General features: G+C 63.0%; 103 protein-coding genes, 2 tRNA genes and 1 pseudogene (1 of these 106 only partly in view). 38 read left to right on the top strand and 68 right to left on the bottom strand.

The genetic code is table 11. From position 1 onward, the window contains the following. The 5 genes from ABMA59_RS17970 to ABMA59_RS17950 form a co-directional block, all read left to right on the top strand. Window positions 1–984, top strand: partial view of a hypothetical protein gene (locus ABMA59_RS17970; RefSeq protein ID WP_349006751.1) — the 3' portion only. The gene continues 183 nt to the left of window position 1, outside the view; 984 of the gene's 1167 nt are visible here — the last part of the coding sequence; its start codon lies beyond the left edge, outside the window; its stop codon occupies window positions 982–984. A 35-nt stretch (window positions 985–1019) separates the two neighbouring features. After that, entirely contained in the window at window positions 1020–1166 is a 147-nt protein-coding gene (locus tag ABMA59_RS17965; RefSeq protein ID WP_349006750.1) for a hypothetical protein, read from the top strand. A gap of 94 nt (window positions 1167–1260) precedes the next feature. Then, window positions 1261–2652 (top strand): class II fumarate hydratase, encoded by a 1392-nt coding sequence (gene fumC, locus ABMA59_RS17960; RefSeq protein WP_349006749.1) that lies wholly within the window; start codon window positions 1261–1263, stop codon window positions 2650–2652. 113 nt (window positions 2653–2765) lie between these two features. Next, window positions 2766–3191: a DoxX family protein gene (locus tag ABMA59_RS17955; RefSeq protein WP_349006748.1), complete on the top strand. Its 426-nt coding sequence runs from the start codon at window positions 2766–2768 to the stop codon at window positions 3189–3191. 141 nt (window positions 3192–3332) lie between these two features. Next, on the top strand, window positions 3333–3734 hold the full coding sequence (locus tag ABMA59_RS17950) for a DoxX family protein (RefSeq protein WP_349006747.1): 402 nt from the start codon (window positions 3333–3335) through the stop codon (window positions 3732–3734). 11 nt (window positions 3735–3745) lie between these two features. Here ABMA59_RS17950 and ppx read toward each other — a convergent pair whose 3' ends face one another. Both ppx and ABMA59_RS17940 read right to left on the bottom strand, forming a co-directional pair. Next, window positions 3746–5263, bottom strand: a complete 1518-nt coding sequence (gene ppx, locus ABMA59_RS17945; RefSeq protein WP_349006746.1) for an exopolyphosphatase — start codon at window positions 5261–5263, stop codon at window positions 3746–3748. A gap of 7 nt (window positions 5264–5270) precedes the next feature. Then, window positions 5271–7478 (bottom strand): RNA degradosome polyphosphate kinase, encoded by a 2208-nt coding sequence (locus tag ABMA59_RS17940; protein ID WP_349006745.1) that lies wholly within the window; start codon window positions 7476–7478, stop codon window positions 5271–5273. Window positions 7479–7668: 190 nt separating this feature from the next. Here ABMA59_RS17940 and ABMA59_RS17935 point away from each other — a divergent pair, with 190 nt between their 5' ends. Continuing rightward, window positions 7669–7914 carry a zinc-finger domain-containing protein gene (locus tag ABMA59_RS17935; RefSeq protein ID WP_349006744.1) on the top strand — a complete coding sequence of 82 codons (246 nt, stop codon included), beginning with the start codon at window positions 7669–7671 and terminating at the stop codon, window positions 7912–7914. A 27-nt stretch (window positions 7915–7941) separates the two neighbouring features. After that, a complete protein-coding gene (locus ABMA59_RS17930) occupies window positions 7942–9156 on the top strand; it encodes an FAD-dependent monooxygenase (RefSeq protein WP_349006743.1) in 1215 nt (404 codons plus the stop codon). Between the two features lie 12 nt (window positions 9157–9168). Here ABMA59_RS17930 and ABMA59_RS17925 read toward each other — a convergent pair whose 3' ends face one another. The 5 genes from ABMA59_RS17925 to ABMA59_RS17905 form a co-directional block, all read right to left on the bottom strand. Further along, the gene (locus tag ABMA59_RS17925) at window positions 9169–9837 is read right to left on the bottom strand and encodes a TIGR02117 family protein (RefSeq protein ID WP_349006867.1); all 669 of its coding nucleotides are present in this window, start codon (window positions 9835–9837) and stop codon (window positions 9169–9171) included. Between the two features lie 151 nt (window positions 9838–9988). After that, window positions 9989–10792, bottom strand: a complete 804-nt coding sequence (locus ABMA59_RS17920) for an amino acid ABC transporter ATP-binding protein (protein WP_425475937.1) — start codon at window positions 10790–10792, stop codon at window positions 9989–9991. 34 nt (window positions 10793–10826) lie between these two features. Further along, on the bottom strand, window positions 10827–11987 hold the full coding sequence (locus ABMA59_RS17915) for an amino acid ABC transporter permease (RefSeq protein ID WP_349006742.1): 1161 nt from the start codon (window positions 11985–11987) through the stop codon (window positions 10827–10829). Between the two features lie 3 nt (window positions 11988–11990). Next, window positions 11991–13181 (bottom strand): amino acid ABC transporter permease, encoded by a 1191-nt coding sequence (locus ABMA59_RS17910; RefSeq protein ID WP_349006741.1) that lies wholly within the window; start codon window positions 13179–13181, stop codon window positions 11991–11993. A 94-nt stretch (window positions 13182–13275) separates the two neighbouring features. Then, a complete protein-coding gene (locus ABMA59_RS17905; protein WP_349006740.1) occupies window positions 13276–14304 on the bottom strand; it encodes an amino acid ABC transporter substrate-binding protein in 1029 nt (342 codons plus the stop codon). Between the two features lie 402 nt (window positions 14305–14706). Here ABMA59_RS17905 and ABMA59_RS17900 point away from each other — a divergent pair, with 402 nt between their 5' ends. Then, a complete protein-coding gene (locus tag ABMA59_RS17900) occupies window positions 14707–15879 on the top strand; it encodes a cystathionine beta-lyase (protein WP_349006739.1) in 1173 nt (390 codons plus the stop codon). A 106-nt stretch (window positions 15880–15985) separates the two neighbouring features. Here ABMA59_RS17900 and ABMA59_RS17895 read toward each other — a convergent pair. Then, window positions 15986–16062 (bottom strand) — tRNA-Arg (locus ABMA59_RS17895). A 56-nt stretch (window positions 16063–16118) separates the two neighbouring features. After that, window positions 16119–16424, bottom strand: a complete 306-nt coding sequence (locus tag ABMA59_RS17890; RefSeq protein WP_349006738.1) for an ETC complex I subunit — start codon at window positions 16422–16424, stop codon at window positions 16119–16121. 234 nt (window positions 16425–16658) lie between these two features. Between ABMA59_RS17890 and ABMA59_RS17885 the strand changes: the two genes are divergently transcribed. The 3 genes from ABMA59_RS17885 to ABMA59_RS17875 all read left to right on the top strand — a co-directional run bounded on the left by ABMA59_RS17885 (window position 16659) and on the right by ABMA59_RS17875 (window position 20120). Next, entirely contained in the window at window positions 16659–17528 is an 870-nt protein-coding gene (locus tag ABMA59_RS17885) for an ABC transporter permease (RefSeq protein WP_349006737.1), read from the top strand. A gap of 178 nt (window positions 17529–17706) precedes the next feature. Beyond that, entirely contained in the window at window positions 17707–18789 is a 1083-nt protein-coding gene (locus tag ABMA59_RS17880) for a hypothetical protein (RefSeq protein WP_349006736.1), read from the top strand. 299 nt (window positions 18790–19088) lie between these two features. Continuing rightward, window positions 19089–20120 (top strand): GSCFA domain-containing protein, encoded by a 1032-nt coding sequence (locus ABMA59_RS17875; protein ID WP_349006735.1) that lies wholly within the window; start codon window positions 19089–19091, stop codon window positions 20118–20120. Between the two features lie 184 nt (window positions 20121–20304). On the opposite strand, the gene ABMA59_RS17870 is transcribed toward ABMA59_RS17875, so the two are convergent. Together ABMA59_RS17870 and ABMA59_RS17865 are read right to left on the bottom strand one after the other, a co-directional pair. Beyond that, window positions 20305–20381 (bottom strand) — tRNA-Pro (locus ABMA59_RS17870). A 795-nt stretch (window positions 20382–21176) separates the two neighbouring features. Next, window positions 21177–22166, bottom strand: a complete 990-nt coding sequence (locus ABMA59_RS17865) for an AraC family transcriptional regulator (protein ID WP_349006734.1) — start codon at window positions 22164–22166, stop codon at window positions 21177–21179. Window positions 22167–22398: 232 nt separating this feature from the next. Between ABMA59_RS17865 and ABMA59_RS17860 the strand changes: the two genes are divergently transcribed. Next, window positions 22399–24888, top strand: coding sequence for a calcium-binding protein (locus ABMA59_RS17860; protein ID WP_349006733.1), 2490 nt, complete (start codon window positions 22399–22401; stop codon window positions 24886–24888). Here ABMA59_RS17860 and ABMA59_RS17855 read toward each other — a convergent pair. The 3 genes from ABMA59_RS17855 to ABMA59_RS17845 all read right to left on the bottom strand — a co-directional run bounded on the left by ABMA59_RS17855 (window position 24880) and on the right by ABMA59_RS17845 (window position 27484). Further along, complete coding sequence (locus ABMA59_RS17855; RefSeq protein WP_349006732.1) at window positions 24880–25089, bottom strand: hypothetical protein; 210 nt, start codon at window positions 25087–25089, stop codon at window positions 24880–24882. The two genes, ABMA59_RS17860 and ABMA59_RS17855, sit on opposite strands and share 9 nt — an antisense overlap. 134 nt (window positions 25090–25223) lie before the next feature. Next, window positions 25224–26624 (bottom strand): phospholipase D family protein, encoded by a 1401-nt coding sequence (locus tag ABMA59_RS17850; RefSeq protein WP_349006731.1) that lies wholly within the window; start codon window positions 26622–26624, stop codon window positions 25224–25226. A 26-nt stretch (window positions 26625–26650) separates the two neighbouring features. Continuing rightward, entirely contained in the window at window positions 26651–27484 is an 834-nt protein-coding gene (locus ABMA59_RS17845) for an endonuclease/exonuclease/phosphatase family protein (RefSeq protein WP_425475941.1), read from the bottom strand. A gap of 159 nt (window positions 27485–27643) precedes the next feature. Here ABMA59_RS17845 and xth point away from each other — a divergent pair, with 159 nt between their 5' ends. Continuing rightward, a complete protein-coding gene (xth, locus tag ABMA59_RS17840; protein WP_349006864.1) occupies window positions 27644–28414 on the top strand; it encodes an exodeoxyribonuclease III in 771 nt (256 codons plus the stop codon). On the opposite strand, the gene ABMA59_RS17835 is transcribed toward xth, so the two are convergent. Further along, complete coding sequence (locus ABMA59_RS17835) at window positions 28384–28734, bottom strand: hypothetical protein (protein WP_349006730.1); 351 nt, start codon at window positions 28732–28734, stop codon at window positions 28384–28386. The two genes, xth and ABMA59_RS17835, sit on opposite strands and share 31 nt — an antisense overlap. Window positions 28735–29406: 672 nt before the next feature. On the opposite strand from ABMA59_RS17835, the gene ABMA59_RS17830 reads away from it, so the two are divergent. The 4 genes and pseudogenes from ABMA59_RS17830 (at window position 29407) to ABMA59_RS17815 (ending at window position 34930) form a co-directional block, all read left to right on the top strand. Continuing rightward, complete coding sequence (locus tag ABMA59_RS17830) at window positions 29407–29544, top strand: hypothetical protein (protein WP_349006729.1); 138 nt, start codon at window positions 29407–29409, stop codon at window positions 29542–29544. A 95-nt stretch (window positions 29545–29639) separates the two neighbouring features. Beyond that, a complete protein-coding gene (locus ABMA59_RS17825) occupies window positions 29640–33056 on the top strand; it encodes a S8 family serine peptidase (protein ID WP_349006728.1) in 3417 nt (1138 codons plus the stop codon). A gap of 114 nt (window positions 33057–33170) precedes the next feature. Then, window positions 33171–33484 (top strand): annotated as a pseudogene (locus ABMA59_RS17820) (integrase core domain-containing protein); the annotation flags it as partial. A gap of 336 nt (window positions 33485–33820) precedes the next feature. Then, on the top strand, window positions 33821–34930 hold the full coding sequence (locus tag ABMA59_RS17815) for a calcium:cation antiporter (protein WP_349006727.1): 1110 nt from the start codon (window positions 33821–33823) through the stop codon (window positions 34928–34930). A gap of 300 nt (window positions 34931–35230) precedes the next feature. On the opposite strand, the gene ABMA59_RS17810 is transcribed toward ABMA59_RS17815, so the two are convergent. The 7 genes from ABMA59_RS17810 to ABMA59_RS17780 all read right to left on the bottom strand — a co-directional run bounded on the left by ABMA59_RS17810 (window position 35231) and on the right by ABMA59_RS17780 (window position 43790). Further along, window positions 35231–38668, bottom strand: a complete 3438-nt coding sequence (locus tag ABMA59_RS17810) for a DEAD/DEAH box helicase family protein (RefSeq protein WP_349006726.1) — start codon at window positions 38666–38668, stop codon at window positions 35231–35233. A gap of 16 nt (window positions 38669–38684) precedes the next feature. Next, on the bottom strand, window positions 38685–38885 hold the full coding sequence (locus tag ABMA59_RS17805; RefSeq protein WP_349006725.1) for a hypothetical protein: 201 nt from the start codon (window positions 38883–38885) through the stop codon (window positions 38685–38687). Between the two features lie 4 nt (window positions 38886–38889). After that, entirely contained in the window at window positions 38890–39192 is a 303-nt protein-coding gene (locus ABMA59_RS17800) for a BrnT family toxin (RefSeq protein WP_349006724.1), read from the bottom strand. Between the two features lie 134 nt (window positions 39193–39326). After that, entirely contained in the window at window positions 39327–39806 is a 480-nt protein-coding gene (locus ABMA59_RS17795; RefSeq protein WP_349006723.1) for a hypothetical protein, read from the bottom strand. 713 nt (window positions 39807–40519) lie between these two features. After that, a complete protein-coding gene (locus ABMA59_RS17790) occupies window positions 40520–41698 on the bottom strand; it encodes a restriction endonuclease subunit S (RefSeq protein ID WP_349006722.1) in 1179 nt (392 codons plus the stop codon). After that, window positions 41695–42219, bottom strand: a complete 525-nt coding sequence (locus ABMA59_RS17785) for a hypothetical protein (RefSeq protein ID WP_349006721.1) — start codon at window positions 42217–42219, stop codon at window positions 41695–41697. Before ABMA59_RS17785 ends, ABMA59_RS17790 begins: the two co-directional genes overlap by 4 nt. After that, window positions 42216–43790 (bottom strand): type I restriction-modification system subunit M, encoded by a 1575-nt coding sequence (locus ABMA59_RS17780; RefSeq protein WP_349006720.1) that lies wholly within the window; start codon window positions 43788–43790, stop codon window positions 42216–42218. The genes ABMA59_RS17785 and ABMA59_RS17780 overlap by 4 nt, the downstream gene beginning before the upstream one ends. A gap of 642 nt (window positions 43791–44432) precedes the next feature. On the opposite strand from ABMA59_RS17780, the gene ABMA59_RS17775 reads away from it, so the two are divergent. Beyond that, window positions 44433–45677: a phytanoyl-CoA dioxygenase family protein gene (locus tag ABMA59_RS17775; RefSeq protein WP_349006719.1), complete on the top strand. Its 1245-nt coding sequence runs from the start codon at window positions 44433–44435 to the stop codon at window positions 45675–45677. A 118-nt stretch (window positions 45678–45795) separates the two neighbouring features. On the opposite strand, the gene iolB is transcribed toward ABMA59_RS17775, so the two are convergent. From iolB to ABMA59_RS17740, 7 genes are all read right to left on the bottom strand, one after another. Then, window positions 45796–46593, bottom strand: a complete 798-nt coding sequence (gene iolB / locus ABMA59_RS17770) for a 5-deoxy-glucuronate isomerase (protein WP_349006718.1) — start codon at window positions 46591–46593, stop codon at window positions 45796–45798. Window positions 46594–46598: 5 nt separating this feature from the next. Beyond that, entirely contained in the window at window positions 46599–46808 is a 210-nt protein-coding gene (locus tag ABMA59_RS17765; protein ID WP_349006717.1) for a DUF3329 domain-containing protein, read from the bottom strand. A 65-nt stretch (window positions 46809–46873) separates the two neighbouring features. Beyond that, complete coding sequence (gene iolE / locus ABMA59_RS17760; protein ID WP_349006716.1) at window positions 46874–47791, bottom strand: myo-inosose-2 dehydratase; 918 nt, start codon at window positions 47789–47791, stop codon at window positions 46874–46876. Between the two features lie 51 nt (window positions 47792–47842). Beyond that, entirely contained in the window at window positions 47843–48211 is a 369-nt protein-coding gene (locus tag ABMA59_RS17755) for a hypothetical protein (protein ID WP_349006715.1), read from the bottom strand. 9 nt (window positions 48212–48220) lie between these two features. After that, on the bottom strand, window positions 48221–50065 hold the full coding sequence (iolD, locus tag ABMA59_RS17750; RefSeq protein ID WP_349006714.1) for a 3D-(3,5/4)-trihydroxycyclohexane-1,2-dione acylhydrolase (decyclizing): 1845 nt from the start codon (window positions 50063–50065) through the stop codon (window positions 48221–48223). A gap of 34 nt (window positions 50066–50099) precedes the next feature. Further along, complete coding sequence (locus ABMA59_RS17745) at window positions 50100–52034, bottom strand: bifunctional 5-dehydro-2-deoxygluconokinase/5-dehydro-2-deoxyphosphogluconate aldolase (RefSeq protein WP_349006713.1); 1935 nt, start codon at window positions 52032–52034, stop codon at window positions 50100–50102. A 106-nt stretch (window positions 52035–52140) separates the two neighbouring features. Then, window positions 52141–53016, bottom strand: a complete 876-nt coding sequence (locus ABMA59_RS17740) for a MurR/RpiR family transcriptional regulator (protein ID WP_349006712.1) — start codon at window positions 53014–53016, stop codon at window positions 52141–52143. A 137-nt stretch (window positions 53017–53153) separates the two neighbouring features. Here ABMA59_RS17740 and ABMA59_RS17735 point away from each other — a divergent pair, with 137 nt between their 5' ends. Beyond that, window positions 53154–54263, top strand: a complete 1110-nt coding sequence (locus tag ABMA59_RS17735) for a Gfo/Idh/MocA family protein (RefSeq protein ID WP_349006711.1) — start codon at window positions 53154–53156, stop codon at window positions 54261–54263. A 322-nt stretch (window positions 54264–54585) separates the two neighbouring features. Here the strand turns inward: ABMA59_RS17735 and ABMA59_RS17730 are convergent, their stop codons facing one another. The 8 genes from ABMA59_RS17730 to ABMA59_RS17695 form a co-directional block, all read right to left on the bottom strand. Next, on the bottom strand, window positions 54586–55380 hold the full coding sequence (locus ABMA59_RS17730; protein WP_349006710.1) for an SDR family oxidoreductase: 795 nt from the start codon (window positions 55378–55380) through the stop codon (window positions 54586–54588). Between the two features lie 81 nt (window positions 55381–55461). After that, window positions 55462–56451, bottom strand: coding sequence for an inositol 2-dehydrogenase (gene iolG / locus ABMA59_RS17725; protein ID WP_349006709.1), 990 nt, complete (start codon window positions 56449–56451; stop codon window positions 55462–55464). A gap of 112 nt (window positions 56452–56563) precedes the next feature. Beyond that, on the bottom strand, window positions 56564–57592 hold the full coding sequence (locus ABMA59_RS17720; RefSeq protein ID WP_425475940.1) for an ABC transporter permease: 1029 nt from the start codon (window positions 57590–57592) through the stop codon (window positions 56564–56566). 48 nt (window positions 57593–57640) lie between these two features. Beyond that, on the bottom strand, window positions 57641–59170 hold the full coding sequence (locus ABMA59_RS17715) for a sugar ABC transporter ATP-binding protein (protein WP_349006707.1): 1530 nt from the start codon (window positions 59168–59170) through the stop codon (window positions 57641–57643). A 104-nt stretch (window positions 59171–59274) separates the two neighbouring features. After that, complete coding sequence (locus ABMA59_RS17710) at window positions 59275–60213, bottom strand: substrate-binding domain-containing protein (protein WP_349006706.1); 939 nt, start codon at window positions 60211–60213, stop codon at window positions 59275–59277. A gap of 374 nt (window positions 60214–60587) precedes the next feature. Then, window positions 60588–61280, bottom strand: coding sequence for a DnaA regulatory inactivator HdaA (hdaA, locus tag ABMA59_RS17705; protein WP_349006705.1), 693 nt, complete (start codon window positions 61278–61280; stop codon window positions 60588–60590). A gap of 64 nt (window positions 61281–61344) precedes the next feature. Further along, a complete protein-coding gene (locus tag ABMA59_RS17700) occupies window positions 61345–62508 on the bottom strand; it encodes an AI-2E family transporter (protein WP_349006704.1) in 1164 nt (387 codons plus the stop codon). Continuing rightward, window positions 62480–63037: a CDP-alcohol phosphatidyltransferase family protein gene (locus tag ABMA59_RS17695; protein ID WP_349006863.1), complete on the bottom strand. Its 558-nt coding sequence runs from the start codon at window positions 63035–63037 to the stop codon at window positions 62480–62482. Before ABMA59_RS17695 ends, ABMA59_RS17700 begins: the two co-directional genes overlap by 29 nt. Window positions 63038–63167: 130 nt before the next feature. Here ABMA59_RS17695 and purM point away from each other — a divergent pair, with 130 nt between their 5' ends. Genes purM through ABMA59_RS17675 form a run of 4 tightly spaced genes read left to right on the top strand, consistent with a single transcriptional unit; the run spans window position 63168 to window position 66564 of the window. Continuing rightward, a complete protein-coding gene (gene purM, locus ABMA59_RS17690; protein WP_349006703.1) occupies window positions 63168–64232 on the top strand; it encodes a phosphoribosylformylglycinamidine cyclo-ligase in 1065 nt (354 codons plus the stop codon). Beyond that, a complete protein-coding gene (purN, locus tag ABMA59_RS17685; RefSeq protein ID WP_349006702.1) occupies window positions 64229–64936 on the top strand; it encodes a phosphoribosylglycinamide formyltransferase in 708 nt (235 codons plus the stop codon). The genes purM and purN overlap by 4 nt, the downstream gene beginning before the upstream one ends. A gap of 37 nt (window positions 64937–64973) precedes the next feature. Continuing rightward, entirely contained in the window at window positions 64974–66005 is a 1032-nt protein-coding gene (locus ABMA59_RS17680) for a phytanoyl-CoA dioxygenase family protein (RefSeq protein ID WP_349006701.1), read from the top strand. 43 nt (window positions 66006–66048) lie between these two features. Continuing rightward, on the top strand, window positions 66049–66564 hold the full coding sequence (locus ABMA59_RS17675) for a SixA phosphatase family protein (RefSeq protein ID WP_349006700.1): 516 nt from the start codon (window positions 66049–66051) through the stop codon (window positions 66562–66564). A 51-nt stretch (window positions 66565–66615) separates the two neighbouring features. On the opposite strand, the gene ABMA59_RS17670 is transcribed toward ABMA59_RS17675, so the two are convergent. From ABMA59_RS17670 to ABMA59_RS17650, 5 genes are all read right to left on the bottom strand, one after another. Then, a complete protein-coding gene (locus ABMA59_RS17670) occupies window positions 66616–68739 on the bottom strand; it encodes a molybdopterin-containing oxidoreductase family protein (protein ID WP_349006699.1) in 2124 nt (707 codons plus the stop codon). Between the two features lie 63 nt (window positions 68740–68802). After that, a complete protein-coding gene (locus ABMA59_RS17665; protein WP_349006698.1) occupies window positions 68803–69231 on the bottom strand; it encodes a GNAT family N-acetyltransferase in 429 nt (142 codons plus the stop codon). Window positions 69232–69397: 166 nt separating this feature from the next. Beyond that, a complete protein-coding gene (locus ABMA59_RS17660; RefSeq protein ID WP_349006697.1) occupies window positions 69398–70204 on the bottom strand; it encodes an ABC transporter permease in 807 nt (268 codons plus the stop codon). Continuing rightward, entirely contained in the window at window positions 70201–71214 is a 1014-nt protein-coding gene (locus ABMA59_RS17655; protein ID WP_349006696.1) for an ATP-binding cassette domain-containing protein, read from the bottom strand. Before ABMA59_RS17655 ends, ABMA59_RS17660 begins: the two co-directional genes overlap by 4 nt. Window positions 71215–71432: 218 nt before the next feature. Further along, window positions 71433–73310, bottom strand: coding sequence for an ABC-F family ATP-binding cassette domain-containing protein (locus tag ABMA59_RS17650; RefSeq protein WP_349006695.1), 1878 nt, complete (start codon window positions 73308–73310; stop codon window positions 71433–71435). 110 nt (window positions 73311–73420) lie between these two features. Between ABMA59_RS17650 and ABMA59_RS17645 the strand changes: the two genes are divergently transcribed. Together ABMA59_RS17645 and vapC are read left to right on the top strand one after the other, a co-directional pair. Next, entirely contained in the window at window positions 73421–73615 is a 195-nt protein-coding gene (locus ABMA59_RS17645; RefSeq protein WP_349006694.1) for a type II toxin-antitoxin system VapB family antitoxin, read from the top strand. Next, on the top strand, window positions 73612–74013 hold the full coding sequence (vapC, locus tag ABMA59_RS17640) for a type II toxin-antitoxin system VapC family toxin (RefSeq protein WP_349006693.1): 402 nt from the start codon (window positions 73612–73614) through the stop codon (window positions 74011–74013). Before ABMA59_RS17645 ends, vapC begins: the two co-directional genes overlap by 4 nt. 26 nt (window positions 74014–74039) lie before the next feature. Here vapC and ABMA59_RS17635 read toward each other — a convergent pair whose 3' ends face one another. Then, on the bottom strand, window positions 74040–74552 hold the full coding sequence (locus tag ABMA59_RS17635; protein WP_349006692.1) for a DinB family protein: 513 nt from the start codon (window positions 74550–74552) through the stop codon (window positions 74040–74042). Between the two features lie 68 nt (window positions 74553–74620). Between ABMA59_RS17635 and ABMA59_RS17630 the strand changes: the two genes are divergently transcribed. Then, window positions 74621–75313 (top strand): glutathione S-transferase family protein, encoded by a 693-nt coding sequence (locus ABMA59_RS17630; RefSeq protein WP_349006691.1) that lies wholly within the window; start codon window positions 74621–74623, stop codon window positions 75311–75313. A gap of 106 nt (window positions 75314–75419) precedes the next feature. Next, a complete protein-coding gene (ndk, locus tag ABMA59_RS17625; protein WP_349006690.1) occupies window positions 75420–75842 on the top strand; it encodes a nucleoside-diphosphate kinase in 423 nt (140 codons plus the stop codon). A gap of 101 nt (window positions 75843–75943) precedes the next feature. On the opposite strand, the gene ABMA59_RS17620 is transcribed toward ndk, so the two are convergent. The 4 genes from ABMA59_RS17620 to pgsA form a co-directional block, all read right to left on the bottom strand. After that, on the bottom strand, window positions 75944–78142 hold the full coding sequence (locus ABMA59_RS17620; protein ID WP_349006689.1) for a sensor domain-containing protein: 2199 nt from the start codon (window positions 78140–78142) through the stop codon (window positions 75944–75946). A 157-nt stretch (window positions 78143–78299) separates the two neighbouring features. After that, complete coding sequence (locus ABMA59_RS17615; protein ID WP_349006688.1) at window positions 78300–78773, bottom strand: molybdenum cofactor biosynthesis protein MoaE; 474 nt, start codon at window positions 78771–78773, stop codon at window positions 78300–78302. Window positions 78774–78776: 3 nt separating this feature from the next. Further along, window positions 78777–79043: a molybdopterin converting factor subunit 1 gene (moaD, locus tag ABMA59_RS17610; RefSeq protein ID WP_349006687.1), complete on the bottom strand. Its 267-nt coding sequence runs from the start codon at window positions 79041–79043 to the stop codon at window positions 78777–78779. Then, complete coding sequence (gene pgsA, locus ABMA59_RS17605) at window positions 79040–79636, bottom strand: CDP-diacylglycerol--glycerol-3-phosphate 3-phosphatidyltransferase (protein ID WP_349006686.1); 597 nt, start codon at window positions 79634–79636, stop codon at window positions 79040–79042. The genes moaD and pgsA overlap by 4 nt, the downstream gene beginning before the upstream one ends. A 123-nt stretch (window positions 79637–79759) precedes the next feature. On the opposite strand from pgsA, the gene ABMA59_RS17600 reads away from it, so the two are divergent. Further along, complete coding sequence (locus tag ABMA59_RS17600; protein ID WP_349006685.1) at window positions 79760–79993, top strand: hypothetical protein; 234 nt, start codon at window positions 79760–79762, stop codon at window positions 79991–79993. Here ABMA59_RS17600 and uvrC read toward each other — a convergent pair. Next, window positions 79975–82071 carry an excinuclease ABC subunit UvrC gene (uvrC, locus tag ABMA59_RS17595; protein WP_349006684.1) on the bottom strand — a complete coding sequence of 699 codons (2097 nt, stop codon included), beginning with the start codon at window positions 82069–82071 and terminating at the stop codon, window positions 79975–79977. The genes ABMA59_RS17600 and uvrC overlap by 19 nt on opposite strands. After that, a complete protein-coding gene (locus tag ABMA59_RS17590) occupies window positions 82068–82829 on the bottom strand; it encodes an SDR family oxidoreductase (RefSeq protein WP_349006683.1) in 762 nt (253 codons plus the stop codon). The genes uvrC and ABMA59_RS17590 overlap by 4 nt, the downstream gene beginning before the upstream one ends. Before the next feature lie 407 nt (window positions 82830–83236). On the opposite strand from ABMA59_RS17590, the gene ABMA59_RS17585 reads away from it, so the two are divergent. Then, window positions 83237–83902, top strand: a complete 666-nt coding sequence (locus ABMA59_RS17585; protein WP_349006682.1) for an outer membrane protein — start codon at window positions 83237–83239, stop codon at window positions 83900–83902. 206 nt (window positions 83903–84108) lie between these two features. Here the strand turns inward: ABMA59_RS17585 and ABMA59_RS17580 are convergent, their stop codons facing one another. Then, complete coding sequence (locus tag ABMA59_RS17580; RefSeq protein WP_349006681.1) at window positions 84109–84705, bottom strand: glutathione S-transferase family protein; 597 nt, start codon at window positions 84703–84705, stop codon at window positions 84109–84111. A 97-nt stretch (window positions 84706–84802) separates the two neighbouring features. After that, window positions 84803–85495: a winged helix-turn-helix transcriptional regulator gene (locus tag ABMA59_RS17575; protein WP_349006680.1), complete on the bottom strand. Its 693-nt coding sequence runs from the start codon at window positions 85493–85495 to the stop codon at window positions 84803–84805. A gap of 181 nt (window positions 85496–85676) precedes the next feature. On the opposite strand from ABMA59_RS17575, the gene ABMA59_RS17570 reads away from it, so the two are divergent. Then, window positions 85677–86837: an acyl-CoA dehydrogenase family protein gene (locus ABMA59_RS17570; RefSeq protein WP_349006679.1), complete on the top strand. Its 1161-nt coding sequence runs from the start codon at window positions 85677–85679 to the stop codon at window positions 86835–86837. 104 nt (window positions 86838–86941) lie between these two features. Here ABMA59_RS17570 and ABMA59_RS17565 read toward each other — a convergent pair whose 3' ends face one another. The 6 genes from ABMA59_RS17565 to ABMA59_RS17540 all read right to left on the bottom strand — a co-directional run bounded on the left by ABMA59_RS17565 (window position 86942) and on the right by ABMA59_RS17540 (window position 91682). Beyond that, window positions 86942–87658: a ribonuclease T2 family protein gene (locus ABMA59_RS17565; protein WP_349006678.1), complete on the bottom strand. Its 717-nt coding sequence runs from the start codon at window positions 87656–87658 to the stop codon at window positions 86942–86944. Between the two features lie 7 nt (window positions 87659–87665). Further along, a complete protein-coding gene (locus ABMA59_RS17560) occupies window positions 87666–88103 on the bottom strand; it encodes a hypothetical protein (RefSeq protein WP_349006677.1) in 438 nt (145 codons plus the stop codon). A 67-nt stretch (window positions 88104–88170) separates the two neighbouring features. Then, the gene (locus ABMA59_RS17555) at window positions 88171–89031 is read right to left on the bottom strand and encodes a 23S rRNA (adenine(2030)-N(6))-methyltransferase RlmJ (protein WP_349006676.1); all 861 of its coding nucleotides are present in this window, start codon (window positions 89029–89031) and stop codon (window positions 88171–88173) included. A gap of 12 nt (window positions 89032–89043) precedes the next feature. After that, window positions 89044–89667 (bottom strand): hypothetical protein, encoded by a 624-nt coding sequence (locus ABMA59_RS17550; protein WP_349006675.1) that lies wholly within the window; start codon window positions 89665–89667, stop codon window positions 89044–89046. 61 nt (window positions 89668–89728) lie between these two features. After that, complete coding sequence (locus ABMA59_RS17545; RefSeq protein WP_349006674.1) at window positions 89729–90178, bottom strand: DNA polymerase III subunit chi; 450 nt, start codon at window positions 90176–90178, stop codon at window positions 89729–89731. A gap of 10 nt (window positions 90179–90188) precedes the next feature. Beyond that, window positions 90189–91682 (bottom strand): leucyl aminopeptidase, encoded by a 1494-nt coding sequence (locus ABMA59_RS17540; protein ID WP_349006673.1) that lies wholly within the window; start codon window positions 91680–91682, stop codon window positions 90189–90191. A gap of 242 nt (window positions 91683–91924) precedes the next feature. Here ABMA59_RS17540 and ABMA59_RS17535 point away from each other — a divergent pair, with 242 nt between their 5' ends. The 7 genes from ABMA59_RS17535 to rsmA all read left to right on the top strand — a co-directional run bounded on the left by ABMA59_RS17535 (window position 91925) and on the right by rsmA (window position 100731). Then, entirely contained in the window at window positions 91925–92782 is an 858-nt protein-coding gene (locus ABMA59_RS17535; RefSeq protein WP_349006672.1) for a phosphatase PAP2 family protein, read from the top strand. 235 nt (window positions 92783–93017) lie between these two features. After that, window positions 93018–94217: an LPS export ABC transporter permease LptF gene (gene lptF / locus ABMA59_RS17530; RefSeq protein WP_349006671.1), complete on the top strand. Its 1200-nt coding sequence runs from the start codon at window positions 93018–93020 to the stop codon at window positions 94215–94217. Further along, a complete protein-coding gene (lptG, locus tag ABMA59_RS17525; RefSeq protein WP_349006862.1) occupies window positions 94211–95299 on the top strand; it encodes an LPS export ABC transporter permease LptG in 1089 nt (362 codons plus the stop codon). The genes lptF and lptG overlap by 7 nt, the downstream gene beginning before the upstream one ends. 140 nt (window positions 95300–95439) lie before the next feature. Beyond that, entirely contained in the window at window positions 95440–97749 is a 2310-nt protein-coding gene (locus ABMA59_RS17520; protein WP_349006861.1) for an LPS-assembly protein LptD, read from the top strand. A gap of 102 nt (window positions 97750–97851) precedes the next feature. Then, window positions 97852–98790 (top strand): peptidylprolyl isomerase, encoded by a 939-nt coding sequence (locus tag ABMA59_RS17515; RefSeq protein WP_349006670.1) that lies wholly within the window; start codon window positions 97852–97854, stop codon window positions 98788–98790. Window positions 98791–98887: 97 nt separating this feature from the next. Beyond that, on the top strand, window positions 98888–99904 hold the full coding sequence (gene pdxA, locus ABMA59_RS17510; protein ID WP_349006669.1) for a 4-hydroxythreonine-4-phosphate dehydrogenase PdxA: 1017 nt from the start codon (window positions 98888–98890) through the stop codon (window positions 99902–99904). Beyond that, the gene (gene rsmA, locus ABMA59_RS17505; protein ID WP_349006668.1) at window positions 99901–100731 is read left to right on the top strand and encodes a 16S rRNA (adenine(1518)-N(6)/adenine(1519)-N(6))-dimethyltransferase RsmA; all 831 of its coding nucleotides are present in this window, start codon (window positions 99901–99903) and stop codon (window positions 100729–100731) included. The genes pdxA and rsmA overlap by 4 nt, the downstream gene beginning before the upstream one ends. A 52-nt stretch (window positions 100732–100783) precedes the next feature. Here the strand turns inward: rsmA and gmk are convergent, their stop codons facing one another. The 8 genes from gmk to fabD form a co-directional block, all read right to left on the bottom strand. Then, the gene (gmk, locus tag ABMA59_RS17500) at window positions 100784–101437 is read right to left on the bottom strand and encodes a guanylate kinase (RefSeq protein ID WP_349006667.1); all 654 of its coding nucleotides are present in this window, start codon (window positions 101435–101437) and stop codon (window positions 100784–100786) included. A gap of 2 nt (window positions 101438–101439) precedes the next feature. Continuing rightward, window positions 101440–102330, bottom strand: a complete 891-nt coding sequence (locus ABMA59_RS17495; RefSeq protein WP_349006666.1) for a YicC/YloC family endoribonuclease — start codon at window positions 102328–102330, stop codon at window positions 101440–101442. Window positions 102331–102509: 179 nt separating this feature from the next. Continuing rightward, window positions 102510–103682, bottom strand: a complete 1173-nt coding sequence (mltG, locus tag ABMA59_RS17490) for an endolytic transglycosylase MltG (protein WP_349006665.1) — start codon at window positions 103680–103682, stop codon at window positions 102510–102512. Between the two features lie 99 nt (window positions 103683–103781). Beyond that, a complete protein-coding gene (gene fabF / locus ABMA59_RS17485; RefSeq protein ID WP_349006664.1) occupies window positions 103782–105044 on the bottom strand; it encodes a beta-ketoacyl-ACP synthase II in 1263 nt (420 codons plus the stop codon). Between the two features lie 37 nt (window positions 105045–105081). Continuing rightward, window positions 105082–105318, bottom strand: coding sequence for an acyl carrier protein (locus ABMA59_RS17480; RefSeq protein ID WP_308057390.1), 237 nt, complete (start codon window positions 105316–105318; stop codon window positions 105082–105084). Window positions 105319–105529: 211 nt separating this feature from the next. Further along, window positions 105530–106267, bottom strand: coding sequence for a 3-oxoacyl-[acyl-carrier-protein] reductase (fabG, locus tag ABMA59_RS17475; RefSeq protein ID WP_349006663.1), 738 nt, complete (start codon window positions 106265–106267; stop codon window positions 105530–105532). Between the two features lie 76 nt (window positions 106268–106343). Beyond that, on the bottom strand, window positions 106344–108266 hold the full coding sequence (locus tag ABMA59_RS17470; RefSeq protein WP_349006662.1) for a beta-galactosidase: 1923 nt from the start codon (window positions 108264–108266) through the stop codon (window positions 106344–106346). Window positions 108267–108324: 58 nt separating this feature from the next. Further along, window positions 108325–109266 carry an ACP S-malonyltransferase gene (fabD, locus tag ABMA59_RS17465; protein WP_349006661.1) on the bottom strand — a complete coding sequence of 314 codons (942 nt, stop codon included), beginning with the start codon at window positions 109264–109266 and terminating at the stop codon, window positions 108325–108327. A gap of 208 nt (window positions 109267–109474) precedes the next feature. On the opposite strand from fabD, the gene ABMA59_RS17460 reads away from it, so the two are divergent. Then, entirely contained in the window at window positions 109475–111427 is a 1953-nt protein-coding gene (locus ABMA59_RS17460; RefSeq protein ID WP_425475936.1) for an LTA synthase family protein, read from the top strand. A 10-nt stretch (window positions 111428–111437) separates the two neighbouring features. Here ABMA59_RS17460 and ABMA59_RS17455 read toward each other — a convergent pair whose 3' ends face one another. From ABMA59_RS17455 to ABMA59_RS17445, 3 genes are all read right to left on the bottom strand, one after another. Continuing rightward, the gene (locus ABMA59_RS17455; RefSeq protein WP_349006659.1) at window positions 111438–111695 is read right to left on the bottom strand and encodes a hypothetical protein; all 258 of its coding nucleotides are present in this window, start codon (window positions 111693–111695) and stop codon (window positions 111438–111440) included. Between the two features lie 101 nt (window positions 111696–111796). Next, a protein-coding gene (locus ABMA59_RS17450; protein WP_425475935.1) for an IS3 family transposase occupies window positions 111797–112983 on the bottom strand; the annotation gives its coding sequence in 2 pieces (ribosomal slippage) (window positions 111797–112722 and window positions 112722–112983; 1188 coding nt in all). A gap of 174 nt (window positions 112984–113157) precedes the next feature. Then, on the bottom strand, window positions 113158–114783 hold the full coding sequence (locus ABMA59_RS17445; RefSeq protein WP_349006657.1) for a hypothetical protein: 1626 nt from the start codon (window positions 114781–114783) through the stop codon (window positions 113158–113160). Window positions 114784–114963 lie beyond the last annotated feature (180 nt).

Here is a 114963-nt window from a genome sequence, read left to right as displayed (position 1 = left end):
GGACCTGCCGCCGGGGAGCCTGGCGCTGGGGGACCTGCCGCCGGGGAGCCTGGCGCTGGGGGACCTGCCGCCGGGGAGCCTGGCGCTGGGGGACCTGCCGCCGGGGAGCCTGGCGCTGGGGGACCTGCCGCCGGGGAGCCTGGCGCTGGGGGACAGTTTACTTTCTTTCCGCGGAAGGGCGCGGCCGCTTCAAGGCAGGTGCTGGCGGAAAAAAGTAAACTGTCCCCGGCACTTAACCCGGCACTTAGCCTTCCTCGCCATCTCCACCGCGCCATCCTCAAACTGCTGCGTCCGGCCGAGGCGGCGGCGCGGCGGCTGATCGTCGTGGCGGCGCGCGGGCTGGTTTTGCCGCCGCCGCGTCCGCGAGAACCGAAGCCGAAGAAGCCGAGCCGGCGCAAATTCCGCCGTATCGGCAGGCAGCCGGAAGACCGTCGCGTCCCGGCGCTGCCGCTGTTCGATCCGCTGCCGCCCTGGAACCGCCGGCCCTCGCGGCCGGCACCCAGCGGCGTGCCGCGCATCTCCATTGCCGGTTTCGGCGAACCGGTTCCTGTTGCGGCGCCTCCCTCGCGAAACGACCCGATCGATGCGTCGCGGCTGGCCTTGCGGCTTGAGACGCTGGCCGCGACCCTCGACGACCTGCCGCGCCAGGCCAAACGTTTTGCCCGCTGGCAGGCGCGGCGCGACGCGGCAAGCGCGCAGGATAAGAAAATTCGCGACGCGATGACCGTCGGGGACGGAGACCCCGATGCGATGAGCGAGCATGACAAAATGCTCGCCGCGATCGGCGCGCGGCGCAGAATGCGCAAAGCGGCGACAGCGCGGAGCGGAGACCCTCCCAGGCCGGGCCGGGCTCGCCGAATCTGGCCGCTGAAACCCGGCCGCCCGCCGGGCTGGCGCAGAAAACCCACCCATGACGTCCATGAGGTTCTGGACGTCATGCACGGGCTCGCCTGCTGGGTGCTGCAGTCGCCCGACACGTCGTGACAACGCCGTCTGTGCGACTCGACACCGAGGAATCGATGGCCGGCGCGGATTTTCCGCCGCGCGGCGGCGAACAGGGCTGTCCGCAAAGAGCTTTCTCCTCCCGTGCGCGAAGCCCGGTGAACCTGTTTCCGTACCAGCGGTTCTTTGCTCAAGCTTCGGAAAATGCGGCGTTTTCCAATTGAACCGATTTGGATCGACATGCCTTTCATTCTTCACTTGAAGCCCGTTGTGCGACGCGATACGCCACCCCCGAAAAAGTGGGCATGAGGAAAGCTGATGAGCCAGACCAGAACCGAGACCGACACATTCGGCCCCATCGAGGTCGCCGGCGACCGCTATTGGGGCGCGCAGGCACAGCGCTCGCTCGGCAATTTCAAGATCGGCTGGGAGAAGCAGCCGCTGTCGGTTGTGCGCGCCTTAGGCATCGTCAAGCGCGCGGCGGCGGAAGTGAACATGGAACTCGGCCGGCTCGACCCGAAGATCGGCGCGGCCATCGTGGAGGCCGCGCAGGAAGTCATCGACGGAAAGCTCAACGAGCATTTTCCGCTGGTCGTCTGGCAGACCGGGTCCGGCACGCAGTCCAACATGAATGCCAACGAGGTCATCTCCAATCGGGCGATCGAGATGCTGGGCGGCGTGATGGGCTCCAAGAAGCCGGTCCACCCCAACGACCACGTCAATATGAGCCAGTCGTCGAACGACACCTATCCGACGGCCATGCACATCGCCTGCGCCGAGCGCATCGCCCACGACCTGCTGCCGGCGCTGAAACACCTGCACGCCGCGCTCGAAGCCAAGGCAAAAGCCTTCGACCATATCGTCAAGATCGGCCGTACCCACACGCAGGACGCCACGCCGCTGACGCTCGGCCAGGAATTCTCCGGCTATGCCGCGCAGGTCGCCTCCTCGATCCAGCGCATCGAACTGACGCTGCCCGGTCTTCAGGAACTGGCGCAGGGCGGCACGGCGGTCGGCACCGGCCTCAATGCGCCGATCGGATTTGCCGAAAAGGTCGCCGACCGCATCGCCGCCATCACCGGCATTGCTTTCGTCACCGCACCCAACAAGTTTGAGGCGCTTGCCGCCCACGATTCCATGGTGTTCTCGCACGGCGCCATCAACTCGGCCGCCGCCGCGCTGTTCAAGATCGCGAACGATATCCGTCTGCTCGGCTCCGGCCCGCGTTCCGGCCTCGGCGAGTTGTCGCTGCCGGAAAACGAGCCCGGCTCCTCGATCATGCCTGGAAAGGTCAATCCAACGCAGTGCGAGGCGCTCACCCAGGTCTGCATCCAGGTGATGGGCAACAATTCCACCATCACCTTCGCCGGCAGCCAGGGCCATTTCGAACTCAACGTCTACAACCCGCTCATGGCCTATAATTTCCTGCAATCCGTGCAGTTGCTGAGCGACGCCGCCATCTCCTTCACCGACAATTGCGTGGTGGGCATCGAGGCGCGCGAGGACAACATCAAGGCCGCGCTCGAACGCTCGCTGATGCTGGTCACCGCGCTCGCTCCCACCATCGGCTACGACAACGCGGCGAAGATCGCCAAGACCGCCCATAAGAACGGCACCACGCTGCGTGAGGAAGCCGTGGGCGGCGGTTATGTCAGCGATGCCGACTTCGACCGGCTGGTGCGTCCGGAGGATATGACGCATCCGGGCTGACGCGCAGAATATCGTTCCAAAAGTGAACGATGTGTCGAATGATCGTGATCTTTGGTGAACGATCCAATTGATGTATCTAAATCCGGACTTCAAACCCTCCCGGAGAACACATCATGTCCCTCAACACATCCACGGCCGGCGCTAACGCCAATGCCGCCGGCAGCGCCGCGGTCGTGCTCGTCGCCCGCCTTCTGCTTTCGGTCCTGTTCCTCTTCGCCGGCTTCGGTAAGCTGACCGACATTTCCGGCACCGCCGGCTGGTTCGGCAGTATCGGCCTGCCGCTGCCGGTCGTCGCCGCCGTCGTCGTCGGCCTGCTCGAATTCTTCGGCGGCCTTGCCATCCTGGTCGGCTTCAAGGCCCGCATCGCCGCGATCGCGCTGGCCGTCTTCACCATCGCCGCTTCGCTGGTCGCCCACACCAACTTCGCCGATCAGATCCAGTTGCTGATGTTCCTGAAGAACCTGTCGATCACCGGCGGCCTGCTGTTGCTCGCTTCTTTCGGCCCCAGCGCACTGTCTCTCGACGCCCGACGCGGCTGAGCATTAAGCGCTTCGTCGCGAGAAGGCCCGGCGCTCCCGGGCCTTTTTTGCGTGGTCAGGCCTTCAGCCCGCCCCGCATCTTCATTCCGCATGACATGCGGCCGGCTTTGACGCACACTGCACGGCAGCCCGGAGCCTGTCATGCCCATCGACGCCGCCGCCATCCTCGCCCGTTTCCTGCTCGCCGTGGTGTTCATCCCCAACGGCATCATGAAACTGTCCAATATTTCCGGCACGGCGGGTTATTTTGCCGGCCTCGGTTTTCCGATGCCGACGATGGTCGCCTGGGGTTCGGGCCTGTTCGAGCTGATTGCCGGACTGTGCATCGTCGCCGGCTTCCAGACCCGCATCGCCGCTGTTCTGCTCGCGCTGTTCTGCGTGGTCGCCGGCCTCACCGGCCATTTCGGCCAGGGCGGCGACGATCCGGCCATCGCTTTCCTGCACATGCAGGCGCTGCTCAAGGACATCGGGCTTGCCGGCGGATTCCTGGCGCTGGCGCTTGCGGGTCCGGGACGGTTTTCGATTGACGGCGCCCGTGGCTGAGCGCCCCTGCCCTAATCTTCGCCGATCACCATGTCCAGTTTCCGGCTGGTCACGCGTGCCAGTTGCGCCAGGCGCCCGGCCGGCCGCTCGCCGGCGAGCGCCGCGAATTCCTTCGGGACCACCAGCGCCAGCGCCTCGTTCGGCCGCCGCTCCCATTTCAGCCTGGGAATGACACCCGGCATCGACGCCGACAGCAGATAGACCACGCGCATCATGGCGCCGAGCAAGCGAGCGCGTTCCAGATAGCGTGGCGTGGCGAGCGAGGCGATCTCGGCCGCGCCCGCATCGTTGAAGACGCCCTCGTGGCGGAAGAAGTTGGTCAGCGCCAGGAAGGCACGGCCCGGATGGTCGACACCGATGAAGGACGCATGCGCGATGATGTTGAGCGACTGGGTGCCGCGATATTCCGGATGCGCGCGCCAGCCTATGTCGGCCAGCAGGCAGGCGGCGCGGCGATAGCGCATTTCCTCGTCGGTCTCGTCGATGCCGAAGACGCCAAAGGAATAACCAGTCCAGTCCGCCAGTTCACGGGCATGCGTCACCGAGCGGGCGCGCAGCAGCGCCAGTTCCTCGGAAGCGGAGATCAGCGGGTCGGTCTGCTGCTCGCGCGGCGACAGCAGCGAATAGAGAAACCCCTCGCGCACGCCGAGCGCCGACACCACCACCTTCGACGGCTTCATCGCCGCGATGATCTCCAGCAGCACCGTGGCGCCGTAAGGCAGCAGCGCACGGCGGCTCTTCGATACACCCTCTATGCCCTTCACCTTGTCGGTTTCGCCGCGCGCCACCTGGCGCAGGAAAGGAAGCGAACTTTCGATGCCGAGTTCATAATGGTGCATGACGGCGAGCGGATAGTTCGTCGCGTACATGTGCAGCCGGGCGAGGTTTCGCCAGGTGCCGCCGACCGCATAGAAGACGCGGCCGTCCCCGCCCTTCAGCAGTTTGGCACGCGCCAGTTCGTCGCGGGAGATCTTCGCGGCTGCCGTCAGAGAGTTTTTCGCCATGTCCTGCAGCCTGAGACCGCCGAGCGGCAACGTGATGCCGTCGCCGATGTCCTCGCCTTTGACGTCGACCAGTTCGAGGCTGCCGCCGCCAAGGTCGCCGGCGATGCCGTCCGCGGGATGGAAGCCGGAGATCACGCCCAGCGCCGAATAATGCGCCTCCTCTCGCCCCGAGAGCACACGGATTTCGGTGCCCAGGATTTTTTCGGCGCGGTGGATGAAGTCGGGACCGTTGACGGCCTCGCGCGCCGCCGCCGTGGCGATAACGTAGAGTTCCTTCGCGCCGGCCTGGTCCGACACGGCGCGGAACCGCCCGAATTCCTCGACGGCGCGGGTCACGCCTTCGGGATCGAGCTTGCCGGTCGAGACGATGCCGCGGCCGAGCCCCGCCAGCATCTTTTCGTTGAACAGCACGGTCGGAGACCGCGCGATTCCCTCATAGACGACAAGGCGGATCGAGTTCGACCCGATATCGATGATCGAGATCGGGCTGCGGTCCTGCAGCCGACCCTGGGAATTGGACAGCATCCGGGGTCTAGGTCGCGGACGCTACGGATTTCTTGCGGCGCTTGAACTGCGCGATCTGCTTGGGAGCGCTGCTCTTCAGCGCAACGCCGCGCCCGGACAGGCTGGGATTGGTCATGAAGTATTCCTGGGCGTTGAACGGTTCTTCACCCTCATCCGGCGAAATCCGCCGCGAGGTGCCGTCAGCCAGTACCTCAAAGCTTTGCTGGTTGTCCATGATATTGCCCAGCATGATCTGGCCGAGAACCTGTTCATGCACAGTCGCATTGGTGATCGGCACAAGCGTCTCGACGCGGCGGTCGAGATTGCGCGGCATCATGTCGGCGGAACCGAAATAGACCAACGCCTCGTCCGACGGCAGGCCATGGCCGTTGCCGAAACAGAAGATACGGCTGTGCTCGAGGAAGCGACCGACGATCGATTTGACGCGGATATTATCGGACAGGCCGGGCACCTGCGGGCGCAGGCAGCAGATGCCGCGGATGACCAGGTCGATCTCGACGCCGTTGCGGCTTGCTTCATACAGGGCATCGATGACGGTCGGGTCGACCAGCGAATTCATCTTCATCCAGATGCGCGCCGGCCGCCCCTCGCGGGCGTGCACGATCTCATCGGCGATGTGCTTCAGGATGCGCGGCCTCAGCGTCAGCGGCGACATAGCGATCGACATCTCGTCGGCCGGCTCGGCGTAGCCGGTGATGTAGTTGAAGATCTGCGAGACATCGCGGGCGATCTGCGGGTCGGTGGTGAAGAAGGACAGGTCGGTGTAGATGCGCGCGGTGATCGGGTGGTAGTTGCCGGTGCCGAGATGCACGTAGTTGCGCAGCTTGCCGTCCTCGCGACGCACCACCAGCGACATTTTTGCGTGCGTCTTCAATTCGATGAAGCCGAACACCACCTGGACGCCGGCGCGCTCCAGATCGCGCGACCAGCGGATGTTGGCCTCCTCGTCGAAACGCGCCTTCAATTCGACCAGCGCCGTCACCGACTTGCCGGACTCGGCCGCGTCGACCAGCGCGCGCACGATCGGGCTGTCGTTCGAGGTGCGGTAGAGCGTCTGCTTGATCGCCACCACGTCCGGGTCCGCCGCCGCCTGGCGCAGGAACTGCACCACCACGTCGAAGGATTCGTAGGGGTGGTGGACGACGATGTCCTTCTCGCGGATCGCCGCGAAACAGTCGCCGCGATGGTCGCGCACGCGCTCGGGGAAACGCGGATTGAACGGCACGAATTTCAGGTCGTCGCGGGCGACCGAAACGATTTCCGAAATCTGGTTCAGCGCGAGCGGGCCGTGGATGACGCTGATGCGGCTGGACGACACGCCGAGTTCACCGGCGACGAAGTCGCGCAGTTCCGCCGGCATCCGGCCGTCGAACTCGATGCGGATCACCGACCCGCGGCGGCGGCGTTTCAGCGCCGTCTCGAAGAAACGGACGAGATCCTCCGATTCTTCCTCCACCTCGATATCGCTGTCTCGGATCAGGCGGAACGTTCCGGCGCCCTTCAGTTCGTAACCCGGGAACAGCCGGCCGATATAAATGCCGACCGCCTCCTCCAGCGGAATGAAACGCACATGCTTCTGCTGGTCGGGAAGGCGGATGTAGCGCTTCAGCGCCACCGGCAGCCTCAGCAGCGCGTTCATCTCCTCGCCTTCCTTGCGGTGGCGCAGACGCAGCGCGATGGAAAAGCCGAGATTGGGGATGAACGGGAAGGGATGCGCCGGGTCGATCGACAGCGGCGTCATCACCGGAAAGATCTGCTGCTCGAAATGGTCGTCCAGCCAGGCCTGTTCCTCGGCGCTCAGCGCATCGGCGGTGACCGTCTCGATGCCTTTTTCCTGCAGCAGGGTCTTCAACGCCGCGAAACTCTCCTGCTGGTCTTCCTGCAAGCGGCCCACCTCGTGCAGCAACTGCTCCAGTTGCTGTTCCGGCGTTCTCCCGTCCGGGCTGCGCAGCGCGATCCCCTCGCGCACCTGCCCCGCCAGCCCGGCAACGCGCACCATGAAGAATTCGTCGAGATTGGCCGCCGAGATCGACAGGAAGCGCACCCGCTCAAGGAGCGGATGGCGAGGATTCTGCGATTCCTCGAGTACCCGCCGGTTGAACTGCAGCCAGGAGAATTCGCGGTTGACGAACCGGTCGGGATTCCCCGCCGCCATATCCGCGGCGACCGTCTCCGCGGCCGCGAATTCCGCCTGCAAGGGTCTCAGTTCATTCATCGTAGCAAAATCCCCGGCTGTCGCCCGCACCCGACGCGGCAGTCTACCTCCTGACAGGGGAATGTGACAGTTTGATTTCAAGGACAGACGCCGCTGCTCACTCGGCGCCGATGTCACACATGACCACGCTAGCCGATTGGCGAAACCCCTGCCCCCTGCTAAGAGGCACCGAAGCGATCAGGAGAGAAAAATGGCCGGCGGCACGATTCCCCATTTCCAGAACGATGCCGGGCATCCGGCGATCGAGATCGGCGTGAAGGAATTCATGTGCGTCGGCGCCAACCCGCCTTTCGATCATCCGCACGTGTTCCTCGACATGGGCGCCGACGACGAGAAGGTCTGCCCCTATTGCTCGACGCTTTACCGCTACAACCACGCGCTTAGGGCCTATGAGACGCGGCCCGAGGGCTGCGCCTATATCAGCCAGGCGGCCTGAACGCGGTCCGGCGAGGCCGGACATTTGATGGAAGCCGGCCAAACTTCTCCGATCATCGTCGCCGGGGCGGGCATTGCCGGGCTTACCGCCGCGCTTGCCTTCGCGGCGCGTGGATTTGATGTCCAGGTCTTCGAACGATCGCCAGAACTGCGCCAGGTCGGCGCCGGTCTGCAGCTTTCGCCCAATGCCACCCGCCTCCTCGACCGGCTTGGGGTTCTCGCCGGCCTGAAGCCTTTCGCAGTCCAGCCGCCGGCCATCGTGCTGCGCAATGCAAGCGACCTGCGGGAACTCGCCCGCGTCCCGCTGGGGCAAATGGCCGAGGATCGCTGGGGAGCGCCCTATCTGGTCGTTCACCGCGCCGATCTGCAAGGCACGCTGCTGGCGGCCGCGAACCGAACCCCAACAATCTCGCTCGCCACCGATTCCGACGTCGAGGCCTTTCAATCGGTGGGACCGGGCAATCTCGCGGCTACGGTCCGAACCGAAGGTCAGCGACGGCGGTACGAAGGCGCCCTGCTGGTCGGCGCCGATGGTGTCTGGTCGACGCTGAGAAAGGGCATCGTGTCGGGCTTGCCGGCCCGTTCGACCGGGCTGATGGCGTGGCGGCGGACGATTTCGGCCGACAGCCCTTTGATCCGAAACCTTTTTCCGGATCTGACCGTCAATGCATTCCTGCATCCGGGTTTTCATCTCGTCGCCTATCCGCTGCGCGGCGGGTCGGAGTTCAACCTCGTGGCATTCACGTCAGGTCAAGCGCGGGGAGAGGATTGGCGGGTTGCCGCCGACGCCGCGCCGTTGCGAAAAGCGCTGGGCGAAACCGCTTCGCCGCTGGCCGCATTGGCGGCGGACGCGGAAGCCTGGACCGCGTGGCCGATCCACACGGTGGACCCTGCCCGGCCTTGGGTTCAGGGTGGAGATTTCGCTCTGATCGGCGATGCAGCCCATGCCATGACGCCCTTCGCGGCCCAGGGCGCGGCGATGGCGATCGAGGATGCCTGGTCGCTGGCCGATGCGTACGATGCCAGTCCGCCGAATGGCTTGGCCAGTTCCCTCGCCGCCTGGGAGCAGACCCGCCGCCTGAGGATCCAAAAGGTGGCGCGACGCGGTGCCTTCAACCGCTTTGTCTGGCATGCCGCCGGTCCTGTCGCCCTGGCGCGCAACCTGGTGCTTGCCGCACGCCCGGCCAAAAGCCTCGCCACCGATATGGACTGGCTCTATGGCCACGACGTGAGTTCGTCATAAGACAACGCAATTTCAATTGTGCAGGTCGAGCGACCAACGCAGCGTGAGCGGTAGCGGATTCCACATCCCTGTGGTGATGCCGGCCTCGCACAGGGCTCGCGCGGTCCAGGTGTTGCAGCCCAGAAGCGCGGTGAACGTGCCGTCGGCTTCGTAGAACTTGTCGAACCGGCCGTAGCCGACGCCCGGAATGATCAGCGGGCCTTCGGCGTCCTCGTAAAAGCTGTCCTTGATGAACGCCAGCATGGCGCCGAATTCGCGCTCGCCGACATCGAAGCCGTCGACTTCCGGATGCGGTTCGGGAATGGGGCCGGCAACGTCGACATGCATGGCAGCGCGGTCGAGCGTCAGCCCTTTCAGCAGCGGTATCGGCTTCAACTGGTCCCAGGTCGGCGTGGCGATATAAAATTCCCGGCTGCCGCGGCCGAAGACCAAATATTTCACTTCCGGCGCGTCGAGCGGCATGCCGTCATCGAGAAGGAAGCCGAAGGTTCGCAGGACTACATCGTCGAGTGGGACGGCGATGTCAGTATGGATCGGATTTGACAGGACAAGGATGCGCCGGGTTTTGGGCGCATCGTCCTTGTCCGGCCCGAACAGAGGCCGGGGCACGAGCGTGCCGAGGGCGACCGCGGCTACGAACAAGCCAATGGCGATGCCACATGCGCGGAATAGCCGCCTCACCAAGCCTACCCTCCCGGCTTGCAAGTCTGCCGAAGCTGTTTCGGCAATTCGCAAAAGAAGAGCCCGGCGATTGCGCCGGGCTCAAGGCAAAGAGGCTTGCCTGTGAGGTCGAGTTCAAGCCCCCGAATGACGGCAGGCTGGGGATCAGGCCTCAGTGCAGGATCTGGCTCAGGAACAGTTTTGTGCGGTCGTGTTTCGGATGGTCGAAGAACTCGGCCGGCGTGTTCTGCTCGACGATCTGGCCCTGGTCCATGAAGATGACCCGGTTGGCGACCTTACGGGCAAAGCCCATTTCGTGGGTGACGCAGAGCATGGTCATGCCCTCTTCGGCGAGCCCGACCATCGTCTCCAGCACTTCCTTGATCATCTCGGGGTCGAGGGCCGAGGTCGGCTCGTCGAACAGCATGATGCGCGGGTTCATGCACAGCGAGCGGGCGATGGCGACGCGCTGCTGCTGGCCGCCGGAAAGCTGGCCGGGATATTTGTTGGCCTGCTCGGGGATTTTCACGCGGCGCAGGAAGTGCATGGCGGTTTCCTCCGCCTGCTTCTTCGGGATCTTGCGCACCCAGATCGGCGCCAGCGTGCAGTTTTCCAGAATGGTCAGATGCGGGAAGAGGTTGAAGTGCTGGAACACCATGCCGACCTCGCGGCGGATCTCGTCGATCTTCTTCAGATCATTGGTGAGTTCCTTGCCGTCGACGACGATGCGGCCTTTCTGATGCTCCTCCAGCCGGTTGATGCAGCGGATCATCGTCGACTTGCCCGAGCCCGACGGGCCGCAGACGACGATGCGCTCGCCGCGCATGACGCGCAGGTTGATGTCCTTCAGCACATGAAAGTCGCCGTACCATTTGTGCATGCCGGCGATGTCGATGGCGACATCGGTGTCCGACACGTGCATCTTCTTGACGTCGACCTTGAGTTCGTCCGCGCTCACGGCGTTTTCGGTTGTCATCGAAATTCCCCTTTATGCCTCGGCCGACCGGCGCTTATTTCCGATGCCCGGTGTCGAGCCGGCGTTCCATGTATTGAGAATAGCGCGACATGCTGAAGCAGAACATCCAGAAGATCGCCGCGGCGAAGACATAGCCCGTCTTGGCGGTCTGCGGCGTCGCCCAGGTCGGGTCGCCGGAGATGCTCTGCTTGACCACGCCGAGCAGGTCGAACAGCGAGATGATCAGGACCAGCGTGGTGTCTTTGAACAGGCCGATGAAGTTGTTGACGATGCCCGGAATGACCAGCTTCAGCGCCTGAGGCATGACGATCAGCCCCATCTTCTGCCAGAAGCCGAGACCGAGCGAATCCGCGCCCTCATATTGGCCTTTCGGAATAGCCTGCAGGCCGCCACGAATGGTCTCCGCCATATAGGCCGACGAGAACAGCGCCACGCCAATCAGCGCGCGCAGCAGCTTGTCGAAGGTCATTCCCGGCGGCACGAACAGGGGTAGCATAAAGCTCGCCATGAACAGAACCGCGACCAGCGGCACGCCACGCACCGTCTCGATGAAGACGACCGACAGCAGCTTGACGATCGGCATTTTGGAGCGCCGCCCGAGCGCCAGCAATATTCCCAGAGGCAAGGACGTGACGATGCCTACATACGAGATCACCAGAGTGACCATCAGGCCGCCCCACAGCGGCGTTTCGATATAGGGCAGTCCGAAGAACCCGCCGACCAGCAGGAAGAAGGCGACGAAGGGGAAAACCGCGAAGAACAGGATGGCGTTCAGCCGCTTGTAGGGCGCGCGCGGGATCAGCAAGGGGGCCAGGAGGGCGACGAAGAGGAGGCCGCACAGGATGACGCGCCACCGCTCGTCGACCGGGTAGCGGCCGAACATGAAGAAGCCGAAGCGGCTGGTCACGAACGGCCAACAGGCACCGGACCAGCCAGCGGCAAGCTGCCCGCCCTGCTCCGTGGTCAGGCAGGCCGTGCGGTCGGCGCCGCTCCAGACGGCGCTGAAGAACAGCCAGTTCAGCATCTGCGGCAATGCCCACGCGACCGCCAGCGCGGCGACCACGGTAATCGCGGAATTGACGGGCGACGAAAACAGGTTGTTGCGCATCCAGGCGCTCGCACCAACCTCGCTGGACGGCGCGGCCTGGGCCAGCGCCATTTCCGTCCTTACCCAGGAGAGATCATGTTCCTGCATGGCCTATCTCTCCTTCAGAGCCATCTTGGTGTTGAACCAGTTCATGAAGGCGGAGGTGGCAAGGCTGATCGACAGATAGACGATCATGAAGATGACCACGACCTCGATCGCCTGTCCGGTCTGATTGAGGACGGTGCCGCCAACCGAATAGAGTTCGGGGTAGCCGATCGCTACGCCGAGCGTCGAATTCTTGGTCAGGTTGAGATACTGGCTGGTGAGCGGCGGGATGATGATGCGCAGCGCCTGGGGGATGACCACGAGGCGAAGGCCCTTGGCCGGCCTCAGTCCGAGTGCGGAATAGGCCTCGGTCTGTCCTTTCGGCACGCCCAAAATCCCCGCACGGACGATCTCGGCGATAAAGGAGGCCGTGTAGAAGGACAGAGCCAGAAGAAGGGACAGGAACTCCGGCTTAATGTTGGTGCCGCCGGTCAGGTTGAAACCGCCCTTCTGCGGATAGTCGACGGTGGCCGGCATGCCGGCCAGGAGATAGGCGAGCAGCGGCATGCCGATGATCAGCGCCACGCTGACCCAAACCACGGGAAAGGATTGGCCGGTGGCCATCTGGCGCGCATAGGCCCGCTGAGCGACATACCAGCTCAGCAACAGGCCGACCACCAGCCCGCCCAAAACCATCAAGCCGCTGCCGTTCCACACGACTGCCGGCAGATAGAAACCGCGGACGTTGAGGAAGGAACTGAACGGCAGTTCGAGGCTCTGGCGAACCTGCGGCAGCAGCGCCAGCACGCCCTGATACCAGAACAGGATGACCAGCAGCGGCGGAATGTTACGGAACACCTCGACGTAGACCGTGCAGATCTTGCGGATCAGCCAGTTGGTGGACAGGCGGCCGATGCCGACGAGAAAACCGATGATCGTCGCGAAGATGATGCCGGCGATGGCTATCTTGAGGGTGTTCAATACGCCGACGACCAAGGCGCGGAGGAAGGTCGAGTCCGAAGTGTACTCGATCAGGCTATCCGAGATGTCGAAGCCGGCGCGACCGCGCAGGAAGGCGAAGCCCGTCGATATGTTGGAACGCCGAAGGTTCTCGATCGTGTTGTCGACAATCCACCAGATGCCAGCCACCAGCAACAGGACCAGTACAATCTGGAAGACGAAGCTTCTTACTTTCGGATCGTAGAGAGGCGAGGCCTTGGCGGGCTGCCCCACGCTGACGATATCGTGTGTCGCCACAGGGTTCCCCTTCCTCTGACATTGGGCCCGGGCCGTTATTCAGCCTCGAACCGGGAAGACCGGAGGGTATGTCCCTCCGGCCCAGCGGTGGGGATCAGCGGATCGGCATGCCGTATTGCAGGCCGCCCTTCGTCCACAGGGCGTTGACGCCGCGTGCGATCTTCAGCGGGCTGCCCTGGCCGACATTGCGCTCGAAAATCTCGCCGTAGTTGCCGGTCGCCTTGACGATGTTCACGACCCAGTCGTTGGTCAGGCCGAGGTCGGTGCCGATCTTGGTTTCGGCCTCGACGCCCAGCAGGCGCTTGATGTCCGGATTGGCCGAGCCCTTCATCTCCTCGACATTGGCCTGGGTAATGCCGGCTTCCTCGGTGTTCAGCAGCGCGTAATAGGTCCACTTGACGATGTCGAACCACTTGTCGTCACCCTGGCGCACCGCCGGTCCAAGAGGCTCCTTCGAGATGATCTCGGGCAGCACGACGTGGTCGTCCGGCGCGGACATCTGGAGGCGCACGGCATAGAGGCCGGACTGATCCGTCGTGTAGGCGTCGCAACGGCCGGCGTCATAAGCGGCATTGGCCTCCTCGAATTTCTCGAAGACCACCGGATTGTACTGGAGATTGTTGGCTTTGAAGTAGTCGGCGAGGTTCAGTTCCGTCGTCGTGCCAGCCTGGACGCAGATGGCCGCGCCGGAAAGCTGAAGCGCCGACTTCACATCGGGAATCTTCTTCGCGTTGATCATGAAGCCCTGGCCGTCGTAGTAGGTGACGCCGCCGAAATTCAGGCCGAGCGCCGTGTCGCGGCTGATCGTCCAGGTTGTGTTGCGCGACAGGATGTCGACTTCGCCGGACTGCAGCGCGGTGAAGCGGTCCTTGGCGGAGAGGCCGGTGAACTTGACCTTGGTGCCGTCGCCGAAGACGGCGGCCGCGACCGCGCGGCAGAAGTCGACGTCGAGGCCCGTCCATTCGCCCTTGTCGTTCGGCGCCGAGAAACCGGCGAGGCCTGTGTTGACGCCGCACTGCAAGAAGCCCTTGGCCTTCACGTCCTCGAGCGTGCCCGCGGACGCGGCAAAACTCGCCATTCCAAGCGCAGCCGCGCCGAGAACGACCTTCAAAGCATTTTTCATCGTTACAAGCCCTTTTCTGTTTGACGGGATTCCATCCCGATTCCCCTGTGAGGCGGCGTTTCCCGCTCGGGCCCACTTCCCGAAAACGCGGCGCCATTGATGACACGCGCGCCGCAATCAAGATGTGCATCGAAGGCGATTATTCCCGCGAGGTCAAGCGGAATGACCCGGCTCCCGCGAGTTTGAAAATACGACGCTGCGGCAAGCGCTTGATTGAGACTTCTTTAGTCGCTTATCGGCCATCGACGCGAAGGCTCTTCCCCTGGCGGGCGGGGCAGCGGAAACCTGGCGCAACGGCTTCCACCAACTGTCCGAATCGGCCTGTTGCGGCGCGGCTGCCGCCGCTCTAAGCCATCGCCGCAAGGCCGGCCGGATTCAAGGCCCGAAGCGAACGGAGACGATATGACCAGACGGGACTTCGCAGGCATGGGAACCAACACGCGGCTGGCGCATGTCGGCAACGATCCGCTCGACTTCTTCGGCTTCGTGAACCCGCCGGTCGTGCACGCCTCCACCGTGCTTTATCCAGACGCCGCGACGATGGCCGCGAGAAACCAGAAATACACTTACGGGACGCGCGGCACACCGACGACGGACGCTCTGGCGGCCGCTGTCGATGCAATGGAAGGATCGGCGGGAACCGTCGTCGTTCCATCCGGCCTGGTGGCGGTGACCCTGCCGCTTCTGGCCTTCCTGTCGAGCGGCGACCATCTGCTGATCACCGATTCGGTCTACCATCCGACCCGCCATTTCGCCGATACGATGCTGAGACGGCTGGGCGTCGAGGTCGATTATTACGATCCGCTCGTCGGCGCCGGCATCGACGCGCTGATGAAGTCCAACACGAAAGTCGTGTTCACGGAATCGCCGGGGTCCAACACGTTCGAGGTGCAAGACATACCGGCGATCGTGCGCGCCGCAAAGGCACGCGGCGCGGTGGTCATGATGGACAACACCTGGGCGACGCCGGTGTTCTTCCGTCCGCTGGACCACGGCGTCGACATCTCCATCCACGCCGCCACCAAATATCCGGCCGGCCATTCCGACGTGCTGGCCGGCACAGTGTCTGCCAACGAAGACTGTTGGAAAACACTGCAGGAGACCTTCTTCACGCTGGGTGCCTGCTCCGGGCCCGACGACGTCTACCAGGTACTGCGTGGTCTGCGCACCATGGGCGTCCGGCTGGAGAGGCACCAGCAGAGCGCGCTGGGACTGGCACGCTGGCTCGAAACGCAGTCGGGCGTCGCCCGCGTGCTGCATCCGGGACTGGAGAGCAATCCCGGCCACGCCATCTGGAAGCGCGACTTTTCCGGCGCGAGCGGCATTTTTTCGATCGTGCTCGACAGCGGTGGAGCGGCCAGCGCCCACGCCTTCCTCAACGCCTTGCAAATCTTCGGACTCGGCTATTCGTGGGGCGGCTACGAAAGCCTCGCCGTGCCGGTCAATATCAGCGACCGGACGGTGGCCAAGAATTCCTATGAGGGGCCGATCCTCCGCTTACAGATTGGGCTGGAGGATGCGGAAGACCTCAAGGCCGATCTCGCGCGCGGGCTGGCTGCGGCGGTTTCCGCCTGACAGTCGATGCGGCGGGTTATGGCCCCGGAAGGCACGGCGAAAAGCTGCGTTCGCCTGCATGTCGAGAACCCGGCTCTGTTGGTGGACGGCGGTACGGTTGAAAAAATGGCGATCCCGGCAGGATTCGAACCTGCGACCATCGGCTTAGAAGGCCGGTGCTCTATCCAGCTGAGCTACGGGACCAAGACCGCGCCTTGGCATATTGCCGGCCTCCGCCGGCGATGCGGCGGGCGGCGCACTCAATGCGTCCAGGGCGCTTTGCGGTCATAGCGAAAATTGTCGGAGTAGGAAATCTGCCGCCGCTTGGATTCCTTGGGCTCCTGGACGCGAAACGCGATTCCGTGCTTTTCGGCGTAGGCGACAGCCTCCTCCTTGGTGTCAAAGGTGAGCCGCACCTGGCTCTTCATGTCCGACGAGGTGGTGTAGCCCATCAGCGGGTCGATCTTGCGCGGCTTCTCGGGGTCGAAATCGAGAACCCAGTATCCCGTCTTGGCCTTGCCGGACTGCATCGCGGTCTTGGCGGGGCTGTAGATGCGTGCTGACATGGCTTCCTCAGTTTTGCTCCGGCACCGCCGCCGCCCTGGCTGACACGCTTTCGACCCTAGATGTAGGCCGAGCAGCCGTCCAAAGCGTCTTGGTCCGTTTCCCCGTCTGTAGATCATGATAAGGCCGCAGGGCAAGAAGGCTCCGCGCGGACAAGACGGGCATCGATTTGCCGGATCGCGGCGACGCCTTTGGGAAATGCCGGGGAATGTCGTATTTTCGTCCCGAGTTGCTGCTTGGGTGGCGGGCTGGCGCGCTTCGCGATGATGTGGTCTAAGCGCGGCCGTACTGTGACTGCGGAAAATCAGATGCTCAGCAACGTCCGGACGCCAACTTTTTCCAGCCAGCTCGGCGTTTCCGCCCGCGTGGTCACGGCGATGATCCTGCGCGAAACGAGAACTCGTTTCGGGCGCAACCAATTCGGGTTCATCTGGCTGTTTCTGGAGCCTATGGCCTATGTGGTGTTCGTGATTGGCGTCAGGTCGTTCATCGAGAGCCGCATACCTTTCGGGCAGAATCTGCTGCTGTTCATCCTGTCCGGGATTCTGACGTTCCGCATGTTCAGCGCGATCGCCTCGCGCGGGCTGAGCGCGATAACGGCCAACAAGGCGCTGCTGGCCTATCCGCCGGTAAAGCCCTTCGACGCGATCGTGGCGAGGCTTGTCCTCGAAACGATCATCATGTTCATAATCTGGACCATCTTCTATTCCCTGCTGTCGATCGTCAGCGAAGGGAAGGTCATCGTCAACTATGTCAGGTTTGCCGAGGCCGTCGGCGCGCTCTGCTTCCTGAGCTTTGGCGTCGGGGCTTTCAATGCCGTCGTGGCCACGCTCTGGCCCACATATGAACGGATATGGGGAATCGTCCGTTTCCCGCTATTGATCCTGTCGGGCGTGTTTTACGTGCCCGAGCTGATGCCCCCCGCCATGCGGGCTGTCATCAAATGGAACCCTATCCTGCATTGCATCGAGTGGATCCGCACCGCAGTGTACCTGACCTACGATCCGATCTTGGACAAGACTTACGTTTTTGTGATCGGGTCGCTCTTTCTCGTTACGGCCCTCCTGCTCGAGCGGGCGTACCGCCATCGCATAATGGCCTTCTAGAAGCGGATTGCCGAGCGGAATGGATTTCGAAACCAAGCAGCGGCCCCTCTCCTCGCCACCGACGGAGGAGGGAGGGGACCATTTCCAATTCGTTCCTGTCGCGGGGTCCGCGAAGCTCATCATATTTTTCAGCGGATCAAGCGCTCCGCCAAGGTCGTTTCATTTCTGGAAGACCGGCATGGAGGTCGATGCGAACCGGCTCTACGTCAACAACGGCAAGAACGAGTGGTACCAGAACGGCGTGCCTGGCCTGGGCTCCGACCTGCCCACCACGATCATGAACATCAAGCTGTGGGCGCGCCACCTCGGCGCCACGGAGATCTACACCGTCGGCCAGAGCATGGGCGGGCATGGCGCCATCCTGTTCGGCAGCCTGCTCGGTGCGCGCGTGCTCGCCTTCGGCGCCGAAACGACGATCCGCCTGCCGGCCAGCCGCAGCGAAAGGCTGCTGGCTCCCGACGCGAAGACACCTTTTTTGAACATTCACCGGTTCATCGCGCAGGCAAGCAAGCCGATCTACTCGCTTGCCGGCGAGAACGACCCTTTGGACCTGTACTGCATGTCCCTCGCCAAGGGGCTACCGAACTACGAATGCCGGTCGATGAATTTCGTCGGCCACGGCCCGGGAGGCTACCTGCGCAACCGGGACCGGCTTACTCCCCTGATTCGCCTCTTCCTGAAAAACAAGCCGCCGCAGCCGATGTTCGAAGACGGTTTCGGATGCGAGATCGAAGGGTTTGCGGAAGTCTACTATGCGCTTTTCGTCGCACATTCGGCGCGGGATTGGGCGAAAGCCGCCCAACTCGGCGATAAGGCCTGCGCCCTCAACCCTTCATCCGATTTCGCGCAATACATGACCGGAAACGCCTATCTGCAACTGGGCCAGGCTGAGGCGGCGGTCGGGCACCTGTCCGCGGCGCGCGGCCTTTATGTCACTTATCCGGATTATCAGTGGGCCCTTGCTCTATGCATGCGGGAACTGGGCCGCATTGATCTGTCGATCAGCCTGCACCGCCGGCTGCTGCGGACGCATCCGGCCTTCGCGAAATCGCACTATGCCTTGAGCCTGATGTTCATGGTCAACGGCGCCCTCAAACAGGCCGAGCGTCACGCCAGCCAGGCAGCCGTGCTGGAACCGAAGAATGCCAAATATGTCGAGCAGGCCGAGCGCGCGGCGCAGAGGCTGGCCAAACGCCAGCCTGGAGACATCGACAAGTTGCCCCCGGAGAAGAAGCGAATCGTACTGCTGTACGATGCCTGAGACAGGCTACCCAACCGTTTGCCGAAGCGATCAGTTCGGCAAACGCATTGCCGGCCAGGGTGGCTTGGTCTAGCTTCAGCCAGACTTTGATCATGGGATGTTCGAACGAACCGCCTCCGTGGGCTGGCCGGCAAGGCGTCAGATGCGACGTGGCGTGAAACGCGATGACGCTGCATGGGCCAAGGAGGCCGGCGCACCGCCTCACGCCAAACCCTGTCGGAAGTGATACGATTCGGCTGTCCGATTTCTGACGCGAGGCATCGCGTTTCCTAACTGCCCGTAAAAACGGGGGAGTCATCATGGCCGAATACGACAACGCCGCACCCGCATCCTTCGACGCCGTTCCGGTCGACGCGCCGCTCAAGAAAATTTTCGCACGCGAAAAGCCCAATCCCCGCTGGAGCACGCACCATGCCAACAAGGTGATGACCGTTCCGATCAAGCCGTTGTTCGGCCGCAAGGACAAGGTCTTCACCATCGGCAGTTGCTTCGCCGAGCGCATCCGCCTGTATCTTTCCGCCGAAGGGTTCGAGGTGGGACCGCCGATGCAGGACGTTCCGATGGCGCCGGACCGGTACAAGATCGACCGGCTGCCAGCCAGGCCGCATATGGACTACTTCAACTCGTTCACCATCCGGCAGGAGTTCGAACGGCACATCGGCGAACTGACCTTTTCGCCGGACGACTATTGGATGACCAAGGATCTCTACTGGGGCGGAACGCGGGCCTATCAGGACCCTTACCGCCGCATGATCTTCGGACGTACGCCGGAAGACCTGATGGAGGCCAACAGGCTGGCGAGCGCCGCAATCGACCGCGGCATCCGCGAAGCCGACGTGTTTTTCATGACGCTTGGAATGGCGGAAGTGTTCCGCAACAGGAAGTCCGGGCTGATGGCCTGCCAGAAACCGGGCTACGCCGGCGGCGCCGGCGAGGACGAGACCGAGTTCCATATGTCCTCCTACGAGGAAAACTTCGAGAATATGGAACGGGTCATCCAGATCATCGGCAAGGTCAAACCCGCAGCCCGGATCGTCCTGACCGTCTCGCCGGTCGGCCTGTCACGGACATTCGGCCGTGACGACATCCTGGTCGCCAACTCGGAAGGCAAGAGCATTTTGCGCGCCGTGCTCGGCGCCCTGTCGCGCAAGTACCCGCACGTGACCTACTTCCCGTCCTACGAAATGGTGATGTCGAACGCTCCCACCAGCTTCCGCGAGGACGATGGCCGCCACGTCAACAACTGGATGGTCGCCAAGATCGTCCAGGCCTTCAAAAGCGCCCATTTCGACAATGGCGACCAGGTCGCCAGCAAGCAAGCGGCGGAGTAGCGGAGGCCTGATCCCGGTGTTTTCGGAGGGCCGCGTTCCGAGGACGCGGCCAATAGGCTTGCCGGCCGCCAAAGTGGCCTCAAGTGCCGATGAGGCCTGGGGCCTTTTCAGACAGTCCGATCGGCGGGTCCGGCGATGCAAGCGGGTGCCGACCGGCTAAGTCCGGGCTGCACCGTGGTTTTTCTGGTCGGAGTGGCAGGATTCGAACCTGCGACCCCCTGATCCCAAATCAGGTGCGCTACCAGGCTGCGCTACACTCCGGTTGGTGCGAACCCCTAGAGAAGCAAGGGGTGCAGCGCAACCCCCAATTTTCGATCATCGCCCGCCATCAGAAACAAAGGAGTTTCGGTGTGCATTTCGTGACCCAAATGCACACCGGATGTTCATCGTATGTTCGCCATCGAACCTGACCTACCACGGTGGCCAAAACTCGATGCCTTTGCCTTGCTATCGGCGGGAAATTCTTGGAGCGCGGCCGAGCCGCTGGGGGGCCGTTAGCCGATCTTGATGCCCATGTGATGGACGTAGCGATCGTTCCCAATGAGGAATTTCCAGCCCGCCTCGCTCGCCAACCGCTCTATCAGGAAGCCTTCATTGTCGCGGCACATGGCGGCTATCCATTCGCGGCCCGATCCGAGCCTGTCGAATTACTGCGCGATGCGACACCTCGTCGTTTCCCACACCGGCGACCCGCACGGCTTCGTCGACAATATCCTGTCGGAGCAAGGGCTGTCCCGCCAAGTGGCTTTGACGGTTCCGAATTTCATGTTCGCGCTTGCCGTTCTAGCCGAAAGCGATCTGATTCGGCTCTGCAGCGACGCTTCGTCGACATGCACGCGGCCCGCTTCGGTGTCGTGGTCATCGATCCTCCGCTGCCTCTCGGAACGTTCACGTTGAACATCATCACACCGAAAGTGGCCATGCCGATGCAGGCATCGAGTGGTTGGTTGGCTTGCTCGCTTCGACATCCGCCACGGATAGAGACACCCTCGCTTGATCTTCTCTCCGCGCAGTCTCGCTGGATACGAAAGCCGCACCCCCAACTCTCGAAAATCTTCAATGATGTGGCTTGAGCTGCCTGCTGGTCAAAACGGCAGCAGCCCGCACCTCCGAAGGTGTAGCATCGAAGCGGCGACGAAACACCCGGTTGAAATAGGACAGGTCGCCGAAGCCCGCATCGAATGCGACGGTGCTGATCTTCTGTCCGGATCGCAGCGGATCGGACAGCATCCGATGGGCGCGGGCAAGCCTTTGGCCGAGCACGAAATCGGTGAAGGTCATCCCCTCAACTTCGAACGCCAACTGCACCGAGCGCGGCGTGACGTGGTGACGCTTGGCGACGGCATCCACTGACACGTCGCCATCGAGGTTGGCGGCAACGTCCGCCTTGATCGCCTGGAGCCTTGCCGCGCGCGCGCCGCGTTCGCGCGCCTGTTCCGCGCCGTCCCCAAGCGCGCCTAGCGTTAGGGCCGCGAGATCGTGCACATGGGTGGCCACGACACGCTGCAGATTGGGTGTGGCGAGCGTTTCCGCCTTGTCCAACGTCCCGAGATAGCCAGAGAGCAGTTGCAGCGCCTCGCTCTGGCGAGGCACGGGCCGGATTAGACGGTCGCCGTAGTCGGGCACCAGCGGTTCGATCGCCGCGACTTCCATCTTCAGCGTCATGAAGCGCGAGCCCGGCGCAATCGTCATGGCGACGCCGGCGTCGCCGGCGATAAATATCGCCTCGCCCTCGGAGGAGACCGCCTCGCGGCGCTGCTGGGAAACGTGCCTGCTGCCTGTCAGATTGATATTGAGATAGATGTGCTCGGGATCGATCTGGCTCTTCGAGCGCCGGACACGAAGGCCTGAACTGGCGACCGACAGGATGTCGAGACCGGGCAGCGGACGCGTGGTTGCCGTGAATTCGGCGAGCTCTCCATCGGCCGGAGCAATATCGCACTCAAGCAAAGCGCCCGTATAGACGTCGTGAAGCATCCCCAGCCGGTCCTTTTCGGGCCAGTCGGCTATCGAGAAGCGCTTCACGGGGACTGCGGCGGTCTGCATCGTCTTGCTCCGCCGGCGGTATGCAGCGGCCGCGTTACAGCACGATATCGCGCCTGCGACAGTTTCGTTTCAGCATTATTTCATCTGGCCATTCATGCCCTGGTTGGCGGGCCGGCTTTCGGTCCAGTCCTATCGTTCCTTCGCATGCGTCCAAGAAGCAGGATGTCCGCGCCTTTATCTCCTGCCGCCATCGAACCGCCGGTTCGCAATTGATCAATCAGGAGTTACTGAAATGGCAATCCCAAGCTTCTTCGGCCCGGAATTCGTCGTGAACACGACGACCGCCGGATTCCAGGGCCTTCCAAACGTTGCCGCATTGGCAAACGGCACGTTCGTCGTCGTCTGGGAAGACGAGACGAATCCGCTGGGCAATACGACAGTGCGAGCCCAGCATTTCGATGCCAGCGGCGCCAAGGTCGGGTCGGAATTCATCATCAATACCAACGAACTCTCCGACGCGCGCAATCCGACCGTGACCGCACTCAGCAATGGCGGCTACGTCGTCGCCTGGGACCATCCCAATGCCGACGACGGCGGCGACGGCTCGGGCTCCAGCGTCAAGGCACAGATATTCGATGCCGACGGCAGCAAGGTCGGCATCGAATTTGTCCTGAACGAGCAGACCGCGCTTGAGCAGGGCGACGTGTCGATAAGCGCATTGGCCGACGGCGGCTTCGTCGCGTCGTGGAGCCACAATTCCGGGGGCGGCGACATCGACGTCCATGGACGCATCTTCAATGCCGATGGCGCGGAGCGCGCCAACGAATTCGCCATTGACGGCAGCCTGGGCTTCGAGGGCACGTCCTCGACGGTCGGGCTGGTGGGCGGCGGCTTCGTCACCGTCTGGGAAGATGCCGGCAATGGCGGCGATGGCGAGACGGACGGCTCCAGCTCCCACATTCGCGGCCAGATGTTCGACGCCAACGGCGCTGAGGTCGGCGACGAGTTCGTTGTCAACAAGACCACGCTTGACCGGCAGTTCGATCCCACGGTCACCGCGCTCGCCAATGGCGGTTTCGCGGTAGGCTGGACCCATGTCTTCGACACAAACGACACCGATGTGCGCATGCGCATCTTCAGCGCCACCGGCGCGCCCCAGTTCAACGATGTGCTGGTCGACGGCGACTCCGACGTCAACGAAGGCAGCGTGTCGATGGTCGGTCTCTCCGACGGCAACATTTTCGTTGCATGGCAGGACCAGGGAAATGGGCTGGAGACCGACGGCTCGTTCTCGCACATTCGCGGCAAGGTTGTCAGCGGATCGACCGGCAGCGATTTGACCGGCGAGTTCGTGATCAACACCACGACCCTGCTCGATCAGCGGGCTCCTTCGGTGACGGAACTCACGGATGGACGGGTCATGGTGTCCTGGCAGGATTCCAGCGCCGTCGGTCAGGCTGCCAATATCGATGTCCGCTCCCAGATCATCGACCCGCGCACCGCGGCGGTGAATCTGGTCGGTACCGCCGACGCAGACGACTGGGTCGGCACGGCCTTCGCCGACACGCTGAACGGCAAGGGCGGCGGCGACAGGATGGTAGGCGGGGCCGGCAACGACACCTACTTCGTCGACAACGCCAAGGACGTCATCATCGAGGCTGCCGGCAAGGGCGCCGACACCGTCGCCACTGGCGTCAGTTATGTGCTTGCCGCCTCGGTAGAGATCGAGACGCTGCGCACCACCTCCAATGGCGGCACCACGGCGATCGACCTCACAGGCAATGGCTTCGCGCAAACTATCATCGGCAACAACGGCGCCAACATCATCAAAGGCGGCGGTGGCGCGGATACACTGCAGGGCCTCGGCGGCAACGACACCTACTCCGTCGATAACGCGAAGGACGTCGTCATCGAGGGTGCTGGCCAGGGCAACGACATCGTCGCCACCAGCGTCAGCTATGTGCTGGCGGCGGGGGCGGAAGTCGAGACGCTGCGCACCACCTCCAACAGCGGCATTGCGGGAATCGACCTGACCGGCAATGCGTTTGCCCAGACCATTATCGGCGACAACGCAAACAACGTAATCAAGGGCGGCGGCGGCGCGGACACACTTCAGGGCCTCGGTGGCGATGACGTCTACTCCGTCGACAATGCCAAGGATGTTGTCATCGAAGGTGCAGGCCAGGGCAACAATGACATTGTCGCGGCCTCCGTCAGCTATGCGCTTTCCGCGGCCGCCCAAATCGAGACGCTACGCACGACCTCCAACGCCGGCACGGTGGCGATCGACCTGACCGGCAATGACTTCGACCAGACAATCTTCGGCAATGCCGGGGACAACACTTTGCGCGGTCTCGGCGGTCGTGACTTCCTGACCGGGCTTGCCGGCAACGACAAGCTGCTCGGTGGTGACGGCGACGACGATCTCTCTGGCGGTCTCGGCTTCGACAAGATGGGCGGCGGCGCAGGCAAGGACAAGTTCACGTTCCTGACGCTGGCGGATTCCGGCATCGGCGCTGCCAATGCGGACCAGATCACCGATTTTGCTGCCGGCGACAATATCAACGTTAGCCAGATCGACGGCATTTCCGGCGGCGGTCGCGATGCTTTCAAGCTCGACGCGGGCGGCGCCTTCGTCGCCGGGGAAATCCACCAGACGGTGTCGGGCGGCAACCTCGTGCTCGACTTCAACGTCGACGGCGATACTGCGGCGGAGATGTCCGTGGTGCTGGTCGGCCATACGGCACTGCTGTCGGCGACGGATTTCCTGTTCCTAACCTGAAAGCCGTCCGGCTGCCCGCTCCAACACCCGGCCTGACAGCAGAAACTCGCGGCGACACCCGTCGCCGCGAGTTGCCCGTTCGGGCGATCGCGAAGCCGCCGCGGCAAGGGCCGTCGCCGTCATGTCGCGGCTGTTGCCCGAGCCGGCACCGATCGGAAGCTCGGCTGTCTTCGCCACACCGTTGGCGTCGAACACCTTCATCAGCGTATCGCCCGACCCGTTCGCGGGCGTATCCAGGTCGCGACGAAGCGATGGCGGCCATTGTCAGGCCGCCATCGGTGCGAAAGACCAGCCTCAAGCTGAGACTTTTGTTGCCGTTGGAGAGATCGGACGATTCAAAGCTGCGATTCGATGGGCAGGTGACGGACCAGTCTGGCCAGAGCTTTCCGATAAATGCCTGCACCGGGTTCATGGCGATATGAGCATATGTCGCCATCAACTTCGTCCCGCCAGCGGAGATGCCCCCCTTCAAGGGATACGCGGTAGCTGGTTCGCGGCGCCTTCTCGCCTTCGATCCGCTCATTGAGTTCGGCGGTCAAACCCTCGTCTTCGAAAAGCACACCCATCTCGGAATTGAGCGACACCGACCGGGGATCAAAATTGAACGAGCCGACAAAACCTATCCTGCCATCGATGGTGAATGCCTTCGTATGGAGGCTGGCCCCCTTCGAACCGAAGACCGAGATGTTTCTCTCGCCCTTGAAGGGCTGCAGTTCAAAAAGTTTGATCCCGGCCCTGAGGAGGGGACCTCGATAGTTGGCGTAGGCGCCATGGACGAAGACAACGTCGGTTGCCGCGAGCGAGTTGGTCAGGACGGATACATCGACACCGCGCTCGACGAGTCCAGACAACAGCGACAAGCCTGGCCGCCCGGGAATAAAGTAAGGCGATACGATCTCGAGATTTGATCGGCTCCCCGCAAGGATAGGCAACAATTCGTTTATAAGCCAGTTCTCGGGCGCGCCACCGAAGACCTTGCACGCCGGATCGGAGATGACGCGCGCATTCTCCGTCCAATGGACGCTGTTGCCCATCGAAATAAATTCATCGATGGACATTCGGGCACTGATGTTGCCGAAGATCCTGTCGTCGTCGCCAATGCTGTTCGCACCAAGACTATCCAGGCGCTCGGCCGACCCCAACGGATGAAGCGTATCGATGCGCCGCGCCGCGGCACAGTTCCAATAGGCTTCAAAGATGTTCTGTGTTTGCTGGACGGCAGCGCCTTGAAGCAGAAAATCAAGGTCGCGAAAATTGGTCTCGGCGGCGCCGAAATAGGCATCACCGATGTTGCGGCCGCCGACGATCGCTATGCGCCGGTCGACGAGCCAAGCTTTGTGGTGCATCCGGCGGGTCATCGCGAACAGCCGAGAGACCAGTTCGACATATCTAAGCCAGCTGCCGTTCCGCAAGCCGCTGGGGTTGAAGAGTTTGAGTTCGATGTTCTGGTGAGCGTTGAGCGCGAGATATGCCCCATCGCTTTTCTGGGGATTCATATCGTCGAGCAGGATCCGGACGCGAACGCCACGTTCGGCGGCGCCCACGACCTCCTGCATGAGTGCACGGCCGGAATGGTCGTCATGCCAGAGATAATACATCAGATCGAGGCTATGGATCGCGCTGCGAGCGGCAAGCACACGAACCGCCATCGCATCGAAATTGTCGGAAACGAGTTGCAGGCCGGTTTTGCCAGCCTTGATCCTGTCGTCGGCGGATTGAGTGATGCCCAGGTCCATGCAATCCCGATTGAATCCGTTTCCGGCTAGGTAACGTGCGAGGGCATTCCCGGTTGCGTGGCAGGCTGGGCTGCGCCGGCAAGGTTCAGTTGCGCCTTGAGAGGGAGGTGATCGGACGCCAGCCGCGCCAACGGGCTTTGGTGGACCTCGATGCGCGATATCAGGCTGGCGGGGCGCGCCAGGATGCGATCGAGCGCCAGCAATGGAAAACGGGAGGGAAAGCTTGGCAGAACGGCATGGATCGGCCCGAAATGCGGCAACAGCGTATTCAGCGACGACCGGTTGCGAACCCGCCATTCGTTCAGATCGCCGAGCAGGATCGTCGGCTGCATGACCGGGTGGGTTGCCTCCAGAAGTGCGTGGGCCTGCAGCGCTCGCGAGCGCCGCAACAACCCAAAGTGTGCCGCGATTACCCTTAGCGCCACACCGCTGATTTCCAGATCGACGATGAGGGCTCCGCGCGGTTCGAGGCCGGGCAGTTTGACCTGTCGAAAACCTTGAACCACGCCACGTCTGACCAGGATGAGATTACCGTGCCATCCATGACTGTCGTTCCGCTGAGGATGTGTCGGGACGAGACCGGTCTTCTTTCGTAAGGCGACAAGATCGAGAAGACCACGCCTGTCGCCGATACGCTCGTCAGCCTCCTGCAACGCAACGACATCGGCGTCGAGCTCGCCGATGACGTCGACGACGCGCGCCGGATCAAACCGGCCGTCGACGCCGACGCATTTATGAACGTTATAGGAAGCAATCGTCGTGCATGGGACGTTGCCGTTCAGCTCGATCGATCTGGGTGCTTCCCGCCGAAACGCCGCGGCGAGCGACTGCGGCAACGTTGGCGGGATATCACTTGGCAATTCGTCAAGGGGCAATTTTTTGGACCGTGAATTGGTTGGTGAATATGATCTTCATGACAATGCAGCAAACGAAAGGCAGTTCCTCTTGGTCAGTCGGCGATGAATAGAGTGCTGCACGCTTTTGCCTGGAACGCTGAGCATAGAGAAGCATTAGGGGTGATGCTCGTCGCAACCTACAACATCAACAATATCAATCGACGCCTGCCCAATCTGCTGTCCTGGCTAAAAGCAAGACAGCCGGATGTAGCTTGCCTTCAGGAGCTTAAATGCACCGACCGCGACTTTCCCGCAGCCGCGTTGGCGCAGTCCGGCTACCGCGCGGTCTGGTCTGGGCAGAAAACTTGGAATGGAGTCGCTATTCTAGCGCGCGGTGCTGAGCCCGTCCTGACGCGCACCGCTCTTCCAGGCGACGATGCCGATCCGCAGAGCCGATATATCGAGGCAGCGGTGGCAGGTATCCTGATTGCCTGCATATATGCGCCAAATGGCAATCCGCAGCCCGGTCCCAAGTTCGACTACAAGCTTGAATGGCTCGACCGCCTCTACAGGCATGCCACCAGGCTGCGCAAGAGCGGTGCGCCGGTAGTGCTTGCTGGCGACTACAACATCGCGCCGACTGACCTCGACATCTATCCGACGAAGTCCTGGGACGACGATGCTCTGATCCAGCCCGAAAGCCGCGCGGCCTTCCGCAAATTGGTGGGTCGAAGCTGGACCGACGCGCTACGCGCCCTTCATCCTGAAGAGCGCATCTACACGTTCTGGGATTACAAGCGGAACCGCTGGGCACGAGACGCCGGGCTGAGGCTCGACCACCTTCTGCTCACGCCGGGCCTGTCCAACCGCCTCGCCGTGGCGGCTGTCGACCGGGACGTTCGTGGGCTCGACGGCGCCAGCGATCACGCGCCGGCGTGGATCGAACTCATATGACGGATGGTGTGTGAGGGCCTATGCGACGGAGAAGTCCGCATTGGTGAGGGCGAGGCCGACCGCGAGCTTGGCGAACTGGATGCCGGCCGAGCCCTTGCCGCCGTCGTGCAGCCGGTTGGCGCCGTCCCGCCGATTATGGTCTGGGCAAAGGTATTGCCGGTCATGTCGCGAGCGAAGGTGCCGCCGGGGTCGTTCGACTGCAGCACCTCGACATGGGCGTCCGCCGCCAGCACATAGTTCGAATGGGCGTTGACAATGTCGGTGCCGCCATTGGCGGTTTCGATCACCAGATCGTCGCTGTTGACGTTACCCCGCCGCACGGCCCGAATCTCCTGAGGCGTCGCCTTGGCCAAAGGAGCGGATCATGACCTCCGGCCAACCCGGTGAATTCCGCGCTCCGACCCGTTTCGCAGGGAAGCGCTCCATGCTCGTCCGCTCGCTACCGCACCTTTCATCGATATGCCGATGCATCAGGCCGTGCTATCTTGCCGGAGGTGCAGGAACGCGAACCGACGGGGCCGAGTGGCACATGTTTGTCACCCGCGTAGGCAAGGCCAATCTGCAACCGGGAAGCGCCGCCGCACCCCGCATAATCTCCCGCCGACCCTGCCAGACGATTTTCAGTCCGCCGCGTCACGCGTCAGCACCGCCGTGCTCAAAGCGGTGCAGCTCTGCAAGGGTTCGAAGTTCGTTCAGCAAGTTGACAGCTCGTCCGATCCGAGAGGAATTCCGCTTGATCTGGGCGAACGGGCCGAATGCCGTGCCGCTGACGGCGCTGCCGAACGGCTGCTTCGTGGTCTCCTGGATGGACGCGAGCGGCGTCGGGCTCGACGGCGATGCGTCGGTCCGGTTGCAGGCCTTCTATGGTAGGGGTGGCAAGATCGGCGGAGAATTCGTCGTCAATACAACCACGACGGCCTCGAATATCGATCCCTCGATCGCTGCGCTTTCCGACGGCCGTATGGTCGTGAGCTGGACAGACGAGAGCGCGGGTGTGCGTGATCTACGAGCACGACACGGGCGATCTTTTCTACGACGCCGATGGCAACGGTGTGGGCGTCGGCGGCATCCTGTTCGCCACGGTCGGCATCGCGCTTGGGCTCACCAATGCGGATTTCGTGGTCATCTGAAGCGATCAAGCGAGGGGCGCGCGACGTCCTATGGTCCATACATAAAATAACGTGCCCGTCCGGCCGAGTGCCGGGCGGCAACCAGGAGGGCAATCATGACACGGAATTTCCCACACGGCGGCGCAGCCGTCTTGACACCAGCAGATGGAGACGACGAGTTTGTCTTCCGGCAAGGCTTCCTCGACGCCCTGCTCAACGGATCTTTCGGTGGCTACGAGGTCATTGTCGGCGAGACGGAGGAGCGTGAAGGGGATGCTGTCGAGACAGGCGCCAGCGGCCTTGCGCTCGCGGCTACCGGTCAGGCTGGCGCATTCGATGCATTGGACAAATCGGACGGCGGCGAGCAGGTCACCGCCCGCGGCTTCATCGCCGGAGCAGAGGCGCCAACCGGTGGCGCCTCCGTTGTGTTTGGTGCCGCCAGTTCGGCCTCGACCATTTCGAGCCGTGCCGCCGCCGGCACGGGCGCGGGCCAAGCCGGCTCTGGCGAAACGCTTGTCGTCGTCAATTCTGGCGCGGCCGGCGGCATCCTTCCCGGTGTCAGCGGCGGCCTCGACGGCATGCAGCCGGGCACTGCCGGCGGGGATGTCTTCGGCGCTGCCGTTAACGGTGCACTGACGTTCGGCGCGGACAAGCATGGTTTCACCGTCCGCACGGCGCTGAATGCCGATTTCGGCTCCGCGGCCGGCTTGAGTTTCGCCGGCAAGCACGAGGACGCTGCGCCGGCAATACCAGCCACGACCGGCACCGTTGCTGCCACCGACCTTGTCGCCGATACGCCGGCATCGGCGCTGTTCGCCGCCGTTGCCAGCAAGCTGGGTGGCGATCTCACCCACCTCGCCCTCGGGATTCCCTTCGCGCAGGACCACAGTTTCTTGGGAAGACAATCCGCGCAGGACGCCGGTTTCGCTGGAGTTTCGGCCACCGTGCCGCAAATGACCATCGTGGACGGCATGGTGGCGATCGACGTTTCGTCGGCAAATGGCGACATCGCAGGGCTGCTGCATCAGCTTGAGGCGCTGGGCCTTCAGCATGGCTCGACCTGGGGCAATCTGTTGAGCGGGCTTCTGCCGGTCGACGCCCTTGCCGAGGCATCGCAACTCGCCAATCTGAACCAGGCGCGTGCCGCCATGGCGTTCGGCAATGTCGGCGCGGTGACAAGCCAGGGCGATGCCTCGATGCATTCGGACGATGCGCGCGCCGCCTTCGGCCTCGACGGTTCGGGCGTGACCGTCGGTATCATGTCCGACAGTTTCAACAATCTCGGCGGCGCGGCCACGGGCATCGCCTCCGGGGACCTACCGGCCAGCGGCGTGCTGGTCCTCAAGGACCTGGCCTCGGGCGGCGCGGACGAGGGGCGCGCAATGGCAGAGATCGTCCACGACGTGGCGCCAGGCGCGGCTCTGCAGTTCCGGACCGCTTTCCTCGGCCAGGCCGACTTCGCCAACGGCATCCAGGATCTCATCACCGCGGGCTCCGACGTGGTCGTCGACGACGTCGGCTATTTCGCCGAACCTTTCTTCCAGGACGGCGTGATCGCCCAGTCGGCCGACCTCGCATTCACCAGGGGCGCAGCCTACTATTCGGCGGCGGGTAATTCGGCCGACGATTCCTACCAGGCGACGTTCGTCGATAGCGGCAAGACGATCAGCTACACCAACAACAACGCAGTCGCGATCACCAACGCCCACTTGCACGATTTCGATGCGGGCGCGGGCGTCGATACGACGCAATCCTTTACTTTCGCAGGGACGACGGCGACCGGGGGTGATACGAACCACTTGCTTCTGTCCTTCCAGTGGGACGAGCCGTTTTCCTCGGTGTCCGCGGGAAAGGGCGCTGTGAGCGACTACGACGTCCTGCTGACCGACAACAATGGCAACATCATCAACAGCGTCATCGCGGCGTCCTCCGTCGTCGGCGGCGACGCAGTGGAGATCTTCGACGTCACATACACGGGGGCCGATCCCACCCAGATGAACATTTCAATTGCGCGGGCTTCCGGCAGCACCGCCAATCTCCTCAAGACAGTGATTTATACCGATACCGGGTTCACCCTCGACGAGTTCGACACCCAATCCTCGACAAATGCCGGCCACGCAAACGCGGCAATCGCGCAGGGCGTCGCGGCCGCGTTTTTCGGCGATACGCCGGAGTTCGGGCTCGACCCGGCAGTCAGCGAGTGGTTTTCGTCGCTGGGCGGCACGCCGATTCTGTTCGACACGGCCGGCAACCGGCTGCCGACGCCGCTCGTCCGTGCCGGCCCCGACATCACCGCGCCGGACGGCGCCGACACGACGTTCTTCGGAGGCGACACGGACGACGCCGGTGCGTTCCCCAACTTCTTCGGAACCTCCGCCGCCGCGCCGCATGCCGCCGCCGTCGCGGCCCTGCTCATGCAGCGCAACCCGAATGCCTCGATCGACGACATCTACGACACGATCAGGCTGACCGCGCACGACATGGGGGGCGCCGGCGACGGCCAGCTGTCGGGTGCCGGGCTGATCGATGCCAACGCCGCCTTGGCGGCGCTCAACCTGGACGATAGGCTTGTCGGCGACAGCCTCGCCAACAGCCTCGACGGGCTGCTCGGCAACGACCGCCTGTTCGGGTTGGGTGGCGCCGACACGCTTGACGGCGGCAAGGGCATCGACATTCTGGAGGGTGGCGCCGGCGACGACAAGTTGATCGTCGACGATGCCGCCGACGTCATCGTCGAAACGGCCGGCAACGGCAGCGCCGACCGGGTGATGGCGCGGGTGAGCTACGTTCTCGCCGCGGACGACGACATCGAGCTTCTCACCACCACATCGTCATCCGGCAGCACGGCGATCAACCTCACCGGCAATGCCTTGAAGCAGGAGATCATCGGCAATGCCGGGGTTAATATCTTGGCCGACGGCGGCGGCGCCGGCGATCTCCTCCGAGGGCTCGGCGGCAACGACGTCTACATCGTTCGCAGCGCCGCAACGGTGATCGTCGAAACGTCAACCCAGGGAACCGCCGACCGGGTGTCGGCGGCGGTGGACTATGGTCTCGGCGCGGGGGTGCGGGTCGAACAAATCACCACCACCGCTTCGTCCGGCACCTCCGGCATCGACCTCACCGGCAACGAGATCGCGCAGTCGATGACCGGCAATGCCGGCTCGAATATCGTCGACGGCAAGGGCGGCAACGACACTTTGACGGGCCTCGGCGGCAAGGACTTCTTCGTGTTTTCGTCAGCGCTTGGCGCGAGCAACGTCGACAAGATCACCGATTTCAACGTCGCCGACGACACGATCCAGCTGGAGAATGCAGTCTTTACCGCGCTGACGTCGACCGGCGTTCTGGCTGCCGCTCTCTTCAAGGACAATTTCCTGGCACCGATAGATGCCGACGACCGCATCATCTACAACTCCAACAGCGGTTCACTGTTCTACGACGCCGATGGGGCCGGCGGGGCGGCGGCCGTGAAATTCGCGACACTGTCCACGGGCCTGGCGTTGACCGCCGCCGATTTCGTAGTGATTTGACACGTTCAGCGATGCCTGCCGGACACTGTGTCCGGCAGGCGGCTTTAGGAATACTCCGGCTTGGCGCCCCCGCCCCTGCCGAGATCCACCAGATAGCTCGACCTTGAGATCGACAAGCCACCTCTATTGCGTCACCATTCCGACCAGGGATCGCAATAAACCAACCAGCAGTTCCAGGTCTGATGGCCGATCACGGCATCACCTGTTCGATGAGCCGGTCGGGCAATGTCCTGGACAATGCCGCAATGGAGGGCTTCTTCTCGTCCCTCGAGCCCGAAGGCACAGCGCGCAAGGTCTACAGGACGCGGGATGACGCCAGGGTGGACGTGTTCAATTGCATCGAGCGCTTCTACAACCCTCGGCGACGGCACTCGACATTGGGATATGTGAGCCCTGTCGAGTCCGAGGAGAAAGCTATGTTAGCTTAACCTGGTGTCCGAAAAACCCGCAGCGGGCCAGTGCACCTGATCGCCCACCGGCTCACAGACCTGTCTGCCGATCGGAACAACGTCGGCAGCCGTGATGCATCCTTTCTGCTGCCTCACGGTCGCGGCGATGAATTCCATCACGTCAGCCCCGTCTCGATCCGCGAACGCTTTCGCGCAAAGGACCTAAGCCCAGCGATATCTACGTCCCCGATCTCCACGTCGACACCATAAAGGCCAACCCGAGGGACTTTCAGTGAAGGCCATCTTCAAGCATACAAGGACTCGCCTTGATCTCTGCTTACCTGCACCGGGATGTCGGCGGAGGAGATGTTACCCTTGGCTTTGCACTGGCAGTCGGCAGTACGGCTTCTTCTTCCGGTCGTGTGCCTGGGGTGCGCTCTCGGGTTTCGAGCCAGCGGCGGCTCGACCGAAGGCTGGTCTCTGCCCCTCACCATTCTGGTTTCCGCCCTCGTAATTGGCTTGGTGGTCGCGACTGTGTTCGTGGTCCTGCATCATGCGGAGGCTTTGGCGAGTGTTGTCGGCGAGCCGTTCGGCACGCTGATATTGACGCTTTCGGTTACCATCATCGAGGCCTCGGTCATCGTCTCGATGATGCTTCATGGCGAAAACAATCCGGCGCTCGCAAGGGAGTCGGTTTTCTCGACCGTGATGATCGTCACGACCGGCATCGTCGGCGTATGCCTGACATTGGGCGGCTTGCGCCATCGGAGCCAGGATCTGCGGCGACAGGGGACCAGCGCATTCCTGGCCGTGCTGATGGCACTGTCGGTGCTGACCCTGATCTTGCCGAACTACACGCTTTCAACCAGTCCAGGCACGTTCTCTTCACTGCAACTGGAATTTGTTTGCATCCTGTCAATCCTGCTCTATGGCGCATTCCTTTTCTCGCAGACGGTTCGCCATCAGGACGACTTCCGTGAAGAATTCCAGAGAGAGGCGGCTCAAAACGGGCATGGGTCCCATCAGAAAAGCACCGTCGTGAGCGCCCTGCTGTTGGCAACCGGTTTGGCCGGCATCGTTCTCTTGGCCGAGCAACTTGCCGCTGCGACGGAAGATGGGCTGGCCGCAGTGGGAGTTACACACATCGATGCGATCATCGGAGCATGCATCGCCACGCTGGTCCTGTTGCCGGAGGCACTTTCGGCAATTCGCGCGGCACTTGGCAACGAACTTCAGCGCAGCCTGAACGTCGCGCTGGGTTCGGCATGTGCCACGATCGGTCTCACAATACCGGCCGTGGCGGTGGCCAGCCTCTTCAGCGGCCGCGAGCTCACGCTGGGGCTGGAGGCAGGAGATACCGTGATTTTGATTCTGGCGCTGTCGATTAGCGTCGTAAGCTTCAGCACAGGACGCACCACCGTCCTGACCGGCCTGGTGCATGTCGTCGTGTTCGTGGCCTACCTGATGCTAATCGCTGTTCCGTAGCGCGACGCGACGAGGCCCACCTGCCGGTGAGCGCAATCATTGCCGCTATGCGTCCCGATGACGTCGTTGCTGGCGCCGTCCTTGATAGCGCTGGCCGTGCCACCTAACCGTAACCTGGGAAATTCTAACCGCTCCGGTTCTTGACCGGGTTCAACGCGCTCAGCCTTTCGGTTCGTCTCGCCCTGACCGGCAGTGCTTTCATGTTCTCGTCCCGCCATCGTCGCCGGATACTGGGTGACCAGCGTGACCTCCGCCTGGCCGCCCGGGTCCGGCCGCCGAACCATCGAAACTGCGCTACCCCTAAGCAGGCGCCATCCGCTCGGCCACATCGGCGCTCGAATTGAAGTCTTCGATGCGCCGGAAAAGCTCCTCCACCCGGCCGTTGTCGAACACCTGGTCGGGGCCGGTCGGAGCTATGTCGACGAAGGGCGCCTCGTAGAGGATCGCAGGATCCATGGAGCCCTTCTCGGTCAGGTGCTCGACGACCAGGCCGATGAATTCGATCTGCTGGTGCGTGGCGCCACCATGGGCGATGAAGCCGGCAAAGGCTTCATTCACGGCGGCCCGGTCGAGCCCCACCAGCGAGCGCACGAAGCGCCCGAAGCCATGGCTGGTATCCCTCGCCCGTGCGATATCCTCCGGCCCGGCGATGCCCGACTCACGCAGGAGACGCTCGAGTTCCGCAAGGTCGTAGGCCGTCAACGGCTTGCCGTGCCGGACCTTGTCGAGCACCAGGTTGCCGTCGAGCCGGTTGAGGAAATGACGGGCCTTCGCCTTGAAGCGCGCGAAATCGGCCTCGCCCACCTGCGGCAGCTCGATCTCCTCGCCGATGCCGATTTCGTCGGCGAAGTTCGAATACACCACCGCCTTCCTGCCCTTGTCGATGTGCTGGATCAGGTCACGCAGCCGCAGGCGGACAAATTCGAGCAGCGGCACCGTCACGCCCTCCCACCACCCGGCGGTTTGAATCTCTTCGATCAGCGCGGCACGTGCCACAATGCCGGGAATGGCGGCCTGATCCTCCAGCGCCGAGGCGATCTCCAGCAACTGCTTCTTCAACTGCTCGAAGCGTTTCGAGCCCTTCAGCAGGGCAAGCTCAAGCTGGAACATCAGGAGGTCGAAGCGCTTTGCCTCTTCGGTTCCCAACTCGCGCGACGAGGGCAGCGGCGCGATGTCGTCGACGAGCTCGCAGCGTTTATCCTCGTCGATCGAAGTCCAGGCTTCATCCTCCCGGTATTTTTCGACCGTGCGGCGTTTCTGACGCACGATGAAGTTGTCGAGGTTCAGGCCGGCAATCGTCTCCCGCAGCACCGCCAGGGCGCTTGCGGCCACCTCCTCCTCGCTCGGCGGCGTCTCCGGCGCGGCTGGCCCGTCATAGGGCGCCTGATCACCCGCCTCGAAACCCTTCTGGCGCTTGTCATCCAGAGCGCGAACGAGGTCGACCCGCGCCGCGAACAGCCGAGCCGACAGCGACTTAGCCGCGCTCGCCTCCTTCATCTGCGGATTGGCGCCGAAGAATTCGAGGTTCTGGCAGTAGTCGAAGACGCGGAAGAACTCCTTGTCCCGGCCGGGGCCGAACAGGTCGGGACAGAGCCGAGTGCCGCGGCCCATCATCTGCCAGAATTTTGTCTTGGAGCGTAGCTGCTTGAAGAAGACGAGGTTGACCACCTCCGGCACGTCGATGCCGGTGTCGAGCATGTCCACGGAGATGGCGATGTGCGGCGCCTTGTCCTTCCTCGAGAAGTCGTCGATCAGCGTCTGCGCGTAGGGCCCGCTCTCATAGGTTATGACGCGCGCGAAATGCCCGGCAAGCGATGGGTAGGCCGCGTTGAAGCGAGCCTCGATGAACTGGGCATGCTGCTGGTTCTTGGCGAAGATGATGGTCTTGCCGAGCCGGTCGCCGCCCTCGACCTTCAGGCCGTTCTGCATCAGGTGCGCGATGACCTGGTCGACTGTGTCGGTGTTGAACAGCCGCTTGTTGACCTCGGCGGCGTCGACGCTGTCGGGGATGTCCTCCTCGCCCCATTCCAGCATGTCCCACTGGTCCTTCTCCTCCTCGGAGAGGTCGTCGTAGCGCAGGCCGGAGCGGACGATCTTGAGCGGCACGGAGATGGCCAAGGGCGGCACGAGGTGGCCGTCGGCCACCGCCTCCTCCAGCGAATAGGCGTCGGTCGGCACGCCGTCCTCGAGATCGAACAGCGAATAGGTGTTCTTGTCGATCTCGTCCTTCGGCGTCAGCCCGACGAGGAAACTGTCGAAATAGTCGAAGATGGCGCGGAAGCGCTGGTAGACGGAGCGGTGGGCCTCGTCGATGACGATGAGGTCGAAATGGCCGGGCCCGAACTTCGCCCTGCCCTCCTGCCTTCCGTCGATGAGGTTCATCATCGTCGGATAGGTCGACAGGAACACCCTGCCCTCGCTGGTCCGTTCGGTGACCAGATTGACCGGCGCCGAATCCGGAAGGTGCGCCTTGAAGGCGCCCGCCGCCTGGTTCACCAGCGCGACGCGGTCGGCGAGGAACAGCACGCGCTTGACCCAGCCGGCCCGCATCAGGAGGTCGACCAGCGCGATCACGGTGCGCGTCTTGCCGGACCCGGTCGCCATGACCAGCAGCGCCTTGCGCTCGCCCTCCTCCTCGAAGGCCTTTGCAATCGACCGGATGGCCCGCTGCTGGTACGGCCGCCTGTCGCCGGCAATCTTTGTGTTCAGCCTCGTCTCGGCGAGTTTCCTGCGGCCGGTGCGGCGCTGGACCAGAAGCTCCAGCTCGTCGCGCTTGTAGAAGCCGCCGACCTGGCGCGGCGGATGGCGGACATCGTCCCAGATCCAGTGCTCGTAGCCGTTCGAGTAGAAAATGACCGGCCGCTGGCCGTAGCGGGCCTCCAGCCGGTCGGCATAGAGTTTCGCCTGCTGCTGGCCCTGCCGCGCATCCTTGCGGGTGCGCTTGGCCTCGACCAGCCCGAGCGGCTTGCCGTCGGCGCCCCACAGCACATAGTCGACGAAGCCGACGCCCTCGTTGTTGGGCATGCCGTCGACGCGGAACTCGGTGTCCTCCGGCCGGTCGAGCGCCCAGCCGGCCTCGCGCAGCAAGAGGTCGATGTAGCGGTCGCGTGTCTCGGCCTCGTTGTAGTCGTGCGTCGACGGCGTCGCCTCGGCGGCACGGCGGGTCGCCGCCACCTCGGCGCGCAGCCGCCGCAGTTCTTCGTCGAGACTGGCCTTGTCGCCGAGCAGTCTTGCGAGTTCGCCGTTTTTGGCATCGAGCTCGGCCTGCTGCGCCTTGAGATGCGCGAATGCCCGCTTCAGCGTCTCGTCGCGGCGCGCCAGCACGGAGGCGTCGAAGACCAGACCCTCGGCCGGTTTATCTCGCCGCGCATAGGTGCGCGCCAGCCAGAAGCAGACATGGAACAGTTCCTTGACGGCACCGGCGGCGTCCTGCGGCCGGATCGTCTTTTCCTCGTGCACGGCGCGGTTGCGCAGCGTGTTGATCAGTTTTGCCTTGGCGAACACCGCCTCGCCGGCGGCGCGGCGAAAACTCGGCTCGTGCAGCAGCGCGGCGATGTTGTCCTGGTAGGGCAGTTTCAGCCCGGAATCGTTGCGGAACGCCCATTTGACGGCGACCTCGACCGTCTTGCCGGCGAAGAAGGCGGCCGCCGTCGGCGACACGCCCGCCTGACGCTCGGCCTCGACCGCCGCCTCGTGGACGGCGGGAAACTCGGCGGCGAGGAAGGCAAAGTTGGACATATGCGGGGCGGGTCGTCTATTCGGCCGCCTCGATCATCTCGATGTCCTTGCGTAATAATAGGTTGACCAGCGTGCTCAACGAGACGCCGCGCGCCGCAGCGCGTTCGGTTAAATAGTCAAGCACGTCAGGCTCGAGATGCACCGGCGGTACGAGACGGGCGCCCGCGCGGTGGAACTTGCCGCGCTGGGCGGCGGAGAAATCGTATTCTTCCTTCATTGAATCACCCGCTTTCATACTGCCTGACCTCGCGGCGCGTCGGCGCCCTGGCCGAAATGATGCGTATTGCGGCCCTCTCGCCGGAGAGTTCGACGAAGGTGTGCACCATGACCAGCAATTTGCCCGCGCCGTTCCTGCCCAGCGTAACCCATCTTTCCTCGCCTTCGCTAGACTCGTCGTCGAGCCGCGACAGCGCAAGCGGGTCGGCAAGGATGCTCATCGCTTCTTCGAAATTCACGCGGTGTTTGCGGCGGTTAGTCTCCGCCTTGCCCGGATCCCAGTCGAATTCAAGACGAATACCGGTCACGGCGCGAGGCCCAGCGCCGCCTCGTGGACGGCGGGAAACTCGGCGGCGAGGAAGGCAAAGTTGGACATGGCCCAAGGCTTACGCCAAGACCATGAAATCGCAAGTTGATTTCTAGAGTTTGGTAAGCCCGGCGGTCATGACGTGTCGGGTTGGGCCGATGGCTGACGGCTGGGATCGCGATGCTCGCCCGGGTTGCAGTTGGACGTTTGGCGCGAACGAGAGCCTTGCGAACCACCGGGATACGGCGCCGCGCCGGAAACTGCTGCCCTTGCGGTGCGATGCGGGTCGAGGCGGGCGGCAAGCCGGCCCGCCCTCGCGGAAATATCGTCCAGCGCCGAGGCCAGCGCGCGCAGGCAGAGAGCGAGGCGGATCGCCTCGGCGGGACTGTCGCCGCCCCGCCGAACCATTATCGGCGCCGGCGGCATGGGCGCGCCGGCCAATTCCTCGCTAACGAATTCCCGCGCGGCGGCCTCGGCCGGACGCAGGAGCCAGATCACCAGTCCGCGAAGCGGTCGCGACCGGCCGGCCACACGCTCGGCCAACCCGGCCAGGGCAATGAGCAAAACCGCGATGCGCCTGAGCGCCTGCTGGTAATCCTCCATCGCCAAGTCCATCGGTGCCTCCTGCCAATTTTCGGGGGGCATTGTGCGCTTGGTTGCAAAGGCGGGGATGGATTGGGCGACCACAATCTCGCGATGCGTTGATTTTGGACAAGATTTTTTCTTTTTGGTGGCGAAAGCGCTGGTTTTCGTACCCACTTAGTCAGTGAGGGGAAGCAACAGCAAACATCGGCTTTAGTCTGCGAGCCGTTGGAAATGTTCGGCAAACGCCTCGCGCACCGGTAGCCAATCGGCTTCATTTAGAACGCCACCTGCGGGCACGGGATTCATAACGACATATCGGGCTCGCTCCAATTCGGATGCCAGCCTATGCTCCAAGGCAGCCATGCGATCACGGTAAGGCTCATGAAGCGCCATTGCTGCACCCCAATGCGGTTGAACTCTGTACGCAAAGTCCGCGTGGCGTTCGACCTCCGGAAAGATCGGACCATACGATATCATCCGGAACGCCTCGTAATCGCAAATCCTCCGGTGGGGAAATCGCCGCCGCAAGTATTTTAGAAGCGCATTTGTGTTATCGGCGTCGCCCAGATGTTGACCCATCCTTCTGTATACGGAAGATGCGTATGGACTTGAGTTGTCACCCGTGCGACCGACGTAGAGCAACTCATCTTCAGCGGTCTTCACTAGCCAGACGTACAGCCAAAAACCTCGCTCAGTCATACGTCCAGGAAGATCGAGGATGTAGGTCGTTGGCATACGCGTTCCTAAAGGCCGCTCGAGAGGGCTCTGTGTTGCAGGGCTGAGAATAGAGCATCAGCCAGGCCAAGTTGCTCGTGGAAGATGCGTTGACGGAGACCAAACGCTTCCAAGGCGGTTGCGTAGCGATGCTGTGACTCACCATCAGGAACGAGAATTGGGATGGACGCCATTTCCTTCGCGTTGATGTTGGCCATCCCGACAATACTTTTGGCCATACCCCGCAAGGTTGCCTTCCCATGGCGCGAGTTGAGATAGGCCGAAATGTAGTAGGGGCTTATCCCTTTCTTAGTCCTCGCCCTGACGAGATAGCCGGCGAAGGCATATGGCTCATCGAGATCGAAGACCGCTGTCTTGCCGACGAGATCGGCACTATTGGTTCGATTGAACAGAATATCCCCACGACGAACAGTATATTTTTCAAGCTCTCGCGCGTTCAGATCGATATACTTCAGATCCTCCGTCTCGATCTTCCCGTCGGTTGTGATGTTGCCCATACGCAAGATCGGGTAAGCACCGTGGCCACCGGCCTTCGCGCTGGTCCCGTATTGTGTTTCGATCAACAAGTCCCCGATCCTGCCCCGCTTGAATCCCTTGGGATTGCCTATAGGGTCGCCAAACATTTCCAGAAAGATCGACTGCGTAAGTCCGTCGAGCAGGTCGATGGCGCGCTTGCGCTTGCGGCGCAACGCATCCGCCTTGTCCAGGATCGCAGCGATCCGTCGCTGTTCGGGGAGTGGCGGGAGGGGGATTTCAAGACGCTTGAGAAAATCGGCAGGGACACGCTTCTGGCCGGCGCTGCCAGTCATGTTCATCTTGCCGGTCTCTCGGAGGCGCGCGTTCCAAATCAGGTGGAACAGATAAGAAGAATCAATTTCATCACCGGCGCGAATGACATGAAACTCGGTTGACCCGAAGCCAACCGGGTTGGCGAGAGCGTCGGTTCTTGCCGCCTTTCCGTTTTCGAAACAGGGCGTGATCTTGGCAACAAGAACATCGCCTCGCTCAAAAACAGTAAAGCCCTTTTTTACGGCGCGCGCTTCGCGATCTTCCTCAAAGAGGATAAAGCCGTCTTCCGACACAGCAGCCATCGGCAAGAACGAAACAACTTCGTCATCGGCAAGCGATTTTGGTGACCTTGGATTAATCTCACAAACTCTATCGAGTCGAACGATTTTAAAACTCATCGTCCCAACTCAGAACTAGCCAGATAATTGTCCACAACCTCAGAGCGAACACTCCAAGGTCGTCGATAACGCTCATCAAGCTCGGCGATATCATCAGGATCGGTATACATATACATCCACTCGAGCCATTTCTCGGCGACCACCGCGCTTTCCCAGAATTGCACCAGCGAATTGTAGAAGTCGCTGACGAGCCTGCGCCGGGGGATAATGCACTCGAACTCATTCTCCTCTTCGTTTGTGTGAAGCCGGAGCATGAGAGAAAAGACTACATCTTCGCTTGCCGCGATCGGTTCTGCCGCGAAAATCGCGATTGGGCCTTCGACGTCGAATTCCAACGCCGCCCGTGGCTCACAGACTATTCGTTCGAGCCAACCGGTAAACTCCCCGTCAAATGGATCGAACACCTGACTGAGTGAAAGCTCGGCCTTTTGGGCGGCAGTGGCTATCGTGATGTCAATCCAACCGACGTCAGGAGGGCTGAACTCAACATCGATATGATCGACGCGCTCGGGCTCGCTCACAGCATCGCCTCCAGTTCCTCCAGCCCCTGCGCAATCTCCTTCTCCAGCGCCTTGAGTTCCGCAATGATTTCCTTCGGTGGCCGGTGTTCTGCCGCCTCGTGAACCACCTCCTTGTAACGGTTGATGGAAAGATCGTAGCCGGCGGCGACGATGTCGGCCTTGGGAACACAAAAACTCTGGTCGGTGCGCGCCCGCCTGCGCTCCGCGCCCGTCCGCTCAGCCCAGCGCGCGGCGATGTCCGGAAGGTTGTTTTTGGCCAGTTCCTCGTGGCCCAGCGTAATGTTGACGAAATGGCCGGCCTCGACATAGCCCGGCGTCGGGCCGATCTTTTCCGGCGGCAGCAGCGGGGTTCGCTTGTCGTCCAGCGAAATTCCGTCGGCCTGGCAGTCGTAGAACCAGACATGGTCGGTGCCGTCGGAATTGGTTTTCGTAAACAGCACGATCGCCGTCGACACGCCGGCATAGGGCCGGAACACGCCGGACGGCAGTTTTACGATGCCGTCGAGACGATGATCCTCCACCAGCATGCGGCGGATTTCCTTGTGGGCGGTCGACGAGCCGAACAGCACGCCGTCCGGCACGATGACCGCCGCGCGCCCGCCGGGCTTCAAGAGCTTCAGGAACAGCGCCATGAACAGCAGCTCGGTCTTCTTCGTCTTGACGATCTGGAGCAGGTCCTTGGCCGTCGTGTCGTAGTCGAGCGAGCCGGCGAAGGGCGGATTGGCGAGCAGCAGCGAATAGCGGTCGCTGTCGCCGGCATGTTCCTGCGCCAGCGAATCCTTGTAGCGGATGTCCGGACGCTCGACGCCGTGCAGCGTCATGTTCATCGAGCCGATGCGCAGCATGGTCTGGTCAAAATCGAAGCCGTGGAACATTTCCTCGTGGAAATGGTCGCGCGTCTCCGGCTCGATGAACAGGCGCGGATGGTTGTCGCGCAGATATTCGCCCGCCGCCACCAGGAAGCCGCAGGTGCCGCAGGCCGGGTCGACGATGACGTCCTTCGGCGTCGGCGCCGTCATCTCGACCATCAGCGCGATGATGTGGCGCGGGGTGCGGAACTGGCCGTTCTGGCCGGCGCTGGCGATCTTGCCGAGCATGTATTCGTAGAGGTCGCCCTTGGTGTCGCGGTCCTCCATCGGGATGTTGTCGAGAAGGTCCACCACCTTGGCGAGCAGCGCCGCCGTGGGGATGGTGAAGCGCGCGCCCTTCATGTGCGTGGCATGCGCCGTGCCGTCCTCCGCCATGGAGCGCAGGAAGGGGAACACGTGTTCCGACACGATCGTGAACATCGTGGCGGGGTCGCGGTTCTTCAGCCGCGACCAGCGCATGTCCTCGTAGGCGATGCCGCCGCCGGCGCCGATGCCGTCCGTGCCTTCCGGAAAAATCCAGCGGCGCATCGGCAGCTTCAACTTGTTCGAGCGGTTCTCCTCGCGCGTATGCGCCTCGTCGAGGCCCCGCATGAACAGCAGATAGGTGATCTGCTCGATCACCTCGATCGGGTTTGCGATGCCGCCCGCCCAGAAGGCGTTCCACACCTGGTCGATTTTCGAGCGCAGTTCACCTGTGATCATTTTCCCTCAAGCAACGCCATGATTGATAAGAGCTGCCTTCAGCGCAGGCAGGTTCTCGCGTCGCGCTCTTCTAGCAGGCCGATCGCGCAGTGTCGCGCACCGTGTCCGAGACCTGGAGACGCCCTGCCCTGCGTTGGGCATATCGCAGCCACCAGCGACCGGCACGGGCATCGGCGTGAAGCGGCGCGCATGGAGGCGCGGGCCAAGCGTGGAGCGCAGGAGCAGGCCGCAAGGCAGTCCGTCCTTCCGGTCCAACGACGTTCGGGATCGCCGCCTCGCGCTGCCGGTCGGACAGGAACTCGTTAAAGTGTCCTGGATTAATCAAGATTGTGATCGCGAAAATTCTGGGATATGGAACCGGCCTCACCATCCGTCATCATGGGGTCAAAAAGATTTGGTCGATGTGCGGCTTCAAAACCGTTGGGTGGCTATCTTCGATGAGCCAACAGCGGCGACGACCGCCAAAGACAATCGAGAAACGCCCGATACATCGAAGCTCCTCGTCGGGACGGATTATAGGATCAGGAAATTCCGTGAGGTCCACGGAAGCGCCAGCCAAGGTGGCCGAACCGGCTTTAACAGTCGTGTCATTTCATCTATTGCTAGCCCATTCACCCAGCCGGGAAGAGGAATGATTGCACTATGAGTTCAGACAAGATTCTTATCGAGGCCCGTAACGATTCGATCCAGCTCGAGCAGATCGCCGCAGAGGACCTCCGTCAGAATATCGGCGATTATCTGGAGCCGAACTGGCGCGCCCGCCGCGCCGCGGACGCGTATAGCAGATACGCTAAGACCAGCGTGAACGACCAGGACGAATATCTGAACATGCGCGCCGCCTTCTCCGAGACGAAGGGCAAGAGCAACAAGGTGTTCAGCGACGTCATCGCCTCGCATATCCGCAAGACCCGCTACGACATGTCGCAGACCCTGTTCGGTGACTATGTGCCGGCAGTCAACGGCGACAAGCCGGCTGCCGCCAAGCCCGCCGCCGCTCCGGCCGGCGACGCGATGGACGACACCACCGTGAGCCTGGTCAACGGCGAGGACGGCGAGGACGAGACCGCCGACGCCTGGGCCAAGGTGGTCCAGGGTGCCTCCCGCCACCTCGAGCAGCACGGCTACTGGAAGGCGAAGTTCACCATTCCGGAGACCATCGTCGAAAGCCTCAAGCAGAAGATCCTCGGCAAGCTGGTCGAAGGCCATGGCGACAAGGTGCAGGCCTGCATGGACGGCAAGCCCGGCGCGCCGCTGCAGATCAAGGGCGACGCGCGTTGGCTGTCGACCTTCGAGGAAATGTACCAGATCTCCGCCGATCCGCTGCTGCTGTCGATCGTGCAGGCCTATATGGGCGTGCCGCCGATCTTCAACACGCCGATCGCCTTCCTCAATTCCTTCGTCAAGGCGAAGAACGACAAGCAGCTCTCGGATACGGCGCAGCTCTATCACCACGACATGCACCGGTTGGGTTTCGTGAAGATGTTCGTCTATCTGACGGACGTCGAGATGGGTTCCGGCCCGCACGTCCTGCTGCGCGGCACGCACCGCAACCGTCCCGACGCGCTGTGGGCCGACGGCCGCCACTCCGACCAGAAGATCGCCGAGCACGGCATCGCCCATGAGGAGACGAAAATCCTCGGCAAGCGCGGCACGGTGTTCCTGGTCGACACCAGCGCGCTGCACAAGGGTGCCCATCCGGAAACGGAATCGCGCCTGATGGCGCAGGTCCAGTACACCAACTCGCTGTTCGGCCGGCCGCTCGCCGGCTCCGACCACAAGGTCGAGATGGCCCAGACCAACAAGGGCAAGGACATCCAGGCCGCCGCCGCCCACGTGCGCAAATATGCAGGCAAGGCCGGCGTCCGCTTCATGCAGAACTACATCTGAGAGTTGACGCCGCCGACAGCGGCGTCTTCCGGAATGCAAAACGGCCGGGCGATTGTCCGGCCGTTTTCATTTGGAAGCTGTGTCTACCGCCCTGGCGGCGGGCCGGCCTTACCGCCCACTATGCCTTCATCAGCCATTCGTGCTCGGGTGCGTTGTGGAACTTCCAGGTCCGCTTCGGCCCGGCCATGACGTTGAGATAATAGAGATCGTAGCCATGGCAGGCGGCGCAGGGGTGATAGCCCTTCGGCACCATGACGATGTCGCCGTCCTCCACCGCCATCACCTCGTCCAGGGAGCGGTCGTCGGTGTAGACGCGCTGGAAGCCGAAGCCCTGGGGCGGGTTCAGGCGATGATAATAGGTCTCCTCGAGATAGGATTCCGCCGGCAGGTTGTCCTGGTCGTGCTTGTGCGGGGGATAGCTGGAGGTGTGGCCGCCCGGCGTGATCACCTCGACCACCAGCAAGGAATCCGCCGGCTCACCTTCCGGCAGGATGTTGGTGACGTAGCGGGTGTTGGTGCCTTTGCCGCGGACTTCCTGCTTGACGTCGTCGGGGCCGATCACCCGCGCCGGCAGGCCTTTGCCCAGCCCGGGCGCCAGGCAGACGGCGAGTTCGAGATCGGTCTCGGCGGTGACCGACCACTCGGAGTCCTGCGGGACGTAGAGCGACCAGGGTTTTCCCTCGAAGGGCGACATGCGCGCGCCGAGCACGCCGAAATCCTCGCCGTCGGCTGTCGCCTCGCCCTTTCCCGTGACGAAGACCAGGCAGGCTTCCTGCGAACCCGTCGATGCCGACACCGCCTGGCCGGGTTTCACCCGATGAAGCTCGAAGCCGACATAACCCCAGCCGGCGCTTTGCGGCGTCACTTGCGCGACCAGCCCGTCACCGGCCTTGCGCTTGATCAGGAGCTTCGACATCTCAGTCATTCCTTCTTCTGTTCCTGCTGCTCCTGCGGCTTGGGATAGGTCCACACATACATCCAGGCTGCATAGACTGCCATGCCGCCGGCAAGCGTGCCCCAGAGGGCCTCTCCGGTGTAGAACTCGATGCCCGACCAGATCGCGCATAGCACGACGATCGCCACGCGGAGCCACAAGGGGCGGAGCCAGGGGTGGTCGCGGTCGTTGGCCATGAGGGTATCCGTCGGGTTCTGCTTACCTTGGCGCGGCTGAGAGCGCCGATCCCCTCATACCATGCTCAGGCGACCGGAAAACCCTGTGTCTCCACCGTGTAGCCCGCCGCCGTCATCACCCGCATCAATTCCTTGTGGCCGACCTCGGCCATTTTCAGCGGCGGGTTTTTGCGCGGGTCCTGCTCGGCCTCGACCACGAACCAGCCTTCATAGCCGTAGTCCGCGAATTTCCGGACGATTGCGCCGAAATCGAGTGAACCGTCTCCCGGCACGGTGAAGGCGCCGAGCGCCACCGCGTCGAGGAATGACTGTTTCGACCAGTCGAGGCCGTCGATCACAGATTGGCGGATGTCCTTCACATGCACATGGCTGATGCGCTTGTGATGCCTGTCGATGGCGCGCAACACATTGCCCCCGGCAAAGGCCAGATGCCCAGCGTCAAGCAGCAGCGGAATCCCCTCCCCCGAAAAATTCATAAAGGCGTCGAGCTCGTGCTCGAACTGGACGACCGCCGCCATGTGGTGGTGATAAGACAGCGGCAAGCCCTGCCCGGCGCACCATTCGCCGAACTCGGTCACACGCTTCGCATAGGCCCTCATCTCATCGTCGGAGAGCACGGCCTTGCCGGCCAGCGGCTTGGAGCGATCGCCCTGGATCGAGCGGCCGACCTCGCCATAGACGATGCAGGGCGCATTGACCGCCTTGAACAGGTCGATCATCGGCTGGATGCGGTCCTTGTTGGCGGAAATATCCTCGGTGACCAGCGTGCCGGAGAACCAGCCGCCACAGAGGGTCACGTCCGCCGCTTTCAGGATCGGCAGCATGATCTCCGGGTCTTCGGGAAAGCGCCGCCCCTTCTCCATGCCGGTAAAACCGGCCGAGCGCGACTGCCGCAGGCATTCTTCCAGCGAGACGTCGTCGGAGAGTTCGACAAGATCGTCGTTCCACCACGCGATGGGGGACATGCCCAGTTTGGCTTTCAATTCTTTACTCCGATTTCCCAAGCGCGCCCGACCTTTTATGGGCGCCATCATCTAATTCTCAGCAGGGTCGGTCGACATGAACGAGTCATTGAACGCCGCTTCCAGTGAAGTAAACCAGCTCGAATCCTGGCCCAGATGCTCATAGCCACTGTCCGGGACGGCCCAGAGCAATATCCACTTCAACTCCGGCCTCCAAACGCCCTCCCTGCAAAACGCGATGCCAGTCCCGCTGCTTTTCTCGTCGTCAACCAGGACAATCCAACACGGGAACAATTCGGGGCCATAGGACCAGGGTCGTACCGAGAGGTAAGGTTCGACCAGATATCTTCTGACTCTCTCGGCCGTATTCCCCGGCATGATCGCGAGTTGATCCTCGACGATCTTGCCGACGTTCGCAGCAGTGAAAGCGTATTCCGACATTGCGTGCCTTTAGACGCCCACACGCTGCTTCAGTGCTTCCTCATACTTCTCGCGCGCTGCATTCACAGTCGGCCGCACGGAAACCTCCGGCACCGCGACGTCCCACCAGTGGCCGCCGGCATCCGTCGAGATCAGCGGATCGGTTTCGATGACGATAACCGACGTTTTCGTATCCGCCTCCGCGTCCTTCAGCGTGCGCTCCAGTTCGGCGATCGACGCCACCTTGCGCGCAACTGCGCCCATCGCGGCGGCGTGTGCGGCGAAATCGATCTCCGGCAGCACCTCGTGTCTGGCGTCCTTCAGCAGATTGTTGAAGTTGGCCCCGCCGGTCGCCATCTGCAGCCGGTTGATGCAGCCGAAACCCCTGTTGTCGAGCACGACGATGGTCAGCTTCTGGCCGATCATCACCGAGGTGGCGATCTCGGAATTCATCATCATGTAGCTGCCGTCGCCGAGCATGACGATGACGTCGTGGTCCGGCTTAGCGAGCTTTACGCCGAGACCGCCGGCGATCTCGTAGCCCATGGTCGAATAGCCGTATTCCATGTGGTAGCTGCCCGGCGCCCCGGCCGGCCACAGCTTGTGCAATTCGCCCGGCAGTCCGCCCGAGGCGCAGACCAGCGTCGCCGTGGAGCCGCGCGCGCGATGCACCGCGCCGATGACCTGCGCGTCCGACGGCAGCGCGTTGGTCGGATCGGTGACCGCCTTCGCCGCCTTCAGCCAATCGGCCTTGGCGGTCTTCGCCGTCGCCACCCAGGCGTCAGGCGATTTCCGGCCGCCGAGGCTGGATTCCAGCGCCTCCAACCCGGCTTTGGCGTCGGCGACCAGAGGCAGCGCACGGTGTTTTCCGGCGTCGAAAGGCTGGGTATTCAGTCCAATTATTTTTACGCCATCCGCCTTGAACAGCGCCCAGGAGCCGGTGGTGAAATCCTGAAGCCGCGAGCCGACCGCCAGCACCAAATCCGCCTGTTCGGCAAGCAGGTTGGAGGCCGACGATCCGGTGACGCCGACCGAACCCATGTTGAGCGGGTGGTCGTGCGGCAGGCTCGACTTGCCGGCATTGGTCTCCATCACCGGGATGCCGTGTTTCTCGGCAAAAGCTTTCAGCGTCTCGGTGGCTTCCGAATAGAGCACGCCACCGCCGGCGATAATCACCGGTTTTTCCGCGCCCTTCAGTGCCGCCACTGCGGCCTCGAATTCGCGCTCATCCGGCCGGGGCCGGCGCGGAATCCACAAGCGCTCCTCGAAAAAGCTCTTCGGATAATCAAAGGCCTCGGCCTGCACGTCCTGGCAGAGGCTGAGCGTCACCGGCCCGCATTCGGCGGGATCGGTCAGAACCTGCATGGCACGGTTCAGCGCGGACATGATCTGCTCCGGCCGCGTGATGCGGTCGAAATAGCGGCTGACCGGGCGGAAACAGTCGTTGGCGGAGACGGTGCCGTCGGCCCAGTCTTCCACCTGCTGCAGCACCGGGTCCGGCGCGCGGTTGGCGAAGACATCGCCGGGCAGCAGCAGCAGCGGGATGCGGTTGACATGCGCGAGCGCGGCCGCCGTCACCATGTTTGTGGCGCCCGGCCCGATCGACGAGGTCGCGGCCATGAAGCGGCGCCGGAAACTCGCCTTGGCGAAGGCAATCGCCGCATGCGCCATGCCCTGCTCGTTGTGCGCACGGTAGGTCGGCAGTTCGTCACGGACCTGGTAAAGCGCCTCGCCCACGCCCGCCACATTACCGTGGCCGAAGATCGCCCAGACGCCGCCGAAGATCGGCACTTTTCGACCGTCTATCTCGGTCATCTGGCGGGTCATATAGCGCGTCAGCGCCTGCGCCATGGTCAGGCGGATGGTCTTGGTCATGCGTTCCTCCCGAACCGTGCCGGTTTTTTACGGACTATGCAGCCTTGCGGCTACGGGCCGCAAGCCACGCCGAGGTCAGCCGCTCGAAGCGTCCGGCCATCTCGGCAATCGCTTCCTCGTCGCCGATCCTGCCTGCGAACCAGCGCTCCGCCGGCTCCATGAAAATGGTGCGGCCGACGGCGAAACCCTTGACCACTGGCGCGTCGGCTGTCGCGCGAAACGCTTGGACAAGCTCATTTTCCGGCGCTTCGAGGCCGAGCAGCACCACGCCACGGCAGAGCGGATCGTTGCTTTCGATGACGGCGCCGATGCGCCGCCATGCGGCCGCGGAACTCCGCGGCTCCAGCTTCCACCAGTCCGGCTTGATGCCCAGCGCATAAAGCTCTTCCAGGGCGCGCGGAACAGTGTCCTCGGCCAGCGGGCCATGCTTGCCGGCGATGATCTCGACCAGCAGTTCGCGACCTACCTTGCGCGCGGCTTCGAACAAGGTGCGCAGTTTTTCCTGCTGCTCCAGCTTCAGCGCCGCGGGATCGTCCGGGTGATAGAAGCATAGGCACTTTATGCAGTGCTCGACCGGCCATTCGACCAGTTGCGAGCCGATGTCCTGGCTGAATTCGAAGCGCAGCGGCCGCGAGCCCGGCAGTTCGACCGGGCGGCCGAGCCAGGCGAAGGGATGCCGCGCGAATTCGAACATGGCATCGCGGCCATGCTTCTCGTCGATCAGCATGCCGTAGCCGTCGCGTCCATCGGCGACGCGCGCCGCGGCCTTCACGGCCAGCACCTTGAATTGCCCGATCTTTTTGGCGTCCACGCCGGCCGCGGCCGCGGCCTCTTCGAGCTGGACGCGGTGGTCGATCGCAAAGGCCATCAGCGACGGGATCTCGCGGCGGCGCGTCGTCGCCCAATGGATGGTGTTGAGCGTCTCGTCCTTGCGCAGGGCGCGGTGTGGACTGCCGTTTTCTAGGAAATACTGCAATTCCGCCCAGGTCGGATATTCCGGCGAACAGAGCAGCCGCGACACGGCGAACGCCCCGCAGGCATTGGCCCAGGTCGCCGCCGTCTCCAGGCTTTCGCCGCCCAGCCAGCCGCGCAGCAAGCCGGACATGAAGGCGTCGCCGGCACCGAGCACGTTGAACACTTCGATCGGAAAACCCCTTCCGACCACGCCGTCCTCGAGATCGTCGCTGATCGGGCCGTCATAAACGATGCAGCCCATCGCGCCGCGTTTCAGCACGATGGTCGCCTGCGACACGGCGCGGATCGCCTTCAGCGCGCTCAGCGGATCGTCGGCGCCCGAAGCGATCATGATCTCCTCTTCGGTGCCGACGATCAGGTCGCAATCCGGCAGCACGGATTTGAGCTGGCTCGAAACCCGGTCGGATTTCACATAGCGCTCGAAACCGGCGGCATGGCCGGCGAGGCCCCAGAGGTTCGGCCGGTAGTCGATGTCGAACACCACTTTTCGGCCATGCGCCTTGGCGATTTTTATCGCCTTGCGCTGCGCGGCTTCGGTATTTTCCCGCGAGAAATGCGTGCCGGTGACCACGACGGCGCGCGCCGAGGCGACGAAAGCCTCGTCGACATCGTCCGGATTCAGCGCCATGTCGGCGCAGTCGGTGCGCACGAAGATCATCGGCGATACGCCTTCCTCCTCCACCGCCAGCAGCACCAGCGCCGTCAGCCGGTCCTTGTCGGTGACCAGCCCATCGACCGACACGCCCTCGCGCCGCAGTTGCTCGCGGATGAAACGGCCCATCTGCTCGTCGCCGACGCGCGTCAGCAGCGCCGAGCGCAGTCCGAGGCGCGCCGTGCCGATGGCGATGTTGGCGGGGCAGCCGCCGACCGATTTTGCGAAGGAGGTTATGTCTTCGAGGCGCGAGCCGATCTGCTGTCCATAAAGGTCCACGGACGCGCGGCCCATGGTTATGACATCGAGTTCAGCCGCGTTTCCGTCCGGCGGATTCGCCATGATCGCCTCCCATCGTCGAAAGACGCGCCACCCGCCGGCCCTGCGCGCTACGATGCTCCAATGAAATGATAATTCTATGGATTAGTCAATATGGAATATACGTTCCCTATTGGAGGCTGGTCTTCTTTCCGCGCCGAGACAACGACCGCCGCTTCTCGGCCACACCGACCGACAGTGCCATGGAAAGCGCCATGGTCGCGGAAAGCGAGCGGAAGCCGCTGTAGTCCGCCTCGGCGACCTCGAACCAGACATCAGCGAACTGCGCCAGGGGCGAAAACGCGCTGTCGGTGATGGCGACCATCGGCACGCCCTGCTCCGACAGCAGCCGGGCTTCCTCGATGGTCGCCGGCGCATAGGGTGAAAAACTTATCGCCAGCGCGGCGTCGCGCACGGTGGCGAAGGAAATCACTTCCGGGTTGAGCCCGGATGGCGATTCGACGATCTGGCTGCGGACCTTCAGCTTGCCGAGCGCATAGGCAATGTAACTTGCGACCGGGTAGGACCGGCGCCGCGCCAGGATAAAAATGGTCTCCGCCTCGGCCAGCATGGCGATGGCTTTATCGAGCACCTTCTGGTCGAGCGTGCGCGCCATGGTGGCGAGCGAATTCTCCGACGCCGTCAGGAAGCCGTCGAGAAGGGCGCGGCTGCTGGCCGCGTCGCTGCCTTCGGCGCGCAGGCCGCTCAGCCGCTCCTCGTAGGACGAATTGCGCTCGCGCAGTCTTTCACGGAACACCGATTGCAGGCTGGTGAAGCCGGCGAAACCGAGATGCTGGGCAAACCGGATCAATGTCGAGGGCTGCACGCCAGCGGACGCGGCGATGCTCGCCGCCGTGCCGAAGGCGATCTCGTCGGGGTTGTCGAGCGAATAGGCGGCGACCTGGGCGATGCGCTTCGGCAAGGACTGCCGGCGTTCGAGGATCAGCGCGCGCAGCGTGTCATAGTCGCGCGGCGCCTCGTCCACTGTTTGCTCCACATCAGTCATCCGCGCCGGCCTCCCGGATCATGCCTCTACGACACGTCTGCACAATAAAATGAACCAGCCGTTCCATTTCAACAAAAAATCGACTATTTCGTACAAAATCGCCGCTGGAGCCGGCGGACAAGCTTGGAGAACAGGGAATGATTGGCGTCGGACTGATCGGCACGGGCTTCATGGGCAAATGCCACGCACTGGCGTGGAACTCGGTCGGCACCGTATTCGGTGACGTGCCGGAAATAAAGCTCGTCCATCTCGGCGAGGCAAACGACGAGCTGGCTAAGAAGAAGGGCCGCGAGTTCGGCTTCGCAAAGGCGTCGGGCGACTGGCGCGCCGTGGTGAACGACCCCGAGGTCGACATCGTCTCAGTCACCTCGCCCAACCAGTTCCATCCGGAGATGGCGATCGAAGCGCTGAGGGCCGGCAAGCATGTCTGGTGCGAGAAGCCGATGGCGCCGGCGCTGGCGGAATCGCAAGCCATGACGGATGAGGCGCGGATATCCGGCAAGGTCGCGGTGCTCGGCTACAACTACATCCAGAGCCCCGCCTTCCGGCACATAAGGCAACTGCTCGACGAAAAGATCATCGGCGACGTCAACCTTGTCCGCATCGAGATGGACGAGGACTTCATGGCCGATCCGGAAGCCCTGTTCTTCTGGAAACACGAGGCCGCGTCCGGTTACGGCGCGCTCGACGATTTCGCCGTGCATCCGCTGTCGCTTGTGTCAAAACTGTTCGGGCGAGTCTCGCGCGTCATGTGCGACATGACGAAACCCTATGCCGACCGGCAAGTGGCCGGCGGCGGACGCAGGGCCGTCGAGACCTACGACATCGCCAGCGTGCTGATGCGTCTGGAGAACGGCATTGCCGGGACACTGCTGGTCAACCGCTCGGCCTGGGGGCGCAAGGGCCGCATCGCCATTCAGATCTTCGGTTCGAAGGGTTCGATCGTCTTCGATCAGGAGCGCTTCAACGAGCTGCAGCTCTATGTGACCTCCGACCGCCCCACCGAGCAGGGCTACCGCACCATCCTGACCGCGCCGCAGCACCGGCCCTACGACAAGTTCATCCCGGCACCCGGCCACGGCCTCGGCTTCAACGACCTGAAGACCATCGAATGCCGGGAGTTGATCTCACAGCTGGAAGGCAAGCCGGCTCACATCGTCGATTTCGCCGAAGGGCTGGAGATTGAGCGCACCGTGCATGCGATGGCGCGCTCGTTCGAACTGTCGTCGTGGGTGGAGGTGCGGTAGCTCTATTTTGCCCGATGGGAGAGGATTTTCGCATATGGGCTTGCTTTGGTAAATGATCCTCCGCGCCTCGCCTATGGCCAGACGAGGAGGCATCACCCCCTCTCCGGCCCTTCGGGCCACCTCTCCCCCTGCCCGGGGGAGAGGATAGCCGGCCACGGGGGGAGCGCCAATCGCCGACGCTGCGTATCCTCTCCCCCGGGCAGGGGGAGAGGTGGCCCGAAGGGCCGGAGAGGGGGTGGGGCCGAAACGAGCCGACGAAGCCGGATCGGAGCGGATGGGGCCAGATGTGATTACCCTGCTGCTTACGGGAAGAACACAGGACTTACTCCCCCACCACCCCCGCGACGTTCTGGTCGTAGTCCACCAGCGAGCCGGTCATGATGCCGGAATGCGGACTGATCATGTAGGCGATCAGGCCGGCGAGCTGGTCGGGCTTGGCGAGCTGGCCCATCGGCGTCGCGGCCTCGGCTTTCTCAAGCCAGTCGGCGGGGGCGTCGTGCCATTTCTGCTGCACGATGGCCTCGCCGGGCGTGTCCATCCAGCCGGGAAGCACGGCGTTCACGCGGATGCGGTTCTTGCGGTAGGCGTTGGCGGCGTTCTTGGTGAGCACCGCCAGGGCGCCCTTGCTCGACGAATACGGCGCCAGGAACGACTGGCCGGCATGCGCCGACATCGACAGCACGTTGACGATCGAGCCGGGCTTCTCGGCCTCCAGCAGATGGCGCACCAATCTCTGCATCAGGAAGAACGGCCCGCGCACATTGGTGTGGAAAATCTGGTCGAAAACTTCCGGCGTCGTGTCGATCAGCGAGCCGCGCGCAGAGGTGGCGGCGGCGTTGACCAGAGCATTCAGGCTGCCGAAATGCCCGAGCGCCTCGGCCACGACATGGCCGCTGGCCGCGGCGTCCGACAGGTCGGCGCTGATGAAGATCGCATCCGCGCCCTTCTTCTTCAGCATGTCGACCGCGACCTTGCCCTTCTCCTTCGAGCGGCCGACCAGCGCCACGGCCCTGCAACCCTCGTCCACCAGGCGGCTCGCCACCGCGAAGCCGACCCCTTGCGCACCGCCCGTCACGATGGCGCGTGTGGTGCTGTTGCGTCCCTCATCCATATCCATCTCTCCTTCAAAAACGAAACCGCCCTGCCCTGATCCGGCAGGCGCGGCATGTCGAACCGTATGCGTAGACCGGCAAGCCCCTCAGATCTGGACGGCCTTGCCTTCCCCGACCGATTTCAGCGCCGCATCGGCAAGCTTCAGCGCCAGCAGCCCATCCTGTCCGCCCGGCGAGGCCTTCTTGCCCTTGCTTGCCGCCTCGATGAAGCTTGCGATCTCGTTGGCGTAGGCGTCGATGTAGCGGGTCATGAAGAAATCGTGCAGCGGCGGTCTTGTATAACCCTTGCCGTTGGCGAGTTCGATCGAGACCGGCCGCTGGTTCTCGGCGGCGACCATGCCTTCCGAACCATGAACCTCGATACGCTGGTCGTAGCCATAGGTGGCACGGCGCGAATTCGTGATGACGCATTGGCGTCCGCTGGCGGTCGTCAGGATGACGCTGACGCTGTCGAAATCGCCGGCTTCGCCGATCTTCTTGTCGACCAGCACCGAGGCCGTCGCCAGCACCTTCACCGGCTCCTCGCCGAGCAGGAAGCGCGCCATATCGAAATCATGGATCGTCATGTCGCGAAAAATGCCGCCGGAACGGCCGATGTAGTCGAGCGGCGGCGGACCGGGGTCGCGCGAGGTGATGACCACCTGCTCGACCTTACCGATGGCGCCATCGTCGATCGCCTTGCGGACCGCGGCGAAGTGCGGATCGAAGCGGCGGTTGAAGCCGACCATCAGCGTCGCGCCGGTCTTGTCCACCACCTCCAGGCACTTTTCGACGCGCGCGACGTCGAGATGGATGGGTTTTTCGCAGAAGATCGCCTTGCCGGCCCTGGCGAAACGCTCGATCAGGTCGGCGTGCGTGTCAGTCGGCGTGCAGATCACCACGGCGTCGATGTCATCCGCCTTCTCGATCTCCTCGATGCTGCGGATAGAGCAGCCATAGGCGTCGGCAATGTCCTTCGCAGCCTTTTCGAAAGCGTCGGCGACGGCCACCAGTTCGGCCCCCGGGTTGGAGCCGATGGCTCTCGCATGGACTTTTCCGATACGGCCGGCGCCGAGCAGGCCAAAACGAACTGTCATATTCGATCCTCGTTGCAAGTGTGTCCGCTTGTTCCGGACGGATGATTGTGAATCTTTGGCCCTGTCACGGCGCCTTGCCATACGCAGCGCGAAAGAGAAGTCATAGCCGGCATCAGGCCTTCTTGCGCCTGTTCTGCCGCTGCTGGTCGATGATGACAGCCGCCACGATGATCAGGCCCTTGATGATCTCCTGGTAGTAGGCGCCGACCTTGAGGAAGGTGAAGCCCGAGGTCAGCACGCCGAGGATGATCGTACCGATCACCGTGCCGGAGATGCGGCCGACACCGCCGGCGAGCGAGGTGCCCCCGATGACCGCCGCGGCGATGGCATCGAGTTCGTAGGCAACGCCCATGCCCGGCTGGCCGGATTGCGCGCGCGCCGCAGTGACCACGCCCGCCAGGCCCGATAGCAGACCGGCGATGGCGTAGACCTTGATCAGATGGTTGCCGATATTGATGCCCGAAACGCGCGCGGCCTGCGGGTTGGCGCCGATGGCGTAGGTGAACTTGCCGTAGCGTGTGTAGCCGAGCGCGATGTGGAAGATGACGGCGACCAGCAGGAAGATGATCACCGGCAAGGGCACCGGGAAACCCCAGACGTCGAAACTCTTGCCCAGCCAGGTGAAATTCTCGTTGAGCAGCGCCACCGGCTGGCCGTTGGTATACCACTTCGCAAGGCCGCGCACCGACACCATCATGCCCAGCGTGGCGATGAAGGGCGGTATGCCGCTGAAGGCGATCACCATGCCGTTGACCGCGCCCGCCGCCAGCCCCACCGCCAGGCCGGCAAGCACCGGCCACACCGGCGAGATGTCGGTCAGCGCCGGATAGACGGCGCGGGCGTTTGTCGAAGTCTGCGCCAGCGACGCCGCCACCATCGCCACAAAGCCGACGATCGAACCAGACGAAAGGTCGACGCCGCTGGTGATGATCACCTGCGTGACGCCGACGGCGATGATGCCGATCACCGAGACCTGCAGGATGATGATCGACAGGCGCTGCTTGTTGGCCAGGAAACTGTCGCCGACGAGGATCCAGCCGAGGATCTCGAAGACCAGCGCGATGCCGATCAGCACGCCGAGGATGGACACCTCCGGCGGCAGCCGCTTCTTCGTTCCAATTCTGCTTGCCTGCGCGGTCATCTCGCTGGTCGACATGATGCTTCCACCTTTGCAGCTTCTTGGGCGCCGTCAGTGCGACGCCAATTCCATGATCTTCACCTGATTGGCTTCGTCGCGGTTCAGGAAGCCGGTCACTCGCCCTTCATGGATCACCATGATGCGGTCGCTCATGCCGAGCACTTCCGGCATCTCGGACGAAATCATGATGACCGCGACGCCCTCGCCGGCGAGCTTCGAGATCAGCCGGTGGATCTCCGCCTTGGCCCCGACATCGATGCCGCGCGTCGGCTCGTCTAGGATCAATATCTTCGGCCGGGTCAGCAGCCAGCGGCCGATCAGCACCTTCTGCTGGTTGCCGCCCGACAGGTTGATGATCGGCTCCGACATATCAGGCGTCTTGACGCGCAGTGCATCGCTCATCGCCAGCGAGTCCTTGCTGAGCCGCTTCTGCTCGACGAAGCCGTTCTTCACGTAGCCCGACTGCAACACGGCAATCTGCGTGTTCTGCTGGATGTCGAGCAGCAGGAAGCAGCCGGTGTCCTTGCGGTCCTCGGTGAGGAACGCCATGCCATGGCTCATCGCGGTCGCCGGACTGTCGACCCGCACCGGCTTTCCGAACAGTTCGATCGTTCCGCTATTGGCCGGCGTGACGCCGAAGATCGCTTCCGCGATGTTGGAGCGCCCCGAGCCGACCAGCCCGGCAATGCCGAGAATCTCGCCCGACCGCACCTCGAAGGAAACGTCGTGGAAGACGCGGTTCAGGGTAAGGCCCTTCACCGCAAGCACCACCTCGCCGATCGGCACCGTCTCCTTCGGGAACATCTGGGTGATCTCGCGGCCGACCATCATGCGGATGATCTCGTCGCGCGTCACCTCGCTCGAAGGCTTGGTGGCAATGTATTTGCCGTCGCGGAACACGGACACCTCGTCCGCGATCTCGAACAGTTCGTTCATCTTGTGGGTGATGTAGATGATGCCTTTGCCTTCAGAACGCAGGCCGCGGATAATCGTGAACAAATGATCGACTTCGCGCTCGGTCAGCGCCGAGGTCGGTTCGTCCATGATCAGCACGTCGGATTCGTAGGAGACCGCCTTGGCGATCTCGACCATCTGACGGCTGGCGACGCTCAAAGTTCCTACCTTCACGTCTGGGTCGATATGGATGTTCAGCCTTTTGAACAGGTCGACCGTCCTGCGGTGCATCTCGCCGTGGTCGATGAAGCCCAGCCGCGTCTTGGGCTCGCGGCGGATCCAGATGTTTTCCGCCACCGTCATCGGCGCCATCAGGTTCAATTCCTGATGGATCATCGCGATGCCGTTCTCCAGCGCGTCGAGCGGTCCTTTCAGCCGTATCTCCTCGCCTCGCAGTCGGAAATTGCCGGAATCCGGTGTGTAAATGCCGGCGACGATCTTCATCAGCGTCGATTTGCCGGCGCCGTTCTCGCCCATCAGCGCATGCACGCTGCCGCGCCGCAGTCTTAGCTGCACGTTGTCGAGCGCCAGCACGCCGGGAAACTCCTTCCGGACGTTCTCGACCTCAAGCACATAGTCGCCGCCGGGCGGCGCCACGCTGGATTCCGTTGTCGCAAGGGTTTGCATGCCGCTCAGTCCTCCCAGACCCGGTTCGAAATGCGGCTTAGATGTCTTATCACGAGAGGGAGCGCCGCCGCCATTCGGCGGCGCTCCCCAACATCGTCAGGCGATCAGTTCTTGGTGGTGTACTGATCCATGTTGGCAGGGGTCACCAGTTCGAACGGCACCCAGACCGGGGAGGTCACCGCCTCGCCCTTGGCGAGCTTGATGGCGGTTTCCACGGCGCCGCTGCCCTGCGCGGCGGCGTTCTGGAACACGGTCACGTCGAGATCGCCGGCCTTCATATAGGCGAGCGCTTCCTGCGTGGCGTCGACGCCGCCGACGATCACGTCCTTCATCTCCCAGCCGGCCGCCTTCATGGCGTTGATGGCGCCGATGGCCATGTTGTCATTGTTGGAGATCACGGCATCCGGCTTGTGGCCGGCGGCGATCCAGTTGGTCATCAGGTCCTGCGCCTTGACCGGATCCCAGCCGGCGGTCTGCTCGTCGATGACGTTGAGTTTTACCCCGCACTCGCTGCCGGCGTTGACGTCATGGATGTCCTTGGTGCGCTGCACGGCGGCCTGGTTGGCGAGGTCGCCGACCATGATCAGGATGCCGGCCTCGGTCTTGCCGGCTTCCTTGAGGATGCGGCAGACTTCCTTGGTCTCGAGTGTGCCGGAATCGACCTCGTTCGAACCGACGAAGGCGCCCTTCGCGCCCAGCGCGTCGACGTCGATCGGCTGGCGGTTGACGTAGACGATCGGGATGCCGGCGTCGTTGGCGAGCTTGGTCATCGGCGCGGTGGCCGAGGTGTCGACCGGGTTGACGATCACCGCATCCACCTTGGCGGCGATAAAATTCTGGACCTGGCTGAGCTGCTTGTTAACGTCATCGTCGGCGATTTCGATCTGCACCGGCTGGCTGGCGTCGCCGGCCGACTTCTCGATACCCTTGCGGAGCACGGTCAGGAAGGTGTCGGAATTCGCCATCGACACGCCGATGTCGCCCGCAAAAGCCGAACTCGACATAAGCGCGGCAATCGCGGCGCCCAGAAACAATTTCTTCATTGTCATCTCCTCCACGAAAGGTGTCCGGATGCACCCTGTTGTCACCGGAAGCCCCGGCGGTGCCGGAAGCCCGTCTCGCTTGCCCAACCGCGGACGATCCTCCGTCCGGGCTTCACGCTCCTCCTGACATTCCGCAATTCGGAACGTTCAAGCCGTATGAACCAATTTTGAAATATTTATTCCAAAATTCGCCCGCACGTCAAGGGCGATTATGCGGCACGGCAGGCGCCGCCGGTTTCGCACACGCTTCAAGGGTCCGGCCGTTTTCGGCATAAGGCTACACCGCATCTTGCGGCATGGCGGCCATCAACGCCGCCGCCTCGTCCCGGCGGGGAACTTCGCGGTGCCGAGACGCCGCCGAAGGGACGGCCTCGTCAGAATTCGAAGCGCTTCTGCTCGATCTCGGCCGTCAGTTCGGCGGCCATGGCGCGCGTGATCCGCGATTTCCGTTCCAACGCGGTGCGGTCGAGTTGCTCCACGGTCTGGATCGCCGCCGATAGCGACCGTTCGATGCGCCGCACCAGGAACTGCACGACATTCGCCTCGACCTCGACCTGCCGGTCGGCGAAGAGCTTTGTGATCACTCCTGCGAGCAGAAGGTCATCGGGTTCATGGATCTCGACCGTGGTCGCGGCCTTCAGCCGGGAAGCGAGGTCGGGCAACGTCACGCCCCATGCGGAGGAAAAACGCCGCGCGGTGAGCAGCAAATGCCCTCCCCCGCTCCGCATCGCATTGATCAGGTGGAACAGGCCAGTCTGGTCGAGCCCAGGGGCGTCGGCGTCCTCGACCAGATAGGCACGGCCCGCCCGCTCGGAGCTGTCGGCTTCGAGTTTCCGCGCCGTGAGGGATTCGGCTCCGGACATCTCCCGCCACACGGCGGCGAGATGCGACTTGCCCGAGCCGGGCGGGCCGGCCAGCAGCACCACTGGCGACGGCCAGTCCGGCCAGCGCTCGATCAGCGCCAATGCATCCCTGTTGGCTGCGGAGACAACGAGGTCGTCGCGCGACAGGCCGGGCGCATGGCCGAGGTCGAGCGGCAATTGCCGGGGATGTTCCGGTTTTCGCATCAACGTCACGTCGCCTTTGAAGCGGCGTGACAGGCATTCTCGCGGAAACGTATCGGGGCCAAGGTCAGTCCGCCGTCTTGACCGCATTCGCCGGCTTCGCAACCGCCGCGTCCTGAGAATGGCCGACATAGAGCGGCGAATCCAGGTAGCGCGAGATGGCGAAGCGAACGAGCACGGCGATGGCGGCGGCGGCCGGCACCGCGATCAGCAATCCGACGAAACCGAACAGTGCGCCGAAGGCGAACAGCGCGAACATCAGCCAGACCGGATGCAGTCCGACGCTCTTGCCGACCAGCCGCGGCTGCAAGATATTGCCCTCGATGAACTGGCCGACGAAGAACACGCAGGCGACGGCGACGACCATCAGCCAGTCCGGCCAGAACTGGACAAAGGCGACGCCGAGCGCCAGAACCAGCCCGACCAGCGACCCAACATAGGGAATGAAGCTGATCAGCCCGGCGAACAGGCCGATCAGGATGCCGAAGTTCAACCCGGTTATCGTCAGGCCGATGGCGTAGATAAGGCCGAGCGCCAGGCAGAGCGTGCCCTGCCCGCGCACGAAGCCGGCCGTCGCGACATTGATGTCGGCGGCGATCTGGCGGACGGTATGGACGTGGTCGCGCGGCACCCAGCTATCGACCTGGGCGATCATGCGATCCCAGTCGAGCAGCATGTAGAAGGCCACGACCGGCGTGACGATGAACAGGCTGGCGACGCTGAACAGCGCGACGCCCGAACTCCAGATCGAGGTGAAGATCGCGGTCACGAAGCCGACGCCCGAAGCCAGCAGCGAGTTCAGCCCGTCGCGCAGGTCGGTCGCGTTCACGCCGAAGCGCTTTTCGATCCACTGCGGGTCGAAGCTGGTGATCAGCGCCTGGAAATGGCTGAGATATTCCGGCAGCTTCGCAATGAAATCATTAAGTTGCTTCGCCAGCAGCGGGATGAGGATGACCAGCCCGATTGCCAGCACGATGATGAAGGTGAAGAGGATCAGGATCGTCGCCATGAGGCGCGACAGGCCGAGCCGCTGCAGCCGGTCGGCGACCGGATCGAGGAAATAGGCAAGCACCATGCCGGCCACGAAGGGCAGCAGGATCTCGCTGAACAGATAGAGGAAGAAGGCGAGAAGGAGGCCGGCGGCCGCCCAGAAAACCGCCTGGCGACGGAAGGCCGCGCCGGGCGTTTCCTGGGCAGGGACCTCAGCGGTTTGCAGTCTTGCCTTCGCCATAACCGTTCATGTGCCTCAGCCACGAGACGAGATAGGCCGCGGCGGAAGCCACGGTCAAGACCCCGCAGAGATAGACAAGACCGTCGGTAAACCGGCCGAAATCGGTGCTGAAGGCGAGTTCTCCCAATACGGATATGGCCAGCACGATCTGGAAGGTTGTGTTGACCTTGGACACCATCAGCGGCTTCATCTCGACCGGCCGCGCCATCACCGACGACAGAATCACGGCCGTGACGATCAGCGCATCGCGCGTCACAGCGGCGATCACCAGCCAGAGCGGCAGATTGCCCATGATGCCCAGCACGATGAAGACGCTGACCAAGAGCAGCTTGTCGGCGATCGGATCGAGATAGGCGCCGAGTTCGGTACGCTGGTTGAAATGCCGCGCGATGAAACCGTCGACGCCGTCGGAAACGCCGGCAACCACGAAACCGGCCAGCGCCCAGTCCATGCGGCCGGACAGCAGCGCATAGACCACGCCCGGCACCAGCAAAAAGCGCATGATCGTGATCAGGTTCGGGATGGTCAGCGCCGTTTCCTCCGGGCGTGTTTCTTGTATTGCGATAGATGGTCGACGCCGCTACGCGCCGCAAGGGTGCCGCCATGCTTGCGGGCAGGTTAGGATCATGCGAAGAGCCGCTGATGCAAGGAACCAGGCGATGAGCGGGCAGAAGAACGGGCTCACCTATGCCGAGGCGGGCGTCGACATCGATGCCGGCAACGAGATGGTGGAGCGCATCAAGCCGCTGGTGCGCGCCACGCGCCGGCCGGGCGCGGATGGCGAGATCGGCGGCTTCGGCGGCCTGTTCGACCTGAAGGCCGCCGGCTTTTCGGACCCCGTGCTGGTAGCGGCCAATGACGGTGTCGGCACCAAACTCAAGATCGCCATCGATTCGGGGCGGCACGGCACGATCGGCATCGACCTCGTCGCCATGTGCGTCAACGACATCGTCGTGCAGGGTGCGGAACCGCTGTTCTTCCTCGATTATTTCGCCACGGGGAAACTCGATCCCGAGCAGGGCGTGGCGATCGTCGGCGGCATCGCGGAGGGTTGCCGCATGGCCGGATGCGCCCTGATCGGCGGCGAGACGGCCGAGATGCCAGGCATGTATCACGGCAAGGACTACGACCTCGCCGGCTTCGCCGTGGGTGCGGCCGAGCGCGGCCAGTTGCTGCCCACCGACGACATCGTCGAGGGCGACGTCATCCTCGGCCTCGCCTCCTCCGGCCTGCATTCCAACGGCTTTTCGCTGACGCGGAAAATCATCGAACTGTCCGGCCTGGGCTGGAACTCCCCTGCCCCCTTCGCCGACGGCCTGAGCCTCGGCGAAGCGCTGCTGGAGCCGACCCGCATCTATGTGAAGCCCCTGCTCAAGGCGATCCGCGGCACCCACGGGATCAAGGCTCTGGCGCACATCACCGGCGGCGGCTTTCCGGAGAATATCCCGCGCGTGCTGCCGAAGGATTTTTCCGCCGACCTCGATCTCGACTCCATCGAGGTGCCCCCGGTCTTCTCGTGGCTTGCGAAGACCGGCGGCGTGACGCCGCAGGAAATGATGCGTACCTTCAATTGCGGCGTCGGTATGATCGCCGTGGTGGCCGCCGGCCAGGCCGCGCAGGTCGCCGCCGTGCTGCAGGAAGCCGGCGAAGCTGTCACACCGATCGGCCGCATCGTGCCCCGGCGCGATGCGGGCGTGATCTATCGTGGGACGCTTGCCTTATGACCAGAAAGAAACGCGTTTCGATCCTGATTTCCGGGCGCGGCTCGAACATGGCCGCGCTGATCACGGCGGCGCAGGAAACCGACTTTCCCGCAGAGATCGTCGGCGTCATCTCCGACAAGGCGGATGCGCCCGGCCTGGCCTATGCCGACGCTGCCGGCATCGTGACAAAAGTTCTTCCCCGCGCCGATTTCGACAGCAAGGAGGCGCACGACCAGGCGATCGACGCCACCTTGCATGTGTTCGGCACCGAAATCGTCTGCCTTGCCGGCTATATGCGGCTGCTGACCGACGCACTCGTCGCCGAATGGCGCGGGCGGATGATCAATATCCACCCCGCCCTGCTGCCTCTGTTCAAGGGACTGAACACCCACCAGCGCGCGCTCGACGCCGGCGTGCGTATCCACGGCTGCACCGTACATTTCGTCACGCCCCAGATGGATGACGGGCCGATCATCGCACAAGCGGCGGTTCCGGTATTGCTCGACGACGACGCCGACACATTGGGCGCTCGCGTGCTGAAGGCCGAGCACCGGCTGTTTCCGCGCGCCTTGCGGCTGGTGGCCGAAGGGAAAGCGCGAATGGAGGGTGGCAGGACCGCTTTCGATCCATCGACGCCGATCGTCACGGCCAGTGCCTCCCTGGATTCCCTCGTTGCATCCTCCACAGAGGTCGACCTTCAGGCTCTCGCACGGTTCACGCCCTGACGGGACAGGCGCGACCGCCATCAAGGAGACACGTTTCGTGAGCCTGCCCGGACCGCTGCGCTATCTGCTTCTGCCGCTTTCGCTCTTGCGGCTGGCGTCCGGCTACAAATCCTTCGCCGACCCGCTGCTCGGCAATAAGGAACTCAACCGGCGGGGTTTGCATGTCTGGCGCCTGCGCATGGCGCATCTCGTCGCCGAGCGCCGCCGCAAGCGGCTGCAAAATCTGGTCTCCGCCGAGGATCGCGTCGCCTTCGCCGAAAAGGGCTTTGTCGAAAAGCGCGGCCTGCTTGCCGCGGCCGACTATGCCGCGCTGGTGGACGAAATCCACGCCCTCACCGCGCCGGCGCGGGAGATGCGCGAAGGCAATGCGGTGACGCGGCGCATCGCGGTCACGCCCGCCCTGCTGGCACAAGCGCCGGCATTGCGCAAACTCCTCGACACGCCGGAATGGCGGGGACTGACCCGCTATATCGGCGGGTTCAACGCCGAGCCGATCGTCTGCATCCAGACGATTTTCGGGGCCCCTGACGGATCGAAGACCGACCCGCAGACCCGGCTTCACATGGACACGTTCCATCCAACGATGAAGGCGTGGTTCTTCCTGCACGACGTGGAGCCCGGCCAGGGACCGTTCACCTATGTGCCTGGCTCGCACCGGCCGACGAAGCGGCGCCTTGCCTGGCACAAGCGCCGCAGTGTGCTCGCCTCTGAAGCCTCGACCAAGGGCGGCGCCTTCCGCGTCGCCGACGAGCAGCTCCGTGCCCTGCGTCTGCCGGGCAGGCATGTGTTCGCGGTGCCCGGAAACACGCTGGTGGTCGCCGACACCTTCGGCCTGCATGCGCGCGGACAATCGCTGCACGCCACGACCCGCCTCGAGATCTACGCTTCCATGCGGCCCAACCCGTTCAACCCTTTCACCTTCCTCGACACGGCGTTCCTGCCCTTCGTGCACGGGCGCAAGGTGCTGATCGGATGGTGGGTCGAGGATGCGCTGGTCGCCGCTGGACTGACGCGGCGAATCTGGAAGAAGGCGGGGACCATCGGGCCGGCGGCGGAGCGAAAGCCGTGAGCGCCGCTGACATTATGCCTCCAGTCCGAGGAAGCGGGCTCCCATGAAGACATTGCTTCTCCTGCGTCACGCCAAATCGAGCTGGGACGACGCCGGCCTCGCCGATTTCGACCGGCCCCTTGCTCCACGCGGGCTCAAAGCCACGCCGCGCATAGCGCGCGAACTCGTGCGGCGCGACTGGCTGCCCGATGCCGCCCTCGTATCGACGGCCCTGCGCACGCGGCAGACATGGGACCTCGTGGCTGCGGAACTGCCCGATCCGCCGAAACCCGATTTCCGGAAAGACCTTTACGAGGCGTCCGCTGAACAGGTGCTGACGCAAATCCGCGACGCTGGCGGGCGGGCAAAAACGTTGCTGGTAGTCGGCCACAATCCTGGCATAGAAGATTTTGCCGGACAGCTTGCGTCGCTGGAGTCCGAGGCAAGGACATTGTCCCGGCTGCGGGAAAAATTCCCGACGGCGGCGCTGGCGCGTTTCGTCTTCGCTGGCGAATGGCAGGAACTTCGCCTTGGCGCAGCGCGGCTCACCCATATGCTACGGCCGAAGGATCTTGGGTAAATGACCGCCGGACGGCCGGTTTCACACCGAATTGCCGATCCGCCAGCGCAATCAGGCCGCCACCCGCACCCACACCTTGTTGTCATGCACCGCCGCGCCGCCATAAGGCGCCGGCGCGTCGGCGCCGGTCAGCACGTTGATGCCTTCGCCGCGCTCATGCGCGCTGTTCGGCCACACGCCCTCAGCGATCACCACGCCCCGCCTGACGCCGTCGAAGAGCTTGGCATGCAGCACAACCTCGCCGCGCCGGTTGCCAACCTCGACGCGAGCACCCTCGCCCAGCCCAAGCGTCTCGGCATCCTCGGGATGAATCAGCAGTTGCGGGCGGATTTCCCTGGCAATGGACACCGGCGTCTCGGTGAAGCTGGAATTGAGAAAATTGCGCGCCGGCGACGTCGCCAGCCGGAACGGGTGCTCGGCATCCGTCACCTCGATCAGGTCGACATGGTCGGGGAATTCCGGCAGGCGCTGGTGCGGGCCGAAGATGCCCATGCTCTTCGGCGGACGGTTGGACGCCGGAGTGCCCGTCCAATCAGGACGAAATCGATATTTCCCGTCCGGGTGGCCGAACCCCTTGACGAAATGCGCCGCCTCGAACTCCGGCTGCAGGTCGGCCCAGCGCCGCTCCCGAAACGTATCGAAGCTGCCCAGCCCCTTCTTTTCCAGCATGATGTCGATGTGCTCACGCTCGGTCAGTCCGAAGCCCGGACGGTCGGCGACGCCAAGGCGCTTCGCCAGCTCCTCGATGACGAAATGATTGGTGCGCGGCCCCTCGGGCGGATCGATCAGTTTTGGGCCGAGCGTGACGTGCTGGTTGCCGCCGCCCTTGTAGATGTCGTCGTGTTCTAGGAACATCGTCGCCGGCAGCACGACGTCGGCGAGTTTCGCCGTGTCGGTCATGAACTGCTCGTGCACGCAGGTGAAAAGATCGTCGCGCAGGAAACCCCGTTTCACCAGCCGTTGCTCCGGCGCGACATTGGCCGGGTTGGTGTTCTGGATCAGCATCGCCGTCACCGGCGGCCCGCCGAACAGCGCGTCCGCCGCGCCGGTCAGAACCGGGCCTATACGCGACTGGTCGAGGTAGCGGATATCCGGATCGCGCAGCCGCGAACCTTCCACCAGATCGGTGTTGAGCTTCAATATGCCCGAATTGGAATGGAAGGCGCCGCCGCCCTCATATTGCCAGCAGCCGGTCACCGCCGCGACCGATAGGGCCGCATGCATATTGACCGCGCCGTTGCGCTGGCGCGAAAAGCCGTAGCCGAGACGGAAGAAGGTCCGCTTGGTCGTGCCGACAAGGCGGGCAAAGGCCTCGATCTCGGCGGCGGAAAGCCCGGTGATCGCTGCCGCCCATTCCGGCGTCCTGTCGGCCAGATGCGCTTCAAGACCCTTCGGGTCGTCGGTGTATTTTTCGAGATAGTCGCGGTCGGCCAGCCCGTCCCGAAACAATATGTGCATGACCGCGCAAGCGAGCGCGCCGTCGGTCCCTGGCTTCAGCAACAGCCCCATATCGGCCTGCTTCATCGTGGCGTTGTCATAGATGTCGATCACCACGATCTTCGCGCCGCGCTGCTTGCGGGCGTGGATGGCGTGGGTCATGACGTTGACCTGCGTGACCACCGCATTGGTGCCCCAGATCACCACACAATCCGATTTCGCCATTTCGCGCGGGTCGGGTCCGGCGAGTTTTCCGGTCCCCATCATCCAGCCGGTCCAGGCGAGATTGGTACAGATGGAGCCGAAAAAGCCCGAATATTTCTTGGCGTGCCGCAGCCGGTTGATGCCGTCGCGCTGCACCAGCCCCATCGTGCCGGCATAAAAATACGGCCACACCGTCTCGCCGCCGTATTTTCCTTCCGCCGCGATGAATTTTTCCGCGACGAGGTCGAGCGCGGCTTCCCAGCTCGATTCCTTCCAGCCGCCCTCGCCCTTGGCGCCCAAGCGCACCAATGGCTTCAGCAGACGATCCGGGTGATGGACGCGATCAGCATAGCGCGCGACCTTCGCGCAGACGACACCGGCGGTGTAGGTGTTGGCCTTCGCGCCATGGACGCGGCCGATGGTGCGCTCGTCGAGCAATTCGACGTCGAGCGCGCAGGTCGACGGGCAGTCGTGCGGACAGGCGGAATGTCCGATGCGGAGCTTGGCTTGTGCGATGCGGGCGTGCTGGTTCATGGCGAACCCTATAGCTTGCTTAGCGTGTCGAGAGTAGAGCCAGCAATATCAACGAGGCTGCCGCTACACGGTGGTCAACGTCTTGCAGAGAACGACATTGGAGTGACCCTCCGGCCATCCGTCGAACGCGGCCATCCGCTTGAAGCCAGCCTTTTCATAAAACCCAGGTGCCTGGAAATCGTGGGTCGCCACCCAAATTCGCCTGACATCCCGACGTGAAGCCTCGTTGATGAAAGCAGTCAGCAACGCCCTTCCATAACCGTGTCCGCGGCAGGCTTCATCGATCCACATCTGCTTGAGATCGCAAATGCCGCCCCAGGAGAAACCCGCGGCAACCCCGATAGTGCGCCCGGTCTCGTCCTCGATCACGAAACCTATCCCGCGCGCATCGGTTCGCCCTATGGCCTGCCGCGTGTGATCGTAGAGGGCATTTTCGACATCATCGATTTCAGCCGGCGAAAGATCGTGCCGCGGCCTGATGGGACTGGTCATGTTGAGTGCTCATTTCGTGACGACGCGGACGCAACGCCGGCCGACCTGGCCGCCGGCCAATATCATATTGCCAGAGGCACTGGCGTTCAGTCCGATGTTCGTCTCGCCGCCGCCTGCTGTTACAGCGTCACGGTAACGTTACACCCGAGCGGCCCTCGGGGAAGCCTTACCGCCTCAAATACAGCCACACCGTCGTTGGTGCCAGGATCGCGGTCAACACCACCGGTGCGATCAGGGCCAGGGCGATCTGTCCGATCGTCGCGCCGCCGTCCATCAGGCCACGCAGGGCCGTGGTCATCGACGAGACCGGATTGACGTCGACGAAGGCGCGCAGCCAGCCCGGCATGGTGCCGGGGTCGACCATGATGTTGGAGGCGAAGACCAGCGGGAAGATGAAGGTGAAGCCGATGGTCATCACCGTCATTGGCGTGCGGATCAGCAGGCCGAGCACGATGAAAATCCAGCCGACGCCGAAACCGATGGCAATGAGCAGCGCGAAGGCGGCGATGACGCCAACAACGCCCTCCTGCGGCCGATAGCCGAGGATCAGGCCGATGCCGAGGATGATCGATCCGGCGATCAGATGGCGGAGCACGTCGCCGACCATCAGTCCGGCAAAGGGCGAGAGCGACCAGATCGGCAGCGAGCGGAAACGGTCGAACAGGCCTTTTCCGAGGTCGGTCGACAGACCCATGCCCGAGTAGACGGAGTTGAAGACGACCGTCTGGACCAGGATGCCGGGCAGGAAGAACTGAAGGTATTCGCCGGGAGAGCCGGCAAGCGCGCCGCCGAACACGAAGGTGAACAGCAGCGTAAACATGATCGGGGTCATCACCAGATCGAAGAGCTGCTCCGGCACATGCTTGAATTTCAGCACCGCGCGCCAGCCGAACACCAGCGCGTTGGAGATGGCGGAAGGCCGAGGCGGGCGAGCGACGTTTTGTGGGCGTCGCAGGGCTATCGTGTCGCTCATCGGATTTCGTCCTTCCGGCTTTCACTCGATCCCGGCTGTCCGGTCAGCGCGAAAAACACCTCGTCGAGACTGGGCTGGCCCATGGAGAAATCCGATGGCTCAATACCTTCGGCGACGAGCGACGCCACTGCCTCGTTGGCCGCCTTCGCGGTGCCGGCGAGGATCGAAAGTTCGGCGCCCTCGGTGCTGCGCTGGACCGTGTGGCCAAGCCGGGTTTCGAGAAGCGTGGCCGCTCGGTCGAGTTGCGTAGGATCGGCAAGCGCGACATGCAGCACGCCGGAGCCCGTGGCCGCCTTCAATTCGCGGCTGGTGCCCTCGGCGATTTTCCTGCCGTGGTCGATGACGGCGATGCGCGCTGCGAGTTGGTCCGCTTCCTCCAGATATTGCGTGGTGAGCAGGATCGTCACGCCGGATTCCGCGAGCCCGCGGATCATCGCCCAGACGTCCTTTCGCGCTTTCGGGTCAAGGCCGGTGGTGGGCTCGTCGAGGAACAGCACGTCCGGGGTCACCACCAGCGAGGCGGCGATATCCAGCCTGCGCCGCATGCCGCCGGAATAGTCCTTCACCTGTTTGGTCGCGGCGTCGGACAGGCCGAACGTTGCGAGCAGGTCGTCGGCCCTGGTTTTCGACGCGCGGCCGCGAAATCCCCAGAGGCGGGCAAGCAGCATCAGGTTTTCACGGCCGGTCAAATGCTCGTCGAGCGAGGCGAACTGCCCGGTCATGGCGATGACCTCTCGGACCTTGTGCGGCGACTGGACCAGATCGTGCCCCACGATCATCGCGGTTCCCGCATCCGGCCGGGCGAGCGTGGCGAGCATGCGCATCAGCGTGGTCTTGCCGGCGCCGTTCGGCCCGAGGATGGCGAAGATGATACCGCGCGGGACGTCCAGATCGATGCCGTCGACCGCGCGCACATCGCCGAAGGTTTTTGTCATGCCGCGCGCGGAAATCGCCAAAGGCGCGGCCTCGGAGATACCGGAAAGGGCCCTGACAGAGGAAACATCGTTCATGGCGATTTGATCCTGAGGCGCAAAAAATTCAGGACGCTCGGCCTGTCGAGCGAGCCGACGCCTATACCAGCTTTGCGGGTTTGCGGCAGCTTGCGGAGCGGTCTCTCCTGACAACTCACGACATTTGTAGTTGCAGGACTGGAGATCGTGGTTGTAGCTGCGGTGCGGCTTGCGGTCAGCGGCTGGATCGATTCAAAGGCTTCCAGAATCTGGCTTCCCTACTCCGCCGTAGCCTCCTCATACTCCGCCGACATCTCCAACCATCGTTCCTCCTGCTGGGAGAGTTGCGCGCCAAGCTGCGAGCGCTCCTTGGCCAGTTGGGTGGCGGTCGTGGGGTCCTTTTCGTAGACGGTGGGATCGGCCAGCCTGTCCTCGAGCTGGTCGATGCGTTTGCGCAGCCGGTCCATCAGCGCCTCCGTGGCGCGGATTTCCTTTGCCAGTGGCTCGGCGGCGGCGCGGCGGGCCGCGGCCTCGCGGCGGCGGTCCGCCTTCGACGCCTTGTCGGCCTCGCGTTTCTCGCGGCGGTCGCCGGAAACACCTGTAACGATCTGGCGGTAGTCCGCCATGTCGCCGTCGAACGGATTGACCGCGCCGTCCTTGACCAGCCACAGCCGGTCGGCCGTCGCCTCGATCAGGTGGCGGTCATGGCTGATCAGGATGACGGCGCCTGGAAAATCGTTCAGCGCCACCATCAGCGCCTCTCTGGAGTCGATGTCGAGGTGGTTGGTCGGCTCGTCTAGGATGAACAGGTTGGGTCCGTCGAAGGCCGAAAGCCCCATCAGCAGCCGCGCCTTCTCGCCACCGGAAAGGTCCTTGGCCGGCGTGTTCATCTTCTCGGTTGTCAGGCCGAACTGGGCGACGCGCGCCCGCACCTTCGATTCCGGCGCCTCCGGCATCATCCGGCGCACATGCTCGTAGGCGTTCTCCTCCGGCCTCAAATCGTCGAGCTGGTGCTGCGCGAAGATCGACACTTTGAGCCCGGGCGCGACCGTCATCGTGCCGTTCTCGGCCTTCAGGCGGCCGGCGAGCAGTTTTGCGAAGGTCGACTTGCCGTTGCCGTTGGCGCCGAGGAGTGCGATGCGGTCGTCGGCGTCGATGCGCAACGACATTTTCTTCAGGATCGGCTGGCCCGGCTGATAACCGACATTGACGCCGGACAGCGCGACGATCGGCGAGGCCACCGTCTTCACCGGCTCGGGAAAGCTGAACGGGCGGACCGTGTCATCGAGCACGGCGGCGATCGGCTTCATCCTCTCCAGCGCCTTGATGCGCGACTGCGCCTGCCTTGCCTTGGAGGCCTTGGCGCGGAAACGGTCGACGAAGGACTGCAGATGCTTGCGCTGCGCCTCCTGCTTGACGCGGCTCTTTTCCTGCAGCTCCAGTTGTTCGGAGCGCTGACGCTCGAACTGGTCGTAGCCGCCGCGCCAGAAGGTCAGCTTCTTTTGGTCGAGATGGACGATCGAATTCACAGCGCGGTTGAGCAGGTCGCGGTCGTGGCTGATCAGCAGAACAGTATGCGGGTATTTCGAGACGTAATTTTCCAGCCAGAGCGTGCCCTCTAGGTCGAGATAGTTAGTCGGCTCGTCGAGCAGCAGTAAGTCGGGCTGCGCGAACAACACCGCCGCCAGCGCCACGCGCATGCGCCAGCCGCCGGAAAAGGATGAAGCAGGCCGCCTTTGCGCATCGGAATCGAAGCCCAGGCCGGCAAGAATCGTCGCGGCGCGCGCCTCCGCCGAATGCGCGTCGATATCGGCGAGCCGGATGTGGATCTCGGCGATGCGGTGCGGATCGGTCGCGGTCGTCTCTTCGGTGAGCAGCGCCGCCCGTTCGGTATCGGCTGCCAGCACGATCTCGATCAGCGCATCCTCGGTGCCCGGCGCCTCCTGCGCGACCTGGCCGATGCGCGTGTTTTTCGGCAGCGAGATCGAACCGGTCTCGCTGGCAAGATCGCCGGTGATGGCGCGGAACAGCGTGGTCTTGCCGGTGCCGTTGCGTCCGACCAGGCCCGCCTTCGCGCCCTCGGGCAGCGACAGCGAGGCATGGTCGAGAAGCAGGCGCCCGGCGATGCGGAGGGAAAGGTCGTTGATGGTCAGCATAATGCCGCGCTTGTGACGGACGGAGCCGGCAAGATCAAGGACCGAAGTTGAATGCGCAAGCCGGAATGTGTATAATTTTGATCCTCTATACACATTGCCGGATTTGGATCATGCGCACCAATATCGAAATCAACGACAAGCTGATGGCAATGGCCATGCAGGCTTCCGGCAAGCGGACCAAGAAAGAGACGGTCGAGGAGGCCCTCGAACTTCTGGTGCGCCTGAACGCCCAGGAAGCGTTGAGATCGTTGCGCGGAAAGATCGAATGGGAGGGCGATCTTGACGCCATGCGACGCGACAAATGATCCTGGTCGACACCTCAGTTTGGATTGACTATCTGGCCGGGAGAACCTCCGCAAAGGGCGAAATGCTACATATGTCGCTCGGCAGCGTGGAGTTCGCGATTGGCGACCTCATTCTGGCTGAGGTGCTGCAAGGTGTCCGGGAAGGGGCGGGCTTGCGGGCACTCGAGGCAAAGATCAGAGCCTTTCGCGTCATGCCGCTGTGCGGGGAAGTGATCGCCCGTGCCGCGGCGGCAAATTACCGGAAACTTCGATCAAAAGGCATTACCATTCGCGGGACGATCGACGTCATCATTGCCACCTGGTGCATCGAGAACGGCGTGCCGCTGCTGCACAACGACCGCGATTTCGCGCTCATGGAATCCGAACTCGGACTTAAGGCTTTCGGCACGCAGGTTTGAGCATCGCCGAGCCGGAATTTCCGCGATCAAGCAAACTCCCTGCCCTCCTCCGTGCGCTGGAAATACGCCAAATCGAGCGAGACACTTGGCTTGCCAAGTGTGGTCAGGATCGCGTGCATCTGCCCGCGATGGTGGGTCTGATGGTTGAAGACATGCGCCAGCGCCGGCGCCAGGCGCTGGGAGATCGTGCGCATGTCCGACAGCGTCGTGTAGGTGAAGCGGCCGGCAAGCTGCTTTGCCGTCAAGCTGCCGATCCAATCGGAAATACGTTCGTCTTCGGCGATCCGCGCGGGCCGCAATTTTGTAAAATCCGTAAACAGGATGGCGTCCAGCGCGGTCGGCGCATCGCCGAGCCCGCTGAAGCGTTTCATCCAGATGCGGTCGGTGACCAGCAGATGGTTAAGCGTGCCCATCGCCGACTTGAAGAAGGCGCCGGTGTCGCGATTGAATTCTTCCGGCGTGAGGTTGGCCGCCGCCTCGTAGACGTGCTGGTTGGCCCAACGGTTGTAGGCGGCGAACATCTCGAAATGCTGCTTCATCGGCTTCCTTTTTGGGTTCGGCGCGGCAAAAGTCGCAGCAGTCCTAATCGCCAATTCACGGGCCGCCAATGACCATTCTGCTTTATGAACTCGCCGGAACCGACGCCTCCCGTCCCTTCAGCCCGCATTGCTGGAAGACCGTCATGTCGCTCGCCCACAAGGGGCTGCCTTACGAGACCGTGGCGACACCGTTCACGCGGGTTCCGCTGGTCGAAGACAGCGCCTCGAAGACGGTCCCGATCATCCGCGACGGCGACCGCGTCGTTACGGACTCCTTCGATATCGCGCTCTACCTGGATGAAGCCTATCCCGATCGGCCAAGCCTGTTCGGCGGTCCCGGCGGCATGGCGATGGCGCGCTTCATAGAGCGATGGTCACAGCTTACGGTGCATCCATTCCTGGGAGCGGCGGCACTGATGGACATCCACGGAATGCTGGAGCCGGCTGACCAAGCCTATTTCCGGGAGAGTCGTGAAAAACGCTTCGGCAAACCGATCGAAGAGGTGCCGGTGGATCGGAACCAGAAACTGGCGGCGTTTCGAGCGGGGCTTGAGCCGCTGCGCAACATGCTTTCCTATCAGCCATTCATCGGCGGCGCGGCACCGCTGTTCGCAGACTACATCGTGTTCGGCGCCTTCCAATGGGTCCGCATCGTATCGCCTTTCCAGGCGCTTGCTGCCGACGACCCGGTCGCGGCCTGGTTCGAACGCTGCCTCGACCTGCATGACCGCACCGGCAGGCGTGTCGTGGCGGCGGCGTGAGTGGCCCCCGCCCTTGGCAACGCCGCAGCACTCCCCTTGGCAAGGCGTCAGGCGGCCTGTATAGGCTCCGCACTTTCCCCTTTCCGCTGCCTTACAAGGACATCCAATGGCGATCGAACGCACCTTCTCGATGATCAAACCCGATGCCACCCGGCGCAATCTCACCGGCGCGATCACCAAGATGCTTGAAGACGCCGGCCTGCGCGTCATCGCATCCAAGCGCGTGTGGATGAGCCGCCGCGAGGCCGAGGGCTTTTATGCCGTCCACAAGGAACGGCCGTTCTTCGGCGAGTTGGTGGAATTCATGTCGTCGGCGCCGACCATCGTCCAGGTTCTCGAAGGCGAGAACGCCATCGCCAAGAACCGCGAAGTGATGGGCGCCACCAACCCGGCCAATGCAGCCGAAGGCACGGTCCGCAAGGTGCATGCCCTGTCGATCGGCGAGAATTCCGTGCATGGTTCGGATGCCCCGGAGACGGCCGCCCAGGAAATCCGCTACTGGTTCTCCGACACCGAGATCGTCGGCTGAAACGGCCCGTCCGAAAAAGGGCGCAAATCGCTGAATTTCATGGAGCCGGCGCCAAGCCGGCTCTTTCGTTTCTAGCTGACAACTCGTCAGATCGGCTACGCTCAGGCGAGCTTTCGCATTCCGTCGTCGGTCGTCCCGGGATGCACGGCGGGCGGCTCAAACAGGGCGTCGAACTTCCGAAGCGGCAGTGCCGGGCTGTAGAGATGGCCCTGCAGATAGTCGCAGCCAAAGGCTCGTAGGAAGGCTTCCTGCCGGACGTTCTCGACGTGCTCGGCCACCGATTTCAGCCCAAGCGTGCGCGCCATCGCCAAAATGGTCTTGACCAGCGCCCGGTCGCTCTCCGATCCCTCTATGTCGGCCACGAACCCGCCGTCGATCTTCACCTCGTCGAAGGGGAGTTGCTTGAGGTAGGCCAGCGACGAATATCCGGTTCCGAAATCGTCGAGCGAAAGCCGGATGCCGAGTTGCTTGATCTCGGCCATCCGCCGCCGCACGTGCTCATGGTCCTTGGCCATCACATGCTCGGTCAGCTCAAAAGTCAGCATGCGAGGGTCGACCGCATGCTTCTCGATAAGGCCGCGCACCATCGGCAGGAAGCCGTCGTTCGAGAAGGACTGCACGCTGACATTCAGCGACAGCCGCAAATGGCTCATCGACGATTGCATGCCCCAGATTGCGAGCGCGCGGAAACCGGTATCGAAGACGAAGCGCGTCAATTCGTCGTTCAGCCCATACTGCTCGGCCAGGGCGACGAACTGGTCGGGACGAATCCGGCCCCGTTGCGGATGGTCCCAGCGGATGAGCGCTTCGGCCGCCACGACGCGCCCCGTGAAATCGACCAGTGGCTGGAAATGCAGATCGAACTGGTTCGCGGCAAAGGCGTGACGCAAGTCTGCCAGCAACTCAAAGCGCCGCGACTCGTGATCCATGCTTTTCGGGTCGAAGAGTGCAAATCGGTTACGGCCAGCCCCCTTTGCCTGGTACATGGCGATATCGGCCCGTTTCAGGATCTCGTCGGCGCGCTGCCGGACACCATCGAAGACCACGATGCCGATGCTCGCGGATCCGAGATGCCGCAACGCACCGATCTCGAAGCCCTGGTTCAGGTCGGACAGGATGCGGTTGCCGGTGGAAATCGCCTTGACCGTGGCGAGCGCGGAATCCTGTTCCGCCTCATCGAGAATGACGACGAATTCGTCACCGCCTATGCGGGCGACCATATCGCCGGGCAGCACGCATTGGCGTAACCGGTCGGCGACCTGGACCAGCAGCAGGTCACCCATGTCGTGACCCTGCGTATCGTTGAGCGCCTTGAAGTTATCGAGATCGATGAACAGAAGCGACGCATGTCTAGCTTCATGGCCGCATCGCTCCAGCGTCTGGGACATACGGTCGAGGAACATCCGCCGGTTCGGCAATTTGGTCAGCGGATCGTAGTAGGCCAGTTCCTCGATCTCCATCTCCTGCCTCTTGCGGATCGAGACATCGGCGATGTAGCCGTACCAATTCATTTCGCCGTTGGTGATTTCGGTGCTGGCGTTGATGCGCACCCACTTCTCGACGCCGTCGCGCGTGCGGATACGGAACTCGCAGTCCCAGGAGACCTGATGTTCGGCCGACTTGAGATAAGATTCGTAATAACGTGACCTGTCGTCCTCGAACACCAGTTCGTGGAACGCCAGCGGATTGGCGATCTGCTCGTCACGCGGAATGCCGCTGATGCGCGACGCGCCTTCGGAGAGGTACAATATATCGTTGTTCCCATCGCCGCGACGGACGAAGTGGAAGAGCCCGATAGGAAGACGCTGGGTGAGCTTGCGGAACTGTTCCTCGATCGCCAGGCGTTCGATGGTCTCGGTGATCTCCCGCACCGACCCTTCATAGAAAAGCGGCTTGCCGGTCTTCTTGTGGTAAACGAGACGTGCGGATTCGGTTATCCAGATGCGCTCGCGCGTCTTGTGGCGGTAGATTTCCGAAACGAAGTTCTCGACCTTGCCGTCATGATGCAGGATGGCGCGGAACTGATCGCGCCGGTCGGGCTGCACGTACCATTCCTTACCGATGTCGAGAACGCTGGCGAGCATTTCCTCTTCGGTGTCATAGCCGTTCAGCTTCACCAGAGCCTTGTTGGCACTGAGCTGATGCCCATCCGGAAGCGATCTATAAATCCCCTCGGAAAGGTTCTCGATCAGTTCCTTGCTGTTCTCACGATCGTCGGCGACCTTCAGATAAAGGCGGCGGTAGCGGAACATCGAGAAGGCGAGAAGCGCCAACAGAACAAGGTTCGCCGCGAGAAGCAAATTCCCTCCGGTCGCAAATTCATGGACGGAGTTCAACAGCGATTGCATCGCCCAACGTGGAACCGTTCACCGACCGCAGGGTACAATACGGCCATTAGAATTGTCTAAATATCCGGTCCCAATTGCAATAGCCTGCGGTCTAGCTAGTTCGGCATTCCTATGGCGAAACCCGCCAGCGGCTCACTGCCGCCTCGTCCGCGTCCTTCGCCTCGACCCAGTCGCCTGATTGGCCGTCGCGGCGGTGCTCCTTCTTCCAGAAAGGAGCGCGTGTCTTCAGATAGTCCATCAGAAAGGAGGCGGCTTCGAACGCTGCCTGCCGATGTGCCGATGCGGCCACCACCAGCACGATGTTCGCGCCCGGCTCGATCCGGCCGAAGCGATGGATCGCTGTCAGTCCGCTGACCGGCCAGCGCTGCGCGGCTTCCCTGGCAATCCGCACAATCTCGGCCTCGGCCATGCCTGGATAATGTTCGAGCTCAAGGGCAGCCAGCGTGCCGGCTTCGTCGCGGCAAAGCCCTGAAAAGGTTACCACAGCACCGACATCCGACCTGCCCCGAGTCAACCGGGCGATCTCGGCGGCGGTGTCGAAATCCTCCCGCTGGATGCGCACGGTCGGCTCGCAACCGGCCACGGATCAGCCTCCGGTCATCGGCGGGAACAGCGCGATCTCGCGTGCACCCGCGACCAGTTCCCGGTGATCGACATGTTCCTGGTTGATCGCGACGCGGATCGCATCGGGATATTTCAGCGCGTTGCCATAGCCTTCGCCGCGATCCCTCAACCAAGCCAGCAACTCGCGAACAGACTTCACCTGAGGAGGCAGCGTAACCTCCTCCTCGGAACGCCCGATGCGCTCGCGCACCCAGGCGAAATAGATCAGTCTGACGGTCTGCTCGCTCATTCGTCCACGATATGCTTCACGCCGGCGCGGAAATAGTCATAGCCGGTATATAGGGTCAGGATGGCTGAAACCCAAAGCAGGAATATGCCGATCTGCGTCCAGTAGGGCAAGATCTCGTCTCCGGTGGGCCCGAGCAAAAGGAAAGCGATTGCAACCATTTGCGCGGTCGTCTTCCACTTGGCGAGTTTGGTGACGGGGACGCTCACCTTGAGCTCGGCCAGGTATTCGCGCAGGCCCGACACCAGGATTTCGCGGCACAGGATGATGATGGCCGCCCAGAGCGACCAGCCGGCAATGCCGCCGCGATGATCGGTATCGGCGGCAAGCAGTAGGAGGCAAGTGGCAACCAGCAGCTTGTCGGCGATCGGATCGAGCATACGGCCTATATTGGAGGTCTGCTTCCAGGCCCTCGCCAGGTAGCCGTCCAGATAGTCGGTGACGCTTGCCAGGATAAAAATCGCGAAGGCGCTCCAGCGGGCGAATTCGCTGGATTGCAGCCGGCCTTCCAGGAAAAAGCATAGGACAACGAGAGGGACCGCGAGAATCCGCCCGTAGGTCAGCATGTTGGGAAGATTGAACGCGCGTCTGGCCATATTTTTCGTCGCTTTCGCCTAGCCGTACTCAAATCAGATGGGATCGTGGGGGGTCAACTCGCCAAATCGGGTGGACCAGAGGTAAAAACAAGGGTTTTTGCGCATCGCTGCCGGCCGCCATCCATGAGCGGCAAGAGCAGTTCCCCGCCCCACGGCAGCGTCAAGTTCCCAATAGCCAGCATTTCCAAGCAGTTGGCTTTCATAGACCGGAGCTTCCCTTCAATTGGCCTGACGCGCGGCCCCGGCGAGCATGACGCAGGCACCGAAAACCCGGACCCCGGCGCGACCAATCCGCGCGCCCAGGCTTACCGTTGTTCGAGCACGCAATTGTGGCCGGATCAGCTTTCGTGGAAGTGATTGTAGACGGCTTTTGCCACCGATTCAGAAATGCCTTCCACCGCCATCAGGTCGTCCATCGCCGCCCGGCTGACCGCCTTGGCAGTGCCGAAGGCGAGAAGCAGCGCGCGCTTGCGGCCGGGGCCGATGCCGGCGATCTCGTCGAGCGGATTGCGGGTCATCTCCTTCTTGCGGCGGGCGCGATGCGAGCCGATGGCGAAGCGGTGGGCTTCGTCGCGCAGACGCTGGACGAAATAGAGGACGGGGTCGCGCACAGGCAGAGTGAAGGAGTCACGGCCGGGAGCGAAGAAGCGTTCACGACCGGCTTCGCGATCGACACCCTTGGCGACACCGATGGCGTTAACGCGGTCGGCAATGCCCAGATCATCCAGGATCTTGCGCACGGCCGACATCTGTCCCTGGCCGCCATCGATGAAGATAACATCCGGCCAGGCGGGGAATGCGCCGTGACCTGCCGATTCATCATCATCGGGAGCGGCAGCCTCTGCGCTCTGCCCTTCAGCCTGCGCTTCCTTGAGCAACCGCGAAAAACGCCGTTCCATGACTTCGCGCATCATGCCGAAATCGTCGCCGGGGGTGATGTCGGTCGAGCGGATATTGAATTTGCGGTACTGGTTCTTCACGAAGCCTTCCGGCCCGGCGACGATCATCGCGCCGACGGCGTTGGTGCCCATGATGTGCGAATTGTCGTAGACTTCTATGCGCGTCGGCGCCTTTTCGAGACCAAAGGTCTCCTTGAGGCCTACGAGCAGGCGCGCCTGGGTCGAGGTCTCGGCCAGACGGCGCGCGAGCGCTTCACGGGCATTCTGCAGGGCGTGGTCGGTCAGGTCCTTCTTCTCGCCCCGTTTCGGCACGCCGATCGCGACCTTGTGGCCGGCGCGGGTCGCCAATGCCTCAGCCAGAAGGTCCTGTTCGTCGACTTCCTGCGCCAGCAGAATCAATCGCGGACAGGGCTTGTCGTCGTAGAACTGCGCCAGGAACGAGCCAAGCACTTCGCCGGCCTCCAGCGCCGGATCGGCTTTCGGGAAATAGGCCCGGTTGCCCCAATTCTGGCCGGTGCGGAAGAAGAAGACCTGGATGCAGACCTGACCGCCTTCCTGATGCAGCGCGAAGACGTCGGCCTCCTCGACCGATTGCGGGTTGATGCCCTGGTGGCTTTGGACATGCGAAAGGGCGGATAATCGGTCGCGGTAAACGGCGGCGCGCTCGAAGTCGAGATCGTCGGAGGCGTGTTGCATGGCGTCGGCGATCTGCGTCTTCACCTTCTGGCTGCGACCGGAGAGGAAATCCTTGGCCTCGCCGACCAGTTCGGCATAGTCGTCGACCGATACCTCGCCCGTGCAGGGCCCGGAACAGCGCTTGATCTGGTAGAGCAGGCAAGGCCGGGTACGGGTTTCGAAAACCGAGTCCGTGCAGGTTCTTAGGAGGAAAGCCCGCTGCAATGCATTAATGGTGCGGCCGACCGCGCCGGCGGACGCGAAGGGACCAAAATAATCGCCCTTGCGCGAACGCGCGCCGCGATGCTTGAAGATTCCGGGCGCGGCATGGTCGCCGGTGACGACGATGTAGGGGAACGACTTGTCGTCGCGCAGCAGCACGTTGAACCGCGGTCGCAGGCGCTTGATCATGTTCGCTTCAAGCAGAAGCGCCTCGATCTCGGTGCGGGTCACCACGAATTCCATGGTGACCGTCTCGCGCACCATCCGGCCGATGCGGTTGGTGTGGAAGCGTCCCTGCGCGTAGTTGGTGACGCGCTTCTTCAGGCTGCGCGCCTTGCCGACATAAAGCACGTCGCCGGCGGCGTTCATCATGCGATAGACGCCGGGTGCGTTGGGCAGGCGCTTGACCAGGGTCTGGATGACGTCGGCCCCGACCTTGCCGTCCGCGTCGCTGCCGTGCGTAGCGCTCCAGTCTATCGCTGTGAAGGGGATGTCCGGTCCCGCGGCAGCGACGGGCTCTACCGCGATATCCTCGTCCTCGTCTGTCTCGGCGTCGGGCAGATAGCCGGCAATATCATCCGATGCCTCATCCTTTTTCGGGATCGGCGGCGGGCGGAGCTTGCTGGATACGGGACTCATTCGACCATGCCTGACACGTCGGGCGTCTCCCAGGCAAGATGCTGGCCGCCGTCGAGGGCGATCATCTGGCCGGTGATGGAGCGCGCCTGCCAGAGATAACGGATCGTCGCGCCGAATTCATCCGGCGACGGTCCGCGCCTCAGGATCAGGCCGTCGATCTGCGCCTGGAAATCCTCCGGCTGCTGCTTCTCGTTGGCGAAGGTCGGGCCGGGGCCGACCGCGTTGACGCGGATGCGCGGCGCCAGCGCCTGGGCCATGGTGCGGGTCGCGGCCCAAAGCGTCGACTTCGACAGTGCGTAGGAGAAATAGCGCGGATTGGACCTCAGCACGCGCTGGTCGATGATGTTGACGACCAAACCCTCGGCCTCCGGTGGCAGGCGTTCGGCGAGCACTCGCGCCAGCGCCACCGGCGCCTTGGCGTGAATGGCGAAATGCCGGTCCCAGCCCTCCCATGAGAAATCGGTCGCCGCGTCATCCTTGAAGATGGAGGCATTGTTGACGACGATCGACAGCGGACCGAGTGCTGCTTCGGCCTCCGAGACCAGTCTCGCCGGCACGGCCATATCGGTGAGGTCGCCGACGACCAGAACCGCGCGCCCGCCCTGCCCCGTTATGGCGGCGGCAAGCGCCTCGCCTTCGCTGCGCGAACGGTTGCAGTGGATCGCCACGCCGAATCCGGTACGGGCCAAGTCCTCGACGATGGCGCGGCCAATGCGTCTCGCGCCTCCGGTCACCAGCACGTTGGTCGTTGCTGCCAAAGCTTCCTGCCCTTGTATTTGTTGGGCGCGCGCGAGCGAACGCCGAATAAGCCGTTTACCGGTCCTTCGTTCATCGGGCGGGATTGTGGCGGGATCGCCTCGATCGCTGCCCCGAGACGACTGAATCGGCTTAGTGAATGCCGCAATATAGGACGCCGAAACCCTTGCTCCAAGCGGCCTCGGCAAGATCGATCCAACCCTGCTGACAAAGCTCTGTTGCGCCGGCGCAACACCGAAATCCAGCCATAAAGGCGCCGGCGAATGATCAAACTTCGGGTGTTGCGGGGCCGCATTTGGAGGCCACATTCGGGACTGTCGAGCACCGCGCCCGTTCCTCCCGTCCCGGGCCGGGCTCTTCCGAAAGTGACCACAGCGTAACGAGTGTCCTGTGGCTAAGGAGAATTGAAATGTCAGCCAGAATAAAATTCGCGCTCCCCGCCGCGACCGCCATCGGCCTCATCGCATTCATGGGCATGAGCGCCGCCAATGCAGCGGACGCTATCGAGGCGCCGCCAGAGCCCGCCGTGCCGATGGAAGTACCGCCTGTCGCCAGTTGGGGCGGCGCCTATGCGGGTGTCACCGCCGGCTACGGTTTTGCCGGCAAGTCGCATGACGAAGACACCGGCGCCGACGTCAGCACCGACGGCTTCGTCGGCGGCGGCTTTGTCGGTTATAATTTTGATGTCGGCAGCGGCGTTATCGCCGGTGTCGAAGGCGATATCGGCTACAGCGGCGTGGAAGGCAAGAAGAGCGGCACACGCGTCAAGGGCGGCGTCGACGGGTCGTTGCGCGCCCGCCTCGGCTACACCGTTACCCCGGACATACTCACCTACGTTACCGCAGGCGGTGCCGCCAAGCGCATGACGGTGGAGGCGGCCGGCGACGAGGACTCACAGACCCAACTCGGCTGGACCGCCGGCGTAGGAACCGACGTGAAGCTCACGGAAAAGGTCTTCGGCCGCGTCGAATACCGCTACACCGACTATGGCAGCGCCGACTTCGATGTCGGCGGCGGACGCAGTGTCGACGCCTCGGACCACCGCGTGCAGGTGGGCGTGGGTGTCCATTTCTAGACTCTGTCGCATGACAAGCCAAAGGGCCGGCGCTTGCGTCCGGCCCTTTTTCATGTGCGCCGGCCTCCCTCCCCTCGAGGGAGGAAGCTGAGCGTAGCAAAGCGGGATGGGTCGTCCGGCTAACGCCGCTTTGCCTCAGCGCACTGCCGAGGCGTCCCGGTGTTGGGTCGGACCCTCCGCGCAAGAGGGAGGAAAACGGCGCACCCTCACGCCGGCAGGTAGGCCTTCAGTTCCGGGAACTTCTCGTCGAATCGGGCCGCCCAACGCTTCAGCTTGACCCGGCCGCGCTCCCACTGGCCGGCAAATCTCAGATCGAGATAGCCGAGCGTGGCGCGCAAGGCGATGTGTCCCGCGGTGGGCTTCTTGCCGAAGCGCGGCGGACTCTGGTTGAGCAGGTCGAGCGAGCGCACCACTTTCGTCCATTGCAGGTCGAGCCAGGGCTGGTGCACTTTCTCGGCCGGGCGCATGCGGCGCTCATAGACATGCGCGAGAAGGCAGTCGCAGATGCCGTCGGCCCAGGCCTCCAGCCGCTCGGCGTCGAGGCGCTTGGCCGCGCCCTTCGGGAACAGCGTGTTGCCGGACAAGCGGTTGAGATATTGGGTGATGGCGCGGCTGTCGAACAATGAGCTGCCGTCCTCCAGCACCATGCAGGGAATCTTCCCGAGAGGATTGACGGAAATCAGTTCGGCGGGTTGCGGGCCTGTCTCGACCTTCACCAGGTCGACTTGTATCCCCGCATGGGCGGCGGCCATCCGTACCTTGGCACTATAGGGCGAGGCAGGCGCGTAGAGCACTTTCGGCATTCGCAGTATCTCCGGTGTGATGCCGGCGAAGCTATGGCCGAACGCTTGCGGAGGCAATTGGACCTTCAGCGGGTTCCCCGGACTGGGCCAAGGATCGTCAGGCCACCGCCCGCTGTTCGTGTACGAAGGGGCTGAAACCCATCCATTGCTGCATGGCCTTGGCCACCGGCCGCTCACCTTCCAGAGTTAGCCGCCCGGCGGCAATCTCGGACGGGATCGGCACGATGCCCATCCAGATCGCCGTCATGGTGTGCAGCGAACTGCGCACCAGGAGGTTCAGGTCATAGCCGGGATCGAAATTGCACAGGTCCACAGTGCCCGCGTCGATGACCAGCCACCAGTTCTTTTGCGTATCGGGCAATTCGGGGTACTGAAACTGAATCGTGCAGCGTCCGGGCGGCAGCGGCTCCGGATTGAGCTTGCGGCGGATATCCCACATCAGCAGCGACGGATCGAGGTTCTTCAGGGTGAGCCGGGATTCCACCCAGCGGTGACCCCACAGCCCCATCGACAGCACGACGGGTTTCAACTCCTCGCCCGCCGCCGAAAGCTGGTACTCCATGCCGCCCCGGTCGCCTGGAACGGCGACGATGATGCCGCATTTTTCCAGATCTTTCAGGCGCTTGGACAAAAGCGCCGGCGACATGCGCGGCACGCCGCGACGCAGATCGTTGAAGCGTTTCGAGCCGTAAAGCAGTTCGCGCACGACCAGCATAGTCCAGCGGGTGCACAACACCTCGGCGGCCATCGAGACGGGGCAGAATTGCCCATATCCACCACGGTCTTCCATACATCCTCCCGCGATTTTCCCGTATGAGAATACACTGCGGCTGTTGAACTTGCCAAGCGCATCCGTCGGCGTCGCTCAGGGCGCGCAATGGCTTATTTCGATCGGTACAGTTCCTGTACTTGTGTCGGATCGCGGCTTCGTAAAATGTGGAATTCTGCAACATTTTATAGGAGAGACCACAATGAACGCCCCCCTTAGAGCAGAACCCGCCAGCATGCTGCGCCGAATAGACGTCGTCGCATTGGCACGGCAGCTTGGCCCGCAGTTCGCAGAGCACGCAGACGACGCCGACGAGAACGATCGCTTCGTCGCCGCCAATTTCGAGGCGCTCAAGACATCCGGCCTGGTCGAAGCGGCCGTGCCCGCCGAACTCGGCGGCGGCGGTGCGAACGTCGCGGAACTCGCCGCGATGCTGCGCGAACTCGCCCGCCATTGCGCCTCGACGGCGCTGGCCTTCGCCATGCATACTCATCAGGTGGCGATCCCGGCCTGGCGCTGGCGCCACCAGAACCTCGCTGCCGCCGAGCCGCTGCTGAAGCGTGTCGCCAACGAACGGATCATGCTGCTGTCGAGCGGCGGCTCCGACTGGATCGCGGGTTCGGGAGAGGCGGTGAAGGTCGATGGCGGCTATCGTATCTCCGGCCGCAAAGTCTTCACCTCGGGGGCCGCGTCGGGCAATCTGCTGATGACAGGCGCAATCGTGCATGGCGAGGACGGCACCGCTTCGGTCATTCATTTCGGCGTGCCGATGTCCTCTCCGGCGGTGAAGATCGTCGAGACGTGGCGGGCGATGGGCATGCGAGGCACCGGCTCCAATGACGTGGTCATCGACGGCCTGTTCGTGCCCGACGCCAGCGTCGCGCTGACGCGCAAGAGCGGCGAATGGCATCCGCTGTTCCAGATCATCTCGACCATCGCCTTCCCGCTGATCTATGCGGTCTATCTCGGCGTCGCCGAGAACGCCCGCGACATGGCGATCGGCATGGCCAAGAAGAAGCGGCAGACGCCGCATACGCTGAAGCTGGCCGGCGAAATGGACACGACGTTGCGCGCCGCGCAGCTCGCGCATCGCTGGATGATGGACATCGTCGAGCGCAACGCGCCATCAGCCGATTCGGTGAACGAAGTGATGATGGGACGCACTTTGGTGGCGAAGAACGCGATCCAAGCCGTGGAACTGGCGATGGAACTGGCCGGCGGTGCGAGCTTCTATCGCGCCAACGGGCTGGAGCGCTGTTTTCGCGATGTGCAGGGCGCCCGCTTCCATCCGCTGCAGGCCGGCCCGCAGGCCGAATATGCCGGCGCGATGGCGTTGGGGGTGCCGACGGCGACGATTTTCTGATCGTCCACAGAATTCGGATTGTCCGCTCGTGGTCAGGCGGACAATAAAGCGATGCCGCGTCGTTCAGGCACACGCGGCATCGCGATCTTGCTGAGGCAAAGACCCTATCCGCCGCGCATCGGCGGCATTGTGACCTCTGCCGCCTTGCAGGCGCGGCGGTCGATCTCGGGGCAGGCGCGAAAATCGAGATCCTTGGTCATGCAGATGCGGATCTCCCGCAAATAGCGGCGGTCGCAGGAGACCGCGACGTCCGACGCATCGAGGCCCGGATTGGCTCGGATGAACGATTGCTCGGCCTCGCCCGGCGACAAGGTGCGATAGTCGTCCAGACGGCGGAATTCCTCCGGCACCACCACCCGCTCGCGGGCGAAGCGCAGCACCTTGAAATAATCGGCCTGGGACAGGCCCGAACATGTGCCGTGCTTGCGCCATTGGTGGCGGATCAGGCCGGCAGACGGCATCAGGTCGTAGAGCGAGCGGGCGGTGTCGTTGTCCACGTCGCTGTTGCCGCCGCAGTCCTCCGGAAAACCGCGCTCGAATTGCGGCCAAAGCCCGTGGACGACGAAGGCGTAGGGGCGGCCGGAAGCGCATTGCTGCCGGTTGGCGTTCTCGCCTTCCGCCTCGCAATAGCTCGGCGACCAGGACAGCGACAGGACGTAGAAATCGAATCCTTTTCCGAGCGGGATATTCTTGCCCGCGTCGATGGCGGCCTGCTGGGGATTGGCGTCGGCATCAGCCGGTTGCTGGTCGCAGCCGGCAAGGGCCAATCCCGCGAAGAGCAGCGCGGCGAGCCGCAGCGGCGACCGCCTGCCGCCCGGCATGGTCAGATCATCGCAGGACCCGGCAGCGCCCATTGTAGACGAACCAGCGGTCGAAACCCGACACGCAGAACTCGACATTCTCGCCGATGCCGACGAAACCCATGCGGCCTTCGATCAAATACCACAGATCGTGCTTGCGGCCGTCGGAAAGCACCACGGTCGCGGCGCAATAACGACGCGCAATCGGCCATTCCTCGGTTTCGGGAAGATAGCGGTGCTCACGGATGTCGCGGAAATCCTCGATGCGGACATCCGGCAGGTTGGGCACATTGTGGACCTGATAGGTGAAGCGATCCGATATCTTGCCGAGGAAAAGCGGGTTTTCGCAGGCACTGATCTCCTTGTGCCGCTGAACGAGATAGTCCGCGGCATGGGAAATGGATGCGAACGTCACGCCGCCGAGGGCCAGTGCGGCCGCGACAAGTGTTTTGACGACATGCGACATGAAGCCCTCGCGATCGGTCCGGATGGGTGGACGTTCTGATTCACTCTGCGCAAAGGCCGGCTGCCGGTCAAGCTCCGGGGGTGTCCTTTGCCAGCGATTCCAGGGTCCATTCGCCGCCGGGTGTTTCCGCGAGGACACGGTGCAGCGCCGGCAGGATGGTGCGCAGCTCGGCTTCCAGCGTAAAGGGCGGGTTGACCACGACCATGCCGGTGCCGTCGAGGCGCGGCTCGTCCGATGGCGGACGGATGTAAAAGCGGATGTCGAGGATTTTCGGGATGCCGGCTTCGCGCAGGTTCTGGGCGAAACGAGACACGGCGTCGCGATCCTTCACCGGATACCACAGCGCATAGATGCCGCCCGGCCAGCGGCGGTGCGCCTTCATGAGTCCCTGAAGCAGCCGTTCGAACTCGCCGGGCTGCTCGAAGGGCGGATCGACCACGACAAGCCCGCGTTTTTCTTTGGGCGGCAGATGGGCGCCGAGCGCAAGCCAGCCATTGAGTTCGATGACGCGGACCTGATGGTCATCAACGAACAGTTCGGCCAGTTCGCGGGCTTCCCGCGGATGTAGCTCGATCGCCGTCAGCCGGTCCTGTTTGCGCAGCAAATGGCGGGCAATCAGCGGCGAGCCGGGATAGTGCTTGAACCCGTCCTCGCCATTCGCCGCTGCAACCGCTTCGAGATAGGGTGCGAGCAGGGCCGCGGCGGGTGCAGCCAACGGCGAATCGTGCAGGCGCCCGATGCCACCCCGCCATTCGCCGGTACGCTGTGCGGCGTCGCTGGAAAGATCATAGAGGCCGGCGCCGGCATGGGTGTCGATGACGCGGAATGCCTTGTCCTTCTGTTTCAGGTATTCGACCAGCCGCGTGAGGATGACGTGCTTGACGACGTCGGCGAAATTGCCTGCGTGGAATGCGTGGCGATAGTTCATTGCGCTCGGCCTTCAGGGCTGTGCCGCGTCCCTGCCCCAGCGCGGTTTTGGCGGCTGCGGCCTTCCGTCACCGCCGCCGCGCCCGCCGCGACGGAACGACAGCACAAATCCGATGAAACCGATCGCCATGATGGAGAAGCCGACGGGTTGCGCCCGCTCATCATAAGCGCCGGCCCCGCCGGTCAGGTTCAGGTCGACCGAGGACAGTCGCACGCCCTCCGCGTCGCCCGGACCGACGGTGAAGGTATAGGCGCCGTCGCTGATTTCAGGGATCGCACCGGCTTCGATCCGATAGAGCTGCTGATGGGTCTGCGGCGATTCCTCACGCTTCTCGGCGCGTGCCAAGCCGAGCGATTCGGCAAGCACCGTGCGGCCTTCGGTGGCGGCGGTGATGGTGAGCAGGCTCTGGCCGGCATCAAAACCCTGCGGCACGACCGCCGCCACGTCGAGCACCGCCTTTACCGGCGCGTCGGCGGAGCTCAGGCGTACCTCTGCCGAACGGAATCCGCCCGCGGCATCCTGCACGCGCCAGGTGCCGATCTCATGGGCGCCCAAACGGCCGATGGCCCAAGGATAGACCAAGCCAATGCCTGCACCGATCAGCAGGACGATGAAAAAGACGACGCGCATCAGCATGGCGCGTCAATCGCCATGTTGGCGCTGCCGCGCAAGAGGTGCAGTTCAATGGCCACGAATGTCACGCCTTGCGTTCCCAGCGGCGTTCCGGCGTCTGCTGCCAATAGGTCACCGTGTGACCGGCCGCCTTCTGGACTTTCCACTGGCTGCGCGCCTCCTCGACCTGCGCGGCGTCATGGCCGTCGAACATGAAAACCATTCGTTCATAGGCCTCCGCCGGCGGCGGCGCAGCGCCATCGACGACGAAACGGATCGACGCGGCGTTGCGGTTGTCCTGCGTTACCGTGAGGAGGATCGGCTGGGCATCGGCATGCGGTTCGCGGTCGGTGCCGTGGGCCAGGAACGAATCGTCGCGATAGGTCCACAGATGGATGTCGAGACCGTCTCGCCGCTCCTCGCTGCCGGTCTGGACGATCGCCCGCCAGCCGCGCTGCACCGTCTTTTCCAGAAGCGCCGGCAACGCATTCTCAAGCGTCGATTCGGTCAGGTGATAGAAGAGGACGTCGGCCATGCCGAAGTCTTTAGCTCTCGTAATGGTCTCGCACCAGACGGTCGAGCAGGCGGACGCCGAAACCCGAGGCCCAGGACTGGTTGATCTCCGTGGCCGGCGACGAGATTGCGGTGCCGGCTATGTCGAGATGCGCCCAGGGCGTGTCCTTGACGAAACGCTGCAGGAACTGGGCCGCGGTGATCGAACCGGCGTGGCGGCCGCCGGTGTTCTTCATGTCGGCGTTCTTGGTGTCGATCATCTTGTCGTATTCGGCGCCCATCGGCATGCGCCACAGCCGCTCCTGCGTCACCTGGCCGGCGGCGGTGAGTCGCTCCGACAACTCGTCATTGTTGGAGAACAGACCGGCATAGGCGTTTCCGAGCGCGACCATGATGGCGCCGGTCAGCGTCGCCAGATTGACCATGAATTTCGGCTGGAAGCGGTCGTTGCAATACCAGAGCGCGTCCGCCAGCACGAGCCGGCCCTCGGCGTCGGTGTTGATGACCTCGATGGTCTGGCCCGACATCGACGTGACGATGTCGCCCGGGCGCTGGGCGTTGCCGTCCGGCATGTTCTCGACGAGGCCGATGATGCCGACGACATTGGCCTTGGCCTTGCGCGCGGCCAGCACATGCATCAGGCCGGTGACGGCAGCCGCGCCCCCCATGTCGCCCTTCATGTCTTCCATGCCGGCGGCCTGCTTGATGGAGATACCGCCGGTGTCGAAAACCACGCCCTTGCCGATGAAGGCCACTGGCTTGTCCTTGGGCTTGCCGCCGTTCCACTGCATCACCACCATCCGGGGTGGCCGCACGGAACCTTGCGCCACGCCGAGCAGGGAATTCATGCCCAGCTTGCGCATCTCCTTCTCGGTCAGTACCTCGACCGTAACGCCGAGGGCCTTCAATTCGGAAGCCTTCGCGGCGAACTCCACCGGCCCGAGAATGTTCGCCGGTTCGTTGACGAGGTCGCGCGCCAGCAGGACGCCGTTGACGGTGCCCTCAACCTCGGCGAAGGCGCGTTTGGCCGCCGTTGGATTGGCGCATTGGATGACGATGCGCGCCGGCTTGTCGGAAGTCGCGCCGTTGGCATCATCCTTCTTGGTCTTGTAGGTGTCGAAACTGTAATTGCGCAGCAGAATGCCGGCCGCGATGGTCGCAGCCTCACCCGGCCCGACGGTGACGCTGGGCAGTTCCGCCACAACAGCGACCTCCTTGGCTTTCTTCACCTGCGCGGCAATGGAGCCGCCAAGCCGCCACCAGCATGTTTCGGCCAGGGATGCGGCCTTGCCGACGCCGACGGCGATCAGCCGGTCGAGCGGCGACTTCTCCGGAGCGATCACGTCGACCGCGCTTCCGAACTTGGCCTTGAATTCGGAGACGTCGAAGGCGCGTGGCAGGACATTGCCGGGGTCGCACGCCTTGGCCGCCTCGCTCAGTCCGTCTCCATCGCCGGCCAGCACGACGGCGACGCCCTTCTTGGGAGGAGCAAGCCTGGCGAAACTTATGATGGGTCTGGGCGTCATCGGCATCCATTTCCGGGAAAGAGGTGCTTTGTCGGGCAACCTTTGAGAGTTTTCGTCGATTTGGCAAGAATCTTCACCTGTGCCAACGCGCCACCGTAGTGAAATCGTCGCGAAATCGTCGCGGGGCTGTAAGGTGGGTGTCAGGAAGCCGGGCTAACAGACAGGAGCACAAGACTGCGGCACGGCGCCTCGGACAGAGGCGCCGGCACACTGGCAACTTGAGCGATCGAGTTGGGAAAAGCATGACCGATATAGCCGCCGTCCGGCATCCAGACCTCGCGACATGGCGGCCAACTCGACATCTTCCTGTCCTTAGCGGGCGGACGCTTGCCTGGATCGCGATCGTCACGTTGGCGACATTTTCGCTGTTTCCGGCCCTGGACATCGCGGCGAGCAAGCTCTTCTTCGTCGAGCGTCCGTGTAAGCAGGCTCAGGCACTATTGCTGGTCTGCGGTGATTTCCCGGCCCGAGCCCATCTGGCCCATCTGCGCCAGGTGCTGCAAGCGCTGCCGTTTATCGCAGCGATCTCTCTGGGACTCTGCATCGCTGTGAAACTCATGATCGGCGGGCGGCTCGAGAGCCCGCTGGCCCGGAAAGCGTCGACCGCCGTCTGGACCTATGCGATTGGCGTCGGGCTCGTCGTCAACGTTGTCCTGAAGGGATATTCAGGCAGACCGCGGCCCATTAATACGGACCTGTTCGGCGGCGATTTTCCGTTCGTGGCAGCCGGCGAGATCACCAGCTACTGCACCGCGAATTGTTCCTTCGTCTCTGGGGAGATGGCGTCGGCGACCTGGCTCCTCTGCGTCGTGCCCCTACTGCCTGCGGCCTGGCGCAAGACGGGATTCGGGCTCGCGACTGGTTTCGCCGCGCTGACCGGTGTTTTGCGTATCGCCTTCGGCGCACACTATCTTTCGGACGTGCTGCTCGCGGCCATCGTTACCCTGGCGGTCCATCATCTAGTGACAGCGACGGCCGTCAAACTCCACAGCGGTCGTCCTCATCTGGCAGCGGACACTCTCTCCACGATTTCCGGACAGACGCGCAGATGGCTGAGGCAAGCGAAGGAATGGCCGCGACGCAAGGCGAGTTGGACCTGAGTATCCGGCGCGCCGCCATCAGAATGTCAAAAATTTTTTCTGCGTTGGCAATAAAGCGTTAACCGCGACTCTTGGCGGTTTGTTAGGCCTGCCTCGCCGACAATGCTGCTGTCAGGGACATGGCGCGGCAACGTGGCGGGGGCCGCACCGGTTGAACTGTCTCGGGCCGGCGCATAATTTAGACCCGCTCCGTTCATCGCGGCGCTGAAGGGACGTCCATGGAACTCCTCCGCTGATGAAAGTCATCGAGCGCTACATTTTCATGAAAGGCCTGTTGACGTTCATCGCGACGCTGAGCGGCACGATGGCGATCGTCTGGGTAACGCAGGTGCTGCCGCGCCTCGACCTGGTGACCAGCAACGGCCAGAGTGCCGGCAATTTCATGTACCTGGCCAGCTTGATCCTACCGTCCGTCGTGCCGGAGGTGCTTCCTTTCGCGGTGGCCATCACCGTGGCGCAGACCTTCGCCTCGATGAACACCGACTCGGAACTGGCGATCATCAACGCTTCCGGCGCCTCGCGCTGGGTCGTCGTCAAGCCCATCCTGATCCTAGCCGCGCTGGCGAGCCTCACTTCGTTCGTCTTTGCGAACGTGGTCGATCCCTATTCGAAACTGGAGTTCAGAAGGCTGCTCGCCGACGCACGCGCCGACCTTATTTCCGTGGTGGTTCAGGAGGGCTCGTTCCGGCAGATCGAGAAGGGGCTCTTTATCCAGATCGGAGAGAGACTTCCCGGCGGCGATTTTGGCGGCGTCTTCCTCGCGGATTCCCGCCAGGAGGACGTCGACTTCATCTATTACGCCAAGAAGGGCTCGGTGGTCGAACAAGGCGACGACAAGACGCTGGTGATGAATGACGGCGTCGTCCAGCGAAAAGCTTCCAACGGCGACGTCTCGGTGATCCGGTTCGATTCCTATGCCTTCGACCTTTCGGTGTTCGCTGCGAAATCCGGCGACGGCAGCATGTACGCCAAGGACAGGGACCTGCTCTACCTCCTCGATCCCGACCCCAGCGATAGCGCGTTCCAGAAGAAGCCGCAGGAATTTCGGGCGATACTTCACCGGCGGCTGGCGGAGTGGCTCTATCCCGTCGTCTTCGCGCTTATCGGGCTCGCTGTGGCCGCCGACGCGAAATCGCATCGCGAGGGCCGAATCCATCCGCTCGTCACCACCCTCACCCTGGCCTTGTTTGTGCGCTGGCTGGGCTTTTTCACTGGCAACCAGGCCCAGACTTCCCCACTTTTCGTGCCGCTGATCTACGCCGTCCCATTGGTCGCATCGGCCATTCCGATCTGGTTCATCGCCACCAACAGGACGATGGAACTGCCGGTCACGTGGGCCGATTCGCTGATGTCCTGGTTGCGCCGCATCGCCGACCGCATGGCCTTCCTGCGCATAAGGGGCGGCACCGAGCCGGGACAGGGGCAGGCATCGTGACCTGGACGCTCGGCCGCTATTTCTTCTTCCGCTACGCCACGATCACGGCGTGGTTCTTCCTCGGCATCTTCGCGATGGTGTTCCTGATCGATTTCACGGAACTCTCAAGCCGCACGTCGGCCTACAAGAACTTCACCGTGCAGATCGCGCTGGCGATCTCGATTCTGCGCGTTCCGATGATCGTACAGCAGGTGATTCCGTTCATTTGCCTGTTCGGCGCAATGGCGACCCTGGTGTCTCTCAACCGCAAATATGAGCTGGTGATTGCGCGAGCCGCGGGGATATCGGCCTGGCAGTTCCTGTTTCCCGTCTGCCTGGGTGCGCTGACGATCGGCCTGCTTACCATTTTCCTGCTCAATCCGATCGCGGCGCGCGGGCTGGCGAGGGCCGAAAACATCGAGGCATTCTTGCGGGCGGGCAACCCGACGGCGCCGACCGCCTTCGACGTTCCCTGGATCCGGCAGAAGACCGACGGCACGGACACGATCATCGGCGCCAAGATGATCCTCAACCAGGGGCTGGAACTCGCCGAGGCGTCGTTCTTCTCCTTCGACGCGGACGGCAACATCGTCGAGCGCAGGGACGCCAAGCGCGCCTATCTGCGCGACGGATATTGGGACCTGATCGACGTAAGGCGCCTGCGCGACGGCCAGAAAATCGAGACCGTGGCGGAAGACAGGGTTCCGACGAACCTTACGCCTGCCTTCGTGCAGGAAAGGCTGTCGCAGCCGGAGACGGTTCCGTTCCTCGACCTTCCCGAGAAGATAGAGGTGGCGCGCTCCTTCGGGCTGAAGGCAAACGCATTCGTCATGCAATTTCATTCACTTGTGGCGCTTCCGATGCTTCTCGTGGCGATGACGCTGATCGCCGCGACGGTGTCGATGCGCTTCGCCCGGCTCGGCCAGTCGATCACGATGATTCTGGGTGGCGCGGTCGCCGGCTTTCTGCTTTATGTGGTGTCAGTTCTCGTGAGGGCCTTCGGCAACGCCGGATTCGTGCCACCTTACGTCGCTGCGTGGTTGCCGGTGGTGGTTACTTTGTTTTTTGGAGTTACGTTTCTGCTTTACAAGGAAGACGGCTAGTGAGGGGTCCGTCACCCGCATACGGCCGCATACCGGCTCGCATCGTGCGTCTTTACGCAACGACGGCGATTGCCTTGGCGCTTGGCCTCGGCTTTGCCGGAACGGTTTCGGCGCAGGACATCAGTGGCCTGACGGAGCGCATGGCCGGCACCGTGCCGAGCGATTCGCAGATGCTGCTCGAGGCAGATACGCTGGTCTACGACATCGACGCCGACATGGTGACGGCGGTCGGCGGCGTGCGAATCGACTACGCCGGCAACAAACTCGTCGCCCAGAAAGTCAGCTACAACCGCAAAACGTCTCGCCTGGTGGCGAGTGGCGGCGTCCAGATCATCGACAGCAGCGGCACCAAGGTCTTTTCCGACGAGATCGACATCACCGACGACTTCGCTGACGGATTCGTCAATGCGTTGCGTGTCGAGACGATCGACAAGACCTACTTCGCCGCGGAGAGCGCCAAGCGCGAGGGCGGCCTCGTGACGACCTTCAACAATGGCGTCTACACCGCCTGCGCACCTTGCGAAGAGCAGCCCGACCGCGCTCCGGTCTGGCGCATCAAGGCGAAGAAGATCATCTGGAACGGCAAGACCCAGACGATCCGCTTCGAACAATCGCGCTTCGAGTTCTTCGGTTTCCCGATCGCCACTTTGCCGGCCTTCGAGATTGCCGACCCCACGGTCAAGCGCAAGAGCGGGTTTCTGTTCCCGAGCTTCACCGGCGGCTCCGATCTCGGCTACGGCGTTTCGGTTCCGTATTATTGGGCGATTTCGCCGACCACAGACCTGACGCTCACCGGTACCGGCTACACGCAGCAGGGTTTCCTCGGCGAGGCCGAATGGCGCCAGCGTTTCGACAACGGCCAATACAGCCTCAAGGTCGCCGGCATCTACCAGGCGGACCCGGGAAGTTTCAACGACCAGAACACCGTCAATTCGGGACCGACAGGCGATCCCAATCACTGGCGCGCGATGGTAGGATCGAAAGGCAGCTTCGACATCAATCCGCGCTGGCAGTTCGGCTGGGATATCCTCTACCAGAGCGACAAGAATTTCTCGAAGACCTATGGGATCGAAGGCTACCAGGCCTACGTGCATCGTTCGGAAATCTACCTGACCGGCTTGAACGACCGTAACTTCTTCGATCTGCGAGGGATGAAGTTCGACGTTCAGGAGGACGTGCTGGATTCTAGCCCGTACTCGATCGACGACTTTCAGCCGTGGGTGCTGCCGAGCTTCGACTACAGTTATATCCCCGACGAGCCCATCGGCGGTGGCGAATTGCGGTTCGACGTCAACGCCCGTTCCATCTATCGGTCGCGCCTCGACGATTCGACCTTCGACCAGAACGAGACGAATCGCGACGACCTTGTCCAGGGCATCGAGGGGTATTCGAGCAGGCTAACTGCCGAGGCCGAGTGGAAACGCTCCTTTATTACCGATGGCGGGCTGGTGGTAACGCCTCTGTTGCAGTTCCAGGCCGACACGACCTATGTAAATCAATCGCAGGCTTCGATCGACGCCGTAAACGCGCTCGCCACCACGCCTGGCGCCATGGCACCGGTGGATATAAGGTCCGACTACAACCGCGTGATGGCGACCGCCGGCATGGAAATGCGTTGGCCTGTCCTGTTTTCGAGCGCCAACTCCTCGCATGTGGTGGAGCCGATGGCACAGCTCTTCGCCCGCCCGGACGAGAGATACAGTTCGGCATACAGCATACCGAACGAGGACGCCCAAAGCTTCGTGTTCGACGCCGCCACGCTTTTCGAACGCGACAAATTCTCCGGCTATGACCGGGTCGAGGGTGGAACCCGCGCCAATATCGGTCTTCGCTACACTGGCAGCTACGACAATGGCTGGGCGACAAACGCGCTGTTCGGCCAATCCTATCACCTCGCCGGGGACAACTCCTTCGCCTCCCCCGATTTCGTCCATGCCGGCGCCGAATCCGGGCTTGAAACGGATACCTCGGACTATGTCGGTCTTATCGGTTTCGCCGCGCCGTTCGGGCTGTCGGCCTCGCTGAGTGGCCGCTTCGACGAGCAGACCTTCGAACTTCGCCGCACCGAAGCAAAAGCGGGTTATGTAAGCGGGCCGCTGAGCCTTACCAGCAATTATACTTTCATCCAGGCCCAGCCGCTCTACGGCTACGCCGACGACCGCCACGAAGTCAGCGCTGGAGCTTCGCTGCGCTTCAACGAAAACTGGCGCGTGTTCGGTTCCGGAACCTATGATCTTCAGGCCGACACCATGGTTTCCGATACGATCGGACTCGCCTATGATGACGAGTGTTTCGCTTATGCGTTCACCATGTCGGATTCGCGCGATGTCGAGGGTGACGATAGCGACGAGCGGCGATTCGGGTTCAGCATTTCGCTGCGGACGCTCGGCGACATCGGCAACGGCACGACCTCGTTCCAACAAACGAACGCAAGTTCGTTTGTCCGATAGTTGCCGTCGTTATAGGCAATTCTCTCGGGCGTCATGGTTTCGCCCCAGATGTCCGGCATCGACCGGAAAAGAAAGCTGAAGGGAAAGAAACGGAACCTTGGGATGGCCTCCGTGAGAAAGACGCTTCTATCGCTGAATGCTGCCCTGTTCGTCGCGGTGGCGGCGATGTCCGTTCCGGTGAGCGGATACGTCCATGCGGCGAGCGAGATCAAATTCGTCGTCAACGGCGTGCCAGTGACGGACTACGACATCCAGCGCCGCGCCGCCTTCCTGAAGCTGCAGCGCAAGAAGGGCAATCTGACCCAGCTTGCAGGCGATGAGATGGTGGACCAGACGCTGAAGCGCGCCGAGACCGCGCGTCTTGGTATCAAGGTGCCGGACGACGCCGTCAACGCAGCCTACGCCCGCTTCGCAAAATCCAACAAGATGACGACGGCGCAGTTGAACGGTGTTCTCGACAAGGCCGGGGTGACCGCGCCGCACTTCAAGGAATACATCCGTACCCAGCTAGGGTGGAATCAGGCGCTGTCGTCCCGCTACAAAGCGCAGGGCGGCACCATGAGCGAACAGGACGTGGTGCGCCGCATGCTCGAGAAAGGCGGCAACAAGCCGTCGGCGACCGAATACATGTTGCAGCAGGTCATTTTTGTCGTTCCGGCATCCGAGCGCGGGTCGATCGGAAAGCGCAAGAAGGAAGCCGAGGCGATGCGTCAGCGCTTCACCGGCTGCGACAGCACCCGCGAGTTCGCCAAGGGGCTGATCGATGTGACGGTGCGCGACCTCGGCCGGGTGCTTGCGCCCGAGTTGCCGACGGAGTGGGCCGAGCAGATCAAGGCTACCAAGATCGGCGGTGCGACGCCTGTCCGGGAAACGGATCGCGGCGTGGAGTTCATCGGCATATGCCGCACCCGCGAAGTCTCAGACGACCGTGTCGCGAAGTCAGTTTTCCAGGCCGAAGGCAGCGAAGAAGACCAAGCCGGCGAACTCGACAAGAAATACACGGCCGAATTGCGCGAACGCGCCAAGATCGTCCAGCGTTGATTTTACGGCATCCGCGCTCTCGGGCGCGGAAGATGATTGCGAAGCGGCCGCAGTGCATGCCTTTTCGCGCCGTCGAACAGGGTCTCCAGGCTTCCTCATGGGTTCGCCGCATCAATTGCCGCTGGCGCTTACGGCCGGCGATCCGGCCGGCATCGGCCCCGACATCGCATTGGCGGCCTGGCTGCGGCGGCGGGCCGGCGTTCCATGTTTTTATCTGCTCGGCGACCCGGCGATGCTTTCGGACAGGGCAAAACGCCTCGACATCGGCGTGCCGATCAAAGAGGTCGAACCGGCGGATGCCCGCAAAACATATGCACTGGCGTTGCCCGTCGTACCGCTGGCGGCGCGGTTCGCAGATCGTCCGGGCAAGCCGGAAATTGCCAATGTGCCGGGCATCATCGAATCGATCGACCGGGCCGTCGCGGACGCATTCGATGGCCGTGCCTCGGCGGTCGTCACCTCCCCTATTGCCAAGAAGGTTCTGTACGATGGCGGGTTCAGGTTTCCCGGCCATACCGAATATCTCGCCGAACTGGCGAACATCCGGACCGGCGGCGCGTCGCGTCCGGTGATGATGCTGGCCGGGCCGGAGCTTCGCACCGTGCCGGTGACCATCCACATCCCGCTTGCCGACGTGCCATCGAAACTGACCGAACACGACATCGTCGACATCGGCCGCATCGTTGCCGGCGAGCTTGAACGGCGCTTCGGCATTCTCCGCCCTCGCCTGGCGGTCGCCGGCCTCAATCCGCATGCCGGCGAAGAAGGTTCGATGGGGATGGAGGACGAGAGGATCGTGCGACCGGCGGTCGAAGTGCTGATTCGCGACGGTATCGATGCGCGCGGGCCGCTGCCGGCCGACACGCTCTTCCACAGCCGCGCGCGAAAAACCTATGACGCGGCGATCTGCATGTATCATGACCAGGCGCTGATACCGGCGAAGACGCTGGCCTTCGACGAGGCGGTCAATGTCACGCTCGGCCTGCCCTTCATCCGCACCTCGCCCGACCACGGGACCGCTTTCGACATCGCCGGCAGCGGCCAGGCGAAGCCCGACAGCCTGATCGCGGCGCTGCGCCTTGCCGGGCAAATGGCGGTGCGGACCGTGGCATGAGCCTCACCCTGGACGGCCTGCCGCCACTGCGCGAGGTGATCGAACGCCACGGGCTTCAGGCGAAAAAATCGCTCGGGCAGAATTTCCTTCTCGACCTGAACCTGACGGGAAAGGTGGCTCGTGCCGCCGCTCCGCTCGATGATGTGACGGTGATCGAGGTCGGCCCAGGCCCAGGTGGCCTGACCCGCGCGCTGCTGATGCATGGGGCCAAGCGCGTCGTGGCTATCGAACGCGACGAACGCTGCCTGGCGGCGCTGGAAGAAATATCCGCGCATTATCCGGGTCGGCTGGAAGTGGTGGCGGCGGACGCACTGAAGACCGACATGGCGGCGCTGGCGCCAGGCGAGCCGGTCAAGATCGTCGCCAACCTTCCCTACAATATCGGCACCGAACTGTTGGTCCGCTGGCTGACGCCGGCGGAATGGCCACCCTTCTGGCGGTCGCTGACCCTGATGTTCCAGAAGGAGGTAGCACAACGTATAGTCGCCGCGCCCGGCAGCGACGCCTATGGGCGGCTCGGTGTGCTGTCAGGCTGGCGTTGCAAGGCCGACATCGCCTTCGACATTCCGGCGCGCGCGTTTACGCCGCCGCCGAAGGTGACGTCGTCGGTCGTGTATCTCGAACCGCGCGCGACGCCCCTGCCCGCCGACATGCGCAAGCTGGAGCGCATCACCGAGGCGGCCTTCGGCCAGCGGCGAAAGATGCTGCGGCAGAGCCTGAAAAGCCTGGGCGGAGAGGCACTGCTGGAAAAATCCGGCATTGACGCGACACGACGGGCCGAGACTTTGAGCGTGGAAGAGTTCGTGCGGTTGGCGAGCACGATTTGAAGGACGGGGCCATTCCGCTCGATCGTCCCGAGCCCTTGGCAGGCGCGGAGGATCAGACTTTCTCGTCGAGCAATCCGGAAACGAAGTCGAACAGCCCCGGCCGGCGGTCGCGGCGCAGGCGCTCGGCGGTGACGATCGCCTTGACCTGCGAAAACGCGCGGTCGAGATCGCGGTTGATCACCACATAGTCATAGTCGCGCCAGTGCTCGATCTCCACCCTGGCATTGTCGAGCCGCCGCGCTATCACATCCTCCGAATCCTCGGCGCGGCGCTTCAGCCGGCTCTTCAGTTCGGTCATGGACGGCGGCAGGATGAAAATGGAGACGATGTCGGCCCGCATCTTGTCCTTCAATTGCAGCGCGCCTTGCCAGTCGATGTCAAACAGCATGTCGCGGCCTTCGGCCATCGCCGCCTCGACCGGTTCGCGTGGCGTGGCGTAGCAATTGCCATGGACTTCCGCCCATTCCAGCAGCGCATCCGAATCGCGCAGGCGATCGAACTCGCGCTGCGAGACGAATCGATAGTGGACGCCGTCGATCTCGCTGCCGCGGCGGGAGCGTGTCGTAACGCTGACGGAAAGGCTGAGTTCGTGATCGCTCTCGAGGAGATTGCGTGCAATCGTCGACTTGCCCGCACCCGACGGCGAAGACAGCACCAGCATCAAGCCGCGGCGGCGAATGCCCGCTATCTGCTGTCCCGTCTCCATCCCTACTCCAAATTCTGAACCTGTTCGCGAAACTGGTCCACGACCGCCTTCAGCTCCAGGCCGATGGCGGTGATCGCCCCCGCATTCGACTTAGAACACAACGTGTTTGATTCGCGATTAAATTCCTGCGCCAGGAAATCGAGCTTGCGGCCGATCGGTCCGCCGGCGGCGAGCAGCGCGCGGCCGGATGCAATATGCGTCGTGAGCCGATCGATCTCCTCGCGAATGTCGGCCTTGGTGGCGAGGAATGCGGCCTCCATGTGCAGGCGGCTCTCGTCAAGGCCGGCACTGGCATCCATTAGCAGAGCCACCTGCTCGGCCAGCCGCGCTCGGATCGACGCCGGTTCGCGCGAGGGATCCGCCTCGGCCCGGGCAACCAGCGCCTCGATCGCGTCGATATGACCGAGGAGCAACTCGCCGGTTGCCTGCCCTTCCGCTTGTCGGGCCTTTGCAAGATCGGCGATGGCGTGCTCGAAGGTGCCAAAGATGGCCGCGTCGAGCCCGGCGCGCGTCTCCTCGGTCTCCAGCGTGTCCGCAGGTTCGAGCACGCCGCGCAGCGCAAGCAAGCCGTCGGCGCTGGCGGGAGCCGTTCCGAACTGTTCCTGAAGCCGTTTGGCGAGCCCCGCGAGATCCTTCAGGAACGCCTCATTGATCACAGGCTGCGTTGTACCGCCGCCAACCTTGCCGATGGTCAGCGTCGCCTGGAAATTGCCGCGCGCGAACCGTTTCTGGAGCGACTGCCGCACGCCCTGCTCGAGACGCTCGTAGCCGGGCGGGAGCCGCAGTCTTATCTCGATCGTCTTGCCGTTGACCGATTTCAACTCCCAGGCAATGGAGGTTCCATTTGCCTCGCCCGTGGCGCGGGAAAAGCCGGTCATGCTTTGAAGGGTCATCGAGAGGCATTCCTTCCGGCTAAGACTCTAACGCCGGAAGTCAGGCGCCTCCGCGATAACGTCATGTCAGACATCCCGATACCGGGTCGACAGGATCGCGTCCAGCCGTGCAAGCGCCGTAGGGAATGGGTATGAAGTCAGCCGAACCGGCTGCCTGCGCCCATTGCGAGGCGTTGCCGCTATTGCGCCGTACCGTCGCCGGTCTTTGCGGCGTCACCGTCCTGCTGCTTCTGCATGGCCCGCCAGCGAGCAACGTTGCGGTTGTGCTCGTCGAGCGAACTCGCGAAGACGTGGCCGCCGGTGCCGTCGGCGACGAAATAGAGATCGTCCGTCTGCAACGGATTGGCGACCGCCTCAAGTGCCGCGCGCCCCGGATTGGCGATCGGCGTCGGCGGAAGCCCGTTGATGACGTAGGTGTTGTAGGGCGTCGGCTTCTCGATGTCGGATTGATATATCGGGCGATCCGCCGGCTTACCGGCGCCACCGAACAGACCGTAGATGATCGTCGGGTCGGACTGGAGCCGCATCTTCTTGCGCAGGCGGTTGACGAAGACGGACGCGACATGGGGGCGCTCGGAGTCGACGCCTGTTTCCTTCTCGACAATCGATGCCAGCGTGACGAACTCGTTCACGTCGGCGAGCGGCAGGTCGGGCGCGCGCTTCGCCCATACCTCGTCAATCAGGGCCTGCTGCTGCTGCTGCATCTTGGCGATCATCGTCTTGCGGTCGGCGCCGCGCGTGAAGCGCTGGGTGTCGGCCGCGAGGCTTCCTTCCGGCGGTATCTCGGACGGCATGGCGCCGCTCAGCGCATCATTGTCGGCAATCCGCCGCAACGCCTGCGCGACCGTCAGGCCTTCGGGGATGGTCAGCGAATGCATGATCGACTTGCCGCTCTGCAGCAGCTTTATGATGTCGCGCATAGATGCGCCGGCGGGCACCTCGTATTCGCCCGCCTTCAGCGTCTCGTCACCTCCATAGGCGCGGTGGCCGAGGCGGAAGATCAACGCATCGCTGATCAGGTCGTTCTGTTCGAGTTGCGCGGCAATCTGCGCCGTGCCGGTGCCCTCCTTGACCAGGAAAGTCTTGGCCACGGTTGCCGGACCCGGAGCGTTGAAGGCCTCCTTGCCGATGTAAACCGCGACGCCCGCTGCGATGACCATCAGCATCACCAGCGACACGACCAGATTCATGAACACGACGATCTGGTTGCGCGAGGCGCGCGAGCGCCGCGATGACGGTGGCGGCGTTCCCTTTTCAGGACGAAGCGCCTCGCTGGCCGTCTTGGCCGCAGCCGGTTTGGGCGGCTCCGCCTGCCGGCCGAATTCGGCAGTGTTGGTTTGAGTTTCGCTCATTGCCGTAGCCTGGGGCCTCTATACTGCCGCGCCGATCTCCCGCCGGGGAGACTAGGCGCGAATATGGCAAAATTCACGGCAGACCGAAGCGACGCGACGTCAGCCCTCGAAGCGCTGGAACACCAGCGACGCGTTGGTGCCCCCGAAACCGAAGGAATTCGACAGCGCGACATCGACCTGGCGCTGCCGCGGCTTATGCGGAACGAGATCGATTGCCGTCTCGCGTTCCGGATTGTCGAGGTTGATGGTCGGCGGCACAATGTTGTCGCGGATGGACAGCACCGAGAAGATCGCTTCCGCGGCACCCGCCGCTCCCAGCAGGTGTCCGATCGCCGACTTGGTCGACGACATCGAAATCTTCAACGCCGCGTTGCCGACCAATCGCTCGACCGCGCCAAGCTCGATCGTGTCGGCCATGGTCGACGTGCCGTGGGCGTTGATGTAGTCGATGTCCGCCGGCTGCAGGCCAGCCCGCTTGATGGCGGCGCTCATGCACCGGAAGGCGCCATCGCCGTCCTCGGCCGGAGCGGTGATGTGATAGGCGTCGCCGGTAAGGCCGTAGCCGACAACCTCGGCGTAGATTTTCGCGCCGCGCGCCTTGGCGTGTTCGAGTTCTTCAAGCACCACCACGCCGGCGCCCTCGCCCATGACGAAACCGTCGCGATCGCGGTCGAAGGGGCGCGAGGCGGTTTGCGGCTGCTCGTTGCGGTCTGTCGACAGCGCCCGGCAGGCCGCGAAACCAGCCATCGAAAGTCGCGTCACCGGAGCCTCGGCACCGCCGGCCAGCATGACGTCGGCGTCGCCGAACATGATCAGCCGGGCCGCGTCGCCGATGGCGTGCGCGCCGGTCGAGCAGGCGGTGACGACCGCGTGGTTCGGCCCCTTGAGGCCGTGACGGATCGAGACCTGGCCAGAAACCAGATTGATGATGTTGCCTGGGATGAAGAACGGGCTGATGCGGCGCGGGCCGCGATCCTTGAGCAGCAGCGCATTGTCGGCGATGCCGTCGATGCCGCCGATGCCCGAACCGATCATGACGCCGGTGGCGTTGCGGTCCTCGGTGGACTTCGGCTCCCAGCCGGCATCCTTCAACGCCTCGTCAGCGGCTGCGATGCCATAGAGGATGAAGTCGCCGATCTTGCGAAGCTCTTTCGGCTCCAGATAGGACTCGGGATGGAATGTGTGGTCGCTGCCGTCGCCGCGAGGAATGACGTGCGCGATCTTGCAAGCGATGTCTTCGACTTCGAAGGTCGTGACCCGCCGGCAGGCACTCCTGCCGGCAAGGATCTGCTCCCAGGTATGGTCCACGCCAACGCCGAAAGGCGACAGCAGACCCAGACCCGTAACCACGACACGCCTCATCGCAGTCTCCCGATGCGCTGATGGCATGTCGAGCGGATCAGGCAGAGGCTTTGTCGATGTACTTCACCGCGTCGCCGACGGTGAGGATGGTCTCGGCCGCGTCGTCCGGAATCTCGACGCCGAACTCTTCCTCGAAGGCCATGACGAGTTCGACCGTGTCCAGGGAGTCCGCGCCCAGATCATCGATGAAGCTCGCAGATTCCGTCACCTTGTCGGCTTCAACGCCGAGATGCTCGACCACGATCTTCTTGACGCGCTCTGCGGTGTCACTCATGTTGGCTTCCTCGTATCAAGTTGTGTGTCTTCGTTAGCGGGCGGATTGCCGCTAATCAAGCTGAAAGATGACGTTTGCCGGAACGCGCCGGTCACGGTCATGAATTGACCATCCGCCGCCAGTATGATCGCGCATTACACGAAAGCTTGAAGGCATCCAAGGCGAAAAGCCGCATTCAGCGGCCCAATGGGCTGACTTTGCGTCAGCCGGCTCAGATCATCGCCATGCCGCCATTGACGTGGATCGTCTGGCCTGTGACGTAGGCGGCCTCGCCCGAGGCCAGGAAGGCAACCGCCGCCGCAACCTCGGCGCCGGTGCCCATGCGCCTGGAGGGAATCGCGGCCATGATCGCGTCCTTCTGCTTGTCGTTCAGCTTGTCGGTCATCGCCGATTCGATGAAGCCCGGCGCCACGCAGTTGACGGTCACGTTGCGGGTGGCAATCTCCTGGGCGAGCGATTTCGTGAAGCCGATCATGCCGGCCTTCGACGCGCAATAGTTCGCCTGCCCCGGATTGCCGGTGACACCCACCACTGACGTTATGTTGACGATGCGGCCGTTGCGACGGCGCATCATCGGATGCGTCAGTTCGCGGGTCAGCCGGAACACGGCGGTGAGATTGACCTCGATCACCGAATCCCAGTCGGCATCGGCCATGCGCACGAACAGACCGTCCTTGGTGATGCCGGCATTGTTGACGAGGATGTCGACGCCTTCGAGGTCGGCTTCCGCCTTCTGACCGAGCGCCTTCACCTCATCGCGATTGGTCAGGTCGGCGGGAAACAGTTTTACCCGATCACCGAGATCGGCGGCCAGCGCCTCGAGCTTTTCCACGCGCGTCCCGTGGAGCCCGACGATGGCGCCTTGCGCATGCAGCACCCGCGCGATCGCCTCGCCTATGCCGCCGCTCGCACCGGTGATCAGCGCCTTGCGGCCGGTGAGTTCGAACATTTTTGCGTCTCCGATATCGTCGATCTTGTTTGCAAGCGATCTGCCATCGACCGTATCGCCCACCGCGGATTTCCGCTCAGTTAACCCAAATTGCCACCTGTTGCGATCTTATGACAGATTCGCCAAGCACAAGTTTGGCATCCGCCGGACAGCCCCAATCCGGCCCGCCATAGTTGAAGCAAAAAGTATATCCGCCGCGCCGGCGGATCCGAACATGCTCCGGCAGGTCCAGCATTTCCAGTCCCGCCTCTTCAACTGCATATTTCATGACCGATGCAAGGAGTTTTTCGTCCGGCCAGCAGGCCAGGTAGAGAGAGCGCCCTTTCGCGATCAGCGCAGGGTCGCCGCTTTCGAAACGACCAAGGACGTCGGCGTCGGTCTCGACATATTCGCGCCAACGGACGGCATTGCCGGTGACATTCCCGTCGACTGCATCATGAAGACCGGGCCGAAGCGAAGCGACTTGCGTAATGCGCACATCCGTGAGCTCCGCGAGCGGGCCGGTCGGCAGGTTGGCAGGGATCGCGCAATTCCAGGTCTTCGAGCCACTGCGCGATCCGAAGACAATCACGGCTTCGCACGCCTCCAACGCCGCGAGCGCAGCCTGCGTGATGATCGGCAGCGACGGGACCAGCACCAGCGCATAACCGTCGAGCGCCGCGCCGGGCGCGACAAAATCGACGTCCAGGCCAAGGCGGCGCGCGGCTTCGTACCAGCGGAAAACCAGTTCCGGGAACCTAAAATCCTGGCCCTGCGGCAGCACGCGTAACACCCATGCAGCCTCATAGTCGTAGACGATTGCCACACGCGCCTGCCCTGGCTCTGGCAGGCGACCTATCGTTTCGAGCTCGCGGCCGACAGCCGTCGCTTCATGGCCGCCGATGGAAAGGCCGGGCAAGTTCAGGCCGGCGTGAAACTGCTCCTGCGCGAATGGTGCCTGGCGCCAACGGAAGTAACTCACCACTTCCGCGCCGTGAGCCAGAGCCTCCCAGGTCCACAGGCGCACCATTCCGGGCTTCGGCACGGGGTTCCACGGCGCCCAGTTCACCGGTCCGGGCTGCTGTTCCATCACCCAGAATCGGCCTCGGCCGATGCCGCGATAGAGATCGTGGTTGAACGGCGCGATGTCGGGATGAGAGGTCTCGGCCCAGCGGCAACGCTCCTCTTCGGTGGGCAGAAACGATTCGGCGAGCCCGAGCGGGTAGGAATCGTGGGATGCGAAATCGAGTGCGTTGCCGACCTTCCAGCTATCGAACCCGTTGGAAAAGCCCATGAAATTGTGGGTGATCCAGCGTCCGGGGGAATGCGCGCGGACAATCTCGCATTGCATCAGATTGTAGGCGGCGATCTCGTCCGACTTGAAACGCCAGAAATCCAGCCGCGCCGCCGGATTTGGGTCCGCCACCGTCATCGCCGGCAATGGCACCTCGTCGAAACGGCGAACCTCCATCGACCAGAAGACGTTGCCCCATGCTTCGTTAAGTTGGTCAGCAGTCTGGTAGCGGCGACGCAGCCAGTCGCGGAACCCCTTCAAGTCCTCCGGCCCCCACGAAAACACCGTCCCGTGGCAGCCATATTCATTGTCGGTCTGCCAGCCGACCAGCGCCCGATGCTGCCCGAAATGCCGGGCGATCGTCTCCACGATGCGACGGGTTTCACCTCGCCAGACGTCGGACGAAAAATTGTAATGCCGCCGGCCGCCGAAGCCGTATGACCGGCCCTGCTCGTCGATGGGTGCGATTTCGGGATGCTCGTCCATCAGCCATTTGGGCGGCGCCGCGGTCGGCGTGCCGAGGACGATCTTGAGCCCGGCTTCGCCGAGCACATCCATAGCGCGATCGAGCCAACCGAAATCAAAGGCGCCGCGGCTTGGTTCAAGCCGCGACCAGGCAAACTCACCAATGCGCACGAACGAAATGCCCATTTCGCGCATGCGCCGCGCATCATCCGGCCACCACGCTTCCGGCCAGTGTTCCGGATAGTAGCAGACACCGAGCATGTTCGGTTCCCCAGGGGTTTCTGCCAGCACGGCTGCCGGAGTTGGAGGACCAGCCCTGCTAGCCCAATGCAGCCAGCGCCGCCTCGACATCCGCCGGGGTGCCTATATTGGCGGTGGCGATCTCGCGGTCGATGCGGCGGGCCAAACCCGAAAGCACCTTGCCGGCGCCGACTTCGTACAATGTCACCGGCGCGCGGGCGCCGAACCATTCGACGGTCTCGCGCCAGCGCACCCGGCCGGTGACCTGCTCGACCAGCCGCGTTGCGATGAGTTCGGGATCGGACAGGGGCTGGACCGAGACGTTGGAAACGACCGGCACCGACGGATGGGTCTTAGTCACTTTCGCCAGGGCTTCGCGCATCGCATCGGCGGCGGGCGCCATCAGCGCCGAGTGGAAGGGCGCCGAGACCGAAAGCATCAGCGCCCGCTTCGCTCCCATTTCCGTGCAGCGCTTCGCGGCGTGCTCGACCGCGGCCCTGGCGCCGGAAATGACCAACTGGCCGCCGCCATTGTCGTTGGCGATCTGGCATGTCGAGCTTTCCGACGCCTCGGCGCAGGCGGCTTCTACGGAATCCTGGTCTAGCCCAAGGATGGCCGCCATGGCGCCCTCGCCGACCGGAACAGCCGCCTGCATGGCATTGCCGCGAATGCGCAGCAGCCGCGCGGTGTCGGCGACGGAGAACATGCCCGCCGCTGCCAAAGCCGAATATTCGCCAAGCGAATGGCCGGCCACGTAGGACACCTTGTCCTTCAGCGAAAAGCCGCGCGCTTCCAGCGCACGCAACGCAGCCAGCGACACCGCCATCAGGGCCGGCTGTGCGTTCGCGGTCAGGGTAAGCGCGTCTTCCGGCCCCTCCCAGATGATTTTCGAGAGCTTTTCCCCCAGCGCCTCGTCGACTTCGTCGAAGACCGCTTTCGCTTCCGGAAAGGCCTCTGCAAGGTCCCTGCCCATGCCAACAGCCTGGCTTCCCTGGCCTGGGAAGGTGAATACGATCGTCATGGCAGTCCGGTCCTTGCTGCTTTTCTTGCCTAGCCCTGTCGCGCGAGGGCGCCGCCAAAGTCAAGACCGGCAAGGGACAATCGGTCGCATCCTTCTCTCCAGATTCTTTTGCCGGCGCTGAAAATCCTTCTAAATTTGGTCACAGGCTCTGGATTTTTGTGACGCGAGGATGACATTACCGTGACGGGTGCATGACAGTCGCCCATCCATGAGTTCGGGGAAGCGCGCCTTGGGTTTTCAGACGCGGAGATCGCAGCCGTTTCGGCAGCAAGGATCGGCAGGTGGCGACACTCCGGAAAAGCGCTGGAGCACCATGCGATTCTGCGGCTCGACGCTGGTCACCCTGCTGGTCGCGGCGCTGCTGGTGTTTGCCGTTGAACTGGTCGCGCGCGGCTCGCTGGCGCAGACGTTGGACTTTTTCCAGCAACCGTTCCGGCCCGGCTGGACGACGGTGGCGCTGTTTGCGCTGCTGATCGTGTTCTTCGACGCTCTGCTCGGGCGGCCCTATCACGCGCTGTTCGTGATCGCGCCGGTGGCGATCGGGCTCGCCTTCGTCGGTCACCAGAAGGCGTTTTATCTCGGCGATCCGCTCTATCCCACAGACTTCCTCTATGCGCGGCAGATCGTCGAGCTGATGCCGCTTCTCGTCCGCCAGCGGCCGGTCGCTGCGATCGGCTTCACGCTTGCTGCAATCGCGGCTGTCGCGTTTCTGGTGGCCGCGTGGCGCTTCCGCTGCAAGCGTGCCCCGCGGCTGACCTTCAAGGCGCGGGCCTCGCGGCTGGTGCTGGCGTTGCCCGCGCTCATCTTCTTCGGCTCGATCATGGACTACGCGACCTTCTCCTGGGCACGCGACCGGCTGCAGATCTCGCCGGTGATGTGGGACCAAAAGGAAAACTACAACAGCAACGGTTTTGCCATAGCCTTCGCGCTCAACGTGCCGATGGCGAAGGTCGGCGCGCCGAAGGATTATTCGGAGGACGCCATGAAGGCGATCCTCGGGCAGAAACTGGCGCCAGTGGTCGTGCCTGAGGACAGGCCCGACATCATCATGGTGATGAGCGAATCCTTCTGGGATCCGACGCGGCTGCCGAAGACCACGATCACGCCCGATCCGATTCCCACCGTGCGCGCACTCCAATCCGGAAATATGCTGTCGCCCGAATTCGGCGGCATGACCGCCAATGTCGAGTTCGAGGCGCTGACCGGTTTTTCCAATGCCTTCCTGCCCTACGGCAGCATCCCCTACCAGCAATATGTCCGCACCCCGATGCCTTCGCTGGCCAAATTCCTGAAAAGCGAGGGCTACGACACGCGCGCCTTTCATCCCTATGCCGGATGGTTCTGGAACCGGGCGACGGTCTATGGCGATTTCGGCTTCGACCGTTTTCTCTCGGAAGAGACGCTGCCTGTGCTGGAGAAACGCGGGCCGCTGGCAGCGGACACGGCCTTCATCGAGGAGATCATCGACAGCGCGGACCGGGCGAGCCGGCCCTTCTTCTATTTCGCGGTGACCTTGCAGGGGCACGGCCCCTATGAACCGAACCGCTATCCCGACTCCACGCTCGACGTGAAAAGTCCGATCAGCGCGGTTTCACAGGGGTCGCTGAAGACCTATGCGACCGGCGCCGCCGACGCCGACAAGAGCCTCGCCGAACTGATTGCGTGGGCAGAGAAACGCGAGCGGCACACGGTTATCGCCTTCTTCGGCGATCATCTGCCGCCGCTCGGGCCGGTCTATACCGAGACGGGTTTCATGAAAGACGTCGTCGCCGACCGCAACGCGCCGGTCGAGACCCTTGCCGCAGAGCATGAGACGCCGCTGGTCGTGTGGTCGAACCGCGGCGGTGCGGTGAAAAACATCGGCTCGATCAGCCCGGCCTTCCTGCCGCTCTACCTGATGCGCACGGCGGGTTTCAGCCATCCCTACTACACCGGCTTCCTCGGCGCAGTGCGCGACCGCTACGACGCCGTCGACCGCAACATGCTCGTCGCCAAAGAGGGCGAAGCGACGCCGAACTGGGCGCGGACCGAAACCGTCGACCCGCTGATCCGGGATTTCCGTTATCTCCAGTACGATCTGATCTTCGGCAAGCGGTTCGGCGAGGCGAAATTCTTCCCGGAATCGCAGAAGGTCGTCAGGCCGATGCCGCCGCCGGTCTGAGCGTCGGTCGTCAGCCGGTGAATTGCAGGGCGGCGATGATGCTCGAGATCGCGTTGAAGATTTCCTTCAGCTTGGCGGAATCATTGGTCGGGAAAAAGTATTCCGGCTTGGACGCGCAGTTCTTGTAGAGCGTAAGGTCGGAGGCGGCAGGGCTGGCGCCCAGCAGGATTGTGAAGATTTGCACGTCCTGTTGCTTCAGCTCGGCACAGACAGTCGATGTCCAGCTATTGACCTGCTTGATGGCAGCACCTGATTCCGTAGAACCCATGCGTTTCTCGCTAAGGAAGCCATAGGATCCATAGTCCGAGCCGAGGAATGTACTGCTTGCGCCGAATGTTTGACTTGTGCCGTTGCTGTGACCCCGTTTTGTCATCCGGCTGAGGCTGGAGTCCATGGTTGAGATTGGCGCATGTGCGCCGGTTGAGCAACGGACGATCGGCGGAGCTGGTCGGGGTTGCGCAGCCGATCGTGCGTTGCGGTCAGGGTCGCGGCATAGGCCGCGGGAGTAAGGTAACCGAGCGCCGAGTGCGGTCGTCGCTCGTTGTAGGCAGTGACCCACTTGGCGACCACCGATCGTGCGTGATCGAGATCGTAGAAGAGGGTCTCGTTCAAGAGTTCGTCGCGCATGCGGCCGTTGAAGGCTTCGCAGATGCCGTTCTGCATCGGCTTGCCGGGCGCGATGAAGTGCCAGGCGACACCGGCCGCCTGCGTCCAGGCGAGCATGGCGTTCGAGGTGAACTCGGTCCCGTGATCCGAGACGATCATGCCGGGCTTGCCCCGCCAGCAGATGATGCCGGCCAGTTCCCGCGCCACACGCCGCCCCGAGATCGAGGTGTCCGGGATTGCCGCCAGGCATTCCTTCGTCACGTCGTCGATGATGTTCAGGATGCGGAACCGACGCCCCGACGCGAACTGGTCGTGGACGAAATCGATCGACCAGCGCGCATTCGGCTTTGTCTCGACCAGGAGCGGCGCCCGTGTTCCCGTGGCGCGCTTGCGGCCACGTCGCCTTCGCACCGACAGGCCCTCCTCCCGGTAGAGCCTCTGCGTCTTCTTGCGGTTCACGACATGCCCTTCATGGCGCAGCAGCACATGCAGCCGCCGATAGCCGAAGCGTCGTTGTTCGCCCGCAAGCTCACGCAACCGCAGCCGCAGCACCGCATCAGCCGGTCGCCGTGACCGGTAGCGGATCATCTTGCGATCCGCGCAGATGACCTGGCACGCCCGCCGCTCGCTCATCCCGTAGGTCGTCTCGAGATGAGCGACAGCCTCCCGCCTGGCGACGGGCGTCAGAATTTTTTTGAGAGCAAATCCTTCAAGGCGACGTTGTCGAGCATGGCGTCAGCCAGAAGCCGCTTCAGCTTGGCATTCTCTTCCTCCAGGCCCTTAAGCCGCTTTGCATCCGACACATCCATGCCGCCATATCTCGCCTTCCAGGCATAGAAAGTTGCGCTGCTGATCCCGTGTTTGCGGCAGACATCGGCCGTGGGAACTCCCGCCTCCTGCTCGCGCAACACCGCGATGATCTGTTCTTCTGAAAACCTCGATCGCTTCATTGTCCGGTCCTTCTTGCGGTCCGGACTCTAGCCTCATCTGGTCGACATCAAAGGGGTCACAGCAATGCGAATACAACGGATACCCTTATCGAACGCTCGGTGAAACCCATTGAAAACCCTCATCCGTAGCTTGGCGTCTGGATCAATCTTTCCGCTTGGTTTGCGGCTCAACCATCAGATTTGATCAATTGCATCGACATCGATCGCTGCTGTGTACACAAATGCGAGCCGAGGGGTATCTCCGCCGACGTGCTCAAACTCCTTTATTTGGACCGTTGGACGCTTGAGGGATTCGAGGAAACTCATGGGAATTCGGAAACCATGTGTTTTGTCTGGAACGCTCAATGGAATTTGAGATTCTGACACCGGGGTTTCACCGTCGAAGAGAAGAACCTCCAGACTGTTCTCACGATATCCCAAGCGCGAGTCGCCGGGCGCAATGCCTGCAATCGTGAATCTCAGTTGCTTAGTGGGACGAAGTGGGTCTTCGTTCATTTCTGTGACGATGCCGTAGGCCAGCACGCGCTCGGGTGAAACTGACTGGAACACCCAGTGGGTAATTGGTGAGAGGTGGGCGTACGCTGCCGAGTGCGGTTGAAACCGCGCGAGGGCCAATTTCACCATGGGCGAGTAGGATGCCGTCTCCCCGAACTCGACGTCAGCGTAGTCGAGATCTTTGTCGAAGTCGCAGTAAACGGGAAAAGCTGCCACGTTGACGGTTTCGATCTCTCCTGGTGGCAGTTCAACCTGATCGTCAGCCCGCCTCAACTTTAGTAAAGGCGAGTTCGCATTTAACTCGTCATCGGCCGCCATTGAGGAGGGGACATCACGCTGCGCGGCCATCGCGGCCATCGTCCCTTTCTTGGCTATTTTGATTCCCGAGAAGCGCATTTGTGCATCGACTGCGGCATCGTCGACTGTAGGTTGGCGATCGAGTGCCTTGGTTAGCCAGATAGGATTGGTTCCCCATTGCGTGACGGCCACTTGATGTTCAGGATCGGCGTCGATCGCAATTGCCGTCGAACTTGCTTTCTGCGCGAAGACGACCCCTAGCCGCTCGTCCTCTCCCGACAAAAACCAGTTTCGACGCATGTAAACCCGGAGCCCTCGACGGACTTTTCGCTCGACGACGAGGCTCTCCCACGAGCCAGAAGGCTGCGCAATTGCCGGGTCCTCCCAGATCAGAATCGGAAGCACATAAACGACTTCGAGAGCCGGCGGCGGAGTGGTGTTGAGGATGTGGAAGACGTCGGATTTCTCCGAAGTGATCGTGATATTCGCGGAATCCGCCGTGAACTGGGGATCGTAGTATTCGCGGTACCTGGTGGTCGCCACCATGTGATACCTCACGGCATAGTGTTTGGTGGTAGGGAATTCGTGACGCTTGGCGAAGTCGACCGTGAGGTGGGACTCGTCCGGCGCGATTGTCAGGTCTGGAAGGTCGATATCCGAACTGAAGCAGATGTGCTGCCGCCGTTCCTTCCTCGGAAAAACAGGGAGCCCGGGTCCGTCGGAGTGCTCGTCCCACTCCGCGTATACATCGATGCGTCCTGTGCTGGCGCGATGGACTCGTAGCTCAGCATCGTGCAGCACGGTCGCTATCCCACCCGTAACGCGTGGCTCCACCGTCAGGGCCTGGCTGAACTTGAAGACAGGCTTCTCTTTGGGATCCTTGGGTGAAGCCACAAGCGGCTTCGGAACCGCGTGCACCAAATAGAGGTTCTTTTTCGGCGTGAGCGGCCAAAACTGACCCTGAGCGATTGCCTGCTCAAAGAAGGAGCGAAGATTGTTGATTTCCACTGAGAAGTGACCCAGTCGACGGAGGTTTTTCCATCGAGAATTGACCCATGTTTGAAGCTCCTCCCACACGGATTGTGTGGGGGACATCGGAGTGATCGACATGGAGTTATTGAGCGTCATCCGACGCTGGCACTACCGAGACCATCTTTCGATCCGCGACATCTCGCGCCGAACCGGACT

This window comes from Mesorhizobium yinganensis (genome assembly GCF_040081985.1).
GTDB lineage: Bacteria > Pseudomonadota > Alphaproteobacteria > Rhizobiales > Rhizobiaceae > Kumtagia > Kumtagia yinganensis.
This window is presented reverse-complemented; position numbering and strand designations above follow the sequence as displayed.

Coding starts and splice junctions, on each gene's coding strand:
- ABMA59_RS17965 (WP_349006750.1), top strand. CDS start 1,020: ATGGCCGGCGCGGATTTTCCGCCGCGCGGCGGCGAACAGGGCTGTCCG.
- fumC (WP_349006749.1), top strand. CDS start 1,261: ATGAGCCAGACCAGAACCGAGACCGACACATTCGGCCCCATCGAGGTC.
- ABMA59_RS17955 (WP_349006748.1), top strand. CDS start 2,766: ATGTCCCTCAACACATCCACGGCCGGCGCTAACGCCAATGCCGCCGGC.
- ABMA59_RS17950 (WP_349006747.1), top strand. CDS start 3,333: ATGCCCATCGACGCCGCCGCCATCCTCGCCCGTTTCCTGCTCGCCGTG.
- ppx (WP_349006746.1), bottom strand. CDS start 5,263: ATGCTGTCCAATTCCCAGGGTCGGCTGCAGGACCGCAGCCCGATCTCG.
- ABMA59_RS17940 (WP_349006745.1), bottom strand. CDS start 7,478: ATGAATGAACTGAGACCCTTGCAGGCGGAATTCGCGGCCGCGGAGACG.
- ABMA59_RS17935 (WP_349006744.1), top strand. CDS start 7,669: ATGGCCGGCGGCACGATTCCCCATTTCCAGAACGATGCCGGGCATCCG.
- ABMA59_RS17930 (WP_349006743.1), top strand. CDS start 7,942: ATGGAAGCCGGCCAAACTTCTCCGATCATCGTCGCCGGGGCGGGCATT.
- ABMA59_RS17920 (WP_425475937.1), bottom strand. CDS start 10,792: ATGACAACCGAAAACGCCGTGAGCGCGGACGAACTCAAGGTCGACGTC.
- ABMA59_RS17915 (WP_349006742.1), bottom strand. CDS start 11,987: ATGCAGGAACATGATCTCTCCTGGGTAAGGACGGAAATGGCGCTGGCC.
- ABMA59_RS17905 (WP_349006740.1), bottom strand. CDS start 14,304: ATGAAAAATGCTTTGAAGGTCGTTCTCGGCGCGGCTGCGCTTGGAATG.
- ABMA59_RS17900 (WP_349006739.1), top strand. CDS start 14,707: ATGACCAGACGGGACTTCGCAGGCATGGGAACCAACACGCGGCTGGCG.
- ABMA59_RS17890 (WP_349006738.1), bottom strand. CDS start 16,424: ATGTCAGCACGCATCTACAGCCCCGCCAAGACCGCGATGCAGTCCGGC.
- ABMA59_RS17880 (WP_349006736.1), top strand. CDS start 17,707: ATGGAGGTCGATGCGAACCGGCTCTACGTCAACAACGGCAAGAACGAG.
- ABMA59_RS17875 (WP_349006735.1), top strand. CDS start 19,089: ATGGCCGAATACGACAACGCCGCACCCGCATCCTTCGACGCCGTTCCG.
- ABMA59_RS17865 (WP_349006734.1), bottom strand. CDS start 22,166: ATGCAGACCGCCGCAGTCCCCGTGAAGCGCTTCTCGATAGCCGACTGG.
- ABMA59_RS17860 (WP_349006733.1), top strand. CDS start 22,399: ATGGCAATCCCAAGCTTCTTCGGCCCGGAATTCGTCGTGAACACGACG.
- ABMA59_RS17855 (WP_349006732.1), bottom strand. CDS start 25,089: ATGAAGGTGTTCGACGCCAACGGTGTGGCGAAGACAGCCGAGCTTCCG.
- ABMA59_RS17850 (WP_349006731.1), bottom strand. CDS start 26,624: ATGGACCTGGGCATCACTCAATCCGCCGACGACAGGATCAAGGCTGGC.
- xth (WP_349006864.1), top strand. CDS start 27,644: ATGCTCGTCGCAACCTACAACATCAACAATATCAATCGACGCCTGCCC.
- ABMA59_RS17825 (WP_349006728.1), top strand. CDS start 29,640: ATGACACGGAATTTCCCACACGGCGGCGCAGCCGTCTTGACACCAGCA.
- ABMA59_RS17810 (WP_349006726.1), bottom strand. CDS start 38,668: ATGTCCAACTTTGCCTTCCTCGCCGCCGAGTTTCCCGCCGTCCACGAG.
- ABMA59_RS17805 (WP_349006725.1), bottom strand. CDS start 38,885: ATGAAGGAAGAATACGATTTCTCCGCCGCCCAGCGCGGCAAGTTCCAC.
- ABMA59_RS17795 (WP_349006723.1), bottom strand. CDS start 39,806: ATGGACTTGGCGATGGAGGATTACCAGCAGGCGCTCAGGCGCATCGCG.
- ABMA59_RS17790 (WP_349006722.1), bottom strand. CDS start 41,698: ATGAGTTTTAAAATCGTTCGACTCGATAGAGTTTGTGAGATTAATCCA.
- ABMA59_RS17780 (WP_349006720.1), bottom strand. CDS start 43,790: ATGATCACAGGTGAACTGCGCTCGAAAATCGACCAGGTGTGGAACGCC.
- ABMA59_RS17775 (WP_349006719.1), top strand. CDS start 44,433: ATGAGTTCAGACAAGATTCTTATCGAGGCCCGTAACGATTCGATCCAG.
- iolB (WP_349006718.1), bottom strand. CDS start 46,593: ATGTCGAAGCTCCTGATCAAGCGCAAGGCCGGTGACGGGCTGGTCGCG.
- ABMA59_RS17765 (WP_349006717.1), bottom strand. CDS start 46,808: ATGGCCAACGACCGCGACCACCCCTGGCTCCGCCCCTTGTGGCTCCGC.
- ABMA59_RS17755 (WP_349006715.1), bottom strand. CDS start 48,211: ATGTCGGAATACGCTTTCACTGCTGCGAACGTCGGCAAGATCGTCGAG.
- iolD (WP_349006714.1), bottom strand. CDS start 50,065: ATGACCAAGACCATCCGCCTGACCATGGCGCAGGCGCTGACGCGCTAT.
- ABMA59_RS17745 (WP_349006713.1), bottom strand. CDS start 52,034: ATGGCGAATCCGCCGGACGGAAACGCGGCTGAACTCGATGTCATAACC.
- ABMA59_RS17740 (WP_349006712.1), bottom strand. CDS start 53,016: ATGACTGATGTGGAGCAAACAGTGGACGAGGCGCCGCGCGACTATGAC.
- ABMA59_RS17735 (WP_349006711.1), top strand. CDS start 53,154: ATGATTGGCGTCGGACTGATCGGCACGGGCTTCATGGGCAAATGCCAC.
- ABMA59_RS17730 (WP_349006710.1), bottom strand. CDS start 55,380: ATGGATATGGATGAGGGACGCAACAGCACCACACGCGCCATCGTGACG.
- iolG (WP_349006709.1), bottom strand. CDS start 56,451: ATGACAGTTCGTTTTGGCCTGCTCGGCGCCGGCCGTATCGGAAAAGTC.
- ABMA59_RS17720 (WP_425475940.1), bottom strand. CDS start 57,592: ATGACCGCGCAGGCAAGCAGAATTGGAACGAAGAAGCGGCTGCCGCCG.
- ABMA59_RS17715 (WP_349006707.1), bottom strand. CDS start 59,170: ATGCAAACCCTTGCGACAACGGAATCCAGCGTGGCGCCGCCCGGCGGC.
- ABMA59_RS17710 (WP_349006706.1), bottom strand. CDS start 60,213: ATGAAGAAATTGTTTCTGGGCGCCGCGATTGCCGCGCTTATGTCGAGT.
- hdaA (WP_349006705.1), bottom strand. CDS start 61,280: ATGCGAAAACCGGAACATCCCCGGCAATTGCCGCTCGACCTCGGCCAT.
- ABMA59_RS17700 (WP_349006704.1), bottom strand. CDS start 62,508: ATGGCGAAGGCAAGACTGCAAACCGCTGAGGTCCCTGCCCAGGAAACG.
- purM (WP_349006703.1), top strand. CDS start 63,168: ATGAGCGGGCAGAAGAACGGGCTCACCTATGCCGAGGCGGGCGTCGAC.
- purN (WP_349006702.1), top strand. CDS start 64,229: ATGACCAGAAAGAAACGCGTTTCGATCCTGATTTCCGGGCGCGGCTCG.
- ABMA59_RS17675 (WP_349006700.1), top strand. CDS start 66,049: ATGAAGACATTGCTTCTCCTGCGTCACGCCAAATCGAGCTGGGACGAC.
- ABMA59_RS17670 (WP_349006699.1), bottom strand. CDS start 68,739: ATGAACCAGCACGCCCGCATCGCACAAGCCAAGCTCCGCATCGGACAT.
- ABMA59_RS17665 (WP_349006698.1), bottom strand. CDS start 69,231: ATGACCAGTCCCATCAGGCCGCGGCACGATCTTTCGCCGGCTGAAATC.
- ABMA59_RS17660 (WP_349006697.1), bottom strand. CDS start 70,204: ATGAGCGACACGATAGCCCTGCGACGCCCACAAAACGTCGCTCGCCCG.
- ABMA59_RS17655 (WP_349006696.1), bottom strand. CDS start 71,214: ATGAACGATGTTTCCTCTGTCAGGGCCCTTTCCGGTATCTCCGAGGCC.
- ABMA59_RS17650 (WP_349006695.1), bottom strand. CDS start 73,310: ATGCTGACCATCAACGACCTTTCCCTCCGCATCGCCGGGCGCCTGCTT.
- ABMA59_RS17645 (WP_349006694.1), top strand. CDS start 73,421: ATGCGCACCAATATCGAAATCAACGACAAGCTGATGGCAATGGCCATG.
- vapC (WP_349006693.1), top strand. CDS start 73,612: ATGATCCTGGTCGACACCTCAGTTTGGATTGACTATCTGGCCGGGAGA.
- ABMA59_RS17635 (WP_349006692.1), bottom strand. CDS start 74,552: ATGAAGCAGCATTTCGAGATGTTCGCCGCCTACAACCGTTGGGCCAAC.
- ABMA59_RS17630 (WP_349006691.1), top strand. CDS start 74,621: ATGACCATTCTGCTTTATGAACTCGCCGGAACCGACGCCTCCCGTCCC.
- ndk (WP_349006690.1), top strand. CDS start 75,420: ATGGCGATCGAACGCACCTTCTCGATGATCAAACCCGATGCCACCCGG.
- moaD (WP_349006687.1), bottom strand. CDS start 79,043: ATGAGCGAGCAGACCGTCAGACTGATCTATTTCGCCTGGGTGCGCGAG.
- pgsA (WP_349006686.1), bottom strand. CDS start 79,636: ATGGCCAGACGCGCGTTCAATCTTCCCAACATGCTGACCTACGGGCGG.
- ABMA59_RS17600 (WP_349006685.1), top strand. CDS start 79,760: ATGAGCGGCAAGAGCAGTTCCCCGCCCCACGGCAGCGTCAAGTTCCCA.
- uvrC (WP_349006684.1), bottom strand. CDS start 82,071: ATGAGTCCCGTATCCAGCAAGCTCCGCCCGCCGCCGATCCCGAAAAAG.
- ABMA59_RS17585 (WP_349006682.1), top strand. CDS start 83,237: ATGTCAGCCAGAATAAAATTCGCGCTCCCCGCCGCGACCGCCATCGGC.
- ABMA59_RS17580 (WP_349006681.1), bottom strand. CDS start 84,705: ATGCCGAAAGTGCTCTACGCGCCTGCCTCGCCCTATAGTGCCAAGGTA.
- ABMA59_RS17575 (WP_349006680.1), bottom strand. CDS start 85,495: ATGGAAGACCGTGGTGGATATGGGCAATTCTGCCCCGTCTCGATGGCC.
- ABMA59_RS17570 (WP_349006679.1), top strand. CDS start 85,677: ATGAACGCCCCCCTTAGAGCAGAACCCGCCAGCATGCTGCGCCGAATA.
- ABMA59_RS17565 (WP_349006678.1), bottom strand. CDS start 87,658: ATGCCGGGCGGCAGGCGGTCGCCGCTGCGGCTCGCCGCGCTGCTCTTC.
- ABMA59_RS17560 (WP_349006677.1), bottom strand. CDS start 88,103: ATGTCGCATGTCGTCAAAACACTTGTCGCGGCCGCACTGGCCCTCGGC.
- ABMA59_RS17555 (WP_349006676.1), bottom strand. CDS start 89,031: ATGAACTATCGCCACGCATTCCACGCAGGCAATTTCGCCGACGTCGTC.
- ABMA59_RS17550 (WP_349006675.1), bottom strand. CDS start 89,667: ATGCTGATGCGCGTCGTCTTTTTCATCGTCCTGCTGATCGGTGCAGGC.
- ABMA59_RS17545 (WP_349006674.1), bottom strand. CDS start 90,178: ATGGCCGACGTCCTCTTCTATCACCTGACCGAATCGACGCTTGAGAAT.
- ABMA59_RS17540 (WP_349006673.1), bottom strand. CDS start 91,682: ATGACGCCCAGACCCATCATAAGTTTCGCCAGGCTTGCTCCTCCCAAG.
- ABMA59_RS17535 (WP_349006672.1), top strand. CDS start 91,925: ATGACCGATATAGCCGCCGTCCGGCATCCAGACCTCGCGACATGGCGG.
- lptF (WP_349006671.1), top strand. CDS start 93,018: ATGAAAGTCATCGAGCGCTACATTTTCATGAAAGGCCTGTTGACGTTC.
- ABMA59_RS17520 (WP_349006861.1), top strand. CDS start 95,440: ATGGCCGGCACCGTGCCGAGCGATTCGCAGATGCTGCTCGAGGCAGAT.
- ABMA59_RS17515 (WP_349006670.1), top strand. CDS start 97,852: ATGGCCTCCGTGAGAAAGACGCTTCTATCGCTGAATGCTGCCCTGTTC.
- pdxA (WP_349006669.1), top strand. CDS start 98,888: ATGGGTTCGCCGCATCAATTGCCGCTGGCGCTTACGGCCGGCGATCCG.
- rsmA (WP_349006668.1), top strand. CDS start 99,901: ATGAGCCTCACCCTGGACGGCCTGCCGCCACTGCGCGAGGTGATCGAA.
- gmk (WP_349006667.1), bottom strand. CDS start 101,437: ATGGAGACGGGACAGCAGATAGCGGGCATTCGCCGCCGCGGCTTGATG.
- ABMA59_RS17495 (WP_349006666.1), bottom strand. CDS start 102,330: ATGACCCTTCAAAGCATGACCGGCTTTTCCCGCGCCACGGGCGAGGCA.
- mltG (WP_349006665.1), bottom strand. CDS start 103,682: ATGAGCGAAACTCAAACCAACACTGCCGAATTCGGCCGGCAGGCGGAG.
- fabF (WP_349006664.1), bottom strand. CDS start 105,044: ATGAGGCGTGTCGTGGTTACGGGTCTGGGTCTGCTGTCGCCTTTCGGC.
- ABMA59_RS17480 (WP_308057390.1), bottom strand. CDS start 105,318: ATGAGTGACACCGCAGAGCGCGTCAAGAAGATCGTGGTCGAGCATCTC.
- fabG (WP_349006663.1), bottom strand. CDS start 106,267: ATGTTCGAACTCACCGGCCGCAAGGCGCTGATCACCGGTGCGAGCGGC.
- ABMA59_RS17470 (WP_349006662.1), bottom strand. CDS start 108,266: ATGCTCGGTGTCTGCTACTATCCGGAACACTGGCCGGAAGCGTGGTGG.
- fabD (WP_349006661.1), bottom strand. CDS start 109,266: ATGACGATCGTATTCACCTTCCCAGGCCAGGGAAGCCAGGCTGTTGGC.
- ABMA59_RS17460 (WP_425475936.1), top strand. CDS start 109,475: ATGAGTTCGGGGAAGCGCGCCTTGGGTTTTCAGACGCGGAGATCGCAG.
- ABMA59_RS17455 (WP_349006659.1), bottom strand. CDS start 111,695: ATGGGTTCTACGGAATCAGGTGCTGCCATCAAGCAGGTCAATAGCTGG.